The 114,069-nt window shown below is 71.1% G+C and carries 98 protein-coding genes, 3 tRNA genes and 3 pseudogenes (2 of these 104 running past the window's edge); 58 read left to right on the top strand and 46 right to left on the bottom strand.

Annotation, left to right across the window (positions count from 1 at the left end):
- The 6 genes from O1G22_RS28970 to O1G22_RS28945 form a co-directional block, all read left to right on the top strand.
- Positions 1–389: the 3' portion of a hypothetical protein gene (locus O1G22_RS28970; protein WP_270084005.1), read on the top strand. Its footprint begins 580 nt before the window's first position; 389 of the gene's 969 nt are visible here — the last part of the coding sequence; its start codon lies off the left edge, out of view; its stop codon occupies positions 387–389.
- Between the two features lie 137 nt (positions 390–526).
- Positions 527–1,636 (top strand): multiple monosaccharide ABC transporter substrate-binding protein, encoded by a 1,110-nt coding sequence (gene chvE, locus O1G22_RS28965; RefSeq protein WP_270084004.1) that lies wholly within the window; start codon positions 527–529, stop codon positions 1,634–1,636.
- A 44-nt stretch (positions 1,637–1,680) separates the two neighbouring features.
- Complete coding sequence (mmsA, locus tag O1G22_RS28960; RefSeq protein WP_270084003.1) at positions 1,681–3,258, top strand: multiple monosaccharide ABC transporter ATP-binding protein; 1,578 nt, start codon at positions 1,681–1,683, stop codon at positions 3,256–3,258.
- Positions 3,255–4,499, top strand: coding sequence for a multiple monosaccharide ABC transporter permease (gene mmsB / locus O1G22_RS28955; RefSeq protein WP_270084002.1), 1,245 nt, complete (start codon positions 3,255–3,257; stop codon positions 4,497–4,499). The genes mmsA and mmsB overlap by 4 nt, the downstream gene beginning before the upstream one ends.
- Before the next feature lie 61 nt (positions 4,500–4,560).
- Complete coding sequence (locus tag O1G22_RS28950; protein WP_270084001.1) at positions 4,561–5,733, top strand: aldose epimerase family protein; 1,173 nt, start codon at positions 4,561–4,563, stop codon at positions 5,731–5,733.
- Between the two features lie 206 nt (positions 5,734–5,939).
- A complete protein-coding gene (locus tag O1G22_RS28945) occupies positions 5,940–7,790 on the top strand; it encodes a pyridoxal phosphate-dependent aminotransferase (protein ID WP_270084000.1) in 1,851 nt (616 codons plus the stop codon).
- 49 nt (positions 7,791–7,839) lie between these two features.
- Here the strand turns inward: O1G22_RS28945 and O1G22_RS28940 are convergent, their stop codons facing one another.
- The 3 genes from O1G22_RS28940 to O1G22_RS28930 all read right to left on the bottom strand — a co-directional run bounded on the left by O1G22_RS28940 (position 7,840) and on the right by O1G22_RS28930 (position 9,810).
- Entirely contained in the window at positions 7,840–8,259 is a 420-nt protein-coding gene (locus tag O1G22_RS28940; RefSeq protein ID WP_225096944.1) for an ATP-binding protein, read from the bottom strand.
- 128 nt (positions 8,260–8,387) lie between these two features.
- The gene (locus tag O1G22_RS28935) at positions 8,388–9,182 is read right to left on the bottom strand and encodes a zf-HC2 domain-containing protein (RefSeq protein ID WP_270083999.1); all 795 of its coding nucleotides are present in this window, start codon (positions 9,180–9,182) and stop codon (positions 8,388–8,390) included.
- A gap of 25 nt (positions 9,183–9,207) precedes the next feature.
- Positions 9,208–9,810, bottom strand: a complete 603-nt coding sequence (locus tag O1G22_RS28930; protein ID WP_270083998.1) for a sigma-70 family RNA polymerase sigma factor — start codon at positions 9,808–9,810, stop codon at positions 9,208–9,210.
- A gap of 137 nt (positions 9,811–9,947) precedes the next feature.
- On the opposite strand from O1G22_RS28930, the gene O1G22_RS28925 reads away from it, so the two are divergent.
- On the top strand, positions 9,948–10,454 hold the full coding sequence (locus O1G22_RS28925; protein WP_270083997.1) for a cupredoxin domain-containing protein: 507 nt from the start codon (positions 9,948–9,950) through the stop codon (positions 10,452–10,454).
- A 23-nt stretch (positions 10,455–10,477) separates the two neighbouring features.
- Positions 10,478–11,395 (top strand): metallophosphoesterase family protein, encoded by a 918-nt coding sequence (locus O1G22_RS28920; RefSeq protein WP_270083996.1) that lies wholly within the window; start codon positions 10,478–10,480, stop codon positions 11,393–11,395.
- A 29-nt stretch (positions 11,396–11,424) separates the two neighbouring features.
- On the opposite strand, the gene O1G22_RS28915 is transcribed toward O1G22_RS28920, so the two are convergent.
- Positions 11,425–11,991: a TetR/AcrR family transcriptional regulator gene (locus O1G22_RS28915; protein WP_270083995.1), complete on the bottom strand. Its 567-nt coding sequence runs from the start codon at positions 11,989–11,991 to the stop codon at positions 11,425–11,427.
- A gap of 118 nt (positions 11,992–12,109) precedes the next feature.
- Here O1G22_RS28915 and O1G22_RS28910 point away from each other — a divergent pair, with 118 nt between their 5' ends.
- On the top strand, positions 12,110–12,532 hold the full coding sequence (locus tag O1G22_RS28910; RefSeq protein WP_225096938.1) for a hypothetical protein: 423 nt from the start codon (positions 12,110–12,112) through the stop codon (positions 12,530–12,532).
- On the opposite strand, the pseudogene O1G22_RS28905 reads toward O1G22_RS28910, so the two are convergent.
- From O1G22_RS28905 to O1G22_RS28870, 8 genes and pseudogenes are all read right to left on the bottom strand, one after another.
- Positions 12,526–12,959: pseudogene (locus O1G22_RS28905) on the bottom strand (family 43 glycosylhydrolase); the annotation flags it as partial. The gene O1G22_RS28910 and the pseudogene O1G22_RS28905 sit on opposite strands and share 7 nt — an antisense overlap.
- 69 nt (positions 12,960–13,028) lie before the next feature.
- A complete protein-coding gene (locus tag O1G22_RS28900) occupies positions 13,029–14,393 on the bottom strand; it encodes an FAD-dependent oxidoreductase (RefSeq protein ID WP_270083994.1) in 1,365 nt (454 codons plus the stop codon).
- Between the two features lie 120 nt (positions 14,394–14,513).
- Entirely contained in the window at positions 14,514–15,389 is an 876-nt protein-coding gene (locus O1G22_RS28895; protein WP_270083993.1) for a geranyl diphosphate 2-C-methyltransferase, read from the bottom strand.
- 61 nt (positions 15,390–15,450) lie between these two features.
- Positions 15,451–17,481 (bottom strand): family 2 encapsulin nanocompartment cargo protein terpene cyclase, encoded by a 2,031-nt coding sequence (locus O1G22_RS28890; protein ID WP_270083992.1) that lies wholly within the window; start codon positions 17,479–17,481, stop codon positions 15,451–15,453.
- A gap of 5 nt (positions 17,482–17,486) precedes the next feature.
- The gene (locus O1G22_RS28885; protein WP_270083991.1) at positions 17,487–18,923 is read right to left on the bottom strand and encodes a family 2B encapsulin nanocompartment shell protein; all 1,437 of its coding nucleotides are present in this window, start codon (positions 18,921–18,923) and stop codon (positions 17,487–17,489) included.
- Between the two features lie 273 nt (positions 18,924–19,196).
- The gene (locus O1G22_RS28880) at positions 19,197–19,853 is read right to left on the bottom strand and encodes a DUF4360 domain-containing protein (protein WP_270083990.1); all 657 of its coding nucleotides are present in this window, start codon (positions 19,851–19,853) and stop codon (positions 19,197–19,199) included.
- Positions 19,854–20,018: 165 nt separating this feature from the next.
- Positions 20,019–21,512, bottom strand: coding sequence for a peptide ligase PGM1-related protein (locus O1G22_RS28875; protein ID WP_270083989.1), 1,494 nt, complete (start codon positions 21,510–21,512; stop codon positions 20,019–20,021).
- An 81-nt stretch (positions 21,513–21,593) separates the two neighbouring features.
- Positions 21,594–22,052, bottom strand: coding sequence for an RrF2 family transcriptional regulator (locus tag O1G22_RS28870; RefSeq protein WP_270083988.1), 459 nt, complete (start codon positions 22,050–22,052; stop codon positions 21,594–21,596).
- 78 nt (positions 22,053–22,130) lie between these two features.
- Here O1G22_RS28870 and O1G22_RS28865 point away from each other — a divergent pair, with 78 nt between their 5' ends.
- Positions 22,131–25,094 (top strand): glycoside hydrolase family 35 protein, encoded by a 2,964-nt coding sequence (locus O1G22_RS28865; protein WP_270083987.1) that lies wholly within the window; start codon positions 22,131–22,133, stop codon positions 25,092–25,094.
- On the opposite strand, the gene arfA is transcribed toward O1G22_RS28865, so the two are convergent.
- The 5 genes from arfA to O1G22_RS28840 form a co-directional block, all read right to left on the bottom strand.
- Entirely contained in the window at positions 25,095–26,606 is a 1,512-nt protein-coding gene (gene arfA / locus O1G22_RS28860; protein WP_270083986.1) for an arabinosylfuranosidase ArfA, read from the bottom strand.
- Positions 26,607–26,687: 81 nt separating this feature from the next.
- Positions 26,688–27,650: an arabinan endo-1,5-alpha-L-arabinosidase gene (locus O1G22_RS28855; protein ID WP_270083985.1), complete on the bottom strand. Its 963-nt coding sequence runs from the start codon at positions 27,648–27,650 to the stop codon at positions 26,688–26,690.
- Positions 27,651–27,666: 16 nt separating this feature from the next.
- On the bottom strand, positions 27,667–28,530 hold the full coding sequence (locus O1G22_RS28850) for a carbohydrate ABC transporter permease (protein WP_270083984.1): 864 nt from the start codon (positions 28,528–28,530) through the stop codon (positions 27,667–27,669).
- Entirely contained in the window at positions 28,527–29,471 is a 945-nt protein-coding gene (locus O1G22_RS28845; RefSeq protein ID WP_270083983.1) for a carbohydrate ABC transporter permease, read from the bottom strand. The genes O1G22_RS28850 and O1G22_RS28845 overlap by 4 nt, the downstream gene beginning before the upstream one ends.
- Positions 29,468–30,823: an extracellular solute-binding protein gene (locus O1G22_RS28840; protein ID WP_270083982.1), complete on the bottom strand. Its 1,356-nt coding sequence runs from the start codon at positions 30,821–30,823 to the stop codon at positions 29,468–29,470. The genes O1G22_RS28845 and O1G22_RS28840 overlap by 4 nt, the downstream gene beginning before the upstream one ends.
- A gap of 235 nt (positions 30,824–31,058) precedes the next feature.
- Between O1G22_RS28840 and O1G22_RS28835 the strand changes: the two genes are divergently transcribed.
- Together O1G22_RS28835 and O1G22_RS28830 are read left to right on the top strand one after the other, a co-directional pair.
- Positions 31,059–31,736, top strand: coding sequence for a toxin-antitoxin system, toxin component family protein (locus O1G22_RS28835; RefSeq protein ID WP_270083981.1), 678 nt, complete (start codon positions 31,059–31,061; stop codon positions 31,734–31,736).
- Positions 31,733–32,986, top strand: a complete 1,254-nt coding sequence (locus O1G22_RS28830) for an MAB_1171c family putative transporter (RefSeq protein WP_270083980.1) — start codon at positions 31,733–31,735, stop codon at positions 32,984–32,986. Before O1G22_RS28835 ends, O1G22_RS28830 begins: the two co-directional genes overlap by 4 nt.
- Here the strand turns inward: O1G22_RS28830 and O1G22_RS28825 are convergent.
- Both O1G22_RS28825 and O1G22_RS28820 read right to left on the bottom strand, forming a co-directional pair.
- Complete coding sequence (locus tag O1G22_RS28825) at positions 32,937–33,785, bottom strand: SMP-30/gluconolactonase/LRE family protein (protein ID WP_270083979.1); 849 nt, start codon at positions 33,783–33,785, stop codon at positions 32,937–32,939. The genes O1G22_RS28830 and O1G22_RS28825 overlap by 50 nt on opposite strands.
- The gene (locus tag O1G22_RS28820) at positions 33,782–34,555 is read right to left on the bottom strand and encodes an IclR family transcriptional regulator (protein ID WP_270083978.1); all 774 of its coding nucleotides are present in this window, start codon (positions 34,553–34,555) and stop codon (positions 33,782–33,784) included. Before O1G22_RS28820 ends, O1G22_RS28825 begins: the two co-directional genes overlap by 4 nt.
- Positions 34,556–34,701: 146 nt before the next feature.
- On the opposite strand from O1G22_RS28820, the gene O1G22_RS28815 reads away from it, so the two are divergent.
- Positions 34,702–35,262, top strand: coding sequence for a hypothetical protein (locus O1G22_RS28815; RefSeq protein ID WP_270083977.1), 561 nt, complete (start codon positions 34,702–34,704; stop codon positions 35,260–35,262).
- A 1-nt stretch (position 35,263) separates the two neighbouring features.
- Here the strand turns inward: O1G22_RS28815 and O1G22_RS28810 are convergent, their stop codons facing one another.
- Positions 35,264–36,094, bottom strand: a complete 831-nt coding sequence (locus O1G22_RS28810; RefSeq protein ID WP_270083976.1) for an oxidoreductase — start codon at positions 36,092–36,094, stop codon at positions 35,264–35,266.
- Between the two features lie 93 nt (positions 36,095–36,187).
- Between O1G22_RS28810 and O1G22_RS28805 the strand changes: the two genes are divergently transcribed.
- The gene (locus tag O1G22_RS28805; RefSeq protein ID WP_270083975.1) at positions 36,188–37,090 is read left to right on the top strand and encodes a LysR family transcriptional regulator; all 903 of its coding nucleotides are present in this window, start codon (positions 36,188–36,190) and stop codon (positions 37,088–37,090) included.
- Here the strand turns inward: O1G22_RS28805 and O1G22_RS28800 are convergent.
- Positions 37,080–37,964 carry an ATP-grasp domain-containing protein gene (locus O1G22_RS28800; RefSeq protein WP_270083974.1) on the bottom strand — a complete coding sequence of 295 codons (885 nt, stop codon included), beginning with the start codon at positions 37,962–37,964 and terminating at the stop codon, positions 37,080–37,082. The genes O1G22_RS28805 and O1G22_RS28800 overlap by 11 nt on opposite strands.
- A gap of 113 nt (positions 37,965–38,077) precedes the next feature.
- Here O1G22_RS28800 and O1G22_RS28795 point away from each other — a divergent pair, with 113 nt between their 5' ends.
- The 4 genes from O1G22_RS28795 to O1G22_RS28780 all read left to right on the top strand — a co-directional run bounded on the left by O1G22_RS28795 (position 38,078) and on the right by O1G22_RS28780 (position 42,721).
- Positions 38,078–39,565: an acyl-CoA synthetase gene (locus O1G22_RS28795; RefSeq protein ID WP_428986416.1), complete on the top strand. Its 1,488-nt coding sequence runs from the start codon at positions 38,078–38,080 to the stop codon at positions 39,563–39,565.
- Positions 39,558–40,901, top strand: a complete 1,344-nt coding sequence (locus O1G22_RS28790; RefSeq protein ID WP_270083973.1) for a carboxyl transferase domain-containing protein — start codon at positions 39,558–39,560, stop codon at positions 40,899–40,901. The genes O1G22_RS28795 and O1G22_RS28790 overlap by 8 nt, the downstream gene beginning before the upstream one ends.
- Positions 40,902–40,972: 71 nt before the next feature.
- On the top strand, positions 40,973–41,350 hold the full coding sequence (locus O1G22_RS28785) for a CU044_2847 family protein (RefSeq protein WP_270086576.1): 378 nt from the start codon (positions 40,973–40,975) through the stop codon (positions 41,348–41,350).
- Positions 41,351–41,683: 333 nt separating this feature from the next.
- The gene (locus tag O1G22_RS28780) at positions 41,684–42,721 is read left to right on the top strand and encodes a rod shape-determining protein (protein ID WP_270083972.1); all 1,038 of its coding nucleotides are present in this window, start codon (positions 41,684–41,686) and stop codon (positions 42,719–42,721) included.
- Positions 42,722–42,762: 41 nt separating this feature from the next.
- Here O1G22_RS28780 and O1G22_RS28775 read toward each other — a convergent pair whose 3' ends face one another.
- Positions 42,763–44,127: an MFS transporter gene (locus O1G22_RS28775; RefSeq protein ID WP_270083971.1), complete on the bottom strand. Its 1,365-nt coding sequence runs from the start codon at positions 44,125–44,127 to the stop codon at positions 42,763–42,765.
- A 144-nt stretch (positions 44,128–44,271) separates the two neighbouring features.
- On the opposite strand from O1G22_RS28775, the gene O1G22_RS28770 reads away from it, so the two are divergent.
- The 3 genes from O1G22_RS28770 (at position 44,272) to O1G22_RS28760 (ending at position 47,646) form a co-directional block, all read left to right on the top strand.
- On the top strand, positions 44,272–45,228 hold the full coding sequence (locus O1G22_RS28770) for a LysR family transcriptional regulator (RefSeq protein ID WP_270083970.1): 957 nt from the start codon (positions 44,272–44,274) through the stop codon (positions 45,226–45,228).
- 495 nt (positions 45,229–45,723) lie between these two features.
- Complete coding sequence (locus O1G22_RS28765; protein ID WP_270083969.1) at positions 45,724–46,587, top strand: esterase/lipase family protein; 864 nt, start codon at positions 45,724–45,726, stop codon at positions 46,585–46,587.
- 21 nt (positions 46,588–46,608) lie between these two features.
- Positions 46,609–47,646, top strand: a complete 1,038-nt coding sequence (locus tag O1G22_RS28760) for a GNAT family N-acetyltransferase (protein ID WP_270083968.1) — start codon at positions 46,609–46,611, stop codon at positions 47,644–47,646.
- Here O1G22_RS28760 and O1G22_RS28755 read toward each other — a convergent pair.
- Positions 47,564–48,562 (bottom strand): hypothetical protein, encoded by a 999-nt coding sequence (locus O1G22_RS28755; RefSeq protein ID WP_270083967.1) that lies wholly within the window; start codon positions 48,560–48,562, stop codon positions 47,564–47,566. The two genes, O1G22_RS28760 and O1G22_RS28755, sit on opposite strands and share 83 nt — an antisense overlap.
- 228 nt (positions 48,563–48,790) lie before the next feature.
- Between O1G22_RS28755 and O1G22_RS28750 the strand changes: the two genes are divergently transcribed.
- Positions 48,791–49,483, top strand: a complete 693-nt coding sequence (locus O1G22_RS28750; protein ID WP_270083966.1) for a dienelactone hydrolase family protein — start codon at positions 48,791–48,793, stop codon at positions 49,481–49,483.
- Between the two features lie 124 nt (positions 49,484–49,607).
- Here the strand turns inward: O1G22_RS28750 and O1G22_RS28745 are convergent.
- The 3 genes from O1G22_RS28745 to O1G22_RS28735 all read right to left on the bottom strand — a co-directional run bounded on the left by O1G22_RS28745 (position 49,608) and on the right by O1G22_RS28735 (position 50,008).
- Positions 49,608–49,681 (bottom strand) — tRNA-Ile (locus tag O1G22_RS28745).
- Between the two features lie 175 nt (positions 49,682–49,856).
- Positions 49,857–49,929 (bottom strand) — tRNA-Asn (locus tag O1G22_RS28740).
- Positions 49,930–49,935: 6 nt separating this feature from the next.
- Positions 49,936–50,008: transfer RNA gene (locus O1G22_RS28735), tRNA-Asn, on the bottom strand.
- A 159-nt stretch (positions 50,009–50,167) separates the two neighbouring features.
- Between O1G22_RS28735 and O1G22_RS28730 the strand changes: the two genes are divergently transcribed.
- The 4 genes from O1G22_RS28730 (at position 50,168) to O1G22_RS28715 (ending at position 55,787) form a co-directional block, all read left to right on the top strand.
- Positions 50,168–50,473 (top strand): YtxH domain-containing protein, encoded by a 306-nt coding sequence (locus O1G22_RS28730; protein ID WP_270083965.1) that lies wholly within the window; start codon positions 50,168–50,170, stop codon positions 50,471–50,473.
- Between the two features lie 83 nt (positions 50,474–50,556).
- A complete protein-coding gene (locus tag O1G22_RS28725) occupies positions 50,557–51,996 on the top strand; it encodes an FGGY family carbohydrate kinase (RefSeq protein WP_270083964.1) in 1,440 nt (479 codons plus the stop codon).
- Positions 51,997–52,128: 132 nt separating this feature from the next.
- Positions 52,129–53,862 carry an ABC transporter ATP-binding protein gene (locus O1G22_RS28720; protein WP_270083963.1) on the top strand — a complete coding sequence of 578 codons (1,734 nt, stop codon included), beginning with the start codon at positions 52,129–52,131 and terminating at the stop codon, positions 53,860–53,862.
- Positions 53,862–55,787, top strand: coding sequence for an ABC transporter ATP-binding protein (locus tag O1G22_RS28715; RefSeq protein ID WP_270083962.1), 1,926 nt, complete (start codon positions 53,862–53,864; stop codon positions 55,785–55,787). The genes O1G22_RS28720 and O1G22_RS28715 overlap by 1 nt, the downstream gene beginning before the upstream one ends.
- A 50-nt stretch (positions 55,788–55,837) precedes the next feature.
- Here O1G22_RS28715 and O1G22_RS28710 read toward each other — a convergent pair whose 3' ends face one another.
- From O1G22_RS28710 to O1G22_RS28690, 5 genes are all read right to left on the bottom strand, one after another.
- On the bottom strand, positions 55,838–57,082 hold the full coding sequence (locus O1G22_RS28710) for an RNA polymerase sigma factor (RefSeq protein WP_270083961.1): 1,245 nt from the start codon (positions 57,080–57,082) through the stop codon (positions 55,838–55,840).
- Positions 57,083–57,146: 64 nt separating this feature from the next.
- Positions 57,147–59,042, bottom strand: coding sequence for a DNA primase (dnaG, locus tag O1G22_RS28705; RefSeq protein ID WP_270083960.1), 1,896 nt, complete (start codon positions 59,040–59,042; stop codon positions 57,147–57,149).
- 146 nt (positions 59,043–59,188) lie between these two features.
- Complete coding sequence (locus O1G22_RS28700; protein WP_270083959.1) at positions 59,189–60,454, bottom strand: NAD(P)/FAD-dependent oxidoreductase; 1,266 nt, start codon at positions 60,452–60,454, stop codon at positions 59,189–59,191.
- A 123-nt stretch (positions 60,455–60,577) separates the two neighbouring features.
- Positions 60,578–61,855: a deoxyguanosinetriphosphate triphosphohydrolase gene (locus O1G22_RS28695; protein ID WP_270083958.1), complete on the bottom strand. Its 1,278-nt coding sequence runs from the start codon at positions 61,853–61,855 to the stop codon at positions 60,578–60,580.
- A gap of 115 nt (positions 61,856–61,970) precedes the next feature.
- Positions 61,971–62,723, bottom strand: coding sequence for a sirohydrochlorin chelatase (locus O1G22_RS28690; protein WP_270083957.1), 753 nt, complete (start codon positions 62,721–62,723; stop codon positions 61,971–61,973).
- A 187-nt stretch (positions 62,724–62,910) separates the two neighbouring features.
- Here O1G22_RS28690 and O1G22_RS28685 point away from each other — a divergent pair, with 187 nt between their 5' ends.
- The 3 genes from O1G22_RS28685 (at position 62,911) to O1G22_RS28675 (ending at position 66,862) form a co-directional block, all read left to right on the top strand.
- Positions 62,911–63,585: a SanA/YdcF family protein gene (locus tag O1G22_RS28685; protein WP_428986415.1), complete on the top strand. Its 675-nt coding sequence runs from the start codon at positions 62,911–62,913 to the stop codon at positions 63,583–63,585.
- A 113-nt stretch (positions 63,586–63,698) separates the two neighbouring features.
- The gene (locus O1G22_RS28680) at positions 63,699–65,990 is read left to right on the top strand and encodes a molybdopterin oxidoreductase family protein (RefSeq protein WP_270083956.1); all 2,292 of its coding nucleotides are present in this window, start codon (positions 63,699–63,701) and stop codon (positions 65,988–65,990) included.
- Positions 65,991–66,031: 41 nt separating this feature from the next.
- The gene (locus O1G22_RS28675) at positions 66,032–66,862 is read left to right on the top strand and encodes an arylamine N-acetyltransferase family protein (RefSeq protein ID WP_270083955.1); all 831 of its coding nucleotides are present in this window, start codon (positions 66,032–66,034) and stop codon (positions 66,860–66,862) included.
- Position 66,863: 1 nt separating this feature from the next.
- On the opposite strand, the gene O1G22_RS28670 is transcribed toward O1G22_RS28675, so the two are convergent.
- Positions 66,864–67,292 (bottom strand): gamma-glutamylcyclotransferase family protein, encoded by a 429-nt coding sequence (locus O1G22_RS28670; protein WP_270086574.1) that lies wholly within the window; start codon positions 67,290–67,292, stop codon positions 66,864–66,866.
- A 138-nt stretch (positions 67,293–67,430) separates the two neighbouring features.
- On the opposite strand from O1G22_RS28670, the gene O1G22_RS28665 reads away from it, so the two are divergent.
- From O1G22_RS28665 to O1G22_RS28655, 3 genes are all read left to right on the top strand, one after another.
- Complete coding sequence (locus O1G22_RS28665) at positions 67,431–69,083, top strand: M4 family metallopeptidase (protein ID WP_270083954.1); 1,653 nt, start codon at positions 67,431–67,433, stop codon at positions 69,081–69,083.
- Positions 69,084–69,390: 307 nt separating this feature from the next.
- The gene (locus tag O1G22_RS28660) at positions 69,391–69,912 is read left to right on the top strand and encodes a hypothetical protein (protein WP_270086573.1); all 522 of its coding nucleotides are present in this window, start codon (positions 69,391–69,393) and stop codon (positions 69,910–69,912) included.
- A gap of 120 nt (positions 69,913–70,032) precedes the next feature.
- The gene (locus tag O1G22_RS28655; RefSeq protein ID WP_270083953.1) at positions 70,033–70,689 is read left to right on the top strand and encodes a class F sortase; all 657 of its coding nucleotides are present in this window, start codon (positions 70,033–70,035) and stop codon (positions 70,687–70,689) included.
- 2 nt (positions 70,690–70,691) lie between these two features.
- Here O1G22_RS28655 and O1G22_RS28650 read toward each other — a convergent pair whose 3' ends face one another.
- Complete coding sequence (locus O1G22_RS28650) at positions 70,692–71,474, bottom strand: sulfite exporter TauE/SafE family protein (RefSeq protein WP_270083952.1); 783 nt, start codon at positions 71,472–71,474, stop codon at positions 70,692–70,694.
- Positions 71,475–71,657: 183 nt separating this feature from the next.
- Between O1G22_RS28650 and O1G22_RS28645 the strand changes: the two genes are divergently transcribed.
- From O1G22_RS28645 to O1G22_RS28610, 8 genes are all read left to right on the top strand, one after another.
- Positions 71,658–72,872 (top strand): NAD(P)/FAD-dependent oxidoreductase, encoded by a 1,215-nt coding sequence (locus O1G22_RS28645; RefSeq protein WP_270083951.1) that lies wholly within the window; start codon positions 71,658–71,660, stop codon positions 72,870–72,872.
- A gap of 1 nt (position 72,873) precedes the next feature.
- The gene (gene nirB, locus O1G22_RS28640; RefSeq protein ID WP_270083950.1) at positions 72,874–75,483 is read left to right on the top strand and encodes a nitrite reductase large subunit NirB; all 2,610 of its coding nucleotides are present in this window, start codon (positions 72,874–72,876) and stop codon (positions 75,481–75,483) included.
- Positions 75,480–75,830, top strand: a complete 351-nt coding sequence (gene nirD / locus O1G22_RS28635) for a nitrite reductase small subunit NirD (protein WP_270083949.1) — start codon at positions 75,480–75,482, stop codon at positions 75,828–75,830. The genes nirB and nirD overlap by 4 nt, the downstream gene beginning before the upstream one ends.
- A 100-nt stretch (positions 75,831–75,930) precedes the next feature.
- Complete coding sequence (locus tag O1G22_RS28630; protein ID WP_270083948.1) at positions 75,931–76,515, top strand: TetR/AcrR family transcriptional regulator; 585 nt, start codon at positions 75,931–75,933, stop codon at positions 76,513–76,515.
- Positions 76,516–76,584: 69 nt separating this feature from the next.
- Positions 76,585–77,376, top strand: a complete 792-nt coding sequence (locus O1G22_RS28625; protein ID WP_270083947.1) for an SDR family NAD(P)-dependent oxidoreductase — start codon at positions 76,585–76,587, stop codon at positions 77,374–77,376.
- A gap of 148 nt (positions 77,377–77,524) precedes the next feature.
- Positions 77,525–77,941, top strand: coding sequence for a hypothetical protein (locus O1G22_RS28620; protein ID WP_270083946.1), 417 nt, complete (start codon positions 77,525–77,527; stop codon positions 77,939–77,941).
- A 19-nt stretch (positions 77,942–77,960) separates the two neighbouring features.
- On the top strand, positions 77,961–78,641 hold the full coding sequence (locus O1G22_RS28615; RefSeq protein WP_428986414.1) for an ABC transporter ATP-binding protein: 681 nt from the start codon (positions 77,961–77,963) through the stop codon (positions 78,639–78,641).
- Positions 78,638–80,917, top strand: coding sequence for an FtsX-like permease family protein (locus tag O1G22_RS28610; protein ID WP_270083945.1), 2,280 nt, complete (start codon positions 78,638–78,640; stop codon positions 80,915–80,917). The genes O1G22_RS28615 and O1G22_RS28610 overlap by 4 nt, the downstream gene beginning before the upstream one ends.
- A 71-nt stretch (positions 80,918–80,988) precedes the next feature.
- Here the strand turns inward: O1G22_RS28610 and O1G22_RS28605 are convergent, their stop codons facing one another.
- The gene (locus O1G22_RS28605) at positions 80,989–81,558 is read right to left on the bottom strand and encodes a DUF4232 domain-containing protein (protein WP_270083944.1); all 570 of its coding nucleotides are present in this window, start codon (positions 81,556–81,558) and stop codon (positions 80,989–80,991) included.
- Positions 81,559–81,671: 113 nt separating this feature from the next.
- Between O1G22_RS28605 and O1G22_RS28600 the strand changes: the two are divergent.
- The 4 genes and pseudogenes from O1G22_RS28600 (at position 81,672) to O1G22_RS28585 (ending at position 85,409) form a co-directional block, all read left to right on the top strand.
- Positions 81,672–82,288 (top strand): annotated as a pseudogene (locus O1G22_RS28600) (SDR family NAD(P)-dependent oxidoreductase).
- Between the two features lie 124 nt (positions 82,289–82,412).
- Complete coding sequence (locus O1G22_RS28595) at positions 82,413–83,684, top strand: ABC transporter substrate-binding protein (RefSeq protein WP_270083943.1); 1,272 nt, start codon at positions 82,413–82,415, stop codon at positions 83,682–83,684.
- Positions 83,681–84,583, top strand: coding sequence for a carbohydrate ABC transporter permease (locus tag O1G22_RS28590; protein ID WP_270083942.1), 903 nt, complete (start codon positions 83,681–83,683; stop codon positions 84,581–84,583). Before O1G22_RS28595 ends, O1G22_RS28590 begins: the two co-directional genes overlap by 4 nt.
- Positions 84,576–85,409: a carbohydrate ABC transporter permease gene (locus O1G22_RS28585; protein WP_270083941.1), complete on the top strand. Its 834-nt coding sequence runs from the start codon at positions 84,576–84,578 to the stop codon at positions 85,407–85,409. The genes O1G22_RS28590 and O1G22_RS28585 overlap by 8 nt, the downstream gene beginning before the upstream one ends.
- A gap of 136 nt (positions 85,410–85,545) precedes the next feature.
- Here O1G22_RS28585 and ppdK read toward each other — a convergent pair whose 3' ends face one another.
- Positions 85,546–88,266: a pyruvate, phosphate dikinase gene (ppdK, locus tag O1G22_RS28580; protein ID WP_270083940.1), complete on the bottom strand. Its 2,721-nt coding sequence runs from the start codon at positions 88,264–88,266 to the stop codon at positions 85,546–85,548.
- A gap of 454 nt (positions 88,267–88,720) precedes the next feature.
- Complete coding sequence (locus O1G22_RS28575; protein WP_270083939.1) at positions 88,721–89,941, bottom strand: ROK family protein; 1,221 nt, start codon at positions 89,939–89,941, stop codon at positions 88,721–88,723.
- A gap of 131 nt (positions 89,942–90,072) precedes the next feature.
- Here O1G22_RS28575 and O1G22_RS28570 point away from each other — a divergent pair, with 131 nt between their 5' ends.
- The 3 genes from O1G22_RS28570 (at position 90,073) to O1G22_RS28560 (ending at position 95,377) form a co-directional block, all read left to right on the top strand.
- The gene (locus O1G22_RS28570; RefSeq protein WP_270083938.1) at positions 90,073–91,524 is read left to right on the top strand and encodes an MGH1-like glycoside hydrolase domain-containing protein; all 1,452 of its coding nucleotides are present in this window, start codon (positions 90,073–90,075) and stop codon (positions 91,522–91,524) included.
- Positions 91,521–93,458, top strand: a complete 1,938-nt coding sequence (locus O1G22_RS28565; RefSeq protein ID WP_270083937.1) for an amylo-alpha-1,6-glucosidase — start codon at positions 91,521–91,523, stop codon at positions 93,456–93,458. The genes O1G22_RS28570 and O1G22_RS28565 overlap by 4 nt, the downstream gene beginning before the upstream one ends.
- Positions 93,459–93,586: 128 nt before the next feature.
- On the top strand, positions 93,587–95,377 hold the full coding sequence (locus tag O1G22_RS28560) for an alkaline phosphatase family protein (RefSeq protein WP_428986413.1): 1,791 nt from the start codon (positions 93,587–93,589) through the stop codon (positions 95,375–95,377).
- On the opposite strand, the gene dusB is transcribed toward O1G22_RS28560, so the two are convergent.
- Both dusB and O1G22_RS28550 read right to left on the bottom strand, forming a co-directional pair.
- Complete coding sequence (gene dusB, locus O1G22_RS28555) at positions 95,378–96,511, bottom strand: tRNA dihydrouridine synthase DusB (protein ID WP_270083936.1); 1,134 nt, start codon at positions 96,509–96,511, stop codon at positions 95,378–95,380.
- A 58-nt stretch (positions 96,512–96,569) separates the two neighbouring features.
- The gene (locus tag O1G22_RS28550; RefSeq protein ID WP_270083935.1) at positions 96,570–97,448 is read right to left on the bottom strand and encodes a helix-turn-helix transcriptional regulator; all 879 of its coding nucleotides are present in this window, start codon (positions 97,446–97,448) and stop codon (positions 96,570–96,572) included.
- A gap of 55 nt (positions 97,449–97,503) precedes the next feature.
- Between O1G22_RS28550 and O1G22_RS28545 the strand changes: the two genes are divergently transcribed.
- The gene (locus O1G22_RS28545) at positions 97,504–98,973 is read left to right on the top strand and encodes an MFS transporter (RefSeq protein WP_428986412.1); all 1,470 of its coding nucleotides are present in this window, start codon (positions 97,504–97,506) and stop codon (positions 98,971–98,973) included.
- A gap of 88 nt (positions 98,974–99,061) precedes the next feature.
- Positions 99,062–100,504, top strand: a complete 1,443-nt coding sequence (locus O1G22_RS28540) for an MFS transporter (RefSeq protein WP_270083933.1) — start codon at positions 99,062–99,064, stop codon at positions 100,502–100,504.
- Positions 100,505–100,691: 187 nt separating this feature from the next.
- On the opposite strand, the gene O1G22_RS28535 is transcribed toward O1G22_RS28540, so the two are convergent.
- The gene (locus O1G22_RS28535; RefSeq protein ID WP_270083932.1) at positions 100,692–101,588 is read right to left on the bottom strand and encodes a helix-turn-helix transcriptional regulator; all 897 of its coding nucleotides are present in this window, start codon (positions 101,586–101,588) and stop codon (positions 100,692–100,694) included.
- Positions 101,589–101,689: 101 nt separating this feature from the next.
- Here O1G22_RS28535 and O1G22_RS28530 point away from each other — a divergent pair, with 101 nt between their 5' ends.
- From O1G22_RS28530 to O1G22_RS28520, 3 genes are all read left to right on the top strand, one after another.
- Positions 101,690–103,117 (top strand): MFS transporter, encoded by a 1,428-nt coding sequence (locus O1G22_RS28530; RefSeq protein WP_270083931.1) that lies wholly within the window; start codon positions 101,690–101,692, stop codon positions 103,115–103,117.
- A gap of 103 nt (positions 103,118–103,220) precedes the next feature.
- The gene (locus tag O1G22_RS28525) at positions 103,221–103,436 is read left to right on the top strand and encodes a hypothetical protein (protein WP_225096858.1); all 216 of its coding nucleotides are present in this window, start codon (positions 103,221–103,223) and stop codon (positions 103,434–103,436) included.
- A 215-nt stretch (positions 103,437–103,651) separates the two neighbouring features.
- On the top strand, positions 103,652–104,128 hold the full coding sequence (locus O1G22_RS28520) for a hypothetical protein (RefSeq protein ID WP_270083930.1): 477 nt from the start codon (positions 103,652–103,654) through the stop codon (positions 104,126–104,128).
- Here the strand turns inward: O1G22_RS28520 and O1G22_RS28515 are convergent.
- The 3 genes from O1G22_RS28515 to O1G22_RS28505 all read right to left on the bottom strand — a co-directional run bounded on the left by O1G22_RS28515 (position 104,109) and on the right by O1G22_RS28505 (position 107,285).
- Positions 104,109–104,705, bottom strand: coding sequence for a TetR/AcrR family transcriptional regulator (locus O1G22_RS28515; protein ID WP_270083929.1), 597 nt, complete (start codon positions 104,703–104,705; stop codon positions 104,109–104,111). The two genes, O1G22_RS28520 and O1G22_RS28515, sit on opposite strands and share 20 nt — an antisense overlap.
- 40 nt (positions 104,706–104,745) lie before the next feature.
- Entirely contained in the window at positions 104,746–105,768 is a 1,023-nt protein-coding gene (locus O1G22_RS28510; RefSeq protein ID WP_270083928.1) for an aldo/keto reductase, read from the bottom strand.
- Between the two features lie 134 nt (positions 105,769–105,902).
- The gene (locus tag O1G22_RS28505) at positions 105,903–107,285 is read right to left on the bottom strand and encodes a glycine--tRNA ligase (protein ID WP_270083927.1); all 1,383 of its coding nucleotides are present in this window, start codon (positions 107,283–107,285) and stop codon (positions 105,903–105,905) included.
- A 150-nt stretch (positions 107,286–107,435) separates the two neighbouring features.
- Between O1G22_RS28505 and O1G22_RS28500 the strand changes: the two genes are divergently transcribed.
- The 4 genes from O1G22_RS28500 (at position 107,436) to O1G22_RS28485 (ending at position 110,592) form a co-directional block, all read left to right on the top strand.
- Positions 107,436–108,392: a metal ABC transporter substrate-binding protein gene (locus O1G22_RS28500; RefSeq protein ID WP_270083926.1), complete on the top strand. Its 957-nt coding sequence runs from the start codon at positions 107,436–107,438 to the stop codon at positions 108,390–108,392.
- Positions 108,393–108,403: 11 nt separating this feature from the next.
- Positions 108,404–109,174: a metal ABC transporter ATP-binding protein gene (locus O1G22_RS28495; protein ID WP_270083925.1), complete on the top strand. Its 771-nt coding sequence runs from the start codon at positions 108,404–108,406 to the stop codon at positions 109,172–109,174.
- On the top strand, positions 109,174–110,112 hold the full coding sequence (locus O1G22_RS28490; RefSeq protein WP_270083924.1) for a metal ABC transporter permease: 939 nt from the start codon (positions 109,174–109,176) through the stop codon (positions 110,110–110,112). Before O1G22_RS28495 ends, O1G22_RS28490 begins: the two co-directional genes overlap by 1 nt.
- 63 nt (positions 110,113–110,175) lie before the next feature.
- Entirely contained in the window at positions 110,176–110,592 is a 417-nt protein-coding gene (locus O1G22_RS28485) for a Fur family transcriptional regulator (RefSeq protein ID WP_270083923.1), read from the top strand.
- Positions 110,593–110,598: 6 nt separating this feature from the next.
- Here the strand turns inward: O1G22_RS28485 and O1G22_RS28480 are convergent, their stop codons facing one another.
- Genes O1G22_RS28480 through recO form a run of 3 tightly spaced genes read right to left on the bottom strand, consistent with a single transcriptional unit; the run spans position 110,599 to position 112,758 of the window.
- A complete protein-coding gene (locus tag O1G22_RS28480; RefSeq protein ID WP_270083922.1) occupies positions 110,599–111,132 on the bottom strand; it encodes a YcxB family protein in 534 nt (177 codons plus the stop codon).
- Between the two features lie 24 nt (positions 111,133–111,156).
- Complete coding sequence (locus O1G22_RS28475) at positions 111,157–111,993, bottom strand: isoprenyl transferase (RefSeq protein ID WP_225096848.1); 837 nt, start codon at positions 111,991–111,993, stop codon at positions 111,157–111,159.
- 18 nt (positions 111,994–112,011) lie between these two features.
- Complete coding sequence (recO, locus tag O1G22_RS28470) at positions 112,012–112,758, bottom strand: DNA repair protein RecO (protein ID WP_270083921.1); 747 nt, start codon at positions 112,756–112,758, stop codon at positions 112,012–112,014.
- Between the two features lie 53 nt (positions 112,759–112,811).
- On the opposite strand from recO, the pseudogene O1G22_RS28465 reads away from it, so the two are divergent.
- A pseudogene (locus tag O1G22_RS28465) lies at positions 112,812–112,997 on the top strand (peptide ABC transporter ATP-binding protein); the annotation flags it as partial.
- Entirely contained in the window at positions 112,994–113,920 is a 927-nt protein-coding gene (locus O1G22_RS28460) for a dihydrodipicolinate synthase family protein (RefSeq protein ID WP_270083920.1), read from the top strand. The pseudogene O1G22_RS28465 and the gene O1G22_RS28460, both read left to right, overlap by 4 nt.
- 34 nt (positions 113,921–113,954) lie before the next feature.
- Here the strand turns inward: O1G22_RS28460 and O1G22_RS28455 are convergent, their stop codons facing one another.
- A protein-coding gene (locus tag O1G22_RS28455) for a sialidase family protein (protein WP_270083919.1) crosses the window boundary here: on the bottom strand, positions 113,955–114,069 show its end. Its footprint extends 1,052 nt past the window's final position; 115 of the gene's 1,167 nt are visible here — the last part of the coding sequence; the start codon falls outside the window, past its right edge; the stop codon is at positions 113,955–113,957.

The following is a 114,069-nucleotide window of genomic DNA, read 5'->3' as shown; positions in this document are numbered from 1 at the left end:
TCTACGAGCGGCTCGGCGCCGACTCCGTCAACGTGCCCAGCGATCTGACGCTGGATCACCTCACCGAGATCCGCCGGGTGTCGGCGGCTCCCATGGACATGTACATCGAGGCCCCCGACGATCTCGGCGGCTATGTGCGGATGTACGAGGTCGCCGAGCTGATCCGGCGCGGCGCACCGCTCTACCTGAAGTTCGGCCTGTCCAAGAGCCCCGGTATCTACCCGTACGGACACCACCTGCGGGACCTGACGCTGGCCACCGCCCGGGAACGGGTGCGGCGCGGCCGGCTGGCCCTGGACCTGCTCGCACGGCACGGAGCCGACGGCGACATGGCGCCCCTCGGCTCACGGCTGCCCGGGACGCTCAACCGGTTCGACATCTCCGCATAACGTTCCGGAAAATCCGCTTCACAAAAGAAGACGTAGTCAAACACAATCCCACACATCTCTCGGCCTCCCGCACCGCCTCGGAGCGCCTTCTCCTCGTCAGGCCGAGCCCTGCCCCACACACATCAAGGATGATGATCATGCGTACTCGCAGAGCCGCACTCACCGCCATATCCGGAGCCGCCGCCCTCGCCCTCACCCTGACCGCCTGCGGTCAGAGCAGCTCGGGCGGCAGCAAGGAGAAGACCGGCGACGTCAAGGGCGCCACCATCGGCATCGCGATGCCGACGAAGTCCTCCGAGCGGTGGATCAACGACGGCAACGACATGGTCAAGAACCTTGAGGCCAAGGGGTACAAGACCAAGCTGGTCTACGGCGAGGACGACCCGAGCACCCAGGTCTCGCAGATCGAGAACCTGATCACGCAGGGCGTCAAGGGCCTGATCATCGCGGCCATCGACAACAAGTCCCTGAACAACGTGCTCCAGGAGGCCAAGCAGGCCAACATCCCGGTCATCGCCTACGACCGGCTCATCCTCGGCACCCCGAACGTCGACTACTACGCCTCGTTCGACAACGAGAAGGTCGGCACCCTCCAGGGCACCTACATCGTGCACAAGCTCGGCCTGGACAGCGGCAAGACGGGCCCGTTCAACATCGAGCTGTTCGCCGGGTCGAACGACGACAACAACACCCAGTACTTCTTCAACGGCGCGATGAAGGTGTTCCAGCCGTACATCGACAAGAAGCAGCTGGTGGTCAAGTCCGGGCAGACCAAGCTCAACCAGGTCACCACCCTGCGCTGGGACGGTGCCACCGCGCAGAAGCGCATGGAGGACATCCTCACCTCCACGTACACGAGCGGCAAGGTCGACGCGGTGCTCTCGCCGTACGACGGCATCTCCATCGGCATCATCGCCGCCCTGAAGTCGGACGGTTACGGCTCCGCGAGCAAGCCGCTGCCGGTCATCACCGGCCAGGACGCCGAGCTGGCCTCGGTGAAGTCCATCATCGCGGGTCAGCAGACCCAGACCGTCTTCAAGGACAGCCGCAAGGAGACCGCGGTCGCGGTGTCCATGGTCGACGATGTGCTGCACGGCAAGAAGCCGCAGGTCAACGACACCACGACCTACACCAACGGCTCCAAGGTCGTCCCCGCCTACCTGCTCCAGCCGGTGAGCGTGGACAAGACCAACTACGAGGACGTGCTGGTCAAGGGCGGCTACTACACCGACTCCCAGCTCAAGTGATCCCGCCCATCTGCCCGACCCCACACTGATTGGAAGGCACGACCATGGCGGGACCCGTCCTGGAAATGCGCTCGATCGTCAAGACCTTTCCCGGTGTCAAAGCGCTGTCGGACGTCACGCTGACCGTCCGTCAGGGCGAGGTCCACGCCATCTGCGGGGAGAACGGCGCCGGCAAGTCGACCCTGATGAAGGTCCTCTCCGGCGTCCATCCGCACGGCACCTACGAGGGCGACATCCTCTTCGAGGGGGAGGTCGTCCGGTTCAAGGACATCCGGGCGAGCGAGCAGCACGGCATCGTCATCATCCACCAGGAGCTGGCGCTCTCCCCGTACCTCTCCCTGGCGGAGAACATCTTCCTCGGCAACGAGCACGCCAGGGGCGGGTTCATCGACTGGCGGGAGACTCTGCGGCACGCCACCGAGCTGCTGCGCCGGGTCGGTCTCCAGGACCACCCGGAGACCCGCGTCGCCGACATCGGCGTGGGCAAGCAGCAGTTGGTGGAGATCGCGAAGGCGCTCTCGAAGAAGGTGAAGCTCCTCATCCTGGACGAGCCGACGGCGGCGCTGAACGACGAGGACAGCGACAAACTCCTCAATCTCATCCTGGAGCTGAAGAACCAGGGCATCACCTCGATCATCATCTCCCACAAGCTCAACGAGATCCGCAAGGTCGCCGACTCGGTGACGATCATCCGCGACGGGCGGTCCATCGAGACGCTCGACGTGAAGGCGGAGGAGACGACCGAGGACCGGATCATCAGCGGCATGGTGGGCCGCGACCTCGACCACCGCTTCCCCGAGCGCACCCCGCACGAAGCGGAGGAGGGCGCGGCACCGGCGCTGGAGATCCGCAACTGGACCGTCCATCACCCCATCGACCAGCAGCGCAAGGTCGTGGACGATGTGTCGATCAGCGTCCGCCGGGGCGAGATCGTCGGCATCGCGGGCCTGATGGGCGCCGGCCGCACCGAACTCGCGATGAGCGTCTTCGGCCGCACCTACGGCCGGTACGCGGGCGGCACGGTCCTCAAGGACGGCGTCGAGATCCGTACGAAGTCCGTCGCGGAGGCGGTGGACCACGGCATCGCGTACGTCACCGAGGACCGCAAGCACTACGGCCTGAACCTCATCGACACCATCAACCGGAACATCTCGCTGACCGCGCTGAAGAAGGTCGCCAAGCGGGGTGTGGTGGACGAGCAGGCGGAGCGGCAGGTCTCCGAGGGCTTCCGCAAGTCCATGAACATCAAGGCGCCGACGGTCTTCGAGCCGGTGGGCAAGCTGTCCGGCGGCAACCAGCAGAAGGTCGTCCTCAGCAAGTGGATCTTCGCCGGTCCCGACGTGCTGATCCTGGACGAGCCGACCCGCGGCATCGACGTGGGCGCCAAGTACGAGATCTACACGGTCATCGACCAACTGGCCGCTCAGGGCAAGGCGGTCGTCTTCATCTCCTCCGAGCTGCCGGAGCTGCTCGGCATGTGCGACCGCATCTACACGATGTCCGCGGGGCGGCTGACCGGTGAGGTGCCACGGTCCGAGGCCACGCAGGAAGTGCTCATGCGCCAGATGACGAAAGACAAGGCGCCGACAGACAACGCAAAGGACGAAGAGGTAACCCGATGAGCACGGACGTCACCGACAAGACCCCCGCGGCCGCGCCGCCGGGCAAGGACGGATCGGCCGCCGGCGAGGGCCTGTTGCAGCTGGTGCTCGGCGGCCTGCGCCGCAACATGCGCCAGTACGGCATGCTGATCGCGCTCGGGCTGATCGTGGTCCTCTTCCAGTTCTGGACGGGCGGCGACCTGCTGCTGCCGCGCAACGTCTCGAACCTGGTCCTGCAGAACAGCTACATCCTGATCCTCGCGATCGGCATGATGCTGGTGATCATCGCCGGGCACATCGACCTGTCGGTCGGCTCGATCACGGCGTTCGTGGGCGCGTTCGCGGCCGTACTGACCGTGCAGCACCACATGGCCTGGCCGCTCGCCCTGGTGCTGTGCCTGCTGGTGGGCGCGGTGGCGGGCTCCGTACAGGGCTTCCTGATCGCGTATTTCGGCATACCGTCGTTCATCGTCACCCTCGCCGGGATGCTGCTCTTCCGCGGCCTGACGGAGATCCTCCTCAAGGGCCAGACCCTCGGCCCCTTCCCGAACGGCCTGCAGAAGATCGGCAACGGCTTCCTGCCCGAGGTCGGCCCGAACACCAACTACCACAACCTCACCCTGCTCCTCGGCATCGTCCTGATCGCCTCCGTGGTGTGGCAGGAGGTGCGCGACCGGCGCCGCCAGCAGGAGTTCTCGCTCGACGTGGTGCCGGTGAAGCTGTTCCTGCTCAAGCTCGTCGCCCTGGTCGCCGCGATCCTCACCCTCACGATGCTGCTCGCGAGCTACGACGGCGCGCCGATCATCCTGATCATCCTCGGTGTCCTGGTGGGCGGCTACGGCTACGTCATGCGCAACTCGGTCTTCGGCCGCCACATCTACGCCATCGGCGGCAATCTGCCGGCGGCCAAGCTGTCCGGCGTGAAGGACAAGCGCATCACCTTCCAGGTGTTCCTGAACATGGGCGTGCTCGCGGCCCTGGCGGGTCTGGTGGTTGCCGCCCGCCTGAACGCGGCCTCGCCGAAGGCGGGCGACGGCTTCGAACTGGAGGCCATCGCCTCCTCGTTCATCGGCGGCGCCTCCATGAGCGGCGGTGTCGGCACCGTTCTCGGCGCCATCATCGGCGGTCTCGTCCTCGGCGTGCTGAACAACGGCATGAACCTCCTCAGTGTCGGCACCGACTGGCAGCAGGTCATCAAGGGCCTGGCCCTGTTGGCGGCGGTCGGGTTCGACGTGTGGAACAAGCGCAAGTCCGGTTCGTAAGTCAGACCGGGCCCCGCCGGAACAGCCGGCGGGGCCCCTCCTTTATGCGGGAGCCGCATTCATGGAACTGAACAGACGCACGGTCATCGCAGGCGCCGCGGCGGCGGGCATCGCCGCCACCACCCTCGGCTCGGGCACAGCCCAGGCCGCTACAGGCTCGACGGGTTCGTCCGGAGGCAGGAAGCCGGTGAAGGAGTACTTCGGCACGCTCGCCGACGGCACGAAGGTCTACCGCTGGTCGCTGGAGAACGGCGGCACGCGCCTGAAGGTGCTGTCGTACGGCGGCATCATCCAGTCCCTGGAGATCCCGGACCGGCACGGCCGCTACGCGAACGTCTCGCTCGGCTACGACACCCTCGACGCCTACGTGAAGGGCACCACCTTCTTCGGCGCGACGATCGGCCGCTACGGCAACCGCATCGCCAAGGGCCAGTTCACGCTCGACGGCAAGAAGTACCAGCTGTCCGTGAACGACGGCGTGAACAGCCTGCACGGCGGCAAGCAGGGCTTCAACACCAAGGTGTGGGACATCGAGCCCTTCGTCTCCGGCTCCGATGTCGGTCTGCACCTGTACTACACGAGCGTCGACGGCGAGATGGGCTACCCCGGCACGCTGAAGACGAAGGTCACCTTCACCCTCACCCGGCACGGCGACTGGCGGATCGACTACGAGGCCACCACCGACAAGCCGACGGTCGTCAACCTCACCAACCACACGTACTACAACCTCGCCGGCGAGGGCAGCGGCAGCATCTACGGCCACGAACTCTGGCTCGCGGCCGGCCGGTTCACCCCGACCGACTCGGGCCTGATCCCCACCGGCGAACTGGCGAAGGTCAAGGGCACCCCCTTCGACTTCACGCACCCCAAGCCGATCGGCCGGGACATCCGCATCGGCCACCCGCAGCTGGTCACCGCCAAGGGCTACGACCACAACTTCGTGCTCGACAAGGGCGTGACCGCCGAGCCCGAGCACGTGGTGACGCTGCGCGACCCGAAGTCCGGCCGCACCCTCAAGATCCTCACCGACCAGCCCGGTGTGCAGTTCTACTCGGGCAACTTCCTCGACGGCACCCTCGTCGGCCCCTCCGGCCACACCTACCGGCAGGGCGACGGACTGGCCCTGGAGACCCAGCACTTCCCGGACTCCCCGAACGAGCCGAAGTTCCCCTCGACGGTGCTGCGGCCGGGCCAGACGTACCGGACGACGACGATCCACAAGTTCAGCGCGTAGCGCTCCGCGCGAAGGGCCGCGATATGCGGTCGTTCGTCTGCGGCGCTGTCGTGGCTGGTCGCGCCCCGCGGCGGAGCCGCTGTCAAACGCGGCCCCGCGCCGCTTCAGGGCGTTTCTGCACCACGAGTTGAACGGCAACACCTGAGTCTCCGTACTCATGGGCGGCCCGTGCTCCCCCGCACGGGCCGCCTTGAACGGAGGTTCTCTTGGCCGGCAACGTCACCTCGCTGTTCCGCGGCACGGCCGCGCACAGCCCTTCGATGGCGGCGCTGACCCGGGAGGGCGGGGACGGGACGGGTCCGGTGGACTTCTGCATCCCGTGCAACCCGTACTTCCCGACCCCGGCCATGTTCGACGAGCTGGCGGCCCGGCTGCGCGAGATCATCACGTACTACCCGAGCAGCGCCGACACCATCACCGGCGAGCTGTGCAGCCTGCTCCAGCTCCCGCCGCAGTGCGTGGCGATGGGCAACGGCTCGACGGAACTGATCACCTGGATCGACCACCTGCTGGTCCGCCAGTCCGTGGCGATCCCGGTGCCGACCTTCGGCCGCTGGACGGACCAGCCGATGGAGACCGGCAAGCGGGTCGACATGTTCCCGCTCCAGGAGGCGGCCGGCTTCGCGCTGGACCTCGCCCAGTACGCCGACTTCATCCGCGCGAGGGGCACGCGCGTGGCGGTGATCTGCAACCCGAACAACCCCGACGGCGGCTACCTGCGCAAGCAGCAGGTGGTCCAGTTCATGGACGCGATGGCGGACCTGGACCTGGTGGTCGTGGACGAGTCCTTCCTGGAGTTCGCCGACGCCGAGACCGACCCGAGCGTCGTCCAGGAGGCCGTGCTCCGCCCGAACGTCATCGTCCTGCGCAGCCTCGGCAAGAACTTCGGCCTGCACGGCGTCCGCTTCGGCTACCTGGTGGCCAACCCGGCCCTGGCCGGCAGGGTCCGCTCGATGCTCCCGAAGTGGAACCTCAACTCCTTCGCCGAGCATGTGGTGTTCATGCTGCGCCGGCACGGCGCGGAGTACGCGCAGAGCCTCCAGCAGATCCGCAGGGACCGCCTGGAGATGTCCAGCCACCTGTCCGCCCTGCCCGGGCTGACGGTGTACCCCTCCCAGGCGAACTTCCTCTTCGTACGACTGCCCGTAGGAGCCGAGGGCACGGTGGTCCGGGACCGGATGCTCGCCGAGCACCGGATCCTGGTCCGCGAGTGCGGCAACAAGATCGGCTCCTCCAGCCGCTTCCTGAGACTCGTGGTGCGCCCCCAGGTCGACGTGCGTCGCCTGGTGTCAGGCCTGGAGCAGGTGCTCTACGGGACCAGGAGGGGAGCCGCCGTGCCCGAGCTGAGCACAGGGACCAGCTACAGCTCGGGTACGGCGGCCGTGGACCGGCTGGTCAGCGAGACCAACGGAGGCGGCGTACCGGGCCTTGCCGCTCAGGCCCAGGCCATGGCCGCCGGTGCGGCGTCCGTCGCGCGAGCCGGCGCCGCCGCTGTGCCCGCCCCCGTTCCGGCCGCCGGCACCGGCATGCCGCTCCCCGCCGCCGTACCCCCACCCGGCGCCGGGATGCCGATGCCGGCGGCAGCCCAGCCCCTGCCCGCGGCGCCCCAGCCGGCCCCTGCTCCGGTTCCGGCTCCGGTCCCGATACCGGCGGTGGCGGCGGCCCAGCCGCTGCCTACGGCGCCCCAGCCCGCACCGGCGGTGGTACCGGCGGTGGCCCAGCCGGCACCGGTACCGCAGCCCATGGCCCCGATGCAGCAGCCGGTGGCCCCGATGCCGGTCCCCCAGCCGGCCCCGGTCCCGACCCCGGTCCCGGCTCCCCTGCCACCGCCCACCCCCCTGCCGGCACCGGCCCCCACCCCGGTACCCGCTCCGATGCCGGTACCCGTACCGGCCCCCGCGGCCGCCGTAGCCCCCACCCCGCCCGGCGTCCCGGCGCGCGGCGGCCTCACGGCGGCCCAGGTACGCGGCATGACGGCCCCGCCGGCCGGCCTGACCCCGGCGCCGCCGACGGGCTGGCCGAACGCACAGAGCTGGCCGAACGCGGCGGGGGCATAGCCGGCGGGGCTGTGGGTCGCCTGACCGGAGGGCGGTCTTCCGGGGCCGGTCAGGCCGGGCACCGGAGGCAGGCGCGGACTTCCCGGCCGCTGCGCGTCTGGCGGATCTCGGTCGACTGCGCGAGGTACCTGACGATGCCGGTGCCGCGGCCGTGTTCGTCCGGGGCGACGTCGTGCGCACCATGTTCCACCGCGGTTCCCGAGTCGCTGACCACGATGGACAAGGCGCCGTGGTCGAGGACGAGTACCAACGTCATGCACTCGCGGCCGTACTGGGCGGCGTTGGCGGTGAGTTCGTCGACGATGAGAACGGCGGAGTCACGCTCGCGCTCGGGAACGCTCCAGCACTCCAGCAGATCCGCGGTGAAGTGACGCGCGGCGGACACATGCGCCTCCTGCGCGGGCAGGGTCAGCGTCGCCCGATGGGAGCAGGGCCGTGAGCTGGTGCACTCGGAATCGGTCACAAACATGGTCTTCTGGCTCTTCTGTGTGGGTGCGGAACCTGCGTGTGAGCGCTCATCTGGTAATACGCACGACGAGTGCCATATGGTTCGAGCTTTTCGCGCCTTTTTCCCGAGTTGTCAGCTTCCGGCCGACCTCACGCCCGGATCGTGACCAGCTTCTGGCCGGTCCCCGCGTTGACGATCTCGAAGCGCTCGACGGCTCCCGGACGCATGGGGATCGCCCCTGGAATCTTCGTACCGGCCGGATACGTGCCGGCCCGCCAGGTGGCCGCGTCCGCCTTGGTCCCACCGGGACCGATCGCCCGCAATCGGCAGACGATGCCGGCCGGCGCACCATGGGCCGAGACCTCCAGGACACTGCCCCAGGCCGAGGGGAAGACCTTCACGGAGGCGGTGACACCGGTGGTGGAGTCGTTTCCGGAGAAGATGCGCGACGGAGTCGGCGTGGCGGGTCCGGGCTGCCTGCCCTGACTTGTCACGGAGGTGCCGACCGCCAGCCAGGTTCCGCCGACCGCCGCCGCCGCGACCAGCATCAGGGAGGCGGCCGCGCCGGCCAGCTGCCACCGCCAGGTCCTGCGGCGCCTGGCCGCGGCCTGCTGGAGCATCCTCTCGATCAGCCCTGCCTCGGGAGCCTGAGGCGTCGCGGACCTGCCGGACGGTGCCTGCGGTACGCCCCGCGCGCTCTCGGCCGCCCGCCGCACCAAGCCGTCGGCCAGGTCCTCGTTGTCGGCGGGCGCCGCCCGGCCTGCCGCTTCGGCCGCCGTGACCATCGCGAGCAGCGCCGGCAGTCCGGCCAGCTGCTCGTGCTCCGCCCGGCACGCGTCGCATGTCTCCAGGTGAGCACGCACCTGTTCCGTTTCGGCCGGGGACAGCGCACCCAGGACGTAGGCCCCCAGCGCCATCCGCAGGGCGTCATGGTCCGTGTTCATGGCCGGCACCTCCTCCATGCCTCGGTCATGGCTCGATGCCTCGCTCCTGCAGCGCGAGCCGGAGGGCGTGCAGGGCGTAGTACGTCCGCGACTTGACCGTGCCCAGTGGGATGCCCAGCGCGCCCGCGGCCTCCGCCATGGTGCGACCCCGGTAGTACGTCTCGATCAGTACGGCGCGATGGTCCGGGGACAGCGTCCGGAGGGCGTCGGCCACCGCCCAGCTCTGCAAGGCCTGCTCGATCTGGTCCTCGCCCACCGTCTGCTCGGCGACCCGCTCCAGGGCCTCGCCACCGGTCTCCGCCGGCCTGGCCCGCCGGGCCCGGTGGGCGTCGATGACCAGGTGCCGGGCGACCGTGAACAGCCACGCCCGGGCAGGTCCGCGTCGGGGTTCGAACGCGGCCGGGTGCTGCCACGCCCGCAGCAGCGTCTCCTGTACGACATCCTCGGCCCACTGCCGGTCTCCTGACGTCAGACGCAGCGCGTAGTGGAACAGGGGACCCGCGTGCTCGGCGTACAGAGCGCGGATCAACTCCTCGTCCGTGGCCGAAATGGTCCCTTCACCAGAGACACGGCGCGCGGAGCGATCCGTATCGGCTGTTTGACCACGTTTACGGGCACTCCAGGGCATAAGTCGATCATTACCCATCAAGGCACTTTTGTCGTATCACGCACTTTGATGCAAAGAAAGTCACATATCGGCTGAACCGGTCGAAACCATCACCCGTGGAGTCGGACAAGAGCTTCGACACACGAGGAACGAACACCATGTACCCGAACTTTGGTCATGCCGGCCGGCGATCACGCGTCGCGGCCGGGCTCGCAGCCACGACGGCGGCCGCCCTGGGGTTCCTGAGCGCGTGCGGCCAGTCCCCGCACTCCGCCGCGGCCGGTGCCATCACGCCCGGTCCCGGCCAGCGTCAGGTGGCCGGGATGCCCGGCGCCTCACCGATGCCGGACATGAGCATGAGCACGCCCACGAGCTCACCGAAGACGCGCGCAGCCGATGCGCCGGTGACCGGAGACACCGTGGCGATCAAGAACTTCGCGTTCTCCCCGAGCACGCTGAAGGTCACCGCGGGCACGACGGTGACCTGGACCAACCAGGACACCGACGCCCACACCGTCACCAGCGCCGGCTCGGGCGGGCCGCTGCACTCCCCCGCTCTGGCCACCCACGCCACCTACAGCTACCGGTTCACCGAGCCGGGCACCTACGCCTATCTCTGCACCATCCATCCCTTCATGACCGCCACGGTGGAGGTGACCCGATGACCGGGTACCGCGACCCTCACGACATGACACGACGTCAACTCATCAGGCACGCAGGATGGTTCGGCGGAGCGGTCGTGCTGACCGTGGCCGGCGGAGAGGTGATGAGCCACATCGCCGGCCCCCGGGGCACCACCGCCGAGGCCGCCGCGGAAACCAGCGGCGCCCTGCGGTTCGTGCAGGTCTCCGACAGCCACATCGGCTTCCACGGGCCGGCGAACCTGGACGTGGCCGGCTCGTTCACCGAAGCGATCGGCCAGGTCAACGCCCTCGGCTTCCGGCCCGACTTCGTCATGCACAGCGGCGACCTGACGCACCTGTCCACGGCCGCCCAGTTCGACCAGGTCAGGCAGATGATGACCGGGCTGCAGACGGACCGCGTCTTCACCGTGCCCGGCGAGCACGACTCCATCGGCGACACGGGCCGCGCATACCGGCAGATCTTCGGCAAGGGCACGCTCGGCGACGGCTGGTACAGCTTCGACACCCACGGAGTGCACTTCATCGCCCTGGTCAACACGCTGCATCTGGAGAAGCTGGGCCATCTCGGCACCGAGCAGATCGACTTCGTACGCAAGGACCTGGCGGGACTGTCATCGGACACCCCGGTCGTGGTCTTCAGCCACATCCCGTTGTTCGCCATGTACCCCCGGTGGGGCTGGAGCACGGACGACGCGTTGAAGGTGATCGCGCTCCTGCGCCGCTTCTCCTCGGTGACCTGTCTCAACGGACACGTCCACCAGCTGTTCACCAAGACGGAGGGCAACATCACCTTCCACTCCGCCACCACCACCGCCTACCCCCTGCCGAAGCCGGGACGGGCCGCCGCCCCCACTCCCCAGGTCGTGCCCGCCCGCCAGCTCAAGGCCGCGTTGGGCATTCGCACCGTGGGCTACCGGCAGGGCGACCGGGAGCTGGCGGTCAAGGACACGAGGCTGGCGTGAGCAAGGGAGGACTCCTCGCCGCGGGGCGCTCAGCCGTACTGCGCAGTCAGGCCCGCCGCCGTACGCGCGACCGAATCGAAGGGGTCGAGCGTGCCCGTGGCGCGGCACAGCACATGGGCGCCCTCAAGCAGCGTGATCAAGGTGGTGGCGAGGTCGGTCGCCGCGGCGGACGACAGGCCCGCCGCGGCGAGACGGCCGGCGAGGCGGTCGATCCAGGCGGTGAACGCCGTCGCCGCCACCTCCCGCAGAGCCGTGTCGTCACCGGGCTCCGTGCCGATGGTGACGGCCGCGACGGCACAGCCTCCGCCGCAGGCGGACAGCTCCAGGACGGGCCGTACCAGGTCCAGGAAGGCGGAGACCACGGTCGCCGGGTCGTCGGCGGGCAGCGCGGCCAGCCGGTCGTCCACCTGCTCCCCCTTGAGCGCGGCCGCCTCCGCGACCAACTGGGCCTTGCCGTCCGGGAAGTGATGGTAGATCGCGCCGCGCGCGGCCCCGCTGGCGCGCAGCACCTCGGTGAACGACATCCCGGCCACCCCGCGCCGCTCCAGGGCCTCGATGGTCGCCTCGATCATCCGGCCACGGGTGTCACCCGCCATCACCGACCTCCAGACCTGCGGGGTTGACTAGTACGGGCATCCTACTCCAAGCTGGCAGTGCGCTAGTACGTACGTCCTAGCGAGTCGCTGGTCATGTTAACGAGAGAAGGGTCCACCCATGCCCATCACCGTCACCGCACCCCGAGGCGTCCTGACCGCCGAGGGCGAGCGCGAGATCCTGCCCCGCCTGACCGACGCCCTCATCGAGGCCAGCGGCCTCAAGGGCAACACCTTCTTCACGTCGGTCGTCGGCGGCACGGTCCATGTCCTGGAGCCGGAGCACATCTACGGGGGCGGGGTGAACCGCCCGCTGGTGATGGTCGAGCTCAAGCTGCCCGACATCGGCCTGCCGTCACTGGAGTCACGCACCGCGTTCATCGCCGCCGCGACCGACATCGTCGACGCCCTCACGGTCCCGGCCCACGACCGCCGCGACACCTGGGTGAACATCCTCAACGCCCTGGACGGAGGCTGGGGCCTCGGTGGGCAGACCTACACCGGGGACGCGCTCGTCGCGGCGGTCACGGCGGCCGCTCAGTAGGCCACCGGCCAACCCGTCGACCAGTTCAGCAGGTTGATGCCGAGCTTCGGGGTGCCGTTGTCGTTGCCGTCGTAGTAGTGGTAGACGATCAGGTCCCCGTCGGTGTCGTTCATGATGGACTGGCCGCCGGGCCCGATGACGCTGCCGTGCGACTCCAGCACCGGGGTGCCGCCGCTGTTCATCATCGCGGCGCCCACCCGTTGCGCTTGACGATGTACGGCGCCTCGATCGCCTTGCTGCCACTGGGCCGGGAGGCGATCGAGTAACGGGTGGTGTCCCCGGAGTACTGCTTCCCGGTGGACGGATCGATCCGGATCATCTTGATGCCGGTCCACCAACTGCCGAACGACAGCCACCACGTGCCGTCGTCGTCCACGAAGAGGTTGGGGTCGATGGCGTTGTAGTCGCTGGAGGAGCTGCCATAGAATCGAATAGTTTGCGAGTCAACGGTTCTCACAACAACTCGTATGCCTCACTGGGCACTTGGGGCCGACGATCACGGCGATGGCTTCGTGCGCCGGCGGGGAGTGACCGTCAGGACCTTCAGGGCCACCAGGGGATGGAACAGCAGGGCCGGTGAGGCCACCATGTTCACCACGCGGACGAACCTCGTCCATACGGCCGCGTCCTTCACCGCCACGTGGAAGAGACGCGTGTTGTACCAGTGGGAGAAGCGCGCGGCGAGGGATTGGCCGTCCGGGGTCCACATCAGGTCGGAGTTGGTGGACACCGTCCACGGCAGCAGCACCAGGCGGCCCACCTTCTTCTGGAAGCCGCGGGCGAGGCCGTCCAGCCGACCGGTCGCGCGGCGCTGTTTCAGCATGTTCTGCAGCAGCTCCGCCTCCATCGCGGCGACCGTCATGCCCTGGCCGTAGACGGGGTTGAAGACGCAGACGGAATCGCCGACGGCGAGGAGGCGGTCCGGCCAGTTCTTGACGGCGTGGAAGGGCCGCCACTGGTTGTCGACGTTGGTGTAGCGATGGGTGGGCTCCTGGACGGAGCGACGGGCGATCTGCTCGGCCAGGCGCTGGTTGGTGAGGGTCTCCGCGAATGCCAGGTAGCCCTTGTCGTCGGTCGGCGGCATGTCCTGGAACCCGAACAGCATGCACGTCCACCGGCTGCGCTCCACGGCGAGCAGGACTCCGGCCCGGCGCACGTGGGGGGCGAACAGCATCTGGTAGGCGACGTAGTAGTCAGGGTGGTCGGGGTGGTTCTCCGCCGGCCGGTCGAAGTTCATCGACGTGTAGGTGACTTTCGCCTTCACGGTGCGCTTGGGCGGCACGCTGATCCCGATCTCGTCCAGCCAGCCCACCAGGGAACTGGACCGTCCGGAGGCGTCGATGACCAGATCTGCGGCCAGTTCGAAGGGCTCCGCGTTCTGTGCCTGGCGGCACCTCACGCCGCTCACGCGGCCCGAGGGGTCCCGGGTCAGGCCGGTGCACTGGGTGGACGTCATCAGCGTGACCTGGGGAAGTGCGAGCACCTTGCGGCGCAGGCGGCGTTCCAGTTCGTCGCGGGTGAAGCTCTGGATCCGGACGCCCGTGCGCTGCCGTGGCGCGAGTCCGACGGGCAGCAGGAAGTCGATGCCCTCGCCGTAGTCGTACACCGGCGCGCCCGCTTCTCTCAGCTCCTCGCGCAGGCCCGGGAACAGCCGCTCCAGGATCTCCCCGCCCCGGGCCAGCATCGCATGCCCCTGGTAGCCCTGCGGAGCACCCGGATGAGCGCCGGTGTCCTCGTCGACGGCGTCCCGTTCCACGAGGACGACCTCGCTGAAGAAGTCGGTCAGTACGCGTGCGGTCACGAGTCCCGCATAGCTGCCGCCGATGACAACGGCCTTGCCCCAAGGGCGATCTGCTCTCATGTCGTCTCCCACGAGTGACTCGGTACCCGCCGAGGCGCCTGGCAGGCCCGCGGCCGGGCTCCCACGCCGGGCGTGGTGTCGCACGACCCGCGCGCACGACACCACGTATGCGCCCTGGTCTCAGATCCGGTCGGCCGCGATGAGGAGGTAGTGGAAGCTGCCCTCCTTGTACGCGGTGAGGAACGGGTCCTCGATGCCCGTGGCCACCGAGGACTTCGCGCGCAGTTCCCAGTAGGGGATCGTGTCCGGGGTCAGGTCGACGACCTGGATCGGCACCAGGTTGTTCGCGGCCAGTGCCTTGAAGTACTCGCTGCGCGGGTGGATGTTGCAGGTGTAGTGCTCGTCGATCCTGCTGACGGCCTTGGAGCGCATGCCGGTGACGTCGTTGGAGCAGCCGGTGATGCAGACGTAACGGCCGCCGTACTCCAGCAGGCGCGAGAACTCGGCGAAGAGTTCGAACAGGTCGACGTACATGGTCGTCTCGTTGGTCCAGATCGCCCGGCGTGATCCGGTGGCGAGACGGGTGTCGAGCATGTTGCGGAAGTGGAAGCGGACCTTGTCGTGCACGCCGCGCTGCGCGGCCTGCTCGTTGGCGAAGTCGACCTGCTGTTCGGAAATGCTGACGCCGTCCACGTGGCAGCCGAAGCGTCCGTTGGCCATGAAGCTGGTGCCGCCGCGGCCGGAACCGGCGTCCAGGAGGTGGTCGCCGGAGGTGATGGCACCGAGGTGGTCGAGGAGTACGTCGGCCTGCGCGGTCTCCAGGCGGTGCAGTTCCTCGATGATGCGCCGGTCGCGGGTCTCGGACGGGCCGGCGAGGACCGAGGGATCCCATTCGCCGAGGCCGTAGTGGTGGTGGTAGAGGCCGTCGACCTCGCCGAGCTTGATGTTGACGGGGTCCTTCTCCTTGTTCCAGTACTCCGCGACCGACTTCTGGTAGTCGGTGCGCAGGACATCGCGCATGGCGATGCCTTCCATCCGGGTGGAGATCTTGGACATGGGGGGTCCTTACTCGGAGCTGGGGGTTGGGGTGGGGGCTGCGCGCAGTGCGTGCGCGGGGTCAGGCGGCGTTCGCGTGCGCGGCCTCGTGGTAGCGGCCGCTGGTCGCGTGCCACTCGCGGCTGCCGCCGACCCAGGCCCAGGTGGAGGCCAGGAAGCGGCGCAGTTCGGGGGAGCCGGTCTGGGCGAGCGCGGCCGCCTCGGTCTCGAAGGTGAGCATCAGCTCGTTGTGGATGTCGACGGTGCGGTCGACGGCCTCCTCCAGCGAGCAGCCGTCCTCGGCGGCGATCAGCCTGGGCAGGCTGAAGTCCGTCGGGCCCTTCTCCTTGGCCATGGAGTAGAGGTCGTTGACGATGACGGTGGCGGTGCCTGCCATGGTGAACGCCCGCCGTACCCGGGGGTCGGAGAACTCGTTGTAGGGCACCTCGTACCCGGCGATCGCGTCGACGAGCACCATGCACGGGATGAAGCTGTTCTCGTGCCGGTGCATGAGGAACTCCCAGACCGGCGGGACGTGCCCGGAGGCCTGCCAGTAGCCCTCCTGGTTGTAGGCGACGAACATGATGCCCAGCTCGTGGCGGAGCCGGCGCACCTGTCCGGTCGTCGCGTACGAGTGGAGGTTGCGCAGGCTGTCCCGCAGGGCCCGCATGACCGGGTCCGCCGTGACGACTTCTTCGAGCTGGGGGGCGTAGCCGAGCGGGAGGTGGGCCTGGTCGATCACCGAGTGGGCGATGGCGAGCCGTCGGCCCAGCTCGTGCGGCCGGGCCTCCTCGACCTCGCCGTCGATGTAGTGGTCGTCCACGGCCCACTCCGACAGCGCGCACTTGGCCGCCGCGAGCAGTCGGTCGGGGTCGTCGGACTCGGGGTGGGCGAGCATGATGAGCCGGCCGAAGTCGGCCTTGCGGATCTTGTCCAGCTGGCCCGGGTAGATCCCCATCTCCTCGGCCCACTCCACCAGACGCTCGGTGACGGTCCGGCCGAGCGCGGGGTCGTCCCGCACGGCGGGCGGGCAGTGCAGCCGGGGACCGGGATCGGACGCCGCCGGTGCCTCCCGGCGGGGGGCCGGACCGGCCCCCGGCGCCGCCTCCCGGCTGGGCTCGCGTGCGGTGATGAGGAGGGGCGCCGCCGATGTGCCGGTACCGGTGCGTGCGGCTGCCGCCGATGCGCCGTATCCGGTGCGTGCGGCTGCCGCCGATGCGCCGTATCGGGTGCGGCCGAGGGCCGCCGCCGAGACGCCCAGCCCGGTGGGCCCGGACGGCGGCCCGGCGGGGCACGGCGCCGCGCCCGCCGATGGCTGCCCGGCCGCCGCCGACTGCCCCGCCGCCGACTGCCCCACCTCCGGCGGATGCACAGCCGCGGGAACCACCGGCGCACCCGGCCCGGTGGGACCGGGCCGCAGCGGAGCCGCACCCGCCGTTGGCTGCACGGCCGCCGTCGACTGCCCCGCCTCCGGCGGATGTACTGCCGCGTGAGCCTCCGGCGCACCCGGCCCGGTGGGACCGGACGGCAGCGGGGTCGCCCCCGCCGATGGCTGCCCCACCGCCGCCGATCGCCCCGCCTCCAGCGGATGCACAGCCGCGTGAGCCACCGGCGCACCCGGCCCGGTGGGACCGGACGGCAGCGGGGTCGCCCCCGCCCTGGACGCGTCCCCCGGCGGATGCACGGACGCCGACGGATTCCCGGCCGACGCCGACCGGTGGCCGGCCCCCGCCGGACGCGTCACCGTCGGCACCGGCACCGGCACCGGCAGCGGCAGCGGCAGCGGCAGCGGCAGCGGCAGCGGCAGCGGCAGCAGGAGGCCGCCCGAGTGGGCCGCGCCGCGATCCGTTCGCGTGCCGTGCGGGCCGGCCGCCGCGCCGAAGGGGGTGTGGGCCGCCGACGTGCCCAGCCCCGTGGGGCCGGACGGCAGGCCCGGCTCGCCGGACCCGGACCCGGACTCGGACCCGGACCCGGACTCGGACCCGGACCCGGACTCGGGCCCGGCGGAGGGTGGGCGGGCCGGCGGGGACGGTCTGTCCGCCAGCAGGGCCTGTACCAGGCCTGCCATGTCGTGGGCCGCGGCGGGCGCCGTGACCCGGGAGAACAACGACACCGCCGTCAGCTCCCGTTCGTGCGGGCGATCTCGACGTTCTCCAGGACGCCGAGGGCGTCGGGCACCAGGACGGCCGCCGAGTAGTAGGTGCTGACCAGGTAGGAGATGATCGCCTGCTCGTTGATGCCCATGAAGCGGACGTTCAGGCCGGGCTCGACCTCGTCCGGGATCCCGGTCTGGTACAGGCCGATGACACCCTGGTCGTCCTCGCCGGTGCGCATGGCGATGATCGACGACGTGCCCTGCTCACTGATCGGGATCTTGCCGCACGGCAGCAGCGGCACCCCGCGCCACGCGGGGATCTGGTTGCCGTGCAGATCGATGCTGCCGAAGTAGATGCCCCGCTTGTTGCACTGGCGGCCGAACGCGGCGATCGCCTTGGGATGGGCGAGGAAACAGCGGGTCTTGCGCCGCATGCTCAGCAGCTCGTCCATGTCATCCGGGGTCGGCGGGCCCGAGTAGGTGGAGATCCGCTGATCGAAGTCGGCGTTGTTGAGCAGACCGAACTCCTCGTTGTTGATCAGCTCGTGCTCCTGCCGCTCGCGCAACGCCTCGATGGTCAGCCGCAGCTGCTGCTGGGTCTGGTTCATCGGCTCGTTGAAGAGGTCGGCCACCCTGCTGTGCACCCGCAGCACCGTCTGCGCCACGCTCAACTCGTACTCACGCGGCGCGAGTTCGTAGTCGGCGAAGGTCTGCGGCAGGGTCTCCTCGCCCACGTGCCCCGAGCTGAGCTCGATCGCCGCCTCGCCCGACCGGTTCAGCTTGCGGTGCCGCTGATGCCCGTTGGAGCTGATGTGCTGCACATGCGCGCGCAGTGCCTCGTAGCGGTCGGCGACCGCCTTGTACGCGGTCAGCGGCAGCGCGAGGACGGTCGTGGCGGTCGCGGCACGGGCCGTGAACTCCCACTTCTTGGCCTGGCCGGACATCACCCGGCCGCCGAAGGTGTCCCCGTCGGCCAGGAGCCCGATCACAGCCTCTTCGCCGTACGGACCCTCGCCGATCTTCTCGACCTTGCCGTGCGCGATCAGGAACACCTGGTCGGCCTTGCGGCCCGCCTGCACGATGACCTGGCCCGGCTCGAACTCCTTCTGCACGAACTTGTCGGCCAGCGCACCGAGCGCGTCGGCGTCGGAGAAGCCGCGCAGCAGGGGCAGTTCACCCAGTTCGGCGGGGACCACCTGGACCTTGGGGCCGGTCTTCACGAAGCTCACGCGGCCGTCGCCGACGGTGTAGGACAGACGGCGGTTGACCCGGTAGGTCGCGCCGGGCACGTTCACCCAGGGCAGCATGCGGGTCGCCCAGCGGGAGCTGATGCCCTGCATCTGGGGTTCGGACTTGGTGGTGGTGGCGAGATTGCGCGCCGCCGCGGTGCTGAGGCTCTGCTGCTCGCGCTGCTGCTCGGACTCCGGGCCCGCCGGTGCTGTCACTGTGTCAAGGGGCATGGCTCTACCTCGTCTTCCCTGGCACGTAGGGACGCGACGACCTGCTGTCGTCACGCTGCGTACACAGGGGTACCAGAGTCATGCTTACGTTCAGTAATCGATAAGGTGGCGCACGAAGGCATTCAACGCGCTTGCAGCGCGCCCCCCGTGCGCCCCGTACCGCGATCACTGCTGGTCGAAGGCGCCACACGTCAACCGACGAACGGCCGTTCACCCGCAAGATCCCGCGCGAGTCATCGCCTACCCACAGTAATCGGCGTGGCGCGTGTCTCCCTACGCGCTCGGACACTCCTTCCACGCCAGGTGGTACACCGTGCTGATGTCGCCGTCCGTCGAGTCCATCGTCATGAAGCTGACCTTGTCCGGGTTCTGGGTCCCGGCGTTGACTCTCAGTTCGGTGTTGATGTTGAAGTTGCGCAGCACCCCGCAGGGCGCCCAGACCAGTTGGGCCCAGTCCGTGCTGTCGGTGGCCTCCCAGTTGTCGTTGAAGGGAGCACTGAAGGGGTGGCTCTTGGGGACGGTGGTCGGGGAGCCCTGGAAGTAGTACGAGGCCTTCTGAGTGGCGCTCGCGCCGGGCTGCAGGGACAGGAAGCCGCGGTAGTCGGCGCTGGCGATGGCGTAGGTGAAGCCCTGCGGGACGTGGACGATCAGGTTGAGCTGGCAGTTCTTGCGGAAGGCCGTGGGGTCGGAATTGCCGCCGGCCTGCGCCAGGTAGTTGCTGTAGGTCACCGTGAAGGCGGTGTTGTCCGGCGAGACGGCGACCGCCGCGGTGCCCTCGGGGCAGCCGGAGCCGTTCACCGTCGCGACGTCGATGACGATCTTGTCCGGGGGCGGGTTGTCCAACACGCCCGAGGCGGGCGTGTGTTGGGCGGGCAGCGCCGTGGTGAGCAGAGCGGCTACGGCGCCGCTCAGGAGGAGTCCACCAGCCATGGTTTCTCCCATGTCGTCGAGTGGGGGGTGCGCCTCCGGTCCGTCCGCCGTGCAGTTCGTGCCGCTCGTTCAGCTTTGAAGAAACTGTGTGGGACCTGTGAAGGACGGGAGGCGTGAGCATCGTAGGAAGCCACGCTCCGGCCCGGCAGGGCGAACTCCGGCCATTCACATCCGGCTTTTCACGCGCACCTGCTCGTCCACCAGCTCCCGCAGCCCCCGCAGCAACGCCGCCGCCTCGGCCCGGTCCGCCCCGATGCACACCGCGCCGAACTTCCCGTCCTCGGCGGCGGCGCTCATCATGTGCAGCACCACGCCGGTCGCGCGCTCGGGGTCGTAACCGAGGGGGGACCCGGTGACCGCGCGGATCAGGTGCGCCGGCCGCAGGCCCACGTAGCGCGGGTCCATGATGCTGTCCGACGCCTCGTAGACGCGCTCGGCGCCCCCGGGCCCGCCGACGACCAGGCGGCCGTCCGGCGTCGCGCGCGTGCCCAGGAGCGCCGAGACGATGCCGAAGGCGTGCTTGGTCCCCGTGCCCCGCAGATTGATCTCGCACCCGAGGACCTGCCAGCCCCCGGCGGTGGGCCGGGCGAGGAAGTCCACCCCGTAGTCGCCCCGGTCCACTCCGCGCTCCCGCAGCGCCCGGCCGACACGCAGCCCGTAGTCGATGAGTGTGTGCCGGTATGCGGCGTTCGCCGGGAACCGGCAGCCGACGTAACTCTGGCTGTGGACGGCAAGCACCTGGTCATGGGTGGAGACCGCCTCGACCGCGCCGCCCTCGGTGATCCTGCCCTGGAAGCTGGGGCTGCACAGCGCGTCGTCCTTGATCCACTCTTCCACGAGGGTGCCGGACTTCCCGATCATCCGGACGTAGTCGCCCCAGGTGATCCCGGGGTCCACCAGAGTGGCCCGGGGCAGCGCGGCGAGCACGCGTTCGGTCAGCGCGTCGTCGTCCGTCCCGGGCGACAGGCCGAGGTCGCCGAGATCCAGCAGCGCGTTGCCGAGCCCGGCCCCTGAGGCGGCGTCGTCGAGCTTGACGACCAGCGCGCGGTGCCCCGACCGCGCCATCCGCGCCACTTCCACGGCCAGGTCCGCGACGGAGTGGCACAGCTCGGGGGAGCCCGCGGGTACCGGGATGCCCGCCTCGGCGAACAGCCGGCGGCCGGAGTGCTTGGTGCCCGTCGGGATGCAGGACGAGGGCGGCTGGTTTCCGGGCACGCCCAGTTCCCGGGCGAAGCGCTCCAGCGGAGCGGACGGTTCGAAATAGTTCAGCCGGACGTCGGCGCCGGCCCGTCGCCGGCCGTCCACGAACGCGCGGACGACCGCACGGACCTGCGCGGCCCGCGGGTTGTCCGGATCGAGGATCTTCTCGCTCAGCCATCGGGCGCTGACGTCGTCCACGCCCACCAGGCTCACCCGGTTCCGCGCACCCTCGTGGCCGGCGCCCAGCAGCCCGAGGTAGTAGTCGACCTGCTCGTCGGCGTCCAGCGGCGGCGGGGCGGTGACGTACAGGAGACGGCCGCCTGCCCGGCACACCGTGTCGACGATCGCCCAGCCGAGCAGCCGCTCCGGGAAGAACGTCGCGCCGGGGAACCGGCCCAGGATCAGCGGATCGCACTCCCGGCTCTGGATGTGGACCTGTGCCGGGCGCAGGGTCTCCACGGCTGCCTCCTCCTCGGGCGCCTTCGCCCCACGGAACAACACCGGACGAAAGCCTCAAAGGTCGCGCTTCTCGAAGGCAGCCTAAGGGTTCTCCCACGCCGCCGGTTCCGCCGCCAGCGCCCGGACCGGCTCCGGCAGCGTGTCCGCCGCGAGGTCCGCGATCGTCACGCCCTCCAGGATGCGGCGGACGTTCGCGCGCAGGGCGATCCAGAGCGGGAGCAGGGGCTGGGCCGTGCCCGTGTAGGACAGGTCGGTCGGGCGTTCGCCGCGTACCGACACGATCGGGCCGTCCACGCCCCGGACGACGTCCGCCACCGTGATCGCGGCCGCGTCCCGCGCCAGCTGGTAGCCGCCGCCTCCGCCCCGCCTGCTCTCCACGATCCCGGCACGCCGGCAGTCGCCCAGGATGCCCTCCAGGAACTTGTGCGGGATGTCCTGCACGGCGGCGATTTCCTCCGCCTTCACGGGGCCGTTACCCTGCCGTACGGCCAGTTCCAGCACCGCCCGTACCGCGTAGTCCGCCCGTGCCGAGATCCTCATGCGTCCATTGTGAGGCGTCGCTCCGTGGACAATGGCCGCACCCGCGCCCCGTAAGATCGCCGCCCGGGAGGATCCACCTTGGCGCTCAGCAGACGTACTTTCAGTGCCCTGGCCGGCTCTGCCGCGCTCGGGCTCGCCCTGGGCGGCAGCGGCGGCTCCGGCGCGCCCTCGGCGTTCGCGGCGCGCGCCAGTGTGCCGACCGGCCCGGCACCCCTGCCGCCCCGGGCCGACGGCGAGCGGCACACCATCGGGTACGACCGGTACTCGCTGCTCGTGGACGGCAGACGGGTGGTGCTCTGGTCCGGGGAGTTCCATCCCTTCCGGCTGCCCAGCCCCTCCCTGTGGCGGGACATCCTCCAGAAGATGCGGGCCCACGGCTACAACGCCGTCAGCATCTACGTCGCCTGGAACTACCACTCCCCCGCGCCGGGCACCTACGACTTCACCGGCGTCCGGGACCTCGATCTCTTCCTGCGGATGGCCGCCGAGACCGGGCTGTACGTCGTCCTGCGCCCCGGGCCGTACATCAACGCCGAGGTCGACGGCGGCGGCTTCCCCGGCTGGCTGACGGCCACGAAGGGCACGGCACGCACCGACGATCCGACCTATCTGTCGTACGTCGACGAGTGGCTCACGCAGGTCGACCGGATCGCCCGCAAGCACCTGTTCACCCAGGGCAACGGCACGATCCTGCTCTACCAGATCGAGAACGAGTACGACGCCCACGCGGACGACGTCACCGGGCGGCGGTACATGTCCCACCTGTTCAAGAAGGTGCGGGCCGACGGCATCGACGTACCGCTCTTCCACAACGACAAGGGGCGGAACGGGGACTGGGTGCCGGGCTCGTTCGACACCGGTGGGGAGAAGGGCGGCTGGCTGTACGGGTTCGACGGATATCCGTCGCCCGCGCAGAACCCGCCCGATTGGGGGGTCTTCGGAGCAGGTGGCGCCAAGGGCGGGGCCGGGGCCTCGCCGTCCACGCCCGGGTTCGTGCCCGAGTTCGGCGGCGGCTGGTTCGATCCGTGGGGCGGGGCCTCGTTCGACGGCAAGGGGTACGGCGAGGCACGGCGGACGCGGGACGCGGCGTACGAGCGGCGGTTCTATCTGACCAACCTCGCCAACGGACTCACGCTCCACAACGTCTACATGACCTTCGGCGGGACCTCCTGGGGCTGGCTGCCCGCGCCCGTCGTCTACACGTCGTACGACTACGGCGCCGCCATCGACGAGGCCCGTAACGTCACCGCGAAGATCGCGCCGATGCACCAGCTCGGCCATCTCTTCCAGCGCGTGCCGGACTTCGCCAAGCTGGACCGGGCGGAGGACGTCAGGGCCGAGGGGCTGAAGGTCTACCACCTGACCAACGCGGACACCGGCGCCCATGTCTACGTCGCCCGCAACGACGGCACGGACCCGGTCACCAGCGAGCTGCCCACGGACGCCGGCCGGCTGCGGATCACCGTGCCCGGCAAGGACGCCCGGCTGCTGACGACCGGGCTGAAGCTCGGCGAGCGGACACTGAAGTACTCCACCGCCCAGCCGGTCTTCTGTGTGACCGCCGGGCGGCAGGACGTCGCCCTGTTCACGGGCCGCACGGACGACATGGCCGAGCTGGTGCTGAAGACTCCGCAGGAGCCGTCCGTCATGCGCCTGGACCCGGAGGCCGCCTGGGTCTACGACGAGGCCGACGAGCTGCGCGTGACCAGCCCCCTCGGCAGCGGCGGGCTGACCCGCGTCCTGGTGCAGAAGGGCGGCAGCGACACCCCGCTGGTCCTCCTCTTCGGCGACGACGACACCTCCGTACGCCTCTTCCCGTACGACACCCCGTCCGGGACCCTGCTGGTCTACGGCCCGGCGCTGCTGCGCCACGCCGAAGTGCGGGGCTCGGCCGTCCACTTGACCGGTGACGTCATCGACACGACGGCCATCGAGGTCTGGGGGCCGCGCGGGACCGACACACTGGTGTGGAACGGGCGCACCCTGCCCACCCGGGTGACCCTGTCCGGCAGCCTGATGACCACCGGTCTGCAGCCGGCCGTGCCCGAGGTGCGGCTGCCCGCGCTGGGCGGCTGGCGCATGCGGCGGGAGAACCCCGAGGTGGGGCCCAGCTTCGACGACTCCCGCTGGCAGATCGCCGACAGGAGGACGTCGTCCAGCACGACTCCCGTCCCCACCGGCGGCCCGGTGCTCTTCGCGGACGACTACGGCTTCCACTACGGGGACGTCTGGTACCGGGGCACCTTCAGCGACTCCACCGGCCTGGAGGAGATCTCCCTCGCCTACAGCAGCGGCACGCAGGGGCTGTTGATGGCCTGGCTGGACGGGGAGCCGCTGGGCACCCACCGGATGCCGGTCCCGGACAAGAACTCGACCGCCCGACGGGGGAGTTGGTCGGCTACGGCTGCCTTCCCGGTGCGGGAGGCACTGCGCTCGCCCGGCCGGCATGTGCTGTCCGTGCTCGTCCGACGCATGCAGCACGACGAGGACGGCGGTGCGCGGGACACGCACAAGGCCGCGCGGGGGCTCATGTCGGCCTCCTTCAAGGGGACTTCCCCGAAGGTGAGTTGGCGGATCCAGGGCGAGGGGCCCGTGGACCCCGTGCGCGGGGCGATGAACAACGGCGGTCTGTTCGGCGAGCGGGAGGGCTGGCACCTGCCCGGCCACCGGACGGACCACGACTGGGAGCCGGTGAGCTTCCCGAGGGCGGCCCGGTACCAGGGCGTGACCTGGTACCGGACCAGCTTCCGGCTGTCCGTGCCGGCCGACGTCGACGCGTCGATCGGCCTGACCCTGGAGGACGACCAGTACCGGGCGTACCGCGCCCAGATCTTCCTCAACGGCTGGAACATGGGCCAGTACATCAACAACGTCGGCCCGCAGCACACCTTCGTCCTGCCGAACGGCGTCCTGCGCACCCGGGGCACCAACACCCTCGCGCTGGCGGTCCTGTCGGAGTTCACCACGCTGTCGGGCCCCGGGGACGTACGTCTGACCCTGCTCGGCCGGGCGTCCGGCGGGCTGCCGGTCACCTCCGTGTGATCACGCCAGCCTGATCACGTTCCAGGACAGCGGCTCCAGTACGGCGGTGAGGGTGCCGTCCGCCACGGCGGTGCCCGCCACCGGGTGCGGGACGACCCGCTCGGGCTCCGCCAGGGTGTTGCGGGCGTCGGGGTCGGCGTCCGCGAGCGCGGTGTGCTCGGTGACGGTCGTCAACTCCAGTGCGTTCAGGGCGACTTCGAGGGGCAGGGCGTCGGTGCGGCTGCGGTTCACGGCGAACACGGTGACCGTGCCGTCGGCCGCGCGGACGGCCGTGGCGTGCAGCAGGTCCGTCTCGCCGTACTTCTTCGTGTCGTACGTCGGTGAGTCCACCCGCACGTCGAGCACCTCGCCCCGGCCGTACTTCGAGGCCTGCGCGAACGGGAAGAAGGTCGTCTGCCGCCAGGCCGGGCCGCCCGGCTCGGTCATGATCGGCGCGATCACGTTGACGAGCTGGGCGAGGCAGGCGACGGTGACGCGGTCGGCGTGCCGGAGCAGCGCGATGAGGAGCGAGCCGAAGACGACGGCGTCGGTGACGCTGTAGTTGTCCTCCAGGAGGCGAGGGGCCTCCGCCCAGTCCCGCGCACCGGAGTTCTCGATCGCGTGCCACTCCGAGATGTACCAGACGTTCCACTCGTCGAAGGAGAGGTTGATCTTCTTCTTGGATTTCAGCTTCGCGCCGATGTGGTCGGCGGTGGCGATCACGTTCTCGATGAACGACTCCATGTCGACGGCGGAGGCCAGGAAGGAGTCGATGTCGCCGTTCTCGGGCTGGTAGTAGGCGTGCAGGGAGACGTAGTCGACGAGGTCGTAGGTCTCCTCCAGGACCGTCGCCTCCCACGCGGCGAACGTCGGCATGGACTGGCTGGAGGAGCCGCAGGCGACGAGTTCGACGCCCGGGTCGATCTGGCGCATCGCGCGGGCGGTCTCGGCGGCGATCCGGCCGTACTCCTGGGCGGTCTTGTGGCCGGTCTGCCAGGGGCCGTCCATCTCGTTGCCGAGGCACCACAGCTTGATGCCGAAGGGGTCCTTGTCGCCGTGGGAGACACGGAGGTCCGACAGGGCCGTGCCGGCGGGGTGGTTGGCGTACTCCTGGAGTTCCAGGGCCTCGGCGACGCCGCGTGTACCGAGGTTGACGGCCATCATGGGTTCGGACTGGGGGCCGACCTTGCGGAGGAAGTCGATGTATTCGGAGAGGCCGAAGCGGTTGGTCTCGGTGGAGCGCCAGGCGAGGTCGAGGCGGCGGGGACGGTCCTCGGCGGGGCCGACGGAGTCCTCCCACTTGTAGCCGGAGACGAAGTTGCCGCCGGGGTAACGGATGGCGGTGACGCCGAGTTCGCGGACCAGCTCCAGTACGTCGGTGCGCAGTCCGGCTTCGTCCGCCGTGGGGTGGTCGGGCTCGAAGATGCCGGTGTAGACGCAGCGGCCCAGGTGTTCGACGAAGGATCCGAAGATACGGGCGTTGACCTCGCCGATGATGAAAGCGGGGTCGAGGGTGAAGCGGGCGGTGCGCATGTTCGCCTTTCGGGGTGGGAGGCTTGTGTTTCGTCGGCGGGTGCGGGTGCGTTGTGGCTTGTCGCGCAGTTCCCCGCGCCCCTAGGTAAGTTCAGGCCAACCCGCTTTCCAGTGCAGCTCGTTGAGCCCCAGTTTCGGCGTGCCGTTGTCGTTCGCGTCGTAGTAGTGGTAGGCCAGCCAGTCCTTGCCGTGGGTGCGGAAGACCGACTCGCCGCCGGGGCCGATGTAACGGCCGTGGGACGCCAGGAACAGGTCTCCCCCGCCGTCCAGCATCTGCTTGCCCGTGCTGTCCGTGTACGGGCCCGTCACGGAGGTGGAGCGGCCGACGCGGATCTTGTACGTGGAGTTCACGCCCTGGCAGCAGGCGTCGTAGGAGGCGAAGAGGTAGTAGTAGGCGCCGTGGTGAACGATCGAGGCGCCCTCGACCGCGTAGGGGGCGTCGGGGCGGGTGGCCAGGTGGCGGACCTCGGCGCCGGGGATCGCCTTGCCGGTCTTCGGGTCCAGTTGGACCATGCGGATGCCGGTCCAGTAGGAGCCGAAGGCCATCCACAGCTTGCCGTCGGCGCGGATGACGGCCGGGTCGATGGCGTTCCAGGTGTCGGTCTTCTCGGAGCTGAAGGCCTTGCCGTGGTCGGTCCAGGTGCCGGGCAGGCCCGACGCAGAGGTGGCCACGCCGATCGCGGAGTGGTTGGTGCCCCAGGAGGAGACGGCGTAGTAGAGCCAGTACCGGCCGTCGCGGTAGGAGAGGTCGGGGGCCCACGGGTCGGCGGTGGAGTTGTAGTCGTACCACCAGCTCGGCGGAGTGGTGAACGCGTTGCCCGCGTCGGTCCAGTCCCGCAGGTTCGGGGAGAGGCGGGCGCCGATGATGCCGCCGGTGGAGTAGGCGACGTACTGGCCGTTCTTCAGCTGGTGGACCGTGGGGTCGTGGATGATCTGCTGGCCGGTGAGGGGCAGCGGGTCGGGGTACGTCACGTCCGCCGAGGCGGTGGTGGGCAGCAGGGCGAGGGCGGCTGCCGCGAGGAGTGCGGCGAGTCTGAGCTTCAAGGCAACGGTCTCCTGATCACTGGCCGGCCAGGCCCGTGTGGGCGACGCCCGCCACGATCTGGCGCTGGAAGAAGACGAAGACGATGATCAGCGGCAGGCCCGCCATGAGGCCGCCCGCCATGAGCTGGGCCCACTGGATGCCGTAGGAGTTCATGACGGTCGCGATGCCGTTCGGCATGGTCATCAGGTCGGGGTTGTTGGTCACCATGTAGGGCCACAGGAAGTTGTTCCACGAGGCGATGAAGGTGAAGATGCCGACCGCGGCGAGGGAGGGGCGGGCGAGCGGGACGACGATGGTGAAGAAGACCCGCCAGCGGCCGGCGCCGTCGATGAACGCGGCCTCCTCCAGTTCGCGCGGGATGCCCTGGAAGAACTTGTAGAGGATGTAGACCATCGCGGCGGGCGCGCACTGCGGCAGGATCATGCCCCAGTAGGTGTCGACCATGCCCATCTGCTGGACCGTGGTGAACAGGGGCACGCCGAGGACGGCCGGGGAGACCATCAGGCCCGCCATCACCACCCCCATCAGGACGGCCTTGCCCCGGAACTCGGTGCGGGCGAAGCCGTATCCGGCGAGGGCGCTCACCAGCAGCACGATGGACGTCACGCAGACGGAGACGACCAGGGAGTTCACGAACCAGTTGGTGATGTTGCCGGTGTCGAAGAGGGCCTTCCAGGCCTGGCCCGTCCAGTGCTCGGGCAGCCAGTGCGGCGGCACCTCGACGGCCTCGGTCTCCGACTTCAGGGAGGTGAACAGGGCCCAGAGGAGCGGGGCGAGGAAGGCGGCGGAGACGGCCGTGCCGAGGAGGGTGAGGATGATCTGGCTGGGCGTCCAGGAGGACCTGCGGGACCTCACGCGGGTCGGAGTGACGGTCGTCATCGGGCGGCCTCCTCGGTGCGGGTGCGCAGCAGCCACATCCGCGCGAGGGCGACGGCCGCGATGATCACGAAGAAGATGACGGAGATCGCGGAGGCGTAGCCCACGCGGTAGCTGGTGAAGCCCTCTTCGAGGGTGTACTGCACGAAGGTGCGGGTGGAGTTCTCGGGGCCGGGGCCGAAGTCCATCATCGTGACGGCCTGGTCGAAGACCTGGAGCGAGGCCAGGATCTGCAGGGCGATGACGAGCCCGGTGATGTTGCGCAGCATCGGCAGGGTGATGTGCACCATGCGGTGCCAGGCGCCCGCGCCGTCCAGCTTCGCGGCCTCGTAGAGGTGGGCGGGGATGGACTGGAGGGCGGCGAGGTAGAGCAGGAAGCTGAAGCCGACCGTCCACCACAGGGTCTCGATGACGATGGCGAGCATCGCGTACGACTTGTCGGTCAGCCACGGGGTGTTGCCGCCGAACACGTAGTTGACCATTCCCGTGCCCGGGTTGAACAGCCACTGCCACAGGTTGCCCGCGACCGTGGAAGGGAGGAGGAAGGGCGCGAAGAAGCACAGGCGCCACAGCCACTTTCCGCGCTCGATGTGGTGGGCGAGCATCGCGAGGAGGAAGGCGAGGACGGTGATGCAGGGCACGACCAGGAGCGTGAAGTACGCGCTGTGGCCGAGGGCGTTCCACATCAGCGGGTCTTCGAGGGCCTCGCGGTAGTTGCCGAGGCCGATGAAGCTCTCGCCCTGGCCGGTGATGTTGGCGTCCGTGAAGCTGAGGTAGACGCCGCGCAGCAGCGGCCAGATCACGAAGACCGTGAAGAGGAGGAGGAACGGGGCGACGAACCAGCCGCCGTGCTGGAAGCCCTGCCGGCGGCGGACGGCGGCGCCGAGCGCGACGGCCTTCGTGCGCGCCGGTGCGATGACGGTCTGTGTGCTCGCGGTCGTCATGCGGCCGCACCTCCCTGCGCGGCGGTCCTGCCGTCCATGGGGTTCTTCATGGCGAGCAGCGTGGTCAGCTCGCTCTTCATCCGGCGGGCCACGGCATCGGGCTTGGCGGAGCCCATCGTCGAGGAGACGACGATCGGGCCGACGCGCTGGGCGAGGATGCCGGTGGAGCCCGCGAACCACACCTTGGGCTCGTTGGCCTGGTGGTCGATGGCCGAGGCGTACTCGTTCTGCGGGTACAGCTTCTGGTAGGCAGGGGTGGACAGGGTCGGCTTGTAGGCGGGGATGTGGCCGCCGGCCGCCCACTGCTGGGCGTGCGTGACGACGTAGGCGGCGAGCTGGTGGGCCGCCTCGTTGGCGGCGCCGCCGCGGCCGGACTGGTGCGGCAGGACGAAGGAGTGCGACTCGGCGTGGGTGGCCTGCTTGCCGAAGACGGGCGGCAGCGGGATCGCGCCGTAGTCGATCTTCGCGCCGGAGTAGACCGGCACCGACCAGTTGCCTTCCCAGGCGAAGGGGGCGCCGTTGATGAACTGTTCGGCGCCGACGGAGCCCATGGCCGGGTCGGCGTATCCGTCGGTGATGTGCCGGCGCAGGAACTCCAGGACCTGGGTGGCCTTGTCGGTGTCGAAGGTGACCTCGGTGCGGGCGTCGTTGAACCAGGTGCCGCCGAGCTGGGTGTAGAAGGCGACGAAGAACCACCACTGGAAGTTCTGGTCGTTGACCCACAGGCCGATGGTCTGCAGGCCCTTCTTGGTGGCCTTCTTGGCCTCCTTGAGCACGCCGAACCAGTCGTCGGTCGAGGTGATGGGCACGATCCGGTCGTCGGCGCCGAGCAGGCCGGCCTTCTTCAGCACGTCCTTGCGGTAGAAGCAGAGCTGGACGTGGACGTCGAGCGGGAGGGCGTAGAGCTTGCCGTCGATGATGCCGCGCTGCCACAGCTTGGGGTTGTAGTCCTGCTCGCGCAGGCCGTACTTGGCGAGCAGGCCGACGTCCCAGGCGTCCAGCAGGCGGCCCGGGGCGAAGCCGGCGACCCGGCCGATGTGCATCACTCCGAGGTCGGGTGCGCGGTTGCCGGCGGCCGCCATGGCGAGCTTGGTGTAGAAGGGGTTGCCCCACTGGAGGGTGGAGTCCTTCACGGCGATGTCCGGGTGCGTCTTACGGAAGGCGTCCAGCATCGCGATCATGTTGGAGCCGTCGCCGCCGCTGAAGAGGTTCCAGTAGCGCACCCGGGTGTGCGCGGTGGAGGCGAGGGCGTCGGCCCCGGTGCCGAGTGCGGCGAAGCCGAAACTTCCGGCCACGGCCAAGCCCCCGGCCGCTGTGAGAAGTTGCCTGCGATTCAGGCCAGGTCGTCCCATTCCCCGCCCTAACTGTCCAGAGTTTGCTCGGCTCTTCGTTCAAATCGTTCGGTATTTCGACAAGTGCTCGTAACTTCGAACGGGACCGTAGATTCGAAGCGCTTCCGCGTCAATGGGTTGGACACAAGCTCATGGGTCGTTCTGGCTTGAACCACACACGTCGGATCGCATGACGCGAACACATCCAGGCGCGTACGCTCGTGACCGGCCGCACACCGGCGGGAAAGGGGAGGCGATGGGCAACGCGGGCGCGCGCGAGCGGCTGGCACGCCTGGCCCCCCTGACGGCATGGCTGCGCCGCTCCCGGTCGGGCTCGGAGATGCGGCTGCTGGCCCGCGGCCTGGCCGCCGCCGTCCGCACCCGGCCCGAGACGCCGGAGGGAGTACGGCAGTTGTGCCGGGCCCTGTGCGAGGCGATGAGCGCGCGGCGCGGCGGACGCCCGGTGGAGCTGCGCTTCGAACGCTTCCCGGACGAGCTCGACGTCACCGGCCTGTGGGTGGAGTTCGCCGACTTCGACCTGGTGATCGTGGAGGAGCGCGCCGAGTCCGTGCAGCAACTGGTGATCCTGGGCCATGAGCTGTGGCACCTGCACGCCGGGCACCGGCACCACCACCTGGCCGACGACGCGGCGGCCCGTGCCCTCGCCGACGAGCCCGGCTGGCGGGAGGCGGCGCTCACGGTGGCCGCCCGCAACGGCTCCCGCGAGGCCGACGAGGCCGAGGCGGACGACTTCGGCCACCGCCTGGCCACCCTGTTCCGCGGCCGGCTCGCCGGCACCGCCGGCACCCGCCCCGCCCCGCCCGACGCCGTCCAGCGGGTCCTCGGCTACCGCGGACGTGAACAAGCGAGTGAGCCGAAGGGGCGCGCCCCGAAGGCGCACCGAGCGCATGGAAAAGAGGGCGCCACGCGGTGAGTCAGCCGGCGTTCGACCCCTCGGGATTCCTCAGCGAGTTCTACATCTCCTTCTGGATCCCCACCGCCGTGCTCACCGCCGCGCTGGTGATCAAGCTGCCCACGATCATCCGGCTGTGGCGGGACCCGCTGCTGCGCTCGGTCGGCGGGCTGCTGCTGCTCGCCTGCGCGGTGTTCGTGTTCTGCACGCCGTCCACGATCCACCGCGTCAACCGGCTGACCGGGGTGCCCAACATCTCGGCGCCCTGGTGCTACTCGCTGATCACCGCGATGTCCGCGGCCGGCCTGCTGCTGATCGTGACCTGGCGCAACGGCCTGTCCGACCGCTCGGCCGCGACCCGGCGGGCGGTGCGCCGGGTGGTCTCGGTGTACGCCGGGGTGATCGTGGCGCTGTGGGTGCTGTTCCTGCTCGCCGACGCGCCGGTGGAGCGGGTACGGGACCTCGACACGTACTACGCCGGTACGCCGTTCATGCGCGAGGAGATCCTGCTGTACCTCTTCGCGCACGCCGCCGCCTGTCTGATCGCCTCCCGGCTGATCTGGAACTGGGCGCACTCCGAGGGGCTGGACGCGTGGCTGCGCTGGGGGCTGCGGCTGCTGGGCGCCGGATACGGGCTCAACCTGGTCTTCAGCGGGGCCAAGCTGACGGCCGTCGGCGCGCGGTGGACCGGGCACGATCTGGACTGGCTGAGCACGGATCTCGCGCCGCCGGTCGCCTCCGTCACCGCGATCCTCGTCGCGACCGGCTTCATCCTCCCGCACGCCGGCCAGTACCTCCACGACCGCTGGCTCGTCCGCCGCGCGCACCGCGAACTCCGCCCGCTCTACCGGCTGATGCGCACCGCGAGCGGCGACAGCGTCCCCTTCATGCTCCGCGCCACACCGGAACTGCGCCTGACCCGCCGTGAGACGTTCGTCCGGGACGTCCTGCTTCCGCTGGCCCGCTACCTCGATGCCGACCTGGACCGCAGGGCGTACGACGCCGCGCTCGCCCTCGGGCATCCCCCGGAGCGAGCGCGGGCGCTGGCGTCGGCGGTGGCCATCCTGGACGCGATCGACAGCAAGCGCCGCACCCCGGACCCGGCCGAGCCGGCCACGGGCACCGACCCCACGAGCCTGCTCCGCGACATCGCCCCGATCTCGCGGGCCCTGCGCAGGCCGGAGGAGATCGAGGCGGTGCGGGCGGCGGCGGGGGCGCGGGTCAGCCCTGGAACGCCGGTTGGGGCAGGCCCCGACCCGCGTCCGGAATGACCAGGAGCGAACCCGACAGGGGGTCCGGGGACTCCAGGCCGACCCGAGCTGTCGTGACGTACAGGTCGGTCAAAGCGGCGCCTCCGAAGGCGCACGCCGTCGTACGCGGTGCCGGCAGGGTGATCACCCGGTCCAGGCGGCCGTCCGGCGTGTACCGCCGTACCGCTCCCCCGTCCCACAGCGCCACCCACACACAGCCCTCCGCGTCGACCGTCAGGCCGTCCGGATAGCCCGCGCCCTCCTCGATCTCCACCAGCGGGCGGCGGCCGGTCGCGCGCCCGCCGTCGTAGTCGAAGACGTCGACACGGCGGGTCGGGGTGTCCACGTAGTACATCAGGCGGCCGTCCGGGCTCCAGCCCGTGCCGTTGCTGACGGTGACGTCGGGGAGGATCGTCTCCGCCGTACCGTCGCCGGTCAGCCGGCTCAGCGTGCCGCCGCCGGCCGCCTCGTCGTACCGCATGGTGCCCGCCCACAGCGACCCGTCCGGTGCCACGGCGGCGTCGTTCGCGCGGCGCCCCGGGACCGGCTCGTGATGCAGCCAGCGGAAGCTGTCGTCGGGGTCCAGCAGGGCCACGCCGTCCCGGAGGTTCAGCACCAGGCCGCCGCCCGCTCGTGGCTTGGCCGCGCCCACGTGCTGCTCCGTCGTGCGCGTCGTACGGCGGCCGGTCGCCGGATCGTACGTGTGCAGCCGCATGCCCAGGATGTCCAGCCAGAGGAGGCGACCCGTCGCCGGATCCCACGTGGGGCCTTCGCCGAGGGTCGCCTCCGCCCGCACCGCGACCTCGTACCCGGCGCTCATTCCGCGCCCCGGTGGCCCAGCCGCTCGGACAGGTCCGCCGCGCCCTTCGCCGCCAGCTGCTCCAGCTCCGCCCGGCGCTCGTCGCTCCAGCGGATCATCGGCACGGAGATGGACAGGGCGGCGACCACCTGGCCGGTGCGGTCGCGCACCGGGGCCGCCACGCAGCTCACGTCCGGGTTGGACTCGCGGTTCTCCACCGCGAGCCCCCGCTGCCGGATCTCCGCCAGCGCCTCACGCAGCGCGGCCGGGTCGGTGATGCTGTTCGGCGTCATCGCGGTCAGCTCGGCGTCGTCCGGGATCCGCGCCGTCAGCTCGTGCTGCGGCAGCGAGGCCAGCAGCATCTTGCCGACCGACGTGCAGTGGGCGGGCAGCCGGCGGCCGGCGGCGGACACCATGCGCACCGCGTGCGTGGAGTCGACCTTGGCGATGTAGATGACGTCGGTGCCCTCCAGGATCGCCACGTGCACCGTCTCGTCGCAGGTCTCGGCGACCGACCGGGCCACCTGCTGCCCCTCGGCGGCGAGATCGAGGTGCTCGGCGTAACGGCTGCCGAGCTGGTACGGGCGTACACCGAGCCGGTAACGTCCGGGCTGTCCCTGGACGGGCACGATGTACGAGCGTGCGGCGAGCGTGGTGACCAGCTCGTGCACGGTGGTGCGCGGCAGCTGGAGCTTGCGCACGATGTCGGGGGCGGAGAGTGTCCCGTCTCCGTCGAGGAACAGCTCCAGAATGTCCAGAGCCCGGGTCACGGCAGGCACGAGGCGTCCCACGTCCGGCCCCCTCCCTTGGGTCTAAGCGCCCGCTCGACATCCCTCAGATGTTCGAGATATCAACAGGCGATCGGCATGACGAACACAGGCTAATCATGGGGAGGTGTACGGGCAATGCCCGGAGCACGCCGGGCACCATGAAGGGCATGTACGTCGACTTCCAGCTGGTGCTGCTGCGCCGCATGGCCGACCACAATCCGGACCTGGTCGAGGACGCCCGCCGGCGGCTCGGGGCGTCCCTCGCGGACATGCGGGAGGCCAACAAGCGGTGGCAGGCGATGGTCCGCTCCCCCCGCTCCCGCTCCGCCGCCGCCCGGTACCGCTCCGTCCTCGGCGAGCCCGAGTCCGTCCTCCCCCGCCGCCTCGGCGACGTCGACTGCGAGGCCCGCCGCTGGGCCCTGCCCCTCTGGCCCGACCTGCGCTTCGAGGCGCTGGTCGGGCCGGACGGGGCGGTGTGGAACGAGTGGCTGGTACGCGCCCCGGGCGCCCCCGCGCCGAAGCTGGAGACCCTGGACGACCTCGCCCCCTGGTCCTGCACGGTGGACGAGGCCGCCCGCGCCTTCGCCCCGGCCCGCCCGCTGGAGGGCACGGCCCCCACCCGCTGGGGGCTCGCCTTCACCGCCCCGGACCGGGAGGGCGTACGGCACGAGGTGGTCGCCGAGTTCACCTGGGGGCTGCTCCAGCGGACGGCAGTCGTACGCGGGTAGCTCAGTCGTCGAAGCCCGTCGCCCGGGTCCGCTTCTCCCAGGCCGTGACGTCCTCCCGTACCTGGTCGAGGTGGGCGAGGACCGCGCTCACCCCGTCGTCGCCGAGCGGCAGCCGCAGCGGGGTCCGCTCCGCCTCCAGCGCGGCCAGGATGAGGGCGGCCGCCTTGGCGGGGTCACCGGGCTGGCCGCCGTGACCGCCGGCCACGGCCGCCCGCGTCTCGCCGACCTTCGCGTACACCCCGCTGTCGTCGCTGCTCCCGGCCCGGCCGGCCTGGAACAGCGAGGTCCGGAACGCGCCCGGCTCCACGATCAGCACCTTGATCCCGTACTCCGCGACCTCGTCCGCGAGCGCCTCGGAGATGCCCTCCAGCGCGAACTTCGTCCCGCTGTACGCGCCGAAGCCCGCGAAGGACATCTGCCCGCCCATGCTGCTCAGCTGCACGATCGCGCCCGAGCGCCGCTCCCGCATGTGCGGCAGCACCGCCCGCACGAGCGCCGTGGGACCGAAGACATGCAGGTCGAACAGCTCGCGCAGCTCCTGTTCCGTGGTCTCCTCGACCGCGCCCACATGCGTACGGCCCGCGTTGTTGACCAGCACGTCGATCCGCCCGTGCCGGGCCACGACGTCCCGCACGGCCTCCTCGATCGCGGCGGTGTCGGTCACGTCCAGCCGGAGCGCCTCCACCTGGTCGGGATGGGCGGCCACCAGGTCGTCCAGGGCCTCCGGGCGCCGGGCCGCGCCGACCACCACATCGCCGGCGGCGACGGCCGCCTCGGTGATCTCCCGCCCGAAGCCACTGGTCGCCCCGGTCACCAGCCACACCTTGTTCATCGCAACTCCCCGCGGTTCCTCGTTTCCTGACACGAACCACCCTGCCGCGCCGTGCCGTTGCCCGTCCAAGACCCTTGGTGATAACCAACGGCTATGACGATCGACGTCCATGCCCGCGATCTGCGCTACTTCGTCGCGGTCGCCGAGGAACTGCACTTCACGCGCGCGGCCGAGCGGCTCTACGTCTCACAGCCGGCGCTGAGCAAGCAGATCCGGGTGCTGGAGCGGCAGTTGGGGGCGGAGCTGTTCCGGCGCGACCGGCACGGGGTGGCGCTGACGGCGGCGGGCGAGGCATTGCTGCCCCACGCACGGAACGTGCTGTCGGCATGGGAGGCGGGCGCGGCGGCCGTGGAGGCGGCCAAAGTGGCCCAGCGCAGCACGCTCGTGGTGGGCATGAGCACCAGTCCGGGCCGGGGCGGGCTGCTGCCGGCCGTCCGCTCCCGCTTCACCGCCGCACACCCCGAGGTCACGGTCCGGCTGCGGCAGCTGACCTGGGACGATCCGACGGCGGGCCTGGCGGACGGCGAGACGGACGTCGCCTTCGTCTGGCTGCCGCTGCCGGACGAGGAGCGCTACGACTGGACGGTGGTCGCCGAGGAGCCCCGCCTGCTGGCCCTCCCGGAGACGCACCCGCTGGCCACCCGTCCGGAGCTGGACTTCACGGACGTCCTGGACGAGCCGTTTCTGGCCCTCCCGGCGAGCGCGGGCCGGCTGCGGGACCACTGGCTCGCCCTGGACGCCCGCGCCGGCCGGCCGCCCCGGATCGGCGCGGAGATCTCCGGGGCGGAGGAGACGTACGAGGCGCTGGTCGCGGGCCTCGGGGTCTGCCTGGTGGCCGAGGGCAACGCCCCGCTGATCACCCTGGGCGGGGTCGTCACCCGCCCGGTCCGGGGCATCGGCCCCAGCCGCTATGTACTGGCCTGGCGGCGGGACGACGCGCACCGGCCGCTGGTGCGGGCGTATGCGGAGGCGTGTCGGCAGACGGTCAGCCGGTGACGCCTTCGCCGGCAGCCACCAGGACCGCCTTCACCACGTGCTCCAGCGACCCGGGATGCAGCCACAGGAACAGATTCGGCTCCACCAGTTCCAGCTCCATCAGCCGGGGCGTCCCGTCCTCTGCGTCCACGAGGTCCACGCGCGCGTACAGCAGCTCGGGCGCGCCGGGAACGGCCGCCAACGCCCGTTCGGCGACGGCGAGTTCGTCCGCCGTCGGCTGCCAGCGCGTCAGGTCGGGATGGGCCACCTTCTCCGCGTCGTACGGCGTGCCCGGCGCGAGGACGGCGCCCTTGCGGCTGGCGTGCAGCAGCCGGCCGCCGAAGAACTGCAGCGCCCGTTCCCCGCTGACATCGATGCCCCGGACGTACGGCTGCACCATCGCCGTGAAACCCTCGGCGTGCATCCGCGCGAGCTGCCGTACGGCGATGTCGTGCTCGCCGGGCGTGTACCGGGCGGCGAACCGCGCCCCCGCGCCCGAGGTCGGCTTGATCACGTACTCGTGCCCGTCGGGCAGCTCGGCGGCCTCACCGGGCGCTATGTACGACGTGGGCACGGTGGGCACACCGGCCGCCGCCAGCTCTCCCAGATACCGCTTGTCCATGCTCCACCGGGCCACGTCCGCCGGATTGGCGAGCCGGGTCACCCGCCCGACCCGCTCCACCCAGTCCGCGAACTCGGCGGCCCGCCAGCTGTAGTCCCAGGTGGACCGTATGAGGACCAGGTCGTACCCGCCCCAGTCGGCCCACGGGTCGTCCCAGTACTGGGCCTCGGCCTCGACCCCGCGCTCCAGCAGCGCCCGCACCAGCACCGGCAGATCGTTGTCCCGGTGCGGCTCGGCCCCGGGGTCGTAGGTGGCGAGTGCGATGCGGGGCACGGCGGGACTCCCTGTCGTACGACGGTTCGGTCCCGGTGAGGCTAACAACCCTGCCCATCCGGTACCTAGGGTAGGAAAGGTGCCGACAGTGCCGACAGTAAGGAGTGCTCCGCGTGTCCTCCCTCTTTCCCGCCCTGGCGGACGGTCCGGGCGAGCGCAGCGAGCTGGGGATGCCCCCGGGCGAAGTCCGGGGGAGGGTCGCCCTGCGGTTCGGTGAGCGGTCTTTGACGTACGGCGCTCTCGCGGGGGCCGCCGGTGCGCTCGCCGGGCGGGTGCGCGGGGCCGGCCGGGTCGCCGTGTGGGCCACCCCGGAGCTGGAGACCGCCGTCGCCGTGACGGGCGTGCTGCTCGCCGGGGCGGCCGCCGTGCCGCTGAACCCGAGGTCGGGTGAGAAGGAGCTCGCGCACATCGTCTCCGACAGCGCGCCCACGCTGGTGCTGGCCGCGCCGGGTGCCGAACTCCCGGCCGGTCTCGGCCACTTGACCCGGATCGACGTGGACGCGTCCGCCGCCGGGACCGTCCCCGACACGGAGGTCACCGACGCGGACCCCGCCCTGATCGTCTACACCTCCGGCACCACCGGCCCGCCCAAGGGCGCCGTCCTGTCCCGCCGGGCCCTCGCGACCACGCTCGACGCCCTCGCCGACGCCTGGCAGTGGACCGAGGACGATGTGCTGGTGCACGGGCTGCCGCTGTTCCACGTCCACGGACTCGTCCTGGGCATCCTGGGCCCGCTGCGGCGCGGCGGTGGCGTCCGGCACCTGGGGCGGTTCAGCACCGAGGGGGTCGCCCGGGAGCTGGCCGCCGGCGCGACCATGCTGTTCGGCGTGCCGACGATGTACCACCGCATCGCCGAGGCCCTGTCCGACGACCCCGAGCTGGCCAAGGCGCTCGGCCGGGCCCGGCTGCTGGTGTCGGGCTCGGCCGCGCTGCCCGTGCACGACCACGAGCGGATCGCGGCGGCGACCGGGCGCCGGGTCATCGAGCGGTACGGCATGACCGAGACCCTGATGAACACCAGCGTCCGGGCCGACGGCGAGGCCAGGGCCGGCACCGTCGGCGTGCCGCTGCCCGGTGTCGAGCTGCGGCTCGTGGAGGAGGACGGAACGCCGATCACCGCATACGACGGGGAGAGCGTCGGCGAGATCCAGGTGCGCGGCCCGAACCTGTTCACCGAGTACCTGAACCGGCCCGACGCCACCGCCGCCGCCTTCACCGCCGACGGCTGGTTCCGGACCGGCGACATGGCGGTGCGCGAGCCCGACGGCTATGTGCGGATCGTCGGCCGCAAGGCCACGGACCTGATCAAGAGCGGCGGGTACAAGATCGGGGCCGGCGAGATCGAGAACGCGCTGCTGGAGCATCCGGGGGTGCGGGAGGCCGCCGTCACCGGCGAGCCGGACGCCGACCTGGGCGAGCGGATCGTGGCCTGGATCGTCCCGGCCGACCCCGAAACCCCGCCCGCCGCCGAGGAGTTGGCCGATCACGTGGCCCGCCGCCTGGCCCCGCACAAGCGCCCCCGCGTGGTCCGCTACCTGGACGCCCTCCCCCGCAACGACATGGGCAAGATCATGAAGCGCGCGCTGGTGGCCGATGCCTGAGCGCCGCTCGGCGCGCGAGATCCTGACCCTGGTCACGGATCCCGGCAGCTTCACCGAACTCCCCTGTCCGGCACGGCAGTCGAAGACCGACGGCCCCCTCGCCTGGGAGGGCTACGACGCCTCACGCGCCCGCGCCGCCGCCCGCACCGGCGAGGAGGAGTCGGTCGTCTGCGGCACCGCCCGCGTCGACGGCACCCGAGCCGTGCTGATCGTCTTCGAGTTCGGCTACCTGGGCGGCTCACTGGGCGAACGCACCGGGGACCGGCTGGAGGCGGCGTACGGCCACGCCCGCGCACACCGGCTGCCGGTCGTGCCGTTGGTCGCGACCGGGGGCAGCCGGATGCAGGAGGGCATGCTCGCCCTCACCCAACTCCAGCGTGTGGCCCGTCAGTCGGCGCTCACCCAGGAGACCGGGCTGCCGCAGATCGCGGTCCTGCGGGACCCGACGACCGGCGGCGGCTGGGCCACCCTCGGCGCGGGCGCGGACGTCGTCCTGGCCCTGCCCGGCGCCCAGGTGGGCTTCGCCGGCTCCCGGGTACGCCCGGCGGACGCCGACCCGGCCGCGTACACGGCGGAGGCCCAGGTGACGGCCGGCGCGGCGGACGCGGTGGTGGCGCCGGAGGCGCTGAAGGGGGTACTGGGGACCTGGCTGCGGCTGCTCACCAGCCCCGCGTTGGAGGCGCCCCCGCCCCCGGCGCTGGGACGGGGAGACCTCCCCGGCACCGGCTGGGCCGCCGTCCAGCGCGCCCGCGCCCCCGAACGCCCCCGTGCGCAGGCCTACTTGGACGCCTACTTCACTCACCGGGTCGCTCTCAGCGGCGACCGGTGCGGCGGTACGGACCCCGACGGCATGCTCTGCGGCTTCGGCGAGCGGGACGGCCGTACCGTGGCCTACGCGGCGCAGACCGGGACGGCGACCCGACCCGCCGGGTACCGCACCGCCGCCCGCCTGATCCGGCTCGCGGACCGGCTCGGGATCCCCGTACTGACCCTGGTGGACACCCCGGGCGCCGCGAACGACGCGGAGGCCGAACGGCAGGGGGCGGGCCCGGCGATCGCGGACGCGTTCGGCGCGGTGGCCGCCGCCCGGGTCCCCCTCACCACCCTGCTCATCGGCGAGGGCGGCTCCGGCGGCGCCCTCGCCCTGGCCGCACCGGGCAACACCTGGGCCACACCGGACAGTTACTTCTCAGTGATCGCCCCGGAGCTCGCGGCGGCCATCCTCAAGCGCCCCGAGGAGGAGGTGGAGACGACCGCCGAGCAGTTGCGGATCCGGCCGCAGGATCTGGTGGAGCTGGGGGTGATCCGGGGGATCGTGAACCCCGCCCAGCCGTAGGTCACATCCTGAGACATCGTCGGTCACAATGGAGGCGGCCGCACATCACCGACACGGGGGCGATGAACACCATGGGCAGACTGGTGGAGTTCACCACGGAGGACGGCATCGCGGTCGTCGTCGAGAGCGTCGAGGGTGGCACCGGGGCCCGGCCCGTCGGCCGTGGTGACGGTCCGGTGGCGCAGGCGTCCCGCACCTTCGAAGGCGCCCTGGACGGTGTGCGCGCGGCGGCCCAGTCCGCGCTGCGGGTGTTCCGCGACGGCACTCTGCGGCCCGACTCGGTGGAGCTGGAGTTCGGCGTGAAGCTGACCGCGGAAGCCGGCGCGATCATCGCCAAGGGGGCGGCCGAGGGGCAGTTGGTGGTGCGGCTGGGGTGGTCGAAGCAGCCTGCGGCCACCGCCGAGCCGGCCGCGGCGGCGAGCGTTCCGGAGCCCGCGTCCGGCTCATGAGAGGAAGGGCTCGGCATCCCCCGGCCCAGTGCCTGATGATCGGGAGCACCGACGCCGAACGCGAGGCCGCCCGCGCGGCCGGGGTGCCGTTCGTCCACGTGGACGGCGAGGGCCACCGGCCGCCCGGTTCGCTGACGAGCCTCGGCCTTTTACCTCTCCTGCGCGCCGCACAGAGCCTGTGACGCGCCCGAGGCCGGGAAGAACCCCCATTCAGCGGCACCCCACCCGGCCCCCTCCAGCAGGCGCCCGCCCTCGCCGCCCGCGCAGGATGCAGTGTGAGAGGCCCGCCAACCGGCCGGGCGCCCCAAGGCCCGTGCACCCGGGAGGTTCCCCGTGACCGTCAGTCTGGAGCAGTTGCGTCGCTGCCACTTCGCCGTCGACCTGGGCGCGGCCCGCACCCGCGTCTACGTGAAGGGCGCCGGTCTCGTCGTCGACCAGCCCTCGGCCGCCGCCATAAACGCCCGTACCGGGGCGCTGATCGCCGTCGGCGAGTTCGCGGAGAAGATGACGGGCCGCACGCCGAGCTACATCAGGGTCGTACGGCCCATCTCCGGTGGCACGGTCGTCGACATCGAGATGGCCCAGCGCATGCTGCGCCAGCTGCTCGGCGACAAGATGCGCCGGACGCTGCGCCGCAACCTCCGGCTGCGCGCGGCGGCCTGCACCCCGCACGACGCCGACCCGCTGGCCCAGCGGGCGACCATCGAGACGCTGGTCGGGCTGGGGGCGCGCAGGGTCGAGCTGGTGGACACGCTGATCGCCGCCGCCGTGGGGTGCGGGCTGCCGGTCGAACGTCCCGAGGCCACCATGATCATGGTGTGCGGGGCGGCGGCCACCCAGGTCGCGGTCCTCTCCCTCGGTTCGATCGTCACCGCCGAGCGGATCCCGGTGGGCGGCGAGGCCGTGGACCACGCGATCGTGCAACACCTGCGGCACGAGCACGAGCTGATGCTGCCCAGCCAGTCGGTACGGCCGCTGCAACTGGCGCTGTCCGGCAACGGGCTGACCTCGCAGGGTCCGGCCCGGACCGAGATCCACGGGCGGGACGTGGCCACCGGGCTCGCGCGCAGCGTCCAGGTCGACACCGCGGCCGTACGGGACGCGATCCAGACCCCGCTGACCGCCGTCCTGGACGGCATCGGCAAGGTGCTGCGCGCCTGCCCGCCCGACCTGGTGGCCGACCTCGCCGACCGCGGGATCATGATGGTCGGCGGCTCGGCGCTGCTGCCCGGCTTCGACCAGATGCTCCGGGAGGCCACCGGGATGCCGGTGCACATCGCCGAGCGGCCCGACATCTGCGCCGCCCAGGGCCTCGGCGAGATGCTGGAGGGCCGGATCGAGCCGCTGATGCTGAACCCGCTGGCCGCCTGAGCCACGTACTCCCCCGGTGTGACCGGCGTGGTGAGCCCCGGTCATCGTTCCCTGGCCCCGGCCACCAGCACCACGGCGACCGCCCCCACCCCCACCAGCAGATACCCGGCCCCGCTGAGGGATCCCAACGTGCCCAGCACCGCGACCCCCAGCGCCGACCCGGCCTGCCGGATGCCGTTGAGCGCGCCCTGGCTGGTCGCCGCGTACTCGGGCGGAGCCGCGACGGCGACCGCGGCGGCGGCACCGGGAATGGAGAGCGTGCCGGCCGCGGCGAGCGCCAGCTCGGCGGTGACGATCAGCGGCAGCGACGGCCGGCCCACCGCACAGGCGAGCAGCACACCGGCGACGACGGTGGCGGTCATGCCGGTCAGCAGGACGGGGCGGGGGCCGTGGCGGGCCACGAGCCGCCCGGTGAAGAACGGCATCACGCACACCGGGAAGGCCAGCGGCAGCGAGGCCAGTCCGGCGCGCAGGGGGGTCAGGTCGTAGGTGCGCTGGAGCCACAGGGCGAGCAGGTACATGCCGCCGAAGTAGGCGAAGCAGGACACCGCGGCGGCGACCATCGCGGACCGTACCCGCGGCAGGGCGAGCAGCGCGGGCGGCAGCACGGGGGCGATGGCCCGGCGCTCCACGACGGCCACGGCGGCGAAGCAGGCGAGCGCGGCGGCGAGCGGCAGCAGGGCGACGGCCGCTGCCCAGCCCTCGGTCCCGGCCTCGACCAGCCCGAAGGTGAGCAGGCCCAGTCCGGCGGTGGACAGCACGAGTCCCGGCCGGTCCAGGGCGCGGGCGGCCCGTACGGGCGGCGCGGGCAGCCGGCGGGCGAGGAGCAGCGCGCCGAGGGCGAGGGGCGGGTTGACGAGGAACACCAGCCGCCAGCCGCCGAGTTCGACCAGCGCGCCGCCGAGCACGGGTCCGGCGGCGGCCCCGAGCCCGGCGACCGCGGACCAGGAGCCGATGGCGCGGGTACGGCGGGCGGGGTCGGGATACAGATGGATGAGCAGCGCCAGGGAGGCGGGCACCAGCCCGGCCCCCGCGGCCCCGAGCAGCGCCCGCCCGGCGATCAGCGCACCCGCACCGGGCGCGAGCGCACATGCCACGGACAGCGCGGCGAACAGCCCGAGCGCCAGGGCGTACACGCGCCGCGCACCCCACCGGTCGGCGAACACCCCGCCGGCCAGCAGCAGCCCGGCGAAGACGACGGTGTAGGCGTCCACGGTCCAGGGCAGCGCGGCGGCACCGGGCCGCAGCGAGGTCTGGATGTCGGGCACGGCGACATTGAGGATCGTGGTGTCCAGCAGGACGAGCAGATTCCCGGTGGCGATCCCGGCGAAGGCGAGCCGGGAGGCAGGGCGGACGGCGGTGTCGGCCGGCGCGGACGGCCGGCATGCGGGGTCGACTGTGGTCATGCGGGCAGCGTGTCCCGGGGGTGGGCGGGCCGGCGACGCCGTAGGTTCGATGGGGGCATCGGAAAGTCCGATGGCCCGGTTGAGGAAGCCCGCACCCGGAGGACGACAAGCCCCCCACGGCGCCCACGGCTTACCCTTCCCTGCGTGGACTCCCGCTACCTCCGAGCCTTCGTAGCCGTCGCAGACAACGGCGGCATCTCCGCCGCGGCCCACGCCCTGGGCTACGCCCAGTCCAGCGTGAGTGCCCAACTCAAGCGTCTGGAAGCCGACTTGGGCGTGAGTGTACTGGTGCGGGCGGGTACCGGCGCGGTGCTCACGGAGGCCGGTGCGCGGCTGCTGCCGTACGCGCGGGAGTCGCTGGAGCTGGAGGAGCGGATGCGGCGGGCGGCCCGCGGTGACCGGACCCGGCTCAGGATCGGCGCGCAGGAGTCGCTGGCCCATGCGTGGATGCCGGAGGTGCTGGCGGCACTGGAGTACGGCGCGGGCGGCCCGGACTCCGGCGCGGACGTCGAGCTGACGGTGGCGCCGCGCGAGGCGCTGGAACGGGCCTTCGGCGCGGGCGAGTTGGACCTGGTGTTCGAGTACGACAACGGCAGTCGCGCGGCCGGCCCGAGCGCGGTCGTCGGCCATGACCGGACCCTGCTGGTGACGGCGCCCGGCCATCCGCTGGCCCACGAGGACAGGGTGACGCCCGACCAGCTCCTGCGCTACGACTTCCTGGTGGCCGAGCGAGGCTGCACCTCGGAGATGCTGGTGGACCGGTTCGGCCGGGACATGCTGGCGGGCGCTCAGCAGACCCTGCTCCAGGGCTCGATGGCGGCTCTGCTGCGCCTGCTCGGCCACGGGCACGACATCACCGTGCTGCCGCAGCTGACGGTCGCGCGGGAGCTGGGGGAAGGCGAGCTGGTCGAGCTGCGGCCGGCCGAGCCGCTCCGCCCGGTCAGCATCGTCGCCCGGTGGCATCCCCGCCTGGGCCCGGCCGAGGGCACCGTACACGCCCTGCTCGCCCTGGCCCGCCGCGCGGACCCCCTCCCGGAAGCGACCCAGGCGGCACAGGCGACCCAGGAGGCACACAGGGCCCGCACGGCCCACGCGTCCTGAGTCCCCACCCCCGGTCGGGCCGGGTCAGTACGGCAGGATGCGCCCGGACGGGGTCCTGCGGTCGATCTCCTGCTCGCGACGCGGAGCGGCGGGACGCCGGCTGACACGCACCCGGATACGACGGTCCATGACGCCCTCCTCAATCCGTACGACCCGGCAGCGGACGCCGGTAGGTGGTGCGTGCCCATGACACGCCCACTTCAAGCGCGAACCGGCCAACTCACCGACGGACTCGACCCGGGGCCGAGCGGGCCTCCAGTCAGGCTTGAGTGGACCGTGAAGGCCGGCACCGGCAGTACCGAGTGCCTCGCCGACCAGGCCACCTCGGACATCCGGTGTGACCCGGGGGACCACTGGGGTGGCAGGGAATGCGGGCGGAGCGGACAATGTTGTACCGCCCAGGGCAAGTGGGGGCATATCCGGGGAAGGTGAACGACCACGGGTATTCCTTTTGGAGCCCACCTGTCGGTGCCGGGCATGTCACCGGTGCGCGGCGTGGGTGTCGAGGCAAGCAGGGCCGCCGGACGGCTGGTGCGGCTCCCGCTGGACGTGGCGGCGGAAGGCGTCGGACAGCTCGCCGGGCATTTCCGTCGTCCCGCGCCCGGTCGGGACACGGGGCAGGACGACCCGCCACCGGCGGAGGGCGACCTGCCGGTTCTGTTGGTGCATGGGCTGGGCGACGGGGAATCGATCGTCGCGCCGCTGCGGCGGGGGCTGGACGGCATCGGTGCGGGGCCCTTCACCACGGTGAGCTACCACGCGTTCGGCCCGGACATCCGTGCGGCGGCCCGGGTCCTGGGTGAGCAGGTGGAGCTGGTGAGTGCCGGCAGCGCCGAGCGGAGCGTGGTCGTGATCGGCTACAGCCTGGGGGGCCTGATCGCCCGCTACTACACGCAGGCGCTCGGCGGGGACGCGTACGTGCCGCTGGTGATCACGCTGGCGACGCCGCACGGCGGGACGGCGGCGGCCCTGCTGGCACCGCCCCATCCGCTGCTGCGCCAGCTACGGCCCGGAAGCGCGCTGCTGGCCGAGCTCGCCGGGCCGGCCGCCGGCTGCCGTACCCGGTTCGTGGCCTTCTACAGCGACTTCGACGAGGTCGTGATTCCCACGTCCAGGGGCCGCATCGACCATCCCGACCTCACGGCCCGCAACGTGCTCGTGCCCGGCGTCGGCCATCTGACGCTCCCGCTGCACCCGCCGGTCATCGACCAGGTCCGCTCACTGCTGACCGCGGCGCGGCAGACCAGGTCCGCCGCGCCCCTCCCGCACGGCCCCGCACTCGACGGAAACGGCCAGTCCCCGAGGCGCAGCCGCCCTTCCCGTGACAGCCGGGCCGAAACAGGGGACGCTGAGAAGTGACCGACACGAACGCCGGCACGTGTGCGGACGGACACCATGGCCTCCTCGCCCAGCCCCGAGAGCGGGACGACGGTGCGCCCGCTTCGCCCCGAGGACGAACCGGGTGTGCGCGAACTGATCGCTGCCGACCGGCTTCCGGGGCAGCCGCACTGCACCCCCGAGACACTGACCGCGGCGTGGTGTGCTCCCGTCCCCCTGGTCGGCCGGGCCATGGCGGCTCGGCCGCAGATCAGCGTGCTCACCGATGCCGAGGACCGCCCCCGCGGGACCCTCGCATGCCTGTCCTGGACCGATGCACCGGCGGGTCAGATCTGCTGGGTCCACGCGTACGAGGACCCCACGGCCCTGCGCGCCCTGATCGGCCACGCTCTCCGCGTCCTGGCCCACTGCCCGCGGATCGAGGCCTTCGTCGGCGCCCCGCCGGGTCCACTGGGGCCGGGCGGCCTGCCCCGCACCCGGCGCCGCGCCACCCACAACGCCCTGGTGCAGACCGACTTCACCGGCCGCTGCCAGGGCCGCTACCTGCACCGCGCGCTCCCCGCCGAGCCCCTGCCGGCCAAACTGGTCGCCGACGTCTTCCCCTGCGACTTCCCGCCGGGCCACCGGCTGCTCCTTCGCGAGGACACCGAACCGGTCGCCGAAGCCGTGGTCGGCACGGGACCCGACCGCACCGCGACGCTCTACTGGATCGAGACCACGCCCACCCGCCGACGCCGTGGCCTGGGCCGCCGACTGCTCGGGCAGGCTCTGGCCCTGCTGGCCGAGCAGGGCGCCACCGAGGTCGCGCTCGTCCTCGACGACGCCCAGCCGCCCACGTGCGAGAGCCAGGCCGCCATCCGGCTCTTCCGCTCCTTCGGCTTCACCCTCGTCGACGAGCTGTGGACCTACCAGCACCGGCGCCCCGAGCCCCGGCGGCCCGGCGCACAGGCAGCCGGCCCGCCGGACGGAAGCCGGTCAGACGCCGGTCAGGCGCCGGTCAGGCGTGGACTCGTTCGGCCGCCGCGAGGACGGTGGAGCGGGCCTGATGACGGCGCTCATAGTCCAGCACCCGCTGGGTGAGGCTCTCTCCCGCCTCGGCGAGCCGCTTGCGGACGTCGCCCGCGTTCATGCCGTCGTAGCCGGGCCAGGGCTCGGGCCCGAGCAGGTCCGCGATCCGGCTCAGGACCGCGGGGCGGGCCGCGTGGAAACGCTCGTACGCGCCGACCGTCGCGAGATCCTTCTGCGACAACTGCGGGAGCCGGTCGACGATCATCCTGGTGCCGAGCCTGCGGTAGTCGGCGATCGGCAGCTCGTCCTCCGAGATCAGAGCGCCCTCCGGCACCCCCTGGAGCCGGTCCACACCCGGCATCCGCTCGGCCGTCTCCCGCAGCCACGTGCTCCAGTCCCGGACCGCCTGCGCGGCGCCGCCGACGCCCACGCCCTCGGCGGCGATCACCTCCGCCTCGGCGGCCAGCACCGCTGCCTCGGCCTGCTGCTCCAGGCAGCCCGCGAGTTCTTCCAGCATCTCCTCGCCGTCACGGCGCACGGAGCCGAGCAGTTCCTCGGTGGCAGCGTCCTCCGCCTCCCGGGCGATACGCTCGGCGGCCCGGCAGATGGCCACAGCGAAGGCGGTGGCCGCGTACTCCTCCTCGACGTTCTTCAGCAGCCGCTGCTCGGTCGCCTTCCCCTGCTGGCTCCGCAACAGAGCGCCCGGCGCGATCATGGCCGCGTCCAAGGGCAGCCGGACTGCCTGCCTGGTGACGTCCCAGGCGTTGCCGAGAACGTTCTGCACGCGCCCACGCGGCTTCAACAGGGCCATGCGTTCGTCAAGGGCGTACACGTTCCCCCGGGCGTCGCCGACACGGCGCTCCATGAGCTCCCGGTACTCCCCGGGGGGTGTGACGGAGAGGTCGGCTTTGAATCGGTCAGCCAGCGCGGCTTGGGCCTCACGGACCTCGCGCAGCGCGGGAACGAGCATGTCTGTGGCTACGGCCATCACGTTTCCTTCGGCTAGGGCGATGCTCGTACGACATCGGGCCAGAGCGACCCCCACCCCCCTCGTCCCTACCGTGCCCCGAAACGCCTTCCCCCGCATCTCGCCATCGCCCGCGGTGGGCGGGCGTGGTGATTTCGTATCCGTTCGAGGGGTACGCGACAAGGACCACGGGAGCCATCGGTTGCCAAGGCCATCGGGCCCTCGGGCCCTTGGAAGGAGATGACCGTGATGATCTCCGAGATGGTTCTGATTCCCGCCGAGGGCGCGGCGCTGGAGGGCGATCTCGTGACGCCCGACGGGGCGCGGGGGGTGGTGCTGGTCGCGCACGGCAGCGGGAGTTCCCGGCACAGCGCGCGCAACCGTACGGTCGCGGGTGAGCTGCGCACCGGCGGGCTGGGCACGCTGCTGATGGATCTGCTCAGCGAGCGGGAGGAGCGGCACGACGCGGTGACGGCCGAGCACCGGTTCGACATCCCGTTGCTGGGGCGGCGTCTGGTGGCCGTCATCGACTGGCTGGGCGAGCAGCCCGGGACGAAGGACCTGCCGGTCGCCGTGTTCGGCGCGAGCACCGCGGCCGCGGCAGCCCTGGTGGCCGCTGCCGAGCGACCTCGGCGGGTCTTCGCCGTGATCTCTCGCGCCGGGCGTCCCGACCTGGCCGGTGATGCGCTGGAGCAGGTGCGTGCACCGGTTCTGCTGATGGCCGGTGACTACGATCGTGAGGTCCTGCAACTCAACGAGGAGGCCGCACGACGGCTGCGCACCACGAACAAGCTGCACGTCGTGCCGGGCGCGGCCCATCTCTTCGAGGAACCGGGCGCCTTGGAGGAGGTCGCCCAGCAGGCCAGGGAATGGTGCGAGCAGCAGTTGCGCGCCAGGCAGACGACCTTGTCCGGGTCGGACGCAGGCTCCTCTCCGAGGTGAGTGCCCATCAGGTACTGCGGAACGCTGCCGACTGAACGGATGAACGGGGGCCACCACCCTGGAGTGGCGACCCCCGTTCTCACGTTTCCGCAGGTTAGATCGATTCTGCACCTGCGGGTACCGGTGGGGCGGGTGGGACTCGAACCCACGGCCGACGGATTATGAGTCCGCTGCTCTAACCGGCTGAGCTACCGCCCCATAGCGGCGTGTCGCGTACATGTGTGCGCGCCGTCTGCCGCAGCATAGCCGCTCATACGATCTCCCGCCTCGGATGGTCGGCTTCTGCGCTGCTCACGACCCTCAGGACAGCGCCGCAGGGCGCGGCGGTTCCCGCGGGCATGAAAAAGGACCCCCAAGGGGTCCTCGTTCAGCGCTCCCCCGACTGGACTCGAACCAGTAACCTGCCGGTTAACAGCCGGCTGCTCTGCCAATTGAGCTACGGAGGACCGAAGCTCCCCCGACTGGACTCGAACCAGTAACCTGCCGGTTAACAGCCGGCTGCTCTGCCAATTGAGCTACGGAGGATCGCCTCGATTGCATCGAACGTACCTACCTGGGTATTCGCCAGGCGGCGGGCGCTCGCTGCGACACATACATTAGCGCAAGCAGGGGGGTGCTCCGCCAATCGGTATCCCCGGCGTCCCACGTCGCACCGCAGACCCAGGCAAGGGAAGGGTGGCAGCCATGCGCTACCGGCTCACGTTCGTCGCCGGACTGGCCCTCGGTTACGTACTCGGCACCAGGGCCGGACGCGAGCGTTACGAGCAGCTGAAGAAGGCCGCTCAGCAGTTCGCGCAGAACCCGGCCGTCCGCAACACCGCCGAGACGGCCGCCCAGCAGGGCCGCCAGTACGCGGGCAAGGCCTTCCACACGGTCAGCGACAAGGTCGGGAGCCGGGTCCCCGAGACGGTGTCCCAGCGGGTGCGGAACCTGCGGGAGCGCACCCTGAACGGCACCCCCGAGGACGACTGGGGCACGAGCAACACGTAGGGACCGGCAAGGCGGAAGCCGCCCTCCACCCCTTTGGGCGTCCTCGGTCCGAGCACCCGCGGGAATGCTGCAAAATTCGGTGCATGGGGATAGTCGCCGGCTTGGACAGCTCGCCAGATTTCACACGCATCGTCGTCTGTGACACGGACACCGGCGCCGTACTGCGGCAGGGATACGCCCCGCACCCGGTGGAGGGGCGCCCGAGCGACATCGACCCCCAGGCCTGGCTGCTCTCCCTCGGCGAGGCCGCGGGGGGCGGCCTGCTGGAGGGCGTGCAGGCGATCGGTGTGTCCGCGCAGCAGAACGCGCTGGTCCCGCTGGACGCCCAGGGCAACACCGTGCGCCCGGCGCTGGTCGGCGGCGACAAACGGGCCCAGGTCGCGGCGGCGGATCTGGTCGACGCGCTCGGCGGGCGCGAGGCCTGGGCGCAGGCGGTCGGCTGTGTGCCGCAGGCCGCGCAGCCCGTCACCAAGCTGCGCTGGCTCGCCAAGAACGAGCCCGAGCAGGCCCTGCGCACCGCCGTGCTGCTCCAGGCGCACGACTGGCTGGTGTGGCAGCTGCTCGGCCGGCCCGTGCGCAGGACCACCGATCGCGGCGGGGCGTCCGGGACCGGGTACTGGTCGGCCGCCACCGGCGCCTACCGGCCCGACCTCGTCGAGCTGGCGCTCGGGCACCAGGCGATGCTGCCCGAGGTGATCGGGCCGTCGGACGCGGCCGGCACGACGCCGGAGGGGCTGCTGATCTCGGCCGGGACCGGGGAGACCATGGCCGCCGCCTTCGGGCTCGGGATCGGGCTGGGGGATGCGGTCGTCTCGCTCGGGGCGTCCGGGTCCGTGATGGCCGTACACCCGGAGGCGCTCGCCGATCAGTCCGGGATGATCACCTCGCTCGCCGACGCCACCGGCATGCATCTGCCGGTCGTCACCACCCTGAACGCCGTACGGACCCTGCGCGGCACCGCCGAACTGCTCGGGCTGCCGGATCTGGAGGGCCTGAGCGAGCTGGCGACGAAGTCGACGCCGGGGGCGCACGGGCTGGTGCTGCTGCCCTATCTGGAGGGTGAGCGGACGCCGAATCTGCCGCACACCGCGGGCACGCTCGCCGGGCTGCGGCGGGAGTCGATGAAGCCGGAGCATCTGGCGCGGGCCGCGTTCGAGGGCATGCTGTGCGGGCTCGGTGACGCGCTGGACGTGCTGCGCGGGCGGGGCGTGGACGTGCGGCGGGTCTTCCTGCTGGGCCAGGCGGCCGAGCTGCCGGCCGTACAGGCCTCGGCACCCTCGCTGTTCGGCGCGCAGGTGGTCGTACCGCAGCCGGCGGACTACGCGGCGATCGGCGCGGCGCGGCAGGCGGCCTGGGCGCTCGGTGTGTCCCAGGGCACGCTCGATCCGCGCACCCCGCCGGCCTGGCAGGGCGCGGCGGCGCAAGTGCTGGAGCCGGGCGACGAACTGGCGGTGGGGCAGGCGGTACGGCAGCAGTTCACGGCCGTACGGGAGCAGACACATCCCGGGGCATTTCACCCGTAATCCGGCAAAAGAGTATGGCCGTACGGGCTTCACGGGCGGGTTAATGGGTTGAGGTAACGCGGGTGGAGTGTCGGACGATAGGGGCCACGGGCAACCGAATCAGCCCCTGTCGCCGACTCCGAGAGACGCAGCGTGCTCATACGACTTCTACGGACCTATCTCAGGCCCTACACACAACCCATCGCCCTGCTGGTGCTGCTGCAGTTCCTCCAGACCTGCGCCACCCTCTATCTGCCCACGCTGAACGCGCACATCATCGACAACGGTGTCGTGAAGGGTGACACGGGCTACATCCTGTCCTTCGGCGCCCTGATGATCGGCATCTCGCTCGCCCAGGTCGTGTGCAACATCGGCGCCGTGTACTTCGGCGCACGCACCGCCTCCGCGCTCGGCCGGGACCTGCGGGGTGCCGTCTTCGACCGGGTGCAGTCCTTCTCGGCGCGTGAGGTGGGTCACTTCGGCGCCCCCTCGCTCATCACCCGTACGACGAACGACGTACAGCAGGTCCAGATGCTGGCCCTGATGACGTTCACGCTGATGGTGTCGGCGCCCATCATGTGTGTCGGCGGCATTGTCATGGCCCTCGGCCTGGACGTGCCGCTGTCGGGGGTGCTGGTGGCCGTGGTCCCGGTGCTCGCGATCTGCGTCACGCTCATCGTGCGCCGGCTGCGGCCGCTGTTCCGGTCGATGCAGGTACGTCTCGACACGGTGAACCGGGTGCTGCGCGAGCAGATCAGCGGCAACCGGGTGATCCGCGCCTTCGTCCGTGACACGTACGAGCAGGGCCGGTTCGGGAAGGCGAACACCGATCTCACCGAGATGCAGCTGGCCACCGGCCGGATGCTCGCGCTGATGTTCCCGATGGTCATGACCGTGGTGAACCTGTCCTCGATCGCGGTCGTGTGGTTCGGCGCGCACCGCATCGACAGCGGCGGGATGCGCATCGGTGACCTGACCGCGTTCCTCGCCTATCTGATGCAGATCGTGATGTCCGTGATGATGGCCACCTTCATGTTCATGATGGTGCCGCGCGCGGAGGTCTGCGCCGAGCGCATCGAGGAGGTCCTCGGGACCGACTCCAGCGTGGTTCCGCCGACGGCGCCCGTCAGCGAGCTGCGCGCGCACGGCCATCTGGAGATCCGGTCGGTCGGCTTCCGCTATCCGGGGGCCGAGGAGCCGGTGCTGAAGGCCATCGACCTGCTCGCCCGGCCGGGCGAGACGACCGCCGTGATCGGCTCCACCGGCAGCGGCAAGTCCACGCTGCTCGGGCTGGTCCCGCGGCTGTTCGACGCCACCGAGGGCGAGGTCCTGGTCAACGGCGTGGACGTGCGGCGGGTCGACCCCCAACTGCTGGCGAAGACGGTCGGCATGGTGCCGCAGAAGCCGTACCTGTTCGCGGGCACGGTCGCCACCAACCTGCGCTACGGCAACCCCGACGCCACCGACGAGGAGCTGTGGCACGCGCTGGAGGTGGCGCAGGCCAAGGACTTCGTCAGCAAACTGGAGGGCGGGCTGGACGCGCCGATCGCCCAGGGCGGCACGAATGTGTCGGGTGGTCAGCGCCAGCGCCTCGCCATCGCCCGCACCCTCGTGCAGCGCCCGGAGATCTACCTCTTCGACGACTCCTTCTCCGCGCTCGACTACGCCACCGACGCGGCGCTGCGCGCGGCGCTCGGCCGGGAGACCGCCGAGGCGACCGTCGTCATCGTCGCCCAGCGGGTGGCGACCATCCGGGACGCCGACCGGATCATCGTGCTGGACGAGGGCCGGGTCGTCGGCTCCGGCCGCCACGCGGAGCTGATGGCGGCCAACGAGACCTACCGGGAGATCGTGCTCTCCCAGCTGACGGAAGCGGAGGCCGCCTGATGGCCGGGCCCATGCGCATGATGGCCGGGCAGGGTCCCGACCAGCGCTCGATGGACTTCAAGGGATCGGGCAAACGGCTCATCGGCCAGTTCCGGCCCGAACGGCTCACCATCTACGGCCTGCTGGCGTGCGTGGTCATCAGCGTGGGCCTGAACGTCGTCGGCCCGAAGATCCTCGGCAAGGCCACCGACCTGGTCTTCGCCGGCATCATCGGCCGGCAGATGCCCGCCGGCGCCACCAAGCAGCAGGTCCTCGACCAGATGCGGGCCCACGGCAAGGGCTCCGTCGCGGACATGCTGAAGAGCACCGACTTCACCCCCGGCAAGGGCATCGACTTCGGGTCCGTCGGCGATGTCCTGCTGCTCGCGCTCGCCACGTTCGTGGTCGCCGGTCTGCTCAGCGCGGTGGCGACCCGGCTGGTCAACCGGGCCGTGAACCGCACCATGTTCCGGCTGCGCGAGCAGGTGCAGGGCAAGCTGTCGCGGCTGCCGCTGTCGTACTTCGACAAGCGCCAGCGCGGCGAGGTGCTCTCCCGCGCGACCAACGACATCGACAACATCGGCCAGACGCTCCAGCAGTCGATGGGCCAGCTGATCAACGCGCTGCTCACCATCATCGGCGTCCTGGCGATGATGTTCTGGGTCTCCTGGATCCTGGCGCTGGTCGCCCTCGTCACCGTGCCGCTGTCGGCCCTGGTGGCGACGAGGGTCGGCAAGCGGTCCCAGCCGCACTTCGTGCAGCAGTGGCGCTCGACGGGCAAGCTGAACGCCCACATCGAGGAGATGTACACCGGGCACACCCTGGTGAAGGTGTTCGGCCGGCAGGAGGAGTCGGCGCGGCAGTTCGCCGAGCAGAACGAGGCGCTGTACGAGGCCGGGTTCAAGGCGCAGTTCAACAGTGGTGTGATGCAGCCGCTGATGATGTTCGTGTCCAACCTCAACTATGTGCTGGTCGCGGTGGTCGGCGGGCTGCGCGTCGCGTCGGGCTCGCTGTCCATCGGTGACGTCCAGGCCTTCATCCAGTACTCGCGGCAGTTCTCGATGCCGCTGACCCAGGTCGCGTCGATGGCGAACCTGGTGCAGTCCGGAGTCGCCTCCGCCGAGCGCGTCTTCGAACTCCTCGACGCCGAGGAGCAGGAGGCCGACCCGGTGCCGGGCGAGCGGCCGGCGGAACTGCGCGGCCGGGTCCGTCTGGAGCGTGTCTCCTTCCGGTACGACCCTCAGAAGCCGCTGATCGAGGACCTCACGCTCACGGTGGAGCCCGGCCACACGGTCGCGATCGTCGGCCCGACCGGCGCGGGCAAGACCACGCTGGTCAACCTCCTGATGCGGTTCTACGACGTCTCGGGCGGCCGGATCACCCTGGACGGGGTCGACATCCGGACGATGACCCGCGACGAGCTGCGCTCCGGGATCGGCATGGTGCTGCAGGACACCTGGCTGTTCGGCGGCACGATCGCGGAGAACATCGCGTACGGCGCCACCCGCGAGGTCACGCGCGGCGAGATCGAGGAGGCGGCGCGGGCGGCCCACGCCGACCGGTTCATCCGCACCCTCCCCGAGGGCTACGACACCGTGATCGACGACGAGGGCACCGGGGTCAGCGCGGGTGAGAAGCAGCTCATCACCATCGCGCGGGCGTTCCTGTCCGACCCGGTGATCCTGGTCCTGGACGAGGCGACGAGCTCCGTGGACACCCGCACGGAGGTCCTGATCCAGAAGGCCATGGCCAAGCTGGCCCACGGCCGCACGTCGTTCGTCATCGCGCACCGGCTCTCCACCATCCGGGACGCCGACACGATCCTCGTGATGGAGAACGGCTCGATCGTGGAACAGGGCACGCACACCGAGCTGTTGGCGGCCGACGGGGCGTATGCGCGGCTGTACAAGGCGCAGTTCGCGCAGGCGGTGGCCGAGGTCGACTGACCGAGCAGGGGCGCTCACCGAGGTGAGCGCCCCTGCTCGGTCCGGACAGCTCAGTCCAGATAGCCCCGCAGCTGATCCGCGAACGCGTGGTCCCGGAGCTTGTTGAGGGTCTTGGACTCGATCTGCCGTATCCGCTCCCGCGTCACCCCGAAGATGCGCCCTATCTCCTCCAGCGTGCGCGGGCGGCCGTCGGCGAGGCCGTAGCGGAGCTGGACGACCTTGCGCTCCCGCTCCCCCAGCGTGGACAGGACGGCCTCCAGGTGCTCCCGCAGCAGCAGGAACGCGGCCGATTCCACCGGGCTCGCGGCGTCGCCGTCCTCGATGAGGTCGCCGAGGGCCACGTCCTCCTCCTCGCCCACGGGGGCGTGCAGGGAGACGGGTTCCTGGGCGAGGCGCAGCACCTCGGTGACCCGCTCGGGCGGCAGGTCGAGATGGGCGGCGACCTCGTCGGGCGTCGGCTCGTAGCCCCGCTCCTGGAGCATCCGGCGCTGCACCCGCACCACCCGGTTGATCAGCTCGACCACATGCACCGGGACGCGGATGGTGCGGGCCTGGTCGGCGAGGGCCCGGGACATGGCCTGGCGGATCCACCAGGTGGCGTACGTCGAGAACTTGTAGCCGCGGGCGTAGTCGAACTTCTCCACCGCCCGGATCAGCCCGAGGTTGCCCTCCTGGACGAGGTCGAGCATGGTGAGCCCGCGCCCGACGTACCGCTTGGCCACGGACACGACGAGCCGCAGATTGGCCTCGATGAGCCGCCGCTTGGCCATCCGCCCCATGACGACGAGCCGGTCCAGGTCGAGCGCCAACTGGCTGTCCAGGTCGGGGGTGTTGCTCAGCTTCTCCTCGGCGAACAGGCCGGCCTCGACCCGGCGGGCGAGTTCGACCTCCTCGGCGGCGGTGAGCAGCGGGATGCGCCCGATCTCGCGCAGGTACTGGCGGAACAGGTCGGCGGAGGGCCCGCCGCTCTCGGCCCGGACGACGGCAGGTGGACCCGCGGGTTCGTCAGGCTCCTCGGGCTCGTCCGTGAGCGCGTCGGCCGGCGGTTCGGTCTCCGGGTGCAGGGCGGCACGGCTCTGCGGGGGTACGGCCACGAGAACGTCGCTCTCCGCGTCCGGCTCGTCGGCGGTGGCACGGGGGGCGCTGTCGGTCTGGGTGAGGGTCTGGGTCTGCACGGGGGCGACCTCCAGGATGATCGCTGCCGTCGGCTGCGGCAGCGGTACTTCGGAAGCGGAGAGTCGACGGCCTGCGCTCCGAGGACTCGGGCACCGCACCCAGTGTGGGGTACGACACATCCCCGCCACGAGGGGCGTGCGGTGACTTTTTGCGTTCGCCTCGTGACCGGACGGTCACCCGGCCCTACAGCGCCTGCGCGCCCCGGGTCTTGAGTGACTGGTCGTACTGCTGGAGGACCCACAGCTCGTTGCGTACGGCGGCCAGTTCGGCCGGGTCGCCGCCCGCTTCCAGGCGGCGGACGGTGATCTGGATCTCCTGGACCCGGCGGGCCACGGCCCGGCGGCGGACCGTCACCAGTTGTTCGCCGGCGTAGGCCTCGTCGACCGTGCGGCGCATGATCGCCTCCACGGCCAGCTCGGTGACCATGGCGCGGACCGTGTCGTCCGGGGCGGCCTCGCGGACCCGGACCAGGTACTCCTGGCTGTCCCCCATGCCGTACTCGGCGCCGCCCGCGTCCAGGATGGCCTGGCGTACGGCGGCGTAGGGGGCGGCGGTGAACTCGTCCACGCCGTACGCGTCGAAGGCCGGGGAGACCAGCTCCGGGCGCTGCAGGGCGAGCTTGAGCAGTTCGCGTTCGGTGGCGTAGATGGGGTTGCGGAGCTGGAGCGCGGGGCCCGCCGTGGCGGGGCGGGCGGCGGCCTCGTACTGCTGCGGACCCGCCGGGGCGGGGCCCTTGCCGCCGCGGTCGCGCGCCCAGCGGGCCAGCTGGGCCACCCGCTTGACCACGAACTGGGTGTCGAGGATGCCGAGCATGCCGGCCAGCTCGACGGCGACCTCGTGCTGCGCGCCGCTGTTCTTGATCCGGGCGACGATCGGTGCCGCCTCGTCCAGGGCGGCGGCGCGGCCCGCCGGGGTGTCGAGGTCGTAGCGGTTCACGATCTGGCGCAGCGCGAACTCGAACAGCGGCGTGCGCGGCTCGGCCAGGTCGGCCACCGCCTCGTCGCCCTTGGCGAGGCGCAGTTCGCACGGGTCCATGCCGTCCGGTGCGATCGCGATGTAGGTCTCGGCGGCGAACTTCTGGTCGTCCTCGAAGGCGCGCAGGGCGGCCTTCTGCCCGGCCGCGTCACCGTCGAAGGTGAAGATCACCCGGGCCGAGCCGTTGTCCATGAGGAGCCGGCGGAGGATCTTGATGTGCTCGCCGCCGAAGGCCGTACCGCAGGTCGCGATGGCCGTCGTCACCCCGGCCAGGTGGCACGCCATGACGTCCGTGTAGCCCTCGACGACGACGGCCCGGCTGGACTTGGCGATGTGCTGCTTCGCCAGGTCGATGCCGTAGAGGACCTGCGACTTCTTGTAGATCGCCGTCTCGGGGGTGTTCAGGTACTTCGGGCCGTTGTCCGCCTCGTAGAGCTTCCGTGCGCCGAAGCCGACGACCTCGCCGCCGATGTCCCGGATGGGCCACATCAGACGGCCCCGGAAGCGGTCGATGGGGCCGCGCCGGCCCTCCTGGGACAGCCCGGAGAGGATCAGCTCCTTGTCGCTGAAGCCCTTGCCGCGCAGATAGCGGGTGAGGTGGTCCCAGCCCTGGGGGCTGTAGCCGACGCCGAAGTGCACGGCGGCGGCCTGGTCGAAGCCGCGCTCGGCGAGGAAGATCCGGCCGGTCTCGGCCTCGGGGCTGCCGGCCAGCTGCTCGGCGTACCACTGCGCGGCGATCTTGTGTGCCTCGACCAGGCGGATCCGCTCGCCGCGCTGGTGGGCCGGGTTGTACCCGCCCTCCTCGTAGCGCAGTGTGATGCCGGCCTGCGCGGCAAGCCGCTCCACCGCCTCGGAGAAGGACAGGTGGTCCACCTTCATCACGAAGGTGATGGTGTCGCCGCCCTCCTGGCAGCCGAAGCAGTGGAAGAGTCCCTTGCTCGGGCTGACCTGGAAGGACGGCGACTTCTCGTCGTGGAACGGGCACAGGCCCTTGAGGTTGCCGCCGCCCGCATTGCGCAGCTGGAGGTACTCGGAGACCACGGCGTCGATCGGGACCGCGTCCCGTACCGCCTTCACGTCCTCGTCGTTGATCCGTCCTGCCACGAGGTGATTCTACGGGGCGGGACTGACACACCCGGGGCGCGCTGACCGACCCCCCCGTCCGGGGGGGGCCGGCCCGCCGCGCAGCGGCAATCGGATGCAGCGCCCCCGGGAATTGCAGCACGGGGGTGCTGTGACCGTCCTGGTCCTCAGGACGTCAGGCTGTCCAGCGGTACGTGCGGGTCGGCCAGCTGCTCCACGTTCACCTGGGCCTCGGAGCGGATCAGTTTCTGGATGTGCTCTGTGACATCCCACACGTTCACGTTCATCCCGGCCAGCACGCGCCCTTCCTTCAGCCAGAACGCGATGAACTCCCGCTTGCCGGCGTCGCCCCGGATGACGACCTCGTCGTACGACCCGGGCGGCGCCCAGCCGCTGTACTCCATCCCCAGGTCGTACTGGTCGGTGAAGAAGTAGGGCACGCGGTCGTACGCCACCTCCTGGCCGAGCATCGCGCGGGCGGCGGCCGGGCCGCTGTTGAGGGCGTTGGCCCAGTGCTCCACGCGCAGGCGGGTGCCCAGCCACGGATGCTCGATCGCCGCCACGTCGCCCGCGGCGTAGATGTCGGGGTCGCTGGTGCGCAGGGAGGCGTCGACGGCGATGCCGCCCCCGTGCGCCCGGTCCACGAGCGCCAGGCCCGCCGCCTCCGCGAGGCCGGTGCGCGGTGCCGCGCCGATCGCGGCGAGCACGTCGTGCGCCGGGTGCTCCTCACCGTCGTCGGTGCGGGCCGCGAGGACCATGCCGTCCTGGCCGACGATCTCGGTGAGCTGCCGCCCGAAGTGGAAGCGGACGCCGTGCTCGCGGTGCAGCTCGGCGAAGACATTGCCCAGCTCGGGGCCGAGTACGTGGTGCAGCGGGCTCGGCGACGGGTCGATCACCGTGACCTCCGCGCCGTACTCGCGGGCCGCCGCCGCGACCTCCAGGCCGATCCAGCCGGCGCCCGCGATCACCAGGTGCCCGTTGTCCCGGCCCAGGGAGGCCAGCACGCCCTTGAGCCGCTCGGCGTGCGCGAGCCGGCGCAGATGGTGCACGCCCGCCAGGTCCGTGCCGGGGATGTCGAGGCGGCGCGGCTCGGCGCCGGTGACCAGCAGCAGCTTGTCGTAGCGGACGAGCGTGCCGTCGTCGCCGAAGCGGACCGTCTTCGCCGTACGGTCGATACGGTCGACGAACTGGCCGAGGTGCAGCTCGATGTCGTTGCGCGCGTACCAGGCGGGCTCGTGCACGAAGACGCTGTCGCGCTCCTCCTTGCCGAGCAGATAGCCCTTGGACAGCGGCGGGCGCTCATAGGGGTGGTCGCGCTCGTCACTGATCAGTATCACCCGGCCGGTGAAGCCCTCCGCCCGGAGCGTCTCGGCCGCCTTCGCGCCGGCGAGACCGCCCCCGACGATGACGAATGTCTGATCCGCGTCGACCACTTGATGCCTCCTCGTAAGGGTGCCGCCATAGGGGAGCGTCCCGCACGCGGCGTGCTGCGGGAAGAGGGAGTGACCCGATCAGGCCACGACCGGTCATGTACCTCCCACATATGCCCCGTCGGTTCACATATGCCCGGTCAGTCTCGCGTGCAGGGACAGCGCAGAGGCGTCGGTGAGGGAGGCGATCTGGTCCACGATCACCCGCTTGCGCGCGTGGTCGTCGCCTGCCCTGTCGAACAGGGCCCGAAACTGCGGATCAAGACCGTCCGGCGCGCGGGCCGTGAGCGCCTGCGCCAGCTCCCCCACGATCACCCGCTGGTCCGCGCGCAGCCGCTCCTGCTCGGCGCGCTGCATCACATACCGGTCCGCGACCGCCTTGAGCACCGCGCACTCCGTCCGGGTCTCGCGCGGTACGACGAGTTCGGCGCCGTAACGGGTGAGCCGGCCGCTGCCGTACGCGGCGCGCGTGGCGCCCTCGGCGGCCAGGCAGAACCGGCCGATCAGCTGGCTGGTCGCGTCCTTGAGGCGGGCCTGCGCGACCGCCGTGCCGTCGTAGCCGTGCGGCCACCACTCCTCGTCCTGGAGGCGGTCGAGGGCGGCGGACAGTTCGGCCGGGTCGGTGTCCGCCGGGACGTAGCGGCCGATGGCCACCGCGAACACCGCCTGCCGCTCGGGCTCGGCGTGCAGGCAGTTGGGGTCGATGTGCCCGGCGTGCAGACCGTCCTCGACGTCGTGCACCGAGTACGCCACGTCGTCCGACCAGTCCATGACCTGCGCCTCGAAGCAGGTGCGGGTGCCGGGGGCGGACGCCCTGACCCAGTCGAACACCGGGCGGTCGTCCTCGTACACGCCGAACTTCCGCGACGCCGGGTCGGTGGGATGGGTGCCGCGCGGCCACGGGTACTTGGTGGCGGCGTCGAGGGTGGCGCGGGTGAGGTTGAGGCCGACGGAGCGGGTGCCTCCGGCGGTGAAGCGTTTGGGCTCGATGCGGGTGAGGAGCCGCAGGGACTGGGCGTTGCCCTCGAAGCCGCCGCAGTCGTCCGCGAAGTCGTTCAGCGCCTGTTCACCGTTGTGGCCGAAGGGCGGGTGGCCCAGGTCGTGGGCGAGGCAGGCGGCCTCCACCAGGTCCGGGTCACAGCCGAGGGCTGCGCCGAGCTCTCGGCCCACCTGGGCGCATTCGAGGGAGTGGGTGAGGCGGGTGCGGGGGCTGGCGTCCCACGCGCTGGCGCTGCGCTGGCCCGGGGTGACGACCTGGGTCTTGCCGGCGAGGCGTCGTAGCGCGGCGGAGTGGAGGATGCGGGCGCGGTCTCGTTGGAAGGCGGTGCGGCCTGGGCGTTTGTCGGGTTCCGGGGCGTAGCGTTCCAGGGCGGCTGGGGCGTAGCTGAGTGCGGTGCCTTCCATGGGTCGACAGTAAGCCCACTCATCTGCCGGGTTCTGTCATCTCGCGGCTACAGGCCGTATGTGGCTTGTCGCGCCCACGCGGCGGAGCCGCACATCGATACAGCCCCGCGCCCCTTCAGGCCGCTGCCGCCCACGGAGTCGCAAGGCACCCCTCGTAACGGTTCAAGATCAAGCGCGCCATCGCCGGATGGTCCCCCAGCGGCGCCGAAGCGATCCACGGCGCCGCCTCCGCGCACTGCGTCGCGAAACGCCCCGGTGCGGTGAAGTACGACGCGATCGCCACCCGGTGTCGGCCGCGTGCCGCCAGTACGCGCAGCGCCGTCGGGACGGTCGGGGTCGCCGCCGAGGCGTAGGCGGGGAGGACCGGGACGCCCAGGCGGGCGGCGAGGAGGCGGGCGGTGCGGCGGGTGTCCGTGGCCGAGTCGGGGTCGCGGGAGCCCGCTGCCGCGAGGATCACCGCGCTGTCCCGGCGCTCGGCGGCGTCCGGGGCCGTCGGCCAGCCGGCCTCCAGCAGGCGGTCGCGGAGGGCCTCCGCCAGGAGGGAGTGCGGGCCCAGCGGGGGTGCCACGCGGGCGCGCACCCGGGCCATGGCTGCCATCTCGGGGATGTCCTGCTTGACGTGGTAGCCCCGGCTGAGCAGGAGCGGGACGAGGACGGCGGGGGTGTCGCCGAGGGCCGCGAGGGTGTCCGGGAGCAGGGGCTCGTTCAGTTCGATGTGGCCCAGGTGGACGGCCAGGCCGGGACGCAGCTCGCGTATGCGGTCCATGAGCGTCGTCACCGTCGCGAGCGCGCGCCGGTCCCTGCTGCCGTGGGCGACCAGGACCAGGGCCGGCGGGGACGGGGCGAAATACGGGTGCGACGGTGTCATGGATCGATGGTGGCGGGGGTACGTTGCGTGGCCGTTGCCTGGCCGTCACGGGTATTTTCCATGGGTTCACCTCGTACGCATGCGCGATGTGAGGCGAACCGGATCGGGGCCGGCGGCGTCCTCCATGGTCGGGACCGTTCACCGGGACCGATTGGGGGGCCGTATGGGGGACCGAATGGTGGGCCGTATGAAGATCCGTCGACCGCGGCTGCCGCGCACCCGTACCGGGCAGCGGCGGCTGGTGCAGGCCGTGATGGCCGGGTGTGTGCTGGCGCTGCTGCCGGTGACCTGGCTGTACGTGTCCACGGCGGACCGGCTGCGGACGACCGCCGACGCGCCCGCCGCACCGGTCGCCGTGGTCTTCGGGGCGGGGCTGTGGAACGGGCAGCCGTCGCCGTACCTGGCGAACCGGCTGGACGCGGCCGCGACCCTGTACCGGGAGGGGCGGGTGAAGGTCCTCCTCGTCACCGGGGACAACAGCCGGAAGGACTACGACGAGCCCGACGCCATGCGCGCCTATCTGACCCGGCACGGGGTGCCGGGCGAGCGGGTCGTCCGCGACTACGCCGGGTTCGACACCTGGGACTCCTGTGTACGGGCCCGGAAGATCTTCGGGGTGGACCGGGCCGTGCTGGTCAGCCAGGGCTTCCACATCCGGCGGGCCGTGGCCCTGTGCGAGGCGGCGGGGATCGACGCGTACGGCGTCGGGGTCGACGAGAAGCACGACGTGACCTGGTTCTACGGCGGCACCCGCGAGGTCTTCGCGGCCGGCAAGGCGGTGCTGGATACCGTGTTCCATCCGGACCCGGAGTTCCTCGGGCCGAAGGAGACGGGGGTCACACGGGCGCTGGCCGCGCGGTGATCCGCACCGCGGGCATCCTCACCGCGGGCCGGGTCGGGTGGGGAGGTCGGCGTCCCGGGCGTGTAACCGGCAGTGGTCCGGTGCCGTAACACGCCGGAAGCACGCTGGACGGTATGGACACCATCTCCTCGACGCCCACCCACTGCCCGTACTGCGCCCTGCAGTGCGGAATGAACCTCACGCCCCTGGCAGAGGGTGGCGTCGAGGTCTCCGAGCGGGCGGACTTCCCCGTCAATCAGGGCGCGCTGTGCGGCAAGGGGCGTACGGCCGCCGAGGTGCTGGCGCCGGGGGTGCGGCTGACCTCGCCGCTGGTGCGGAGGAACGGCCGGCTGGTCGAGGCCGGCTGGACGGAGGCGCTGGACCTGATCGCCGAGCGGCTCGGGAGCACACGAGCGGCGTACGGCGCCGACGCGCTCGGGGTCTTCGGCGGGGGCGGGCTGACGAACGAGAAGGCGTATACGCTCGGCAAGTTCGCGCGGGTGGTGCTCGGCACCTCCCAGATCGACTACAACGGCCGCTTCTGCATGTCGTCCGCCGCGGCCGCCGGCACGCGGGCGTTTGGGCTGGACCGGGGGCTGCCGTTCCCGCTGGCGGACATCCCGAAGACCGGGTGCGTGATCCTGGTCGGGTCCAATCCCGCCGAGACCATGCCGCCGTCGCTGCGCTACTTCCGCGAACTGCGCGAGAACGGCGGCACGTTGATCGTCGTCGATCCGCGCCGGACCCGTACCGCCGAGCAGGCCGACCTGCATCTCGCACCCCGGCCGGGCACCGATCTCGCCCTGGCGCTGGGCCTGTTGCACCTGGTGGTGGCCGAGGGGCGGACGGACGAGGCGTACATCCGGGAGCGGACCACCGGCTGGGCCGAGGCCCGCGCGGCGGCGATGGCGCACTGGCCGGAGTACGTGGAGCGGATCACGGGCGTGCCCGTTCCTCAACTGCGCGAGGCCGTACGGCTGTTCTGCGAGCCGGAGGCGGCGATGGTGCTCACCGCGCGCGGGCCGGAGCAGCAGTCCAAGGGCACGGACACCGTGGGCGCCTGGATCAACCTGTGCCTGGCGACGGGGCGCGCGGGGCGGCCGCTCAGCGGCTACGGCTGTCTGACCGGGCAGGGCAACGGGCAGGGCGGGCGCGAACACGGCCAGAAGGCCGACCAGTTGCCCGGCTACCGCAAACTGGACGACCCGGCGGCCCGGCGGCATGTGGCCGAGGTGTGGGGCGTCGCACCGGACAGCCTGCCGGGGCCGGGGCGCAGCGCGTACGAGCTGCTGGACGCCCTGGGTACGGACATCCGCGCGCTGCTGCTGATGGGCTCCAACCCGGTGGTGTCGGCGCCCCGTGCGGCGCACATCGAGGAGCGCATCAAGTCCCTTGATTTCCTTGCCGTGTGTGATGTCGTGCTGTCGGAGACGGCCGAGTTGGCGGACGTCGTGCTGCCGGTCACGCAGTGGGCGGAGGAGACGGGCACGACGACCAGCCTGGAGGGCCGGGTACTGCTGCGCCGCCAGGCGGTCACCCCGCCACCCGGCGTCCACAGCGACCTGTACGTCCTGCACGAGCTGGCCGCGCGCCTCGGTGTGGAGAAGGGCTTCCCGACCGACCCCGAGGAGGTCTTCACCGAGCTGCGCCGGGCCAGCGCGGGCGGACCGGCGGACTACTCCGGCATCACCTACCGGCGGCTGGCCGCGGAAAACGGGGTGTTCTGGCCGTGCCCGGAGCCGGCGGAGACCGGCCCTGGCACGGGCCGCCCGGAGCGCTCCGTCACCGGTGCCGGAGCAGACCGTTCCGTCGCCGGTGCTGGTGCAGACCGCTCTGTCGCCGGTGCCGGAGCAGACCGTTCCGTCGCCGGTGCTGGTGCAGACCGGCCGGAGCCCGCCGAGAACGACTCCGACACGGCCGGTCCGGAGCCTGTCGAAGCCGTCCCCGGTGTGGTCCACCCCGGCACGCCCCGCCTCTTCCTGGACCGGTTCGCCACCGACGACGGCCGCGCCCGCTTCGCGAACGTCACCCATCGCCCCACGGCCGAGGAACCGGACGCCGAGTACCCCCTGATCCTGACCACCGGCCGGGTGGTCGCGCAGTACCAGTCGGGCGCCCAGACCCGGCGCGTCACCGAGCTGAACACCGCCGCCCCCGGCCCCTTCGTGGAGCTGCACCCCCGGCTCGCGGCCCGGATCGGCGCGGCCGAGGGGGATCCGGTGACCGTGGTCTCCCGCCGGGGCCGGGCCACCGCGCCCGCCCGGATCACCTCCGCCATCCGCCCGGACACCCTCTTCATGCCCTTCCACTGGCCGGGCGCGGGCCGCGCCAACACCCTGACCAACCCGGCGCTCGACCCGACGTCCCGGATGCCGGAGTTCAAGTCGTGCGCGGTACGGGTGGAGACGGCGGCCGAGGCCACCTGACCCGAGCTCCGACGGGTGACCGGCTGACGTAGATTGCCGGTATGGCTGCCATCGAACAGTTCGACCTCGACGCCTACCTGGACCGCATCGGCCGGCAGGGCGGCCGACAGCCCGGCCTGGAGACGCTGCGGGGCGTCCACCTGGCACACGCGCTGTCGCTGCCGTTCGAGAACCTGGACCCGCTGAGCGGCCGGGCGCCCTCGCTGGCGCCCGGCGATCTCATGGCGAAGATGATCCACGGTCCGCGCGGCGGCTACTGCTACGAGCAGAACACGCTGATGTGGCTCGCCCTGGAGGCCCTCGGCTTCCGGGTCGGCGGGCTGGCCGCGCGGGTGGTGCTGGGCGCCCCGACGCCCTGGAGCCGGCCGCGCACCCACATGATGCTGCGGGTCGAGGTCCCGGGTGAGCCGGAGCCGTATCTGGCGGACGTGGGCTTCGGCGCGTCCGGCTCGCTCCTGGTACCGATCCCGCTGATCACCGGCACCGAGTCGGAGGGCGCCGGCCGCCGGCACAGGCTGCTGCCGCTGCCGTCCGAAGGGCCCCTGGAACTCCTGGAGTTGCAGGCGTACGACCGTCAGGAGCGGGCTTGGGTGGGCCAGTACGCGTTCACCCTGGAGCCGTTCGCCGCCTCCGACTACGAGGTGTTCAACTGGCACGTCGGCACCAATCCCCGCTCCCCCTTCACCCGGCGCCCGTATCTCCAGCGGACCACCGCCGAGCGTCATCTCGCCCTGGACGGCGACCGGTTGACCGAGACCCGCGCCGACGGGACCGTGACCGAGCGCAAGCTGTCGGACGAGGCGGAGGCCCGGCGCGTGGTGGAGGAGGAGTTCGGGATCACCGTGCCGGAGGGGCTGACGCTGCTGGGCTGAGTCAGCCGCGGGACAGCCAGTCGCCGGTCTCGATGCGGGTGCCGGTGGCGCGCAGGTGGGCGGCGATGCGCGGGGCGGCGAGGTAGACCCAGGCGGGGGTGGTGGTGCCGTCGGCGCGCAGGACCGGGCGGGTGACGCGTTCGTAGAGGTTGCGGGGGTCGCCCGGGATGTACTCCTCCAGCCGGTCCAGCGCGGTGAGCAGGGTGTCGTACGACTCCGGGCGGGCGGTGACCAGTTCGCCCCGGACCTCGCCGCCCGGCGCGTCGACGGCGTAGGGATAGCCGGGGCCGTCGTAGAGCGCCGTGTCCGGGAGGCGAGCGGGTTCCTCGGCGGTGGTGCGGCCCCGCAGGAACAGGTCGTGGTTGGCCTCGCCGGGGCGCAGGGTGCCGTAGACGAAGAAGGGCAGCGGGGGCCCGGGGTGCGGAGTGATCACGGAAGCGATTCTGTATCCCCGTCCGGTTCTCACACATCCCCACAGAGGCGCTATGGACATGCCTTGTCATGCCCTCTTAAATCTGTCGTCATCAGCGCCATCCCCACACCTACCGGCGCCTTCCCAAGGAGACAGATGACCCGGATACGGCAGCACGTCCGAGGATCCCGCCGCCTCACCACCACCGCCGGTGTCGCCCTCACCACCGCGACCCTGCTGACCGTCGCCCTCTCCCCCGCCGCCCACGCCGACCCGAGACCGACCAGGGCGGCCGCGATCCAGAACGCGGCCTCGGCCCTCCTGGCCCACGCCGCCGGCCTGGGCCTGACCTCCGCCGAGAGCACCAGCGTCCGTGACGTGATCGTGGACAAGGACGGCACCCAGCACGTCCGCTACGACCGCACCTACCGCCGACTCCCGGTACTGGGCGGCGACTTCGTGGTCCATCTGAAGAAGGACGGCAGCTACCGCGGCGCCGACCGGGCGACCCGGAGCACGATATCCCTCGCCTCCATCACCCCGGAGATATCCGCGCCGAAGGCCGCCGACCTCGCCGTGAACGCCCTGCGCGCCGTCCACCTCGGGAACGCGCTGAAGCAGGTGAAGGCCAAGCCCGAGCTGATCGTCGACGCCCTGCACGGCACCCCGAAGCTGGCCTGGCGCACCAACGCGGTCGGCCGGGACTCGCTCGGCAACCCGGTCGCCCGCACGGTGCTCACCGACGCCCGCACCGGCCGGCAGATCGACGCCTGGGACAGCATCGAGACCGCCGCCGGCGACGGCCAGTCGCTGTACAGCGGGACGGTGCCGCTGCAGACGACCCCGTCGGGATCGTCGTACAACCTCACCGACCCGACGCGCGGCGGCACCTACACCGGTGACGCGGCGAACCAGACCGACCTGTGCATCTTCGGGATCTGCATCAGCCGGGCGCCGGCGACGGTGTTCACGGACTCCGACAACCACTGGGGCAACGGCACCACCTCCGACCGCTCCTCGGCCGCCGTCGACGCCCAGTACGGCACCAACATGACCTGGGACTTCTACAAGAACGTGCTGGGCCGCAACGGCATCGCCGGCGACGGCAAGGGCTCGTTCAACCGCGTCCACTACGGCAACAGCTACAACAACGCCTTCTGGGACGACAGTTGCTTCTGCATGACGTACGGCGACGGTGACGGCACCACCTTCGGCCCGCTGGTCGCACTCGATGTCGCCGGGCACGAGATGACCCACGGCGTCACGTCCAAGACGGCCGCGCTGACCTACTCGGGCGAGTCCGGCGGACTCAACGAGGCCACCTCCGACATCCTCGGCACGATGGTCGAGTGGTACGCGAACAACCCCTCCGACCCCGGTGACTACCTCATCGGCGAGAAGATCGTGAAGTCCGGCTTCGGCAAGACCGCCCTGCGCTACATGGACCAGCCGTCGAAGGACGGCAACTCCGCGGACTACTGGAGTTCGTCGGTCGGGAATCTCGACGTCCACTACTCCTCCGGTGTCGCCAACCACTTCGCCTATCTCCTGGCGGAGGGCAGCGGGCCGAAGACCATCAACGGCGTCAGCTACAACTCGCCGACGTACAACGGCTCCACGGTCACCGGCATCGGCCGCGACAAGGTCGCCCAGATCTGGTACCGGGCGCTGACCGTCTACATGACGTCCTCGACCAACTACGCGGGTGCGCGGACGGCGACCCTCAACGCCGCGAAGGATCTGTACGGCGCGGGGAGTGCGGAGTACAACGCGGTGGCGGCGGCGTGGAGCGCGGTCAACGTCAACTGAGCCGCCCCGGGGCTCGGAAAGGTCAGCCGTCCCGGCCTTCGGACCGGGGCGGCTCCGTCACGCTCCCGACGGCTCAGCGACAGCCCTCACCCGTTCAACGGCGCCCGTCGCTCCATTCGTGTTCTCTTCGCATCGCTGCCGCCCGCACGCCTGTGACCTGCGTAGACGGCGCGTCCGCTAGGCCGTGCGGGGGTCGGGGGTGACACCCGTTCGGCGCTGTTCCTGACGGGCCATCAGGAAGCGGAAGTCCCGGACTGCGACTTACCTCGTAGACGTGCAGCCGAATCCCGAAGCCCTGGAGAGCACCATGCGCCGCACCGCACGTCTGCTGACCGGTATCGCCGGTATCGCGCTCGTCGGTGCGACCGCGGCACCCGCCTGGGCCGGCAGCACCGGCAGCCTGGACGTGTACCCCTCCACCGTGGCGCCCGGCAGCCACGTCACGGTGAACACCGCCGCCTGCGGGGACAAGGGCGGCCCCGCGACCGGGAACGCCGGTGCGGTCGGCGGCGGCACGTTCATGCTGGCACCCAGCACACACGACGGCGAGGCGATCGGACAGTTCGTGGTGCCGGAGAGCGCGCAGCCAGGGATGTACGAGATCGTCGCGCGGTGTGCTGTGGGAAACCGGGAGGTGACGGGCGACCTGGTGGTGGCCCTGAGCGCGGCGCACGAGCAGGTGCAGCCGCGGGGAAGCGTGAAGACGGGGGTCGGCGGCGCACTCGGCCCCGACCCCGTGCGGACCGCGGCGGGCGTGGCGGCACTGGCCGTCGCCGCCGCGGGCGGTACCTGGCTCCTGCATCGCCGGGCGAGAGGCGACGGGATCTGACGGACACCCTCCGCTGTCCGTCACCGGTACCGCACACCCGCCCCCTCCGGGCCCGACGCCCCTCGCGGCCCGGAGGGGGAGAGGGGCCTTCGGAGGTCCGCCTCCGGGAGAGGGATTGCCATGGGCAGGAGTGCCAGGCGAAGCAGGCGCACCAGGAGCGCCAGGGCCGGCGACACCGCGATAGCCGCGGTCACCGTCGTGGCCCTCGGTTCCGGGGTGTGGCTGCTCGGTGGTGGGGCCGGGACACACGCGCCACCGCAGCCCGCCGCCACGGAGGGCCGCCTCGACCCGGGCGGTGAGCGGCCCGCGGCCCCCGCCCTCACCCCGTCCCCGCCCACCCGGATCCGCATCCCCGCGATCCGGGTGAACGCCCCCCTGATGGGCCTGTCCCTCACCCCCGCCGGCAGCCTGGACGTGCCGCCCGCGCGGAACAAGAACCTGGCCGGCTGGTACGAGGCCGGCACCATACCCGGCGAGACCGGCACCGCGATCGTCGCCGGGCACGTCGACAACACCGAGGGCCCCGCCGTCTTCTACGACCTCGGCGCGCTCACACGGGGCGCCCGCATCGAGGTGGACCGCCGGGACGGCTCCGTGGCCGTGTTCACCGTGGACGCGGTGGAGGTGTACGCGGCACGCGACTTCCCCGACGAGAAGGTCTACGGCGCCGCCCACCGCCCCGAGCTCCGCGTCATCACCTGCGGCGGCGGCTATTCCCGGGCGACCGGATACCAGGGCAACGTCGTGGTCTTCGCCCACCTGACGGCAAGCCGCTGAACCTAGGCGATCCACTGCTCGTACGCCAGGTTCGCCACCAGCGCGAAGACCACCGTCAGCAGCACCACCCGGACGAACCCGCTGCCCTGCTTGAGGGCGGTGCGGGCGCCGAGCGTGCCGCCCGCGAGGTTGAAGACGGCCAGCAGGGCGGCCAGTTTCCACAGGACCGTGCCCTGCCAGGCGAACATGGCGAGGGCGCCGGCGTTGGTGCAGCAGTTGACGATCTTCGCGGTGGCCGAGGCGGTGACCAGGTCCAGCCGGAGGACGGCGGTCAGCGCGAGAACCAGGAAGGTACCGGTGCCGGGGCCGATCAGGCCGTCGTAGAAGCCGATGCCCAGGCCGGCCAGGCCGACCGCGGCGAGCTTCTGGCGCCGGGTGGCCGGACCAGCCGCCGGGGCCCTGCCGAAAGCCGGGCGCAGGATCACGAACGCGGCGACCCCGAGCAGCACCACCATGATCACCGGCTTGAGGACGTCCGTGCTCATCCCGGCCGCGAAGAAGGCCCCCGCCGAGGACCCGGCGAGCGCGGCGAGCCCGATCCGGACGGCCGTGCCGACCTCCACCGGCGCCTTGCGGGCGTACGTCACGGCCGCGCCGGTGGTGCCGACGATGGCGGTCGCCTTGTTGGTGCCGAGCGCCCACGCGGCCGGGGTCGACGCCGGCAGCCCGAGCAGCAGGGCCGGCAGGAGCAGCAGTCCGCCACCGCCCACCACAGCGTCGATCCAGCCGGCCGCGAGCGAGGCTGTACACAGCAGGACTACGGTCGTCATCGGTATGTCGGGCATGATCGCGACCCTAACCTCACAGCTCGCTGCCGCGCGCGCGGGAATCCGCAGGCAACCTCACAGCCCCGTCAGGCGCGCGCACGGGACCCTCACATCTGCCGCCCGGGTCCGCTGAGGGCAGCGTTCCGCACGGGAAACAGAGGTGATGCGACCGGGTAACCTCCACGTCGCACGCTCGGGGACATGACCTCGAATACGCGTGTGGTGGTGATCGGCGCCGGCCTCGCGGGCGTACGGCTCGCCCGGCGGCTCGGCGAGCTGGGCGTGCCCGCGCTGCTCGTCGGCGACGAGGAGCACCCGCCGTACAACCGGGTCCTGCTCGCCGAGGTCCTGGCCGGCCGGTACGCCCCGGAGGTGATCAGCCTCCCGGAGCCCGAGCGGCTGCTGCGCGCCCGGATCACCGGCATCGACCGGGCCGCCCGGACCGTCAGCCGCGCCGACGGCCCGCCGATCGCCTACGACACGCTCGTCCTCGCCACGGGCGCCAACCCGGTGCTGCCGCCGCTGCGCGCCCTGTTCACCGCCGACCATCAACTGCCCCGGGGCGTCCACGCGTTCCGGACCCTGGACGACTGCCTGGCGCTGTCCGAGGCGGTCCGGCCCGGGGTACGCGCGGTGGTGATCGGCGGCGGGCTGCTCGGCGTCTCCGCCGCCCGGGCGCTCGCGGTACGCGGCGCGAAGGTGGTCCTCGCCCAGCAGGCCGAGCGGCTCATGGAGCGCCGGCTCGACCCGGACGCCTCCGGCCTGGTGCGGCGGCACCTCACCGACCTGGGCGTCGAGGTCCACACCGAGTGCCGCGTGCGGGACATGCGGTGCGTCGCCGGCGCGGTCCGCTCGGTGGAACTCGCCGACGGCTACGTCCTCGACGCCGACCTCGTCGTCCTCGCCTGCGGGGTGCGCCCGCGCACGGGCCTCGCCGCGGAGGCCGGGCTCGCCGTCCACGACGGCGTCCTCGTCGACGACGAACTGCGCACCTCGGACCCGCACATCCACGCCATCGGCGACTGCGCCCGGCACGACGGCACGGTCTACGGCCTCGCCGCCCCGGCCCTCGAACAGGCCGACCTGCTCGCCGAGTTGCTCGCGGGGGACGCCGACTCCCGGTACCGCGGCACCCGTTCCCTGACCCGGCTGACCCTGACCGGGCCGGGCTCCCCGTTCGACCTCGCCGCGTTCGGCGAGACCGAGGCCCGCCCCGGCGACGACGTCGTACGACTCACCGACGCCACCCGCGGCACCTACCGCAAGGTCGTCGTCCGAGACGACCGGCTCGTCGGCGGCGTCCTCGTCGGCGAACTCGGCACCGTCGGCGCGCTCGCCCGTGCCTGGGAGGGAGCAGAGCCGCTCCCCGACGACGGCCCCCTGCTCCACCTGCTCACCAACGACGGAGGCTCCTGAAATGACCGACACCCTGGGGGCCACCCCCACGATCGTCCTCGTCGGCCATGGCATGGTCGGCCAGCGCTTCCTGGAGGCGCTCGCCGAGCGCGGCCTGACCGCCACGCACCGCGTGGTCGTGCTCTGCGAGGAGCCGCGCCCGGCCTACGACCGCGTCGCCCTCACGTCGTACTTCTCGGGCAAGACCCCCGAGGACCTCTCCATGACGGACATGGAGTTCATCAACGACCACGGCATCGAGCTGTACGTCGGCGACCCGGCGGAGACGATCGACCGCGAGGCGAAGAAGGTGACGGCCCGCTCCGGCAAGGTCTTCGCCTACGACACGCTGGTCCTGGCCACCGGCTCGTACCCGTTCGTGCCGCCCGTGCCGAACAAGGACGCCGAGGGCTGCTTCGTCTACCGCACGATCGAGGACCTGCTCGCGATCGAGGCGTACGCGGCGTCCAAGGCCCAGGTGGGTGCGGTGGTCGGCGGCGGTCTGCTCGGACTGGAGGCGGCGGGCGCGCTCAAGGGGCTCGGGCTGACCTCCCACATCGTGGAGTTCGCGCCGCGCCTGATGCCGGTGCAGGTCGACGAGGGCGGTGGCGCGGCGCTGCTGCGCACCATCGAGGGCATGGGCCTGACCGTGCACACGGGCGTGGGCACGCAGGAGATCCTGACGGACGACGCGGGCGCGGTCAGCGGCATGAAGCTGTCCGACGGCTCCGAACTCGCCGTCGACATGGTGGTGTTCAGCGCCGGCGTGCGGCCCCGCGACCAGCTGGCCCGGGACTGCGGTCTCGCGGTCGGCGAGCGCGGCGGCATCACGGTCGACGAGCAGTGCCGTACGGTCACCGACCCGCACGTGTTCGCGATCGGCGAGTGCGCGCTGGCGGCGGACGGCCGGGTGTACGGCCTGGTGGCGCCCGGGTACGAGCAGGCGGAGACGGCCGCGGCGACGATAGCTTCCGATGAGGCTGCCTTTGTCGGCGCGGACCTGTCGACCAAGCTGAAGCTGCTCGGCGTGGACGTGGCGTCCTTCGGTGACGCGCACGGCGCCACCGAGGACTGCCTGGACGTCGTCTACTCCGACTCCCGCGCCGGCCTGTACAAGAAGCTGGTCATCGGCCGGGACGGCACGCTGCTCGGCGGCATCCTGGTCGGTGACGCGGAGGCGTACGGCACCCTGCGCGCGCTGACCGGTTCGGTGCCGCCCATCTCCCCCGAGTCCCTCGTCCTGCCCGCCGGAGCGGACTCGGGGGCTCAGCTCGGCCCGTCGGCGCTGCCGGACGAGGCGATCATCTGCTCCTGCAACAACGTCACCAAGGGCACGATCCGCGGCGCGGTCACCGAGCACAGGTGCATGAGCGTGCCCGAGGTCAAGAAGTGCACCAAGGCCGGTACGACGTGCGGCAGTTGCGTCAAGGTCCTGGGCCAGCTGGTCGACGCGGAGCTGGAGGCGTCCGGCGTCGAGGTCGACAAGGGCCTGTGCGGCTGCTTCGCCCAGACCCGCGAGGAGCTGTACGAGATCGTCCTGAGCCTGCGCATCACGTCGTACCAGGATCTGCTCGACCGCTACGGCCGCGAGGGCGCCCGGGGCGGCGAGGGCTGCGAGATCTGCAAGCCGGCGGTGGCGTCCATCATCGCCTCCCTCGCCCCGACGATCGGCGCGAGCGGCTACGTCCTGGACGGCGAGCAGGCGGCCCTGCAGGACACCAACGACCACCACCTCGCCAACCTCCAGAAGAACGGCTCGTACTCGGTCGTGCCGCGCATCCCCGGCGGCGAGATCGCACCCGAGAAGCTGATCGTGATCGGCGAGATCGCCCGGGACTTCGGCCTCTACACGAAGATCACCGGCGGCCAGCGGATCGACATGTTCGGCGCCCGCGCCGAACAACTTCCCCTGATCTGGGCCCGGTTGGTGGACGCCGGCTTCGAGTCCGGGCACGCCTACGGCAAGGCGCTGCGGACGGTGAAGTCCTGCGTCGGCTCCACCTGGTGCCGCTACGGCGTGCAGGACTCGGTCCGCATGGCGATCGACCTGGAGCTGCGCTACCGGGGCCTGCGCTCCCCGCACAAGCTCAAGTCGGCGGTCTCGGGATGCGCCCGCGAGTGCGCCGAGGCCCAGTCGAAGGATTTCGGCGTGATCGCGACGTCGAACGGCTGGAACCTCTACGTCGGCGGCAACGGCGGCGCGACCCCGCGCCACGCGGACCTGCTCGCACAGGATCTGAGTGATGCCGAACTGGTCCGCCTGATCGACCGGTTCCTGATGTTCTACATCCGCACCGCCGACCGTCTGGAGCGCACGAGCGTCTGGCTGGAGCGGATCCCGGGCGGCCTGGACCACGTACGCGATGTGGTGGTGCACGACAAGCTCGGCATCTGCGACGAGCTGGAGGCGCTGATGCGGGCGCACGTCGCCAACTACCGCGACGAGTGGGCCGAGACCATCAACGACCCCGAGAAGCTCACCCGGTTCGTGTCCTTCGTGAACGCCCCGGACACCCCCGACCCGGTCGTCGCCTTCGTCCCCGAGCGCGACCAGATGAAGCCCGACCTGCCGCTGCTCGCGATCGGCATGCGGCCCGCCGCCGACGTCCTGGAAGGAAGCACCCAGCGATGACCCTGACTGTCGAAGCCACGACTCTGAAGGTCCAGCTCCAGCTCGCGGACGGCTGGTTCACGGCCTGTGACCTGAACGCGCTGCTGCCGGGCCGCGGGGCGGCCGCCCTGCTGCCCGACGGCCGCCAGGTGGCCCTGTTCCGCGACCGCTCGGACCGCCTCTACGCCATCGACAACCGCGACCCCTTCAGCGGCGCGGCCGTCCTCTCCCGCGGCCTGACCGGCACCCACGAAGGCCGCCCCTTCGTCGCCTCCCCCCTGCTGAAGCAGCGCTTCGACCTGGTCACCGGCGAGTGCCTGGACGACGAGACGGTACGCGTGACGGCGTACGAGGTCCGCGCCGTCTGACACGGGCCCCGGCTGGGCCCCCGGGCCCAGCCGGCCCACCGCCCCACGCCGCAGACGGCCAACTTGACTGATCGTTCCAGTAAATCCTAGGCTCTGGCGTATGGCCAGGACCAAGGAGTTCGACCCGGACGCCGCACTGCAGGCAGCCCTGGAGCTGTTCTGGCGGCGCGGCTACGAGGCGACGTCGATGGCCGACCTGGTCGAGCATCTCGGAATCGGCCGGGCGAGCCTGTACGCGACGTTCGGGAACAAGCACGAGTTGTACCTGCGGGCACTGGACCGGTACGGACAGATCCAGAACCCCCTGCTCACCCGGGAGTTGTCCCGGCCGGGCCCGGTACTGCCGGCGGTGCGCGCGGTGGTCCGGCGCTTCGCCGCCGAGGCCACGGCCGAGCCGACCCGGGAGCAGGGATGTCTGGTCACCAACGCGGCGGTCGAACTGGCCCCGCACGACCCGGCCGCCGCCCGCCGGGTGGCACACAGCTGGGACCACGCGGAAACCCTCCTGCACTCGGCCCTGACCCGCGCCCAGGCCCAGGGCGAACTGCCCGAGAACCGCGACCCGTTGACCCTCGCCCGCATGCTGCTGGTCCTGCTCCAGGGCCTGCGGGTGGCGGGGAAGGCGTCCACGGACCCGGCGAGGGTGCGGGACGCGGCGGAGCAGGCGCTGGCGCTGCTCGACTGAGTGAACTGGTCGAGCGGCGCCGTTTTTCATCGATTCATTCTGAACCGATCATTCAATAAAAGGGGAGACATGACCACGGGGATCACCGGAACCGCACGCACCCGCTTCGCGGGCCGCACTGCCCTCGTCACCGGCGCCGGAACGGGCATCGGCCGGGGCATCGCGCTGGCCTTCGCCAGGGAGGGCGCGCAGGTGGTCGTGGCCGGCCGCCGCACATCCCCCCTGGAGGAGACGGCAGCCCTGATCGAGGAGTCGGGCGGCAAGGCCCTGCCGATGACGGCGAACGTGACCCGCCCCGAAGACCTGCGGGCGCTGGTGTCCGGGGCGGTGGACCGTTTCGGCTCACTGGACGTGGCGGTGAACAACGCGGGCATCCTGACGGGACGCGGCTACTCGGTGGCCGACCTGCCGGAGGAGGACTGGCGGACGATGCTCGACATCAACGTCACCGGCGTCTTCCTGGCCCTCCAGGCCGAGATCGCCCAGATGCGCACCCAGCCAACCGGCGGCGCCATCGTGAACATCGCATCCCGCATCGGCGTCCACAGCCGCCTGCCCGGCACCGCGGCATACGCCACCACCAAGGCGGCCGTCTCGATCCTCACCCGCGCCGCCGCCCTGGACCACATCGCCGACGGCATCCGCATCAACGCGGTCAGCCCCGGCCCCACCGCCACGGACATGTCCCTCAAGCCCGGCGAAACAGAGTCCGCCCGAGCGGCCCGCATGCGCACGGAGTCCCCGGTCGGCCGTGTGTCGACGGTCGAGGAGATCGCGGCAGCGGTCCTCTACCTGGCCTCGGACGACGCGGCGTCCGTCGTGGGCGCGGATCTGGTGGTGGACGGCGGGTCGACGGCCTGACCTGTGGCGCGATGTGAGCGCTGGCTGGTTTTGGATCACCTGATGCGGTGGCGAAGGAGCGAGTAAAGGATTCGCCACGTGATCGTAACGCTACTTTCTGTAACTCCCGCTGCCAGTAGGGCAGGTGGGGTTTGCTGAGAGGTGGCGTATGAAGAAGGCAGTGGTGGGTCTGCTGGCGGCGGGAGTGTTTCTCGCGGGGGTGGGGACGGCGTTCGCGGCGTCCTGGAACGACTTGGGCACACGCGAGATTTCGGGTGCGGTCCTCACGGAGGGGCATTACCGGTTCAATCCGCCGGAGCGGAACCACGGTTCCTTCGAGTGGGAGGGATCCCTACGGGACAAGAACGCCGGTGACGGCCACAACGGATACGTGAGGGTGCGGGTCGAAGGGCATGACTGGGTCCGCTACTACGGAAAGCAGGGGAAGACGGTGCATCTGCACCACTCCAACTGGGAGGGATCGCAACGGTACACGGATGACGCGGACCTGAACGTCTGCGTTGACAACGCTGCCCTCGCGAGGGACGAGTGCTCACGCGACCAGCACATCAGCACCAGGCGATAGGGCAGGGCTGATTCTCACCGTGTCCGAACTCCTTGCTGCTCGAAAGATCGATCTCCGTTACGGCTCTTCGCTGGCCGTCAAGGAAGCCGACATTGCACTCAGGCGGGGCGAGATCGCCGCCATCACCGGCCCCAGCGGTTCGGGTAAATCCTCCCTTCTGTACTGCCTGGCAGGGGTGTTGCCCGTCAGCGGCGGCGAAGTCCTGTTCGAACGAACGAATTTGGGTGATCTCAGCGACGAGGAGCTGAGTTTGCTCCGACGCGACCGATTCGGGTTCGTCTTCCAGTACGGCGAGCTCCTGCCCGAACTGACCGTGGAGGAGAATGCCGCACTGCCGCTCCGGTTGGCCGGGCAACGCAAGGCGCAGGCGCTCGCCACCGCTGGAGAGGTGCTCGGCCGACTGGGTCTGAGAGAGCTCCGGAAGCGGCGACCGTCGCAGGTCTCAGGCGGGCAGAGCCAACGGGTCGCCGTGGCACGGGCGCTCGTGCACCGGCCGGCGGTGGTCTTCGCCGACGAGCCGACCGGTTCGCTCGACAGCGTCGGCGCGCAGGTGGTCTTGGCCGAGTTCCTCGCGCTGGCCCGGTCACAGGGCACGGCCGTCGTCCTGGTCACCCATGACACGAACGTGGCCGCCCAGGCAGACACCCGGTACACCATGATCGACGGTGTGCTGACCCTGCAGGGGCGGTCGGTTTCGTGAAGGAACTCATGCTGGGGCTGCGGCTGTTGTTCGGCACCGGACGCGGCAACCGGGCGCGTTTCGCACTCATGGCGGTCGGCGGCTCGCTCGGAGTCTGCTGTCTGGCGATCGTGCTGACCGTGCCCGGCATCCTGGCGGCACAGGACGCCCGAGTCGCGGGCCGACAGCCGACTGCCCCAAGAGAGATGTCCCAATCCGAGGCGAACAGCCTTCCGCTCGGCCTGGAACGAGTCGATCCTGTCGACTCGAAACCGCTCACGCGGATCTTCCTGGCCGAAGGAACCCGGTCCGTGGCGCCGCCGCCCGGGTTGAAGACCTTCCCTCGCCCCGGACAGGTCTTCGTGTCGCCAGGGCTGCATAAGCTGCTGCGTACGACCCCAGAGCTGGCCCAGCGCCTGCCAGGGCGGGAAACAGGGGTGATCGGGGCGCAAGGGCTGGCACGCCCGGACGAACTCGTCGCCTACGTGGGCACAAGCCGGGATCAGCTCCATGACGGATGGCACCTGAGCCACTTCGGCATGGGTTACGCACCAAACCCGACCCTGGAGCCGCCGACGGCCGATGTCCTGCGCTACACGATGCTCGTCATCGCCCTCCTTCCTCTCACGGTGTTCATCTCTGTCTGTGCCCGCCTCTCCGCTGCCGAGCGGGTCCGCAGACTGGCAGCGCTCCGCCTGCTCGGTATGAGCGCCAAGGAGGTACAGCGGGTGAACGCCGCCGAGACGGTCGCCGCGGCCGCAGTCGGCGCGCTCCTGGGGCTTGGCGAGTACTGGCTGCTGAACCAACTTCTCTCACGGATCGGACTGCCTGGATTCACCTGGTATCCGAACGATGGCGCGCTGTCCGGTACGACGTGCGCGATCTGCCTCGTAGGCTGCCCGGCGCTCGCCTGGTTCGTGGGACGGGCCAGTGCGCGCAAGGCCGCGAAGAGTCCGCTCGCCGTCCGCAGGAACGCACAGCCCAAGCCCCCGTCGAGCTGGGGGCTCCTGCCGCTCGCCGCGGGATCGGGCATCGCCGCGGGCTACTGTGCCATCGGGGCGAGCGGACATGCGCCCACATACAGCGCTACGCATGCGTTGCTCATCCCCGCGGCGGCCATCCTCATCGGAGGCGGACTCGTGACGGCTCTGCCGCCGGTGAGCCGGTTCCTCGCTCAGTGGATCGCGGCATCCACACGCTCGCTCACGCTCGGTCTTGCCATGCGGCGCAACGAAGCCGAGCCGGGAGGCACCATCAGGTTGGCCGCCGGGCTGGTCCTGCTGGTGTTCGGGGCTTCGCTCGTGCAGGGCGTTCTCATCGAACTGGACCGGACCGCCAAGCCCGATTCCCCGGCTCAGAGCTACGACGTGAGCACCGAGCGGCTCACCACAGCTCAGCAGCACGCACTGGAGCAACTACCGGGGACACGCGCTCACTTCCTCCTGGCGAGCTCGACGGGCGTCAGTGTCTCGGACACCATGCCGACACCCGAACTCGTCCTGGCCACCTGCGCCCAGCTACGCGCCGCGACGGCGTGGGTCGGTGACTGTGCCGACGGGAAGCCTCTGCGGCTGCGGGACTCGGCGCAGACCTATGAAACCGCTGTCGACGCGGGGGTGAAACTCCGATTTCGACTGGACGACGGCCACCGCGCGGTGACCTTCCGTGCGCCGCAGCAGTCCGTCCTGTATCGCGATGGGCGCCCCATGCAGATGATCGACAGCGGATCGATCCTCATCCCGCCTTCTATGCTCCCCCACGGTACGCATCCCGAGAGTGCCGTGCTCAGACTGGTCAGCGACTCCGACCCAGGCACCATCCGCAGAGTCTTCGACGGCATCGGCCGCGTGGCGCCGACCGCGGATGTGACCACCACAGGCCTGAATGTGGCAGTCCTCCAAGAGTCCGCGATCGTCAAGGCACTGCTCGCCGTCGCCATGACCTTGGGGCTGGTCATCGGCTTGGCCACCTTCCTCGTCGCCGCGATCGACCGCGCGGTGGAGCGACGTCCTCAGGTCACGGCCCTCACCCTCCTCGGCGCCAAACGCAGCACGCTGCGAGCGGCGCAGACGGCACAAGTGGCGTTGCCCCTCGCCGCGGGTCTGCTGCTAGCCATCGTCACCGGCAGGATGGCCGAGTCCAGCTATCTGATCGTCGGCGGCGGCACCGTCTTCTGGGACACCGCCGGCCTCCCCCTCCTCCTCACCGGCACCCTGTGCGTCATCGCCGTAGCCGCCCTCGGCTCCCTCCCCCTGGTAGGCCGCCGCATCGACCCTGAGCTCATCCGGCGGGACTGAAAGTCGAGGCTGAGAGGGAAGGGGGGCGGCACACTTGATGTGCCGCCCCCCTTTCCTCTGCCACCACCCCCTCAGATCGACCCCTCCACATTCACCGGACCGACCTGGAAGACACCGGAACACGTCGTCCAAGCGGCCGGTATCAGGGCCGGTGTGCGGGACGCCGGTGGGTAGACGCGGAGGTAGGTGCCGGTGCGCAGGCAGGGGCCGCCGATCGGGCCGTTGGTGGTGCGGATGACCGACGAGGCCGAGTGGCCCGGGGTGAGGGTGACCGTGCCGTAGGAGGTGCCGCTGCGGGTGGCGGCGGGACCGAGCTGGTGGTGGGCGGTGTCCAGGACGCTGACCCCCGGGTAGCCGCGCAGGGCACAGCTGGTCGTGCTGGTGTTGGTGAACCGGATCGGCCAGTACAGCGACCCGGCCGCCCCCTCCTTGCGGCCCATCGAGAGATACAGATCGTTTACCGTGCAGGTACGGAGAGAAGCCGCCGTCGAGGGCGCGCTCCATGCCGCTCCCGCCGCCGTCAGGCCCACGAGGGCCGCGGTCAGCACGGCGGCCGCGCCGCGCCCGGGGGATGTGCGGGAGAGGGATCGGGATCGGCTCAGAGGGTTCAGAGGGTTCAGAGGGTTCCGATAAGGGATCATGCGCATATCCGCCTCCATCGGGCGAATAGGTGGATGAAGGTCACTATGTTGGATGCGTCCCGGCCCGGAAAAGTTGTGCCCTCTCATCTTCGCAACCCGGAAGGAATCGGACCATGCGTGGCTGGAGCACCTCCGACATCCCCGACCTCACCGGCCGCCTCGCCGTCGTCACCGGCGCCAACAGCGGTCTCGGCCACGTGACCGCCCTGGCGAACATCGATCCTCGTGATCTCAACAGCCGGAAGAGGTACCGGCGTTGGGTCACCTACGCTCGGTCCAAGACGGCCAACCTCCTCTTCACCCACGAGCTTGCCCGCAGGCTCGCCGCACGCGGTGCCGAGGTCGTCGCCGTCGCCGCGCCCCCGGGGTACGCGGCGACCGGCCTGCTGACCGCCGGACCGCGTGCGGAGGGGCGGCGGGGTGTCGAGCGGGTGATGGAGGTGGCCAACCGGGTGTTCGCGCAGTCGGCCGAGGCGGGGGCGCTGCCCGTGCTGTACACGGCGACGGCGTACGACGTACGGCGTACTGCGTACGGCGTACGGCGTACGTCGTACGGGCCGATGAGTTCTTCAGGCCGTGGTTCGGTATGTGGCGGGGTGCGCCGACCCGCTCCTGGCGGGCGCCCTGGACCGTCGGTGACGCCGTCTCGCGCCGGCTCTGGGAGGAGTCCGTGCGGCTGACGGGGGTCTCCTACGGCACCCTCGACTCCCTTGACTCCCTCGCCCCGTGACACAGGCCCCGAACGCACGGCACGCGGCCCCGGTGACACACGGCTGCAACCGCCCTTTCGTAATCATCCCGCAAGGTTGATCGTTGGACCGTGCATCGATGACCGACGTCAGGGGGCACAGACGATGACCATGAGCCGTAGGGCACTGCTGGCCGCGGGTGCCGGGGCCGGAGTGGGACTGCTCGCCGCGTGCGGGTCCAACACCGGGCGTGGGGGCGGGGGTTCGGGGACGGAGTTGTCCCAGTGGTATCACCAGTACGGGGAGGCCGGCACTCAGCAGGCCGTTCAGCGGTATGCCGCCGCCTATCACAAGGCGCGTGTCACCGTGCAGTGGCGGCCGGGCGACTACGACCAGCAGACCGCCGCCGCGCTGCTGACCGACTCCGGGCCGGACGTCTTCGAGGTCAACGGTCCCACGCTCGACCAGATCCAGGGCGGTCAGGTCGTCGATCTCACCGAGATGCTGGACGGGGTCAAGGACGACTTCAATCCGGCCGTGCTCACGCCCAAGACGTACGACGGGCGGGTCTGGGGCATTCCGCAGGTCATCGACATGCAGATGCTCTACTACCGGAAGAGTCTGCTGAGGGATGCGGGAGTACAGCCGCCCACCACGCTCGACGCCCTCGTGGACGCCGCCCGCAAGCTCAGCACCAGCAAGGTCAAGGGGCTCTTCCTGGGCAATGACGGGGGAGCCGGCGTGCTCGGGGGAACTCCCCTCCATGCCGCCGGACTTCAGCTCGTCACGGACGACGGCGAAGTCGGCTTCGACGATCCCTCCGCCGCCCGCACCCTCGGCAAGCTCCGTCAGCTGTACGCCGGCAAGTCCCTCCTCCTCGGCGCTCCCGCCGACTGGGCCGACCCGTCCGCCTTCATCCAGGGGCTGACCGCGATGCAGTGGTCGGGGCTGTGGGCGCTGCCGCAGATCCAGCAGCAACTCGGGGACGATTTCGGGGTGTTGCCGTTCCCGGGCGACGGCCGGAACGGCAGGCCGACCGTGCCTGTCGGGGCGTACGGGGCCGCCGTCAGCGCGCGTGGCCGGCACAAGGAGGCCGCCAAGGAGTTCGTGAAGTGGCTGTGGGTCGAACGGACCGATTATCAGGAGGACTTCGCGCTCAGCTATGGCTTCCACATCCCCGCCCGGATCTCCCTCGCCAAGAAGGCGACCAAGCTGAAGAACGGCCCTGCCGCCGACGCCGTGCGCTTCACCACCGACCACGGCTACGCCCAGCCACTGCTGTGGACGCCGGCCGCGCAGACCGCCTATCAGGACGCGCTCAGCCGGATCATCAGGAGCGGGGCGAGTCCGGAGAGTGAACTGCGGGGCGTCGTACGGAAGGTGAGCGCCGAACTCGACCGTGTGAAGAAGGTCCGGAACACGAAGAAGTCGTCGTGAGGCGCCGTAGAGCCCTCTGGTTCTGGGTGTTCGTCGGGCCGTTCGCCGCCGGGCTGGCGCTCTTCACCTACGTTCCCCTGCTGTGGAGCGTGGCCCTGAGTTTCTTCGACGCGCACAACACCGTCACGCCCACGCACTTCGTCGGCCTGGACAACTACACGGCGATGCTGCGGGACGACGCGTTCGTCGGCAGCCTGAGGACGTTCCTCGTCTTCACCGCCTTCATCGTGCCGGCCACCTATGTCTTCTCCCTCGCCCTCGCCCTCATGGTCAACCGGGTCCGCCGGGCACGGGCCTTCTTCCGGTCCGTGTTCTTCCTTCCGGCCGCGTGCAGTTACGTCGTCGCCGCCCTGGTCTGGAAGATGTCGATCTTCAACGGGGTACGGTTCGGACTCGCCAACACCGTCCTCGGGTGGTTCGGCGGCGATCCCGTCGCGTGGCTGTCCATCACCGATCCGCCCTGGTACTGGCTGGTCATCGTCACCGTACGGCTGTGGCTGCAAGCCGGTTTCTACATGATCCTCTTCCTGGCCGGGCTGCAGCGGATCGATCCGGTGCTCTACGAGGCGGCCGCCGTGGACGGGGCCCGGCCCGGCTGGACGGTGCTGCGGCACATCACCCTGCCCCAGCTGCGGGCCACCTCGGTCGCGGTGGTGCTGCTGCTCGTCATCAACGCCTTCCAGGCCTTCGACGAGTTCTACAACCTGCTGTCCGATGCCAGGGGCTACCCGCCGTACGCCCGGCCGCCGCTCGTCTATCTCTACTACACCGCCCTGGGGCAGGGGCAGAACCTCGGGCTCGGCAGTGCGGGTGCGGTGATCCTCGCGCTGGTCATCGCGGTGGTCACGGTGGGGCAGGCACGGTGGCTGCGGCTGGGAAGGACGGACGCCGATGGATGACGCCCTGGTGCGGGCCGGTCGGGCCCTGCGGGTGGTGCTGCTGATCGTGCTCTCCCTGCTCTTCCTCATTCCCTTCTATCTGCTCGTGCGCAACGGGCTGTCGAGCGAGCAGGACATCACCTCGCCCCGATGGACGTTCTTTCCGGGTGAGTTGAGGTGGGGGAACGTCCGGGAGCTGTTCGACGATCCGTCCGTTCCCTTCGCCCGGTCGCTGCTCAACTCCGCGCTGATCGCCGTGGCCACGACCGTCGGCACCCTGCTGCCGGCCTCCCTCGCCGGATACGGGCTCGCCCGCATCCCCTACCGGCACGCGAACAAGGTCTTCTACGGCATCCTCGGCACCCTGCTGGTCCCGGCCGCCGTGACCTTCGTACCGAGCTTCGTGCTGGTGTCGTCGCTGGGCTGGATCTCCACGCTGCGCGGGCTGATCGTCCCGACGCTGTTCTCCGCGTTCGCCTGCTTCGTCTTCCGGCAGTACTTCCTGGGATTTCCACGGGAGCTGGAGGACGCGGCCCAGGTCGACGGGCTCGGGTACTGGCGTACGTACTGGCTCGTGGTCGTGCCGGGCGCGCGTCCGGTGTTCGCCGCCGTCGGGACGATCGTGTTCCTCGGGGCGTGGAACTCGTTCCTGTGGCCGCTGGTGATCGGGCAGGACCAGAGCGCCTGGACGGTGCAGGTCGCGCTGTCGTCCTTCACCACGTCCCAGGTCGTGCGGCTGCATGAGCTGTTCGTCGCCGCCGTCATGTCCGTCCTGCCGCTGCTGCTGGTCTTCCTGTGTTTCCAGCGGTGGATCGTGGCGGGGGTGGAGCGGTCGGGGATCGACTGAGCCACGGCCGTACACGCCGGAGAGGCGGCACCCCCGCACGGGTGCCGCCTCTCCTCTTTCGTGCGCCGGAGCCGCCGCCGATCGGTGAGGGTCGGGGACCAGCGGCGGCTCCGGGGTTCAACCGGCCCGCGAGGGCCTATCGGTGGTCGCTGCCCGCCGACTGCGTGGCCGCGCGGCCGGCCTCCAGGCGGGCGACCGGGATGCGGAACGGGGAGCAGGAGACGTAGTCCAGGCCGGCCTCGTGGAAGAAGTGGACCGACTCCGGGTCGCCGCCGTGTTCGCCGCAGACGCCGAGCTTGAGGTCGGGGCGAGTGCGGCGGCCGGCTTCCGCCGCCGCCTTGACCAGGGAGCCCACGCCGTCCTTGTCGATGGTCTCGAACGGGGAGACGCCAAAGATGCCCTTCTCCAGGTATGCCGTGAAGAACGAGGCCTCCACGTCGTCCCGGGAGAAGCCCCAGACCGTCTGGGTCAGGTCGTTCGTGCCGAAGGAGAAGAACTCCGCCGCCTCCGCGATCTGGCCGGCCGTGAGGGCGGCTCGCGGCAGCTCGATCATCGTGCCGATGGCCAGCTTCAGCTCGGTGCCCGTCGCCGCCTGGACCTCGGCGATGACCTGGTCGGCCTCCTCGCGCACGATCTCCAGCTCCTGGACGGTGCCGACGAGCGGGATCATGATCTCGGCGCGCGGGTCGCCCTTGGCGTTCTTGCGTTCGGCCGCCGCTTCCGCGATCGCGCGCACCTGCATGGTGAACAGGCCGGGGATGACCAGGCCGAGGCGTACGCCGCGCAGGCCGAGCATCGGGTTCTGCTCGTGCAGGCGGTGGACCGCCTGGAGCAGGCGCAGTTCGTTCTCGTGCGGCTCCTGGCGGGACTCGGCCAGGGCCACGCGGACCGAGAGCTCCGTGATGTCCGGCAGGAACTCGTGCAGCGGCGGGTCGAGGAGACGGATGGTGACCGGCAGGCCGTCCATCGCCGAGAACAGCTCCACGAAGTCCTGCTTCTGCAGCGGGAGCAGCGCCTTCAGGCTCTCCTCGCGCTCGTCCTCCGTGTCGGCCAGGATGAGGCGCTCGACCAGCTCACGGCGGTCGCCGAGGAACATGTGCTCCGTGCGGCACAGGCCGATGCCCTGTGCGCCGAAGCGACGGGCGCGCAGCGCGTCCTCGGCGTTGTCCGCGTTGGCCCGCACCCGCAGCCGGCGCTTGCGGTCGGCGAACGCCATGATCCGGTGCACGGCCTCGACCAGCTCGTCGGCGTCGTGGGCGCCCGCGTGCATCCGGCCCTCGAAGTACTCCACCACGGGGGACGGGACGACCGGGACCTCGCCCAGGTAGACCTTGCCGGAGGAGCCGTCGATGGAGATCAGGTCGCCCTCTTCCACCACCTGGCCGCCGGGGACGGTCATGCGGCGGCGCTTGGTGTCGACCTCCAGCTCCTCCGCGCCGCAGACACAGGTCTTGCCCATGCCCCGGGCGACCACGGCCGCGTGGGACGTCTTGCCGCCGCGCGACGTGAGGATGCCCTCGGCCGCGATCATGCCGTCCAGGTCGTCGGGGTTGGTCTCCCGGCGGACCAGGATGACCTTCTCGCCCGAGCGGGACCACTTCACGGCCGTGTAGGAGTCGAAGACCGCCCTGCCCACCGCGGCGCCGGGCGAGGCGGCGATGCCGCGCGCGACCTTGTCGACCTTCGCGTGCTCGTCGAAGCGCGGGAACATCAGCTGGGCCAGCTGGGCGCCGGTGACGCGCTGGAGGGCCTCCGTCTCGTCGATCAGGCCCTGGTCGACGAGCTGGGTGGCGATCCGGAAGGCTGCCCCGGCGGTGCGCTTGCCGACGCGCGTCTGGAGCATCCACAGCTGACCGCGCTCGATGGTGAACTCGATGTCGCAGAGGTCCTTGTAGTGGTTCTCCAGGGTCTCCATGATCTGCATGAGCTGGTCGTACGACTTCTTGTCGATCGACTCCAGCTCCGCCAGCGGGACGGTGTTGCGGATTCCCGCGACCACGTCCTCGCCCTGGGCGTTCTGCAGGTAGTCGCCGTAGACGCCCTGGTGGCCGGAGGCGGGGTCGCGGGTGAAGGCGACGCCGGTGCCGGAGTCGGGGCCCAGGTTGCCGAAGACCATCGAGCAGACGTTGACGGCCGTGCCGAGGTCGTGCGGGATGCGCTCCTGGCGGCGGTACAGCTTGGCGCGGTCGCCGTTCCAGGAGTCGAAGACCGCCTTGATGGCGAGGTCCATCTGCTCGCGCGGGTCCTGCGGGAAGTCCCGGCCGGCCTCCTTCTTGACGATCTTCTTGAAGGTGGTGACCAGCTTCTTCAGGTCGGCGGCCTCCAGGTCGGTGTCGACCGTGACCTTCTTGGCCTCCTTGGCCTTGTCGAGGGCCTCCTCGAAGAGTTCGCCGTCGACGCCGAGGACGGTCTTGCCGAACATCTGGATGAGGCGGCGGTAGGAGTCCCAGGCGAACCGGTCGTCGCCGGCCTGCTTGGCCAGGCCCTGCACCGACTTGTCGGAGAGGCCGATGTTCAGGACGGTGTCCATCATGCCGGGCATGGAGAACTTCGCGCCGGAGCGGACGGACACGAGGAGGGGGTTGTCGGCCTGGCCGAGCTTCTTGCCCATCCGCTGCTCAAGGGCGTCGAGGTGCGCACTCACCTCATCACGCAGCGCCGCGGGCTCCTCGCCGCTGTCCAGGTAGACCTTGCAGGCCTCCGTGGTGATGGTGAAGCCGGGAGGGACCGGCAGACCGAGGTTGGTCATCTCGGCGAGGTTGGCGCCCTTGCCACCGAGGAGGTCCTTGAGGTCCTTGTTTCCCTCGGTGAAGTCGTAAACGAGCTTCGCTACGTGGGGATCTTTGTTTTCCGACACGGGTCTCGACTCCTTGAGGCCACGGTGGCTGCCCTGACGGCCAGGAACATACCCAGATCGAAGGTCTATGGGTATGTCCACTTGCCCGTCATGCGCCTGTAACCACCCGTCCGCCACTGGATCGAAAGTCAAGGCTTGGCAAGCCGTAGCCCGCTTATGTTTTCACTTCTTGAACGCAAGTACGCCCAGATGCCGGGTTTACCGCTCAGGTGAGCGCCCATCCTGCACGCCTGTTTTCGATCGATGAACGATCAAGGGGTGGCACCCAGTGCCACCCCTTGGAGAAGTGCAGTCGCCCATGATCCGCTCATCTGAGCACTGCCCTTATCAAGGGTGGCGAGAATCACGCTGCCACAGCGGCCCGGATTTCACCATGCGGACCGGTTGCGGGACCGATCGCGGACCACTGCGGACCGCTTCAGGTACCCGGAAACAGCCATGTCACACGCCCCTGTCACACACCCAGCGCCAGCAGGCGTTCCTCCACCCGCTCCGGCGCGTAGAGGTGTTCCACGACCAGGGCCCCCGCTCCGATGAGCGCGGCCCGCTCCCCGAGCCGGGAGGTGAGGACGTCCAGGTGGGCCGTGGAGCGGGGCAGCGCCCGCTGGTAGAGCAGTTCGCGCACGCCGGTGAGGAAGGGGGTTCCGGCCAGATCGCCGGCGATCATCAGCACGCCGGGGTTGAGGAGGGTCACGACCGTCGCCAGCACGTCCCCGACCCGGCGCCCCGCCTCCCGGGCCAGCGCCGCCGCCTCCGGATGCCCGGCGGCCAGCAGGTCCCGTACGTCCGAGCCGGAGGCCGCCGGCACCCCGGACTCGGCCAGCCGCCGGGCCACGGCCCCGCCGCTCGCGACGGCGGCGAGACAGCCGTACGAACCGCACCGGCACAGCGCGTCCGCGCCGACCCGGATGTGCCCGATGTCCCCGGCCCCGCCGTCGATCCCCCGGTAGATGGAACCGTCCACGACGACCCCGGCACCGATGCCGGTCGAGACCTTGACCAGCACGAACGCCCGGCACTCGGGGTGTCCGGCGCGCTGTTCGCCGTACGCCATGAGGTTGGCGTCGTTGTCGACCAGGACGGGGACGGGCGGGGCTCCGGTGTGCTCGGTGAAGGCGCGGGAGAGGCGGCCCCGTATGTCGTAGCCGTCCCAGCCCGGCATCATCGGCGGCTGCACCACCCGGCCGGTCTCGCTGTCCACCGGGCCGGGCACCGCGAGCCCGATGCCGCAGACCTCCGCCGCCGGATGCCCGGCCTTCTCCAGCAGCTCGCCGAACCAGCGCCCGAGTTCGGCCAGTACGGTCTCCGGGCCGTCCTCGACCACCAGCGTGCCCGCATGCTCCGCGAGTATCTCGCCGGTCAGGGAGAGGACGGCCGCGCGGGCGTGCCGGGTGTCCAGGTCGGCGGCGAGGACGACGGCGTGGGAGCCGTCGAACTCCAGGGTGATGGAGGGGCGGCCGCCGAGCGGCGAGCCGACCGGGCCGCCGGCGCCCTCGCGCAGCCAGCCGGCCCGGAAGAGCCGGTCCAGACGCTGGCCGACGGTGGCCCGGGACAGCCCGGTCACCTGCTGCAGCGCACCCCGGGTCACCGCCCGGCCGCTGCGCACCAGTTCGAGCAGCTCCCCGGCGCCGGCCTGGCCGCCGCTCCTGACGGCTCTTCCCGGACGTCCGGTCATGCGCACCCCCTTGTGTTTCCCAACTCTGCATTACATAGTGAGTTTTGCGTGTTAAATAGACGTAACCCTACGGTAGACACAACCAAACCCGGTCGGCCCGGCCGGGAGTCTTCGTCTTCGGGGAGCCCCGAGTGGACCGCACTGCCCAGCTCACCAGCCGTTCCACGGAGTTCGAGATCGCATACGATCCCCCGGGCTCCAGCGATTCCCTGCACGTCAGGGCGGCCCGGGTGCTGGAGGCGAACTGGACGGGCCGGGCGACCGTGCCGTCCCGCAGCCTGTATCCGCACCAGTGGTCCTGGGACTCGGCGTTCATCGCCATCGGCCTGCGGCATGTCTCGCCGCTGCGGGCGCAGACCGAGCTGGAGACGCTGCTGGCCGCCCAGTGGGCCGACGGACGCGTCCCGCACATCGTCTTCAACCCCTCCGTACCGCTCGACGCCTACTTCCCGAGCCCCGACTTCTGGCGCTCCTCCACCGCCGGGCACACCGCGGGCGCCCCGCGCACCGTACAGACGTCGGGCATCGTGCAGCCACCGGTGCACGCGCTCGCGGCCTGGCTGGTGCACCACGCCGACCCCGAGACGTCCCGCTCCCGCGGCTTCCTGGCCCGGGTCTACCCGCGCCTGGCCGCCTGGCACCGCTATCTGCTGCACCGGCGCGACCTGGGCGGCGGCGGGCTGGTGTCGGTCGTCCACCCCTGGGAGCAGGGCATGGACAACAGCCCCTGCTGGGACGCCCCGCTGGCCCGGATCACCCCGGCCCCGGCCCGCTCCTTCCGCCGCGCCGACCTCGACCACGGGGCCGCGGAGGACCGGCCGACGGATCTGGACTACGGGCGGTACGTGCGGCTGGCCGCGGACTACCGGAATGCCGGATACGCCGACGGGCAGGGGGAGTTCGCGGTCGAGGACCCCGCGTTCAACGCCCTGCTCATCGCCTCCGAGCACGCGCTCGCCCGGATCGCCGAGGAACTGGGTGCGACCGGCACCGCCCGGCACGCGCGCGCGGAACGGCTCACGGCGGCGCTGGTGGAGCGGCTGTGGGACCCGGCGGCGGGCATGTTCCTGTGCCGGGACCTGAAGGGCGGGGGGCTGATCCAGGAACGGGGCGTGTCCGGGCTGGTCCCGCTCCTCCTCCCCGGCCTGCCCAGGGACCTCGTCGGGGCCCTCGTACGGACACTGCGCGGCCCCCACTTCTCGCTCGGCGACCGCACCCGGCTCGCCCCCAGCTACGACCTCCTCGGCGAGGCCTTCGACCCGCACCGGTACTGGCGCGGGCCCGCCTGGTTCAACACCAGCTGGCTGCTGGAGCGGGGCCTGCGCGCGCACGGGGAGCTGCATCTGGCCGACGCCCTGCGCGCGGCCGTACTCCACCTCGCCGACACCACCGGCTTCGCCGAGTACGTCGACCCGTACACCGGCGAGGCCTGCGGCGCGACCGGCTTCGGCTGGACCGCGGCCCTCGCCCTCGACCTGCATCACGAGCTGCACCAAGAGCTTGTCAAGGGCGCCCGCGAGGGCGTGTCCAGCCCGGCCACCGGCACGTTCGACACGAGTGACAAAGGAGGGGACCGGCGATGACGGACCGGCATCATCTGCTCGTGCACGGGGCGACGTTCGCCGCCGTGGGCGACCGGGGCGACATCAGCGGGGTCCGGGGCAGCGGCGCCCCGGACGGGTTGTTCGTCCGGGACGCCCGGCACCTCAGCCGCTGGCAGCTCACCCTCGACGGCGCCGTGCCCGAGGTGCTCACCCCGGTCACCGACGCGGACGCGGCCCGCTGCGTACTGGTCCCGCGCGGCGGCCGGCGGGAGCCCCCGGCGCACACCGTCTTCCGGGAACAGGCCGTCGGGGACAGCTCGTTCACAGAGTCCCTGCGGGTCACCAGCAACCGCCCGGTGCCGACCACCATCCGGCTCGCCATCACCGTGGACGCCGACTTCACCGACCAGTTCGAGCTGCGCTCCGACCACCGCACCTACGTCAAGCCCGGCGCCGTACGCTCCCGCCAGATCCTGGACGACGGCATCGAGTTCACCTACCGGCGTGCCGAATGGCACTCCCGTACGTCGATCACGGCCGACCCGGCGCCCGACGCCGTGGAGGAGACCGGCACCGGTGCCCGCCGCCTGGTGTGGGCCCTCGACCTCGCGGCGCACGGCACGACCGAGCTGGTGCTGCGCGTGATCGCCCGCCCGCACGGCGAGAAGCGGGCCCTGCGGGTGCCCCGCGACCCGGCCGCCGTACATGAGCAACGGGCGGCGCTGGAAGCCGAGTTCATGGAGGGCGTGGCCTTCCCGGCCGGCTGGCCGGAGCTGTCCGCGGCCTGTGCGCGCGGGCTCGCGGACCTGGCCGTGCTCCAGGTGCCGGCCACCGGACCGGACGGCGAGGAGCTGCGCGTCCCGGCCGCCGGCGCCCCCTGGTTCCTGACCCTGCTCGGCCGGGACGCCCTGCTCACCTCCCTGTTCGCGCTGCCGTACCGGCCACGGCCGGCCGCCGCCACGCTCCTCGCCCTGGCCGCGACCCAGGCGACCGGCTCCGGCCCGTCCCCGGTCGCCCAGCCCGGCAAGATCGTGCACGAGGTACGGCACGGGGAGCTGGCGCACTTCGGGCAGGTGCCGTTCGGGCGGTACTACGGCTCCGTCGACGCGACCCCGCTGTTCCTGATCCTGCTCGGCGCGTACGTCGAACAGACCGGGGACACGGCCCTGGCCCGCCGTCTGGAGACGCACGCACGGGCCGCCGTCGGCTGGATGCTGGACCACGGCGGGCTGACCTCGCGCGGCTACCTCGTCTACCGCGCCGACGAGGGCGGCCTCGCCAACCAGAACTGGAAGGACTCCCCCGGCGCGATCTGCTCCGCCGACGGCACCCGGCCCACCGGCGCGGTGATGGCGGCGGGTGCGCAGGGGTACGCGTACGACGCGCTGCGCCGCACGGCGTGGGTGGCGCGGACGGTGTGGGCCGACGAGACGTACGCCGCGCTGCTGGAGCAGGCCGCCGCCGATCTGCGGGACCGTTTCCAGCGGGACTTCTGGATGCCGGAGCAGTCCTTCCCGGCCCTCGCGCTCGACGGCCACGGCCAACGGGTCGACGCGCTCGCCTCCGACGCCGGGCATCTGCTGTGGTCGGGGTTGCTGGACAAGGAGTACGGCGAGGTGGTGGGCCGACGGCTGCTGGAGCCGGACTTCTTCTCCGGCTGGGGGGTCCGCACGGTGGCCTCCGGCCAGTCGGCGTACCATCCGCTCTCCTATCACCGGGGTTCCGTCTGGCCCCATGACAACGCGCTGATCACGCTGGGGCTGGCACGGTACGGGCTGCATGACGAGGCTCGGGTGGTCGCTCATGCGCTGGTCGACGCGGCGACCATGGGCGGGCATCGGTTGCCCGAGGTGCTGGCGGGGTACGGCCGGGACACGCATCCGGAGCCGGTGCCGTATCCGCACGCCTGTGTGCGGGAGTCCCGGTCGGCTGCGGCGCCGCTTGCTCTGCTCACGGCGGTGGGTGGGGTTTAGGCGCTGCGTGGGGTCAGGCGCTGTATTTGCCCGGTGTTTGCACAGTGCCCTGAACAGCTGTCCGCGCGGGGCCGTACTCGACTGTGGTACGGGTCTCGCACGGAAGGACCTTCGGGTTGTCTCAGGACATGAGTACGCGGCAGGCGGCGAGCACGGTCGAGGGCGGCGAGGAGGAGAGTCCCACGCCCGTGCTCGCGTCCCTCCCGTCCTTCCCCAGATCCCTTCCCCGGCCCTGGGCCATGGCGTCCGCGTGGACCCGGCGATGGCGGGTGGCGCATCCGACCGCCGCGCAGGCGCTGTCCGTCACCGTCACCGTGCTCGCCGCCGTGCTCGTCGTCGCCGCACTGGTGATGCCCAACTCCATGGCCCAGCTGCACCCTCGAAGGTTTCTGCGGATACCCGCGGAGGCCGTGATCGGGGCCGCCGTGCTGATCGCGCTGCCACGGCGGCCGCGGGTGGCGCTGGCCGTGGTGTCCGGGGTGGCGCTGGCCGCGATGACCGTGCTGAACCTGCTCGACGCGGGGTTCAACCAGTACCTCGGCCGCGGCTTCAACGTCGTGCTCGACTGGAGCCTGTTCGGCGACGCGGAGTCGTATCTGGAGGACTCCTACGGCCGTACGGCCACCCTCGTCGCCGTGGCCGGTGTCATCGTCCTCGTGCTGTCGGTCTTCGTGGTGCTGGCGCTGTCCATGGTCCGGCTGAGCAATCTGCTCGCCCGGCACCCCGCCACGGCGACCCGGGGCACGCTGGTCGCCGGGGTCGCCTGGATCACCTGCTCCTCGCTCGGCCTCCAGCTGTCCGGCGTGCCGCTCGCCGCCGACAGCACCGCGAACGCCCTGAAGGACCAGGCCCACCGGATCTCCGACACGCTCAAGGACGAGGCGGAGTTCCGGAAGGTGGCCAGGGTCGACGCCTTCGGGAACACGCCGGGCAGCCAGCTGGTCCCGGATCTGCGGGGCAAGGACATGGTCTTCACGTTCATCGAGAGCTACGGCCGTAGCGCCGTCGAGGACCCGATCATGGGGCCCGGTGTCGACGCCACCCTCGACGCCCGCACCCAGGCGCTGGCCAAGGCCGGCTTCCACGCCAAGAGCGGCTGGCTGACCTCGGCGACCTACGGCGGCAGCAGCTGGCTCGGGCACTCCACCACCATGTCGGGCCTGTGGATCAGCAACCAGCAGCGCTACCGCACGGTCATGGCGAGCGACCACATGAGCCTGACCGACGCGTTCAAGAAGACCGGCGCCTTCGACACGGTCGGGGTCATGCCGGGTGTGCAGAAGGCGTGGCCGGAGCAGAAGTGGTACGGCCTCGACAAGGTCTACAACGCCTTCCAACTCGGCTACAAGGGACCGAAGTTCAGCTGGTCGACCATGCCGGACCAGTACACCCTCCAGCAGTTCCAGAACCGGGTGCACAGCAAGCAGCCCGCCGACGGCAAGTCACGGATGTCGTTGCTCATCCTGACCTCCAGCCACACGCCCTGGGCGCCGATCCCGAAGATGGTCGGCTGGGACCAGCTGGGCGACGGCTCCGTCTTCAACGGCATAGAGAAGGCGGGCCACCCGTCCTCCTACACCCTCACCGACGACACGCACACCAAGGAGGAGTACGGCAAGTCCGTCCAGTACACGGTGACGGCGCTGACCGAGTGGCTGGAGCGGTACGGCACGAAGGACACCGTGCTGGTCTTCCTCGGCGACCACCAGCCGAACGCCCACGCCAGCGGCAACCATGCCAGCCGTGACGTACCGATCTCGATCGTCGCCAAGGACCCCACGGTGCTGGACAAGATCGCGAGCTGGGGCTGGACCGACGGCCTGCGCCCCGCGCACACGGCACCGGTCTGGAAGATGAGCGCGTTCCGCGACCGCTTCCTGACGGCGTTCGGCTCGACGCCGCATCCGAAGAAGAACTGATCAGCCGCCGGAGGTGTCGAGTTCGGCGTCCTCGCTCACGCCCGCGCAGTCGTACGGGTCCTTCAGCCAGCCGTCCGGCAGCACCACCCGGTTGTTGCCGGACGTACGGCCACGCGGACCGTCGGCGCCGAGCGGCCAGGCCTGGTCGAGGTCCAGCTCGTCCAGCCCGGCCCGCAGTTCTTCCAGCGAGGACGTGATCGCGAGTCGCTTACGCATCTCGGAGCCGACCGCGAACCCCTTCAGATACCAGGCGACGTGCTTGCGGAAGTCGACCACGCCCTTGGACTCGTCCCCGAGCCACTCCCCGAGCAGGGTCGCGTGCCGGACCATGACGTCGGCCACCTCGCGGAGAGTCGGACGGGCCGCATCGTGCGGACGCCCCTCGAACGCCGCCACCAGGTCCGCGAACAGCCACGGCCGCCCCAGGCAGCCGCGCCCCACGACCACTCCGTCGCAGCCGGTCTCGCGGACCATCCGCAGCGCGTCCCCGGCCGACCAGATGTCGCCGTTGCCGAGGACGGGGATCTCCGGGACGTGCTCCTTGAGGCGGGCGATGGCCTCCCAGTCCGCCGTGCCGCCGTAGTGCTGGGCGGCCGTACGGCCGTGCAGGGCGATGGCCGTCACCCCCTCCTCGACGGCGATGCGGCCGGCGTCGAGGTAGGTGATGTGGTCGTCGTCGATGCCCTTGCGCATCTTCATCGTCACCGGCAGGTCACCGGCGCCGCTCACTGCCTCCCGGAGAATCGCCCGCAGCAGGTTGCGCTTGTACGGCAGGGCCGAGCCGCCGCCCTTGCGGGTCACCTTCGGGACCGGGCAGCCGAAGTTCAGGTCGATGTGGTCGGCCAGGTCCTCCTCCGCGATCATGCGGACGGCCTTGCCGACGGTGGCCGGGTCGACGCCGTACAGCTGGATCGAGCGCGGCTGCTCGCTCGCGTCGAACCTGATCAGCTGCATGGTCTTCTCGTTGCGCTCGACCAGCGCCCGGGTCGTGATCATCTCGCTGACGAACAATCCCTTGCCGCCGGAGAACTCCCTGCACAGCGTGCGGAAGGGCGCGTTGGTGATGCCCGCCATGGGTGCGAGCACGACCGGCGGCGTCACGGCGTGCGGGCCGATGGAGAGCGGGTGGGACATCAGACGACTCCGGGACGGATCTACGACACGGGGACACAGGGCAAGCACCCATTGTCCCTCACTCCGCCGCCGCCTCGGCCAGCCGCTCCAGCCGCTCCTCGCTGTCCTCGTCGGCGGGGACGTACGCCACCACCCGCTGGGCGGGTGCCTGCGGGGCCAGCCACATGTTCCGGTGCTCCAGCCGGATCAGCCCGACCACCGGGTGCAGATAGCGCTTGACGTGCGGGGACATCGGCGCGACCTCGTGCCGCTCCCACAGCGCGCGGAACTCCGCGGACGCCCCCAGCAGCCGGTCCAGCTGCTCCGTCCACACCGGCTCGGCCACGTGCTCGGCCATGGCGGCCCGGTATTTCGCGATCAGGTCGCGCAGCATCTCGTCCCGGTCGAGGAAGTCCCGCTTCCAGCGCTCGCTGGTGGTCAGCAGCCACAGGCAGTTCCGGTCGGCCCGGGGCAGCTCGGCGGGGTCGCCGAAGAGCTGGGCGAAGGGGCGGTTGGCGTGGAGGATGTCGTAGCGGGCGTTCTGCAGGGCGGCCGGGTAGGGCGCCAGCCGCTCGACCACCTTGATCGCCGACGTGGCGGCGACCGTGCACTCGGCCTCGGTGCGCGGGTCGGCGGTCCCGGCGAGGGCGAAGAGGTGGGCGCGCTCGGTGGGGTCCATCAGCAGCGCGCGGGCGACGGCGTCCAGCACCTGCGCGGAGACATGGGCGGCGCGGGCCTGCTCGATCCACGTGTACCAGGTCACGCCGACCGCGGAGAGCTGGGCGACCTCCTCCCGGCGCAGTCCCGGGGTGCGGCGGCGCGGGCCGCGCGGCAGGCCGACCTGTTCCGGGGTGACCCGCTCACGGCGGCTGCGCAGGAAGGCGGCCAGCTCCTGGCGCCGTATGTGCTGCTCCCTGGGCCGCTGCTCCCTGAGGTGTTCCGGCGCTGCGATGGTCATGGCATCAAGGGTGCCGTGTGCGCGTACCCCGGTGCCAGGTGGTGCCGATACCTGGATGAACACCGCCTGGTACCCGGCTGGGCGCGAGCGCAGAGTCGGGGGCGTGACCACGACGACTCCACCCACCACGAAGGCGGCGCCCCGCGCGCTCACGCCGCTGGGTCTGTTCACCCTGCTGCTCGGGACCGCGCTGCCGATGATCGACTTCTTCATCGTCAACGTCGCCCTGCCGACGATCGAGCACGATCTGCACGCTCCGCCGGCCACCCTGGAGATGGTGGTGGCCGGGTACGCGGTCGCGTACGCGGTGCTGCTCGTCCTCGGCGGCCGGCTCGGGGACGGCTTCGGCCGGCGGCGGCTGTTCCTGTGGGGGGTGGCCGGGTTCGGGCTGACCTCGCTGGCCTGCGGGCTCGCGCCGGGCGCGTGGTGGCTGGTGGCGGCGCGGGTGGCGCAGGGTGCCGCGTCGGCGGCGCTGCTGCCGCAGGTGCTGGCCACGTTGCACGCGACGACGTCCGGCGAGCGGCGGGCCCGCGCGGTCGCTCTGTACGGCTCGGTCGGCGGGGTGTCCGTCGTGCTCGGGCAGGTGCTCGGCGGGGTGCTGGTGGCGGCCGATCTCGCGGGCACGGGCTGGCGGGCGGTGTTCCTCGTGAACGTGCCGGTGGCGCTCGCGGCGCTGGTCTGTGCGGTGCGGGTGGTGCCGGACAGCCTGGCGGAGCGGCCGGCGCGCGGCGATCTCGCCGGTACGGCGCTGCTGGCGGCGACGCTGACGGCGCTGCTGCTGCCGCTGACCGAGGGCCGGGCGACGGGCTGGCCGCTGTGGTCGGTGCTGCTGCTGGCCTCGGCACCGGTGCTCGCGGCCGTCTTCCACGGCGTGGAGCGGCGGGCCGAACGGGACGGAGGGAGCCCTTTGCTTCCGCCGTCCCTGCTGGCCTCCGCGGAGGTGCGCCGGGGGCTTCTGCTGGGGCTGCCGGTGTTCACCGGCTTCGCGGGCTGGATGTTCGTGAGTGCGGTGACCCTCCAACAGGGCCTGGGATACGGGGCGTTGAGGGCGGGGCTGACGCTGGTGCCGATGGGGGTGGCGCAGTTCGCCGCGTCGATGCTGGCGCCCCGGGTGGTACGGCGGTTCGGCGGGCGGACGGTGACGCTGGCGGCGGTGGTGCACATCGCGGGGCTGGCGACCGTGACGGCGACCGCGCTGCTGGGGCGCTGGCCGCACCTGAGCCCGCCGGTCCTCGCCCCCGGCCTGGTCCTGTGCGGTCTCGGCCAGGGCCTCCAGCTCCCCCTCTACTACCGGATCCTGCTGGCCGCGATTCCGGCGCGGCTGGCCGGTACGGGCAGCGGGCTGGCGGCCACGCTCCAGCAGTCGTGCCTGGCGGTCGGGGTCGCGACGCTCGGCTCGCTGTTCCTGTCCCTCGCTCCCGGTCTGGGCATGCGGGAGGCGCTGGCGGTGGTGCTGGCGGTGCAGGCGGCGGGGTTGCTGGGGCTGGGGTGGCTCGGTCTGCGGCTGCCCCGGGTACCGGGGTGAGTCCGGGGGGCTCCGCTTTTCGGATCGCAAAGATCATGCAGCAGTCATTAGTTAGACGCACTATTGAAATCGGCGTACGATGGGATCCATGCCCGAGCTCAGCCAGCGCCGCCGTCTGCTCGTGCTCGCGATCTGCTGCATGAGCCTGCTGATCGTGAGCCTCGACAACACCGTGCTGAACGTGGCACTGCCCGCCATGCAGCGCGACCTGCACGCCACGACCTCCGGTCTGCAGTGGACGATCGACGCCTACACGCTGGTGCTCGCGTCGCTGCTGATGCTCGCGGGCTCGACGGCCGACCGCATCGGCCGCAAGAAGGTCTTCATGGCGGGCCTGGTGATCTTCACCATCGGCTCCGTGCTCTGCTCGCTGGCGCCGAGCCTCTCCCTGCTGATCGTCTTCCGGATGGTGCAGGCGGTGGGCGGCTCGATGCTCAACCCGGTCGCCATGTCGATCATCACCAACACCTTCACGGACGCCCGTGAGCGGGCCCGTGCGATCGGTGTCTGGGGTGCGGTGGTCGGCATATCCATGGCGGCCGGCCCGCTGGTCGGCGGCCTGCTCGTGCAGTCCGTGAGCTGGCGCTCGATCTTCTGGATCAACCTCCCGGTCGGCCTCGCCGCGCTCCTGCTCACCCTCCGCTTCGTCCCGGAGTCCCGCGCCCCCAAGGGCCGCCGGCCCGACCCGGTCGGCCAGCTCCTGGTCATCGCCCTGTTCGGCGCGCTGACGTACTCGATCATCGAGGCACCGGACTCGGGCGCGGCCGCGGTGGCGCCCTTCGTCGCGATCGCCGCCGTGGCCCTGTCGGCCCTGCTGTGGTACGAGTCCCGCCGCATCGAACCCCTCATCGACCTGCGCTTCTTCCGCTCGGCGCCGTTCAGCGGGGCCACGGTGATCGCGGTCGGCTCGTTCGCGGCGCTGGGCGGCTTCCTGTTCCTGTCGACCCTGTACCTGCAGAACGTCCGCGGCCTGGACGCCCTGCACGCGGGCCTGTGGATGCTCCCGATGGCCGCGCCGACCTTCCTGTGCGCGCCCGTCTCCGGCCGCCTGGTCGGCAGCCGCGGCCCCCGCCTGCCCCTGCTGATCGCGGGTACGGCGATGACGGCGAGCGGTGTCCTCTTCGCCGCCTTCGACGCGGAGACCTCGGACGTCACCCGCTTCCTCGGCTACGTCCTGTTCGGCATCGGCTTCGGCTTCGTGAACGCGCCGATCACCAACACGGCCGTCTCGGGCATGCCGCGCGCCCAGGCCGGGGTCGCCGCCGCGGTCGCCTCCACCAGCAGGCAGCTGGGCCAGACCCTCGGCGTCGCGGTGATCGGCTCCGTCCTGGCCTCCGGCATCGGCGCGGCCTCGTACCACCAGGCCTTCGTCCCGGCGGCCCGCCCCGGCTGGTGGATCCTCACGGGGTGCGGACTGGCCGTGCTGGTGCTCGGGCTGCTCACGAGCGGGCGGTGGGCCCGTGCCACGGCGGACCGTGCGGCGCGGACCCTGCAGGCACCGGAGATCCGTGAGCCGGTGAACGCGGGCTGAGCGCTCCGCTCGAAGTGCCGCGATGCGCCGTCAGCCGCCTGCGGCACCGTCGTGGCTGGTCGCTCCCCCAAGCTCTCGACTTCGTTCGAGCAGGGAGGTACCCCCATCGCGGCGGAGCCGCACATCGAGCACAGCCCCGCGCCCCTTCAGGGCGCCGCCGAACCGCAGCGGACTTCACCCAACCTGCTCAGCCGGCCGGTACCGGCGCGCAGGCCAGCTCGTACAGCTTCTCCAGCCGCTCCCGGGTCTGCTCGTCCTTCGCCGTGTACGTCACCATCCGGGCGCCCGCCTCGGGGCCGAGCCACAGGTCGGTGTGTTCCAGGCTGAGGTGACCGACGTGGGGGTGGCGGAACTCCTTGGTCTTGCTGCGGGCGCCGAGGACCTCGTAGCGCTCCCAGTGCTCGCGAAACGCCGGGGACACCGACTCCAGGCGCTTGATGAGCATCTTCCAGGCCGGTTCGCCGAGGTGGCCGGCGAGGGCGGCGCGCAGCCGGGCGGCCATCATGCGCTGAGTCTCCTCCAGGTGGACGATCGTCTCCTGCCAGTCCTTGTTCGTGTAGACAAGGAGCATGCAGTTGCGGTCCTCCGGCGGGATCGCGTCCAGGTCGCCGAAGAGGCGGGCGTAGGGGCGGTTGTAGGCGAGGATGTCGTAGCGGCTGTTCTGGATGCAGGCCGGGACCGGCTCCAGCCGGCGCAGCATCTCGCGCAGTGCCGGGGTGACGCTCGGGCAGCTCGCGGCGGGGGTCGGATCGGTCGCTCCGGCCAGCTGGAAGAGATGGGCACGCTCGCTGGCGTCCAGCATCAGGGTGCGGGCGAGGGCGTCCAGGACCTGCACCGAGACCTGGATGTCCCGGGCCTGCTCCAGCCACGTGTACCAGGTCACCCCGACCGCGGAGAGGTGGGCGACCTCCTCTCGGCGCAGTCCGGGCGTGCGGCGCCGGGCCCCGCGTGGCAGGCCGACCTGCTCGGGGGTGATGCGCTCGCGGCGGCTGCGCAGGAACGCGGCCAGCTCGTGCCGGCGGATCTCGGCGCCCCGGGACGGCTGCGCTGCGGTGGTCGCCCTGTCCGTGGCCGTGGTCGTCATGGGTCCAGGGTGCCGTGTTCGTCATCCTGTTGCCAGGTACTTCTGCTACCAGGATGAAGAGACTCTGGTACCAGTCTTGGCGGCGGCGCAGGCTCGGGGACATGAGTGAGACCGTCACCACCCGGGCCGTCCGTACGACGGCCGCGCCGCCCGCACTCGGCGGGCTCGGGCTGTTCACCGTCCTGCTGGCCGCGGCGCTGCCGCTGATCGACTTCTTCATCGTCAATGTCGCCCTGCCGACCATCGGCCGCGATCTCGCTGCGAGCGAGGCCGTGCTGGAGCTGGTCGTCGCCGGGTACGGCGTCGCGTACGCCGTGCTGCTCGTGCTCGGCGGGCGGCTCGGGGACCTGTTCGGGCGGCGCCGGCTGTTCCTCGGCGGGATGGCCGCGTTCGGGCTGACCTCGCTGGCCTGCGGGCTGGCGCCCGACGCCTGGACCCTGGTGGCGGCGCGGATCGCGCAGGGCGCCGCGGCCGCCGCGATGCTGCCGCAGGTGCTCGCCACCATCCAGGCCACCACAAGCGGTGCGCGCCGCGCGAAGGCCATGAGTCTGTACGGGGCGACCGCCGGACTCGCCATGGTGGCCGGGCAGATACTCGGCGGGGTCCTCGTCGCCGCCGACATCGCCGGGACCGGCTGGCGATCGGTGTTCCTCGTCAACGTGCCGGTCGTCGTGGTGGGGTACGTCCTCGCCCTGCGCGTCGTACCGGAGACCCGCTCGCAGCGTCCCGAGCCCGTCGACGGCCCCGGCACCGTGCTGCTCGCGGTGTCCCTGCTGACGCTGCTCGCCCCGCTCACCGAGGGCCGGGCGGCGGGCTGGCCGCTGTGGACGTGGCTGTCGCTGGCCGCGTTCCCGTTCGCCGCCGGTGCGTTCTGGGCGGTGGAGCGGCGGGCCGACCGGGCGGGCCGGACCCCGCTGGTGCCGCCGAGCCTGCTGGCGCTGGTCTCGCTGCGGCGCGGTCTGCTGCTGATCCTGCCGTTCTCCATCGGCTTCAGCGGCTTCATGTTCGTCATCGCGCTGGCGCTGCAGGAGGGCGCCCGGCTCGGTCCGGTGCCGGCCGGACTCGCGCTCGCGCCGATGGCCGTGGCGTTCCTGTTCGTCTCGCTCGCCGGGCCCCGGCTGATCGCCCGGCACGGGACCCGGGTGATCACGGTCGGGTCCGCGGTCCAGGGCGTGGGTGTGCTGCTGATCGTGCTGACCGTGTGGCGTGACTGGCCGCACCTGGGCTTCGTCTCGCTGCTGCCGGGCGTGGCCGTGGCCGGTGCCGGGCAGGCGCTCCAACTGCCCAATGTGATGCGGATCGTGCTGTCCGAGGTGCCGTCGGCCCGCGCCGGGGTCGGCAGCGGTGTGATGGTCACCACTCAGCAGTCCTCGCTCGCCCTGGGCGTGGCCACCCTGGGCACCCTGTTCCTCACCCTCGTACCGCACCAGGGCATGCGGGACGCCCTGGTCACGACGCTGCTGGTGCAGCTGGCCGGGGTCGTGCTGACGGGCCTGCTGAGCCTGCGGCTGCCGCGCGAGGTCCGCTGAGCTCCGGGCAGCTCGGCCAACCGCCGGTGTATCTCCCCCTGTTGATGTTCGTTGTGCTGCACACTCCCTCCGGTCGGGATGTGGCGGGGCGCGAGGAGGCGTGATGGCGCGGGGCAGCAGTACGAGCAAGGTCAGCCGCTGGGACCGGCACGGCCGGGAGCACGTCGTACGGGTGGAGCGCACCGGAGTGCAGCGCGTGATCCGGTGCGACACCTGCGGCTGGCGCCGGAGCGCGCAGTTCCTGCCCTGGCTGAAGGCCGAGGAGCATCTGACCGAGGCCCACCAGGCGACGGTCGACCCGGCGACCCTGCCGCGGTGACCCTCGGTGACCATTCATGAGCGCTCAGGTAAGAAACAGGCAAAGGCAGCGCCAGGGAAAACGTTGTCCTACCTGCGGATTCACCGAAATCCGTAGACATTTCAACGGATTTCGACATGCCGCGCCGCCGGACTCGGGCCAGCCTGGATGTCGCGAGCAGGCCTGAACGGTCCCGCTCGCGACCAGGGGGGAACTCCCACCAACAGGAGACCCACATGAGCTTCAACCGGAGCCGTCGCGCCCGAGCGCTCGCCGCCGGCACCCTGTCCGCCGCGCTGCTGTCGACCGGTACGGCCGGAGCCCTCGCCGCGAACGCAAAACCGAGTCCCACGCCCTCGATGACCGCGTCGCCGTCGACGACCGCGTCGCACAAGCCCGTGCCCATGCCGACGTCCACCATGGCTTCGATCAGCCTCACGGCGAAGCCGACCTCGGCGAAGGTCGGACAGACCGTGGTGTTCCGCGGCCGCACCAAGGGCCTGAAGGTCGGCTCCCCGCTGCTGCTCCAGCACCTGAAGAACGGCAAGTGGGTCGCCCTGGGCGCCACCGGCAAGGTGAAGACGGGCAGTTCGTTCGCCATCTCCACCACGTTCAAGACCAAGGGCACCGAAACGGTGCGGGTCGCGAGCCTGAGCCGGGCCGGCAAGGTCGGCAAGGTCATCTCGAACACCGTCACGGTGACGGTGAGCTGAGCCCCCTCAGCAGCAGGTCCACGACGGCCGTGAACTCCTCGTCCACGCCCGGGCGGATCCACTCCCGGGCGTGACAGGGGTCATGGAAACGGCCGGTGGCCTGGAAGACGGCACGAGCCGCGGCGGCCGGGTCGGACACCTCGAAGGTGCCCGACCCGGCCCCTGCCGTGATGATCCGGGTCAGCTGTCCGGTCAGGTCGGCGATGTGCTCGCCGACCGCCGCGCCGTTCTCGTCCGCCAGCACCGTGTACGTCGCGAACAGCTCGGGGTCGTCACCCGCCTTGTGCCGCTTGGCCTCGAACAGCGCCGCGAGCCACGCCCGCAGCCGCTCCTCCGGACTTCCGCCCGTCTCCACGATCCCGGCGAGCCTCTCGGACGTCCGGTCCAGCCAGCGCTTGGTGACCGCCTCGCGCAGCGCCGCCTTGGTGCGGAAGTGCCGGTAGACACTGCCATGGCTGACGCCGAGCGCGCGCGCCACGTCGACCACCGTGGCCTTGGCCGGACCGTGCCGGCGCAGCACCTCCTCGGTGGCTTCGAGGATGCGCTCGGCGGTCAGGGTCTCGCTGGTCGGTGCCATGTCATAGACCGTACGTCATGGTCGGAACCCGCCGGCCCGCTCAGCGCTCGCTGTCGAGCGTGGCCATCTGCGCGGTGGGGTAGCGGTCGCCGGCCGCCGCGTCCGCCGGTACGGCCTCCTCGATCGCCGCCAGGTCGGCCGCGTCCAGGGTGACGTCCAGCGCGCCGAGCGACTCGCTCAGCCGCTCGCGGGTACGGGCACCGACGAGCGGCACGATGTCCGTGTTGTGCCGAGGGCCCTGGGCCAGCACCCAGGCGATGGCGGTCTGGGCGACCGTCGCGCCCTTCTGCTCGGCGATCTTGCGCAGGGCCTCGACCAGGTTCAGGTTGTGCTGGAGGTTCTCGCCCTGGAAGCGGGGCGAGTGGGCGCGGAAGTCGTTCGCGGCCAGCTGCCGGTCCTGGGTGAAGTGGCCGGAGATCAGGCCTCGGGAGAGCACGCCGTACGCCGTGATCCCGATGCCCAGCTCGCGGACGGTCGGCAGGATCTCCTGCTCGATGCCCCGGCTGATCAGCGAGTACTCGATCTGCAGGTCGGCGATCGGGGCGGTGGCGGCGGCCCGGCGGATGGTGTCGGCGCCGACCTCGCTGAGGCCGATGTGCCGGACGTACCCCTTCTCGATGAGTTCCGCGATCGCGCCGACGGTCTCCTCGATGGGGACGTCCGGGTCGAGGCGGGCGATCCGGTAGACGTCGATGTGGTCGACGCCGAGGCGCTGCAGGGAGTAGGCGGCGAAGTTCTGCACGGCGGCGGGACGGCCGTCGTAGCCGATCCAGTTGCCCTCCGGGCCGCGCAGGGCGCCGAACTTCACGCTGGTCAGGGCCTTCTCGCGCAGGGCGGCCGGGGCGCTGCGCAGGGCCTCGCCGATCAGCATCTCGTTGTGCCCCATGGCGTAGAAGTCGCCGGTGTCGAGGAGCGTGACGCCCGCCTCCAGGGCGGCGTGGATGGTCGCGATCGACTCCGCGCGGTCGGCGTCGCCGTACAGCGCGGACATGCCCATGCAGCCGAGGCCGAGGGCGGAGACGGCAGGACCGGTGGTGCCGAGGTTTCGGGTTCGCATCGTCATGCCTTCACCTTGCCATGACGGATGACAGATTTCAATATCTGTCACTCCAACTTTGTCATCCGCAGGGCACACAAAGCCGGGCGAGCTGAACGGATTCAGCTCGCCCGGCTTCCGGTGCGGTGTGACCAGGCGGACTAGGCGCCGATGAGGCGCTGGGCGAGGTACCCCTCGATCTGGTCCAGCGACACGCGCTCCTGCTTCATCGAGTCACGCTCACGCACGGTGACGGCGTTGTCCTCAAGCGTGTCGAAGTCGACGGTCACGCAGTACGGCGTACCGATCTCGTCCTGGCGGCGGTAACGGCGGCCGATGGCACCGGCGTCGTCGAACTCGATGTTCCAGTTCTGGCGGAGGGACTGGGCCAGACCCTTGGCCTTCGGGGACAGCTCGGGGTTGCGGGACAGCGGCAGGACCGCGACCTTCACCGGGGCCAGGCGGTGGTCCAGGCGCAGCACCGTGCGCTTCTCCATCTTGCCCTTGGCGTTCGGCGCCTCGTCCTCGACGTAGGCGTCGAGCAGGAACGCCAGCATCGCGCGGCCGACACCCGCCGCCGGCTCGATGACGTACGGCGTCCAGCGCTCCTGGGCCTCCTGGTCGTAGTAGGCGAGGTCCTGGCCGGAGGCCTTGGAGTGGGCGCCGAGGTCGTAGTCGGTCCGGTTGGCGACACCCTCCAGCTCGCCCCACTCGCTGCCGCCGAACTGGAAGCGGTACTCGATGTCAGCGGTGCGCTTGGAGTAGTGGGAGAGCTTCTCCTTCGGGTGCTCGTACCACCGCATGTTCTCCTCGCGCAGGCCCAGGCCGGTGTACCAGTTCCAGCGCTGCTCCATCCAGTACTCCTGCCACTTCTCGTCCTCGCCCGGCTTGACGAAGAACTCCATCTCCATCTGCTCGAACTCACGGGTGCGGAAGATGAAGTTGCCCGGCGTGATCTCGTTGCGGAACGACTTGCCCATCTGGGCGATGCCGAACGGCGGCTTGCGGCGCGAAGTGGTCTGCACCTGGGCGAAGTTGGTGAAGATGCCCTGGGCGGTCTCGGGGCGCAGGTACGCGACCGAGCCGGTGTCCTGGGTGGGGCCGAGGTGCGTCGACAGCAGACCCGAGAACTGCTTGGGCTCGGTGAACTGGCCCTTGTTGCCGCAGTTCGGGCAGTTGACGTCGGCGAGGCCGTTCGCCGGGGCGTGGCCCTTCTTCTCCTCGTACGCCTCTTCCAGGTGGTCCGCGCGGAACCGCTTGTGACACGCGGTGCACTCGGTCAGCGGGTCCGTGAAGGTGGCGACGTGGCCGGAGGCGACCCAGACCTCGGGGGCCAGGATGACGGACGAGTCGATACCGACCACGTCCTCGCGCGACGTCACCATGTAGCGCCACCACTGGCGCTTGATGTTCTCCTTGAGCTCGACACCCAGCGGTCCGTAGTCCCAGGCGGCACGCTGTCCGCCGTAGATCTCACTGCACGGGAAAACGAAGCCACGGCGCTTGCTCAGGCTGACGATGGTGTCGATCTTGTCGGCGGCCACGGTGCTCTCTTCATTAACGACGACGGGCGTTGAAGCGAGATGCTTCCAGCGAATGATTCAGGGTACCGGCGGGGACTCCCCCTCAACCAAATCGGTACCGCTCAGCAGGCTTGTTGACAACGGTTTCCATATTTGTTGAAAATGACTGTCATGAACGTACGACGCCTCATACCCGCCGCCGCGATCACCGCCGTGACCGCCCTCGGCCTCGGCACCCTCACCGCCTGCTCCGGCGACAAGGCGGAGGCGGCGAACTCCGGCAGGCTCGACGTCGTCGCGTCCTTCTATCCCATGGCCTTCCTGGCCGAGCAGATCGGCGGCGGGCACGTCCACGTCACCAGTCTCACCTCCCCCGGCCAGGAGCCCCACGACCTGGAGATCAGCCCGAAGCAGATCGCGCAGCTCCAGGACTCCGACGCGGTCCTGTACCTGAAGAACCTCCAGCCCTCCGTCGACGACGCGGTGGCCCAGTCCCCGGTCAAGACCAAGATCGACGCGGCCTCCCTGACCACGCTGGAGGAGCACGGCAACGAGGTCGGCGGACACGCGGCCGCGCACGACACCCACACCGGCGAGGAGTCCGGCGGCAAGGACCCGCACCTCTGGCTCGACCCGGTCCGCTACGCCCAGGTCGCACAGGGCGTCGGCGCCGCCTTCGAGAAGGCGGACCCCAAGCACGCGGCCGACTACAAGACGAACACCGCGGCCCTGGTGAAGCGGCTGAACGACCTGGACCGGCAGTTCAAGGACGGCCTGGCGAACACGAAGACCAAGGTCTTCATCACCACCCACGCCGCCTTCGGCTACCTCGCCGAGCGCTACGGCCTGACCGAGGAGGCCATCAACGGCCTCGACCCCGAGTCGGAGCCCAGCGCCGCCCGGGTCAGGGACCTGGAGACGATGGCCAAGGCCGACGGCGTCAGCACCGTCTTCTACGAGACGCTCGTCAGCGACAAGACCGCCAAGACCATCGCGGGTGACGCGGGCCTGAAGACCGACGTACTGGACCCGATCGAGGGCATCACCGCCAAGTCCCGCGGCAAGGACTACTTCTCCGTCCAGGAAGCCAACCTCAAGGCCCTCCAGCAGGCGCTGGGCGCGAAATGACAGGGGACGAGATGACCAGTGAGCCCGTCATAGCCCTGCGCCGGGTCACCGCCGAACTCGGCGCGCGCCCCGTGCTGCGCGGCATCGACCTCACCGTCGGCCGCGGCGAGGTCGTCGCGCTGCTCGGCGCCAACGGCTCCGGCAAGTCGACCGCGATCCGCACGATCATCGGCCAGGTGCCGACGAGCGGCGGCACGATCGAGCTGTTCGGCACCCCGCGCCGCGCCTTCCGCCAGTGGGCGCGCGTGGGCTACGTACCGCAGCGCACGACGGCCGCGGGCGGGGTCCCGGCGACGGTCACCGAGATCGTCTCCTCGGGCCGGCTCTCCCGCACCCGCTTCGGCGTCTTCCGCAGGGCCGACCGGGAGGCCGTACGGCGGGCCCTGGAGCTGGTCGGCATGGCCGACCGGGCCAAGGACTCGGTGAACGCCCTCTCCGGCGGCCAGCACCAGCGCGTGCTGATCGCCCGCGCCCTGGTCGCCGAGCCCGAGCTGCTGATCATGGACGAGCCGATGGCGGGCGTCGACCTGGCCAGCCAGGAGATCCTCGCCCGGACACTGAAGGACCAGGTCGCGGCCGGTACGACGGTCCTGCTCGTGCTGCACGAGCTGGGCCCGCTGGAGCCCCTGATCGACCGGGCGGTCGTCCTCAGGGACGGCTGCGTGCTCCACGACGGCCCGCCGCCGCAAGCACTGGGCCAGCACGCCCTGCCCGGCCACGACCACGTACACCCGCACGCACCGACGGGTTCCGAATCTCTGCGGACGGGGCTGCTGAGCTGATGGACTTCCTGAACTACGCCTTCATGCAGCGGGCGCTGCTCGCCGCCGTCCTGGTCGGCATCACCGCCCCCGCCGTCGGGATCTACCTGGTCCAGCGCCGCCAGGCCCTGATGGGCGACGGCATCGGGCACGTGGCCATGACGGGCGTCGGCCTCGGCTTCCTGCTCTCCACCTCCCCGGTGTGGATGGCGACGGCCGTGTCCGTCCTCGGCGCGGTCCTGATGGAGCTGATCCGCTGGTACGGCAGGACGCGCGGCGACATCGCCCTCGCCATGCTCTTCTACGGCGGCATGGCCGGCGGCGTGATGTTCATCAACCTCGCGCCCGGCGGCTCCAACGCGAACCTCACGTCGTACCTGTTCGGCTCGTTGTCGACGGTGTCGCAGTCGGACGTCGTCTCGATCTGTCTGCTGGCCGCGTTCGTGGTGCTGGTCACCCTCGGCCTGCGCCGCCAGCTGTTCGCGGTGAGCCAGGACGAGGAGTTCGCCCGGGTCACGGGCCTGCCGGTGCGCGCGCTGAACCTGCTGACGGCGGTGACGGCGGCGGTGACGGTGACCGTCGCCATGCGCGTGGTCGGCCTGCTGCTGGTGTCCGCGCTGATGGTCGTGCCGGTGGCGGCGGCCCAGCAGCTCACCCGCAGCTTCACCGCCACGTTCGTGATCGCCGTCGCGATCGGGATCGCCGTGACCGTCAGCGGCACGATCACCTCGTACTACCAGGACGTGCCGCCCGGTGCGACGATCGTCCTGCTGACCATCGCCGCGTTCATCGCGCTGACCGCGCTGGCCACCCCGCTGGCCCGCCGACGCGCCCGCGCGGCGGCCCTGACCGGGCCCGCCGGGGACCCGGCGGAGTGCACGATTCCGGCCACGGTTCCGGGCGCGATTCCGGGTGCCGTTCCGGGTGCGAGAGGCGCCGGGGACGAGGTCGGCGTCTGACCGCTGTCAGTCCGGGCTGGCACAATGGCCGCCCGGGCAGAAGCGAGACGTGAGGAGACGACGGTGACGACCGCTGGACCGCCCGTGAAGGGCCGCGCGACCCGACAGCGTGCAGCCGTGGCGGCGTGCCTGAACGAGGTCGACGAGTTCCGCAGCGCGCAGGAACTGCACGACATGCTCAAGCACAAGGGCGACTCGGTCGGGCTGACCACGGTGTACCGCACGCTGCAGTCCCTCGCCGACGCCGGCGAGGTCGACGTCCTGCGCACCTCCGACGGCGAGTCCGTGTACCGCCGCTGCTCCACCGGCGAACACCACCACCACCTCGTGTGCCGCGCCTGCGGCAAGGCGGTGGAGGTGGAGGGTCCGGCCGTGGAGAAGTGGGCCGAGGCGATCGCCGCCGAGCACGGCTACGTCAATGTGGCGCACACAGTGGAGATCTTCGGCACGTGCGCGGAGTGCGCCGCCGGGAGCGGCTGACGTTTCCTAGGCGCGGGTCAGGTGGCGGTCCAGGATCGCACACAGCCGGTCGGCGTCCGCCGGATCGGCCAGCCCGCGCTTGGGCAGCAGGGTCAGACAGCGCGCGTTGCGGTCACCGCTGAACAGGACGAACGCCTCAGGGGTCTCCCGGTACACCGGCCGGGCACCCCAGCCGTGGACAACCGTGGTGTGCTCCGCGCGGATCGTCACCCCGGCGTCCGTCACCGTCGCACGGCACGGCCCGATCAGGTCGGCCACCCGGGCCAGACTGCGCGCCTGTAGCTGGGGCACCAAGGGGAGCCCGACACCGAAGTAGCACATGAGGATCAACGCGAACGGGTCCACCCGACCGGCGGCCAGTCCGGCCGCGGCGATCAACGCGAAGGCGACGAACGCCAGTCCCATCGCCACCGTCATCAGCCTGGCCGACCTGCTGACCTTCCGGCGCGCCCGCACCGCCGACGCGAAGTCCCGCACCTCATGCCGGTAGTCCAGCTCGACCGCCTCCTGGACGGCCTCCCGCCCCATGTCCATGACCATGAGGCGGGATCGTACCGGTAGTGCTCAGGCCTGCTGGTGGCCCTCTATGGCCAGCAGCTCCTCGTTCGGGATCGCCCCGCCGAAGCGCCGGTCGCGGGAGGCGAACTCGATGCAGGCCCGCCACAGGTCACGCCGGTCGAAGTCCGGCCACAGCACGTGCTGGAAGACCATCTCGGCGTACGCGCTCTGCCAGAGCAGGTAGTTGGAGGTGCGCTGCTCGCCGCTGGGCCGCAGGAAGAGGTCCACGTCCGGCATGTCGGGGTAGTACAGGTACTTCTGGATGGTCTTCTCGCTGACCTTGGCCGGGTCGAGCCGGCCCGCCTTCACGTCCTCGGCCATCGCCTTGGCGGCGTCGGCGAGTTCGGCCCGGCCGCCGTAGTTCATGCAGAAGTACAGGGTGAGCAGATCATTGTCCTTGGTCTGCTCCTGGGCCACCTGGAGTTCCTTGGCGACCGACTTCCACAGCTTGGGCATACGGCCCACCCAGCGCACCCGGATGCCGAGTTCGTCGAGCTGGTCCCGCGTCTTGCGGATGAAGTCGCGGTTGAAGTTCATCAGGAAGCGGACCTCGTCGGGCGAGCGCTTCCAGTTCTCGGTGGAGAAGGCGTACAGGGAGATGTTGCGGACGCCGACCTCGATCGAGCCCTGGAGCACGTCCAGCACCCGCTCGGCGCCGACCTTGTGCCCCTCGGTCCTGGGCAGCCCCCGCTCCTTCGCCCACCGCCCGTTGCCGTCCATGACGATGGCCACGTGGTTCGGCACCAGCTCGCCGGGCAGCTTCGGCGCACGGGCACCCGACGGGTGCGGCTCCGGCGCCTTGTACTCGCGACGCTGGCGCCCCAGGATCCCGCGTACGACCATGTGCTTCTCGTCTCCCTCTTACTTCTCGACGTACCTGAGCGACCGCAGCCCGCGCTCCAGATGCCAGTGCAGGTAGGCGGACACCAGCCCGCTGCCCTCCCGGACGTACCGCGCCTCGCACGCGTCGGCCGTCTCCCAGTCTCCCGTAAGCAAGGCGCCGAGGAGTACCAGAGTCTGCGGCGAGGGTACGACGCTACCGGGCACCCGGCAGTCGACGCAGACGGAGCCGCCGGAGGCCACGGAGAAGAACCGGTTGGGGCCGGGCATACCGCACTTCGCGCAATCGCCGAAGCTGGGCGCGTACCCGTTGACGGCGAGGGAGCGCAGCAGAAAGGCGTCGAGGACGAGATGGGGGGCGTGCTCGCCCCGGGCGAGCGTCCGTAGGCCGCCGACGAGCAGCAGATACTGCTGTACGGCGGGCTCGCCCTCGTGGTCGGTGAACCGCTCGGCGGTCTCCAGCATGGCGGTGCCGGCGGTGTACCGCGCGTAGTCGGTCACGATCCCGGCACCGTACGCGGCGATGGTCTCACTCTGCGTGCACAACGGCAGCCCGCGCCCGACCAGCTCGCTGCCGCGCGCGAAGAACTGCACGTCGACGTGGGAGAACGGCTCCAGCCGCGCCCCGAACTTCGACTTGGTCCGCCGCACCCCGCGCGCCACGGCCCGTACCCGGCCGTGACCGCGCGTGAGGATGGTGATGATCCGGTCCGCCTCACCCAGCTTCTGGGTGCGCAGCACGATGCCGTCGTCGCGGAACAGACTCATGCCGTCCATTCTCGCGCACGGGTACCGCTGCGCTGCCCGTCCGGGTGAAAACCACCGGCCTTCCGTTCCGCAGCCGCTGCTGGAAGGCGGACGCGGTGTGCGGCGGGTCGATGCCGGGCTGCTCGGCCGCGTCATGCCCTGGACACCGCTACCGCTGCCACCATCCTGTGGAGGAGGATCGGTCCACGATCTGGCCCGACAGAGTCTGCGCCAGAGCCTGCTTCAGGAGCCCTGAATGACGTTCCCCGCCCCGCTCACCGGTGTCGTCCCGCCCGTCTGCACGCCCCTGACGCCGGACCGCGAGGTGGATGTGCCCTCGCTGCTCAGGCTGGTCGACCATCTCGTGGACGGCGGGGTGCACGGGCTGTTCCTGCTCGGGTCAACCTCGGAGGCGGCGTTTCTGACGGACCGGCAGCGCAGACTGGTGGTGGAGGCGGTGACCGGGCACATCGGCGGCCAGCTGCCGGTCCTCGCGGGGGCCATCGACATGACCACGCCCCGCGTCCTGGAGCACGTCACGGCGGTGACGGCGGCCGGTGCGGAGGCGGTGGTCGTCACCGCGCCCTTCTACACCCGCACCCACCGCTCGGAGATCGTCCACCACTACCGCCGGATCGCCGCCGCGAGCCCGGTTCCGGTCATCGCCTACGACATCCCGATGGCCGTGCACACCAAGCTCCCCGCCGACCTGGTGCTGGGCCTGGCCGCCGACGGGGTGCTGGCCGGGCTCAAGGACTCCAGCGGGGACCTGGGCGCCTTCCGGGAGGTCGTCACCGGGGCCCGAGCGCATCCCGGGTTCAGTGTGCTGACCGGCTCCGAGCTGATCGTGGATGCGTCACTGGCGCTGGGCGCGGACGGGTGTGTGCCGGGGCTGGGCAACGTCGACCCGCACGGCTACGTCCGCCTCTACCGCCTGTGCCGAGCGGGTGACCGGGCGGGGGCGCGGGCCGAACAGGAGCGGCTGTGCGCGCTGTTCGGGATGGTCCGGGCCGGTGATCCGGCGCGGATGGGCGGGGGTTCCTCGGCGCTGGGCGCGTTCAAGGCGGCACTGCATCTGCGCGGGATCATCGACTGCCCGGTGACGGCCGAGCCGCAGGTGCCGCTGTCCGGCGAGGAGACCGAGAAGGTCGGCAAGTTCCTGGCGGCGGCCGGGCTTCTGTAGAGCCCGCGACGCCGGGTGATCCGGACGACACCCCCTAGGTCAGGGTGAGCCTGCGGAACTCCAGGGTGTCGTAGCTGTGCGCGGCGCCCGTCTCGTACAGGACGCCGACCGTGGCGGGGCCCAGTTGGACCAGGTCGGAGTAGGCGGCG

Source organism: Streptomyces camelliae (assembly GCF_027625935.1).
GTDB classification, from domain to species: Bacteria; Actinomycetota; Actinomycetes; order Streptomycetales; family Streptomycetaceae; genus Streptomyces; species Streptomyces camelliae.
The sequence above is the reverse complement of the archived record's forward strand: the minus strand, read 5'-3'. Positions and strand labels throughout refer to the sequence as shown.

Excerpts from the sequence above, each read along its gene's own strand:
- chvE (WP_270084004.1), top strand. The coding sequence starts at position 527 with ATGCGTACTCGCAGAGCCGCACTCACCGCCATATCCGGAGCCGCCGCC.
- mmsA (WP_270084003.1), top strand. The coding sequence starts at position 1,681 with ATGGCGGGACCCGTCCTGGAAATGCGCTCGATCGTCAAGACCTTTCCC.
- mmsB (WP_270084002.1), top strand. The coding sequence starts at position 3,255 with ATGAGCACGGACGTCACCGACAAGACCCCCGCGGCCGCGCCGCCGGGC.
- O1G22_RS28950 (WP_270084001.1), top strand. The coding sequence starts at position 4,561 with ATGGAACTGAACAGACGCACGGTCATCGCAGGCGCCGCGGCGGCGGGC.
- O1G22_RS28940 (WP_225096944.1), bottom strand. The coding sequence starts at position 8,259 with ATGTTTGTGACCGATTCCGAGTGCACCAGCTCACGGCCCTGCTCCCAT.
- O1G22_RS28935 (WP_270083999.1), bottom strand. The coding sequence starts at position 9,182 with ATGAACACGGACCATGACGCCCTGCGGATGGCGCTGGGGGCCTACGTC.
- O1G22_RS28930 (WP_270083998.1), bottom strand. The coding sequence starts at position 9,810 with ATGCCCTGGAGTGCCCGTAAACGTGGTCAAACAGCCGATACGGATCGC.
- O1G22_RS28925 (WP_270083997.1), top strand. The coding sequence starts at position 9,948 with ATGTACCCGAACTTTGGTCATGCCGGCCGGCGATCACGCGTCGCGGCC.
- O1G22_RS28920 (WP_270083996.1), top strand. The coding sequence starts at position 10,478 with ATGACACGACGTCAACTCATCAGGCACGCAGGATGGTTCGGCGGAGCG.
- O1G22_RS28915 (WP_270083995.1), bottom strand. The coding sequence starts at position 11,991 with ATGGCGGGTGACACCCGTGGCCGGATGATCGAGGCGACCATCGAGGCC.
- O1G22_RS28910 (WP_225096938.1), top strand. The coding sequence starts at position 12,110 with ATGCCCATCACCGTCACCGCACCCCGAGGCGTCCTGACCGCCGAGGGC.
- O1G22_RS28900 (WP_270083994.1), bottom strand. The coding sequence starts at position 14,393 with ATGAGAGCAGATCGCCCTTGGGGCAAGGCCGTTGTCATCGGCGGCAGC.
- O1G22_RS28895 (WP_270083993.1), bottom strand. The coding sequence starts at position 15,389 with ATGTCCAAGATCTCCACCCGGATGGAAGGCATCGCCATGCGCGATGTC.
- O1G22_RS28885 (WP_270083991.1), bottom strand. The coding sequence starts at position 18,923 with ATGCCCCTTGACACAGTGACAGCACCGGCGGGCCCGGAGTCCGAGCAG.
- O1G22_RS28880 (WP_270083990.1), bottom strand. The coding sequence starts at position 19,853 with ATGGCTGGTGGACTCCTCCTGAGCGGCGCCGTAGCCGCTCTGCTCACC.
- O1G22_RS28870 (WP_270083988.1), bottom strand. The coding sequence starts at position 22,052 with ATGAGGATCTCGGCACGGGCGGACTACGCGGTACGGGCGGTGCTGGAA.
- arfA (WP_270083986.1), bottom strand. The coding sequence starts at position 26,606 with ATGCGCACCGCCCGCTTCACCCTCGACCCCGCTTTCATCATCGGCGAG.
- O1G22_RS28850 (WP_270083984.1), bottom strand. The coding sequence starts at position 28,530 with ATGACGACCGTCACTCCGACCCGCGTGAGGTCCCGCAGGTCCTCCTGG.
- O1G22_RS28845 (WP_270083983.1), bottom strand. The coding sequence starts at position 29,471 with ATGACGACCGCGAGCACACAGACCGTCATCGCACCGGCGCGCACGAAG.
- O1G22_RS28840 (WP_270083982.1), bottom strand. The coding sequence starts at position 30,823 with ATGGGACGACCTGGCCTGAATCGCAGGCAACTTCTCACAGCGGCCGGG.
- O1G22_RS28835 (WP_270083981.1), top strand. The coding sequence starts at position 31,059 with ATGGGCAACGCGGGCGCGCGCGAGCGGCTGGCACGCCTGGCCCCCCTG.
- O1G22_RS28825 (WP_270083979.1), bottom strand. The coding sequence starts at position 33,785 with ATGAGCGCCGGGTACGAGGTCGCGGTGCGGGCGGAGGCGACCCTCGGC.
- O1G22_RS28815 (WP_270083977.1), top strand. The coding sequence starts at position 34,702 with ATGTACGTCGACTTCCAGCTGGTGCTGCTGCGCCGCATGGCCGACCAC.
- O1G22_RS28810 (WP_270083976.1), bottom strand. The coding sequence starts at position 36,094 with ATGAACAAGGTGTGGCTGGTGACCGGGGCGACCAGTGGCTTCGGGCGG.
- O1G22_RS28805 (WP_270083975.1), top strand. The coding sequence starts at position 36,188 with ATGACGATCGACGTCCATGCCCGCGATCTGCGCTACTTCGTCGCGGTC.
- O1G22_RS28790 (WP_270083973.1), top strand. The coding sequence starts at position 39,558 with ATGCCTGAGCGCCGCTCGGCGCGCGAGATCCTGACCCTGGTCACGGAT.
- O1G22_RS28785 (WP_270086576.1), top strand. The coding sequence starts at position 40,973 with ATGGGCAGACTGGTGGAGTTCACCACGGAGGACGGCATCGCGGTCGTC.
- O1G22_RS28775 (WP_270083971.1), bottom strand. The coding sequence starts at position 44,127 with ATGACCACAGTCGACCCCGCATGCCGGCCGTCCGCGCCGGCCGACACC.
- O1G22_RS28755 (WP_270083967.1), bottom strand. The coding sequence starts at position 48,562 with ATGGCCGTAGCCACAGACATGCTCGTTCCCGCGCTGCGCGAGGTCCGT.
- O1G22_RS28750 (WP_270083966.1), top strand. The coding sequence starts at position 48,791 with ATGATCTCCGAGATGGTTCTGATTCCCGCCGAGGGCGCGGCGCTGGAG.
- O1G22_RS28730 (WP_270083965.1), top strand. The coding sequence starts at position 50,168 with ATGCGCTACCGGCTCACGTTCGTCGCCGGACTGGCCCTCGGTTACGTA.
- O1G22_RS28725 (WP_270083964.1), top strand. The coding sequence starts at position 50,557 with ATGGGGATAGTCGCCGGCTTGGACAGCTCGCCAGATTTCACACGCATC.
- O1G22_RS28715 (WP_270083962.1), top strand. The coding sequence starts at position 53,862 with ATGGCCGGGCCCATGCGCATGATGGCCGGGCAGGGTCCCGACCAGCGC.
- O1G22_RS28710 (WP_270083961.1), bottom strand. The coding sequence starts at position 57,082 with ATGTGTCGTACCCCACACTGGGTGCGGTGCCCGAGTCCTCGGAGCGCA.
- O1G22_RS28695 (WP_270083958.1), bottom strand. The coding sequence starts at position 61,855 with ATGGAAGGCACCGCACTCAGCTACGCCCCAGCCGCCCTGGAACGCTAC.
- O1G22_RS28690 (WP_270083957.1), bottom strand. The coding sequence starts at position 62,723 with ATGACACCGTCGCACCCGTATTTCGCCCCGTCCCCGCCGGCCCTGGTC.
- O1G22_RS28685 (WP_428986415.1), top strand. The coding sequence starts at position 62,911 with ATGAAGATCCGTCGACCGCGGCTGCCGCGCACCCGTACCGGGCAGCGG.
- O1G22_RS28680 (WP_270083956.1), top strand. The coding sequence starts at position 63,699 with ATGGACACCATCTCCTCGACGCCCACCCACTGCCCGTACTGCGCCCTG.
- O1G22_RS28675 (WP_270083955.1), top strand. The coding sequence starts at position 66,032 with ATGGCTGCCATCGAACAGTTCGACCTCGACGCCTACCTGGACCGCATC.
- O1G22_RS28665 (WP_270083954.1), top strand. The coding sequence starts at position 67,431 with ATGACCCGGATACGGCAGCACGTCCGAGGATCCCGCCGCCTCACCACC.
- O1G22_RS28660 (WP_270086573.1), top strand. The coding sequence starts at position 69,391 with ATGCGCCGCACCGCACGTCTGCTGACCGGTATCGCCGGTATCGCGCTC.
- O1G22_RS28655 (WP_270083953.1), top strand. The coding sequence starts at position 70,033 with ATGGGCAGGAGTGCCAGGCGAAGCAGGCGCACCAGGAGCGCCAGGGCC.
- O1G22_RS28650 (WP_270083952.1), bottom strand. The coding sequence starts at position 71,474 with ATGCCCGACATACCGATGACGACCGTAGTCCTGCTGTGTACAGCCTCG.
- O1G22_RS28645 (WP_270083951.1), top strand. The coding sequence starts at position 71,658 with ATGACCTCGAATACGCGTGTGGTGGTGATCGGCGCCGGCCTCGCGGGC.
- nirB (WP_270083950.1), top strand. The coding sequence starts at position 72,874 with ATGACCGACACCCTGGGGGCCACCCCCACGATCGTCCTCGTCGGCCAT.
- nirD (WP_270083949.1), top strand. The coding sequence starts at position 75,480 with ATGACCCTGACTGTCGAAGCCACGACTCTGAAGGTCCAGCTCCAGCTC.
- O1G22_RS28630 (WP_270083948.1), top strand. The coding sequence starts at position 75,931 with ATGGCCAGGACCAAGGAGTTCGACCCGGACGCCGCACTGCAGGCAGCC.
- O1G22_RS28625 (WP_270083947.1), top strand. The coding sequence starts at position 76,585 with ATGACCACGGGGATCACCGGAACCGCACGCACCCGCTTCGCGGGCCGC.
- O1G22_RS28620 (WP_270083946.1), top strand. The coding sequence starts at position 77,525 with ATGAAGAAGGCAGTGGTGGGTCTGCTGGCGGCGGGAGTGTTTCTCGCG.
- O1G22_RS28605 (WP_270083944.1), bottom strand. The coding sequence starts at position 81,558 with ATGATCCCTTATCGGAACCCTCTGAACCCTCTGAACCCTCTGAGCCGA.
- O1G22_RS28595 (WP_270083943.1), top strand. The coding sequence starts at position 82,413 with ATGACCATGAGCCGTAGGGCACTGCTGGCCGCGGGTGCCGGGGCCGGA.
- O1G22_RS28585 (WP_270083941.1), top strand. The coding sequence starts at position 84,576 with ATGGATGACGCCCTGGTGCGGGCCGGTCGGGCCCTGCGGGTGGTGCTG.
- O1G22_RS28575 (WP_270083939.1), bottom strand. The coding sequence starts at position 89,941 with ATGACCGGACGTCCGGGAAGAGCCGTCAGGAGCGGCGGCCAGGCCGGC.
- O1G22_RS28565 (WP_270083937.1), top strand. The coding sequence starts at position 91,521 with ATGACGGACCGGCATCATCTGCTCGTGCACGGGGCGACGTTCGCCGCC.
- O1G22_RS28560 (WP_428986413.1), top strand. The coding sequence starts at position 93,587 with ATGAGTACGCGGCAGGCGGCGAGCACGGTCGAGGGCGGCGAGGAGGAG.
- dusB (WP_270083936.1), bottom strand. The coding sequence starts at position 96,511 with ATGTCCCACCCGCTCTCCATCGGCCCGCACGCCGTGACGCCGCCGGTC.
- O1G22_RS28550 (WP_270083935.1), bottom strand. The coding sequence starts at position 97,448 with ATGACCATCGCAGCGCCGGAACACCTCAGGGAGCAGCGGCCCAGGGAG.
- O1G22_RS28545 (WP_428986412.1), top strand. The coding sequence starts at position 97,504 with ATGAACACCGCCTGGTACCCGGCTGGGCGCGAGCGCAGAGTCGGGGGC.
- O1G22_RS28540 (WP_270083933.1), top strand. The coding sequence starts at position 99,062 with ATGCCCGAGCTCAGCCAGCGCCGCCGTCTGCTCGTGCTCGCGATCTGC.
- O1G22_RS28535 (WP_270083932.1), bottom strand. The coding sequence starts at position 101,588 with ATGACGACCACGGCCACGGACAGGGCGACCACCGCAGCGCAGCCGTCC.
- O1G22_RS28530 (WP_270083931.1), top strand. The coding sequence starts at position 101,690 with ATGAGTGAGACCGTCACCACCCGGGCCGTCCGTACGACGGCCGCGCCG.
- O1G22_RS28525 (WP_225096858.1), top strand. The coding sequence starts at position 103,221 with ATGGCGCGGGGCAGCAGTACGAGCAAGGTCAGCCGCTGGGACCGGCAC.
- O1G22_RS28520 (WP_270083930.1), top strand. The coding sequence starts at position 103,652 with ATGAGCTTCAACCGGAGCCGTCGCGCCCGAGCGCTCGCCGCCGGCACC.
- O1G22_RS28515 (WP_270083929.1), bottom strand. The coding sequence starts at position 104,705 with ATGGCACCGACCAGCGAGACCCTGACCGCCGAGCGCATCCTCGAAGCC.
- O1G22_RS28510 (WP_270083928.1), bottom strand. The coding sequence starts at position 105,768 with ATGACGATGCGAACCCGAAACCTCGGCACCACCGGTCCTGCCGTCTCC.
- O1G22_RS28500 (WP_270083926.1), top strand. The coding sequence starts at position 107,436 with ATGAACGTACGACGCCTCATACCCGCCGCCGCGATCACCGCCGTGACC.
- O1G22_RS28495 (WP_270083925.1), top strand. The coding sequence starts at position 108,404 with ATGACCAGTGAGCCCGTCATAGCCCTGCGCCGGGTCACCGCCGAACTC.
- O1G22_RS28490 (WP_270083924.1), top strand. The coding sequence starts at position 109,174 with ATGGACTTCCTGAACTACGCCTTCATGCAGCGGGCGCTGCTCGCCGCC.
- O1G22_RS28480 (WP_270083922.1), bottom strand. The coding sequence starts at position 111,132 with ATGGTCATGGACATGGGGCGGGAGGCCGTCCAGGAGGCGGTCGAGCTG.
- O1G22_RS28475 (WP_225096848.1), bottom strand. The coding sequence starts at position 111,993 with ATGGTCGTACGCGGGATCCTGGGGCGCCAGCGTCGCGAGTACAAGGCG.
- recO (WP_270083921.1), bottom strand. The coding sequence starts at position 112,758 with ATGAGTCTGTTCCGCGACGACGGCATCGTGCTGCGCACCCAGAAGCTG.
- O1G22_RS28460 (WP_270083920.1), top strand. The coding sequence starts at position 112,994 with ATGACGTTCCCCGCCCCGCTCACCGGTGTCGTCCCGCCCGTCTGCACG.